The 115,343-nt window shown below is 62.2% G+C and carries 89 protein-coding genes and 1 pseudogene (2 of these 90 cut by a window edge); 55 read left to right on the forward strand and 35 right to left on the reverse strand.

Features of this window, described 5'->3' with window-relative positions; translation table 11 throughout:
* Window positions 1-517, forward strand: the 3' end of a protein-coding gene (locus F6S08_RS12940; RefSeq protein ID WP_137213174.1) for a winged helix-turn-helix domain-containing protein. Its footprint begins 1,007 nt before the window's first position; the window shows 517 of its 1,524 coding nt (coding positions 1,008-1,524); its start codon lies off the left edge, out of view; its stop codon occupies window positions 515-517.
* Here F6S08_RS12940 and F6S08_RS12945 read toward each other — a convergent pair.
* Window positions 464-3,226 (reverse strand): ATP-binding protein, encoded by a 2,763-nt coding sequence (locus F6S08_RS12945; protein ID WP_315871686.1) that lies wholly within the window; start codon window positions 3,224-3,226, stop codon window positions 464-466. The genes F6S08_RS12940 and F6S08_RS12945 overlap by 54 nt on opposite strands.
* Before the next feature lie 58 nt (window positions 3,227-3,284).
* A complete protein-coding gene (locus tag F6S08_RS12950; RefSeq protein WP_090403294.1) occupies window positions 3,285-3,683 on the reverse strand; it encodes a helix-turn-helix domain-containing protein in 399 nt (132 codons plus the stop codon).
* Between the two features lie 204 nt (window positions 3,684-3,887).
* Here F6S08_RS12950 and F6S08_RS12955 point away from each other — a divergent pair, with 204 nt between their 5' ends.
* The 7 genes from F6S08_RS12955 to uvrA all read left to right on the forward strand — a co-directional run bounded on the left by F6S08_RS12955 (window position 3,888) and on the right by uvrA (window position 15,093).
* Window positions 3,888-4,796, forward strand: a complete 909-nt coding sequence (locus F6S08_RS12955; protein WP_027608660.1) for a LysR family transcriptional regulator — start codon at window positions 3,888-3,890, stop codon at window positions 4,794-4,796.
* Between the two features lie 93 nt (window positions 4,797-4,889).
* Window positions 4,890-5,507 carry a transcriptional repressor LexA gene (lexA, locus tag F6S08_RS12960; RefSeq protein ID WP_137212499.1) on the forward strand — a complete coding sequence of 206 codons (618 nt, stop codon included), beginning with the start codon at window positions 4,890-4,892 and terminating at the stop codon, window positions 5,505-5,507.
* On the forward strand, window positions 5,507-6,121 hold the full coding sequence (gene imuA, locus F6S08_RS12965) for a translesion DNA synthesis-associated protein ImuA (protein WP_027608658.1): 615 nt from the start codon (window positions 5,507-5,509) through the stop codon (window positions 6,119-6,121). Before lexA ends, imuA begins: the two co-directional genes overlap by 1 nt.
* A 7-nt stretch (window positions 6,122-6,128) precedes the next feature.
* Window positions 6,129-7,544 (forward strand): Y-family DNA polymerase, encoded by a 1,416-nt coding sequence (locus tag F6S08_RS12970; protein ID WP_065927186.1) that lies wholly within the window; start codon window positions 6,129-6,131, stop codon window positions 7,542-7,544.
* A 139-nt stretch (window positions 7,545-7,683) separates the two neighbouring features.
* Window positions 7,684-10,755 (forward strand): error-prone DNA polymerase, encoded by a 3,072-nt coding sequence (locus F6S08_RS12980; protein ID WP_315871687.1) that lies wholly within the window; start codon window positions 7,684-7,686, stop codon window positions 10,753-10,755.
* Between the two features lie 109 nt (window positions 10,756-10,864).
* On the forward strand, window positions 10,865-12,577 hold the full coding sequence (locus F6S08_RS12985) for an ATP-binding protein (RefSeq protein ID WP_074847018.1): 1,713 nt from the start codon (window positions 10,865-10,867) through the stop codon (window positions 12,575-12,577).
* The gene (gene uvrA, locus F6S08_RS12990) at window positions 12,574-15,093 is read left to right on the forward strand and encodes an excinuclease ABC subunit UvrA (protein WP_137212501.1); all 2,520 of its coding nucleotides are present in this window, start codon (window positions 12,574-12,576) and stop codon (window positions 15,091-15,093) included. Before F6S08_RS12985 ends, uvrA begins: the two co-directional genes overlap by 4 nt.
* A 289-nt stretch (window positions 15,094-15,382) precedes the next feature.
* Here uvrA and tkt read toward each other — a convergent pair whose 3' ends face one another.
* Window positions 15,383-17,446, reverse strand: coding sequence for a transketolase (gene tkt / locus F6S08_RS12995; protein ID WP_315871688.1), 2,064 nt, complete (start codon window positions 17,444-17,446; stop codon window positions 15,383-15,385).
* 175 nt (window positions 17,447-17,621) lie between these two features.
* Between tkt and F6S08_RS13000 the strand changes: the two genes are divergently transcribed.
* Window positions 17,622-17,846: a DUF465 domain-containing protein gene (locus F6S08_RS13000; protein ID WP_027608652.1), complete on the forward strand. Its 225-nt coding sequence runs from the start codon at window positions 17,622-17,624 to the stop codon at window positions 17,844-17,846.
* A gap of 257 nt (window positions 17,847-18,103) precedes the next feature.
* On the opposite strand, the gene F6S08_RS13005 is transcribed toward F6S08_RS13000, so the two are convergent.
* Window positions 18,104-19,480, reverse strand: a complete 1,377-nt coding sequence (locus F6S08_RS13005) for a VOC family protein (RefSeq protein WP_065948186.1) — start codon at window positions 19,478-19,480, stop codon at window positions 18,104-18,106.
* Window positions 19,481-19,768: 288 nt separating this feature from the next.
* On the opposite strand from F6S08_RS13005, the gene F6S08_RS13010 reads away from it, so the two are divergent.
* On the forward strand, window positions 19,769-21,178 hold the full coding sequence (locus F6S08_RS13010; protein WP_065927180.1) for an OprD family outer membrane porin: 1,410 nt from the start codon (window positions 19,769-19,771) through the stop codon (window positions 21,176-21,178).
* Window positions 21,179-21,247: 69 nt separating this feature from the next.
* Window positions 21,248-23,923 (forward strand): MGH1-like glycoside hydrolase domain-containing protein, encoded by a 2,676-nt coding sequence (locus tag F6S08_RS13015; protein ID WP_315871689.1) that lies wholly within the window; start codon window positions 21,248-21,250, stop codon window positions 23,921-23,923.
* Window positions 23,924-23,990: 67 nt separating this feature from the next.
* Here F6S08_RS13015 and F6S08_RS13020 read toward each other — a convergent pair whose 3' ends face one another.
* Together F6S08_RS13020 and F6S08_RS13025 are read right to left on the reverse strand one after the other, a co-directional pair.
* A complete protein-coding gene (locus F6S08_RS13020; RefSeq protein ID WP_065927178.1) occupies window positions 23,991-24,305 on the reverse strand; it encodes an SCP2 sterol-binding domain-containing protein in 315 nt (104 codons plus the stop codon).
* A 56-nt stretch (window positions 24,306-24,361) separates the two neighbouring features.
* Entirely contained in the window at window positions 24,362-25,072 is a 711-nt protein-coding gene (locus tag F6S08_RS13025) for a histidine phosphatase family protein (RefSeq protein ID WP_074847015.1), read from the reverse strand.
* Window positions 25,073-25,267: 195 nt separating this feature from the next.
* Between F6S08_RS13025 and sohB the strand changes: the two genes are divergently transcribed.
* Complete coding sequence (gene sohB / locus F6S08_RS13030; protein ID WP_065927176.1) at window positions 25,268-26,293, forward strand: protease SohB; 1,026 nt, start codon at window positions 25,268-25,270, stop codon at window positions 26,291-26,293.
* 492 nt (window positions 26,294-26,785) lie between these two features.
* Here sohB and F6S08_RS13035 read toward each other — a convergent pair whose 3' ends face one another.
* Window positions 26,786-28,294 (reverse strand): MFS transporter, encoded by a 1,509-nt coding sequence (locus F6S08_RS13035; RefSeq protein ID WP_315871690.1) that lies wholly within the window; start codon window positions 28,292-28,294, stop codon window positions 26,786-26,788.
* A 150-nt stretch (window positions 28,295-28,444) separates the two neighbouring features.
* On the opposite strand from F6S08_RS13035, the gene F6S08_RS13040 reads away from it, so the two are divergent.
* Window positions 28,445-29,341 carry a LysR family transcriptional regulator gene (locus tag F6S08_RS13040; protein ID WP_065927174.1) on the forward strand — a complete coding sequence of 299 codons (897 nt, stop codon included), beginning with the start codon at window positions 28,445-28,447 and terminating at the stop codon, window positions 29,339-29,341.
* Here F6S08_RS13040 and dhaL read toward each other — a convergent pair.
* The 7 genes from dhaL to F6S08_RS13075 form a co-directional block, all read right to left on the reverse strand.
* Window positions 29,298-29,945, reverse strand: a complete 648-nt coding sequence (gene dhaL / locus F6S08_RS13045; protein ID WP_065927173.1) for a dihydroxyacetone kinase subunit DhaL — start codon at window positions 29,943-29,945, stop codon at window positions 29,298-29,300. The genes F6S08_RS13040 and dhaL overlap by 44 nt on opposite strands.
* Before the next feature lie 3 nt (window positions 29,946-29,948).
* The gene (locus F6S08_RS13050) at window positions 29,949-30,950 is read right to left on the reverse strand and encodes a dihydroxyacetone kinase subunit DhaK (protein WP_065948190.1); all 1,002 of its coding nucleotides are present in this window, start codon (window positions 30,948-30,950) and stop codon (window positions 29,949-29,951) included.
* Window positions 30,951-31,093: 143 nt separating this feature from the next.
* Window positions 31,094-32,209 carry an MDR/zinc-dependent alcohol dehydrogenase-like family protein gene (locus F6S08_RS13055; protein ID WP_065948191.1) on the reverse strand — a complete coding sequence of 372 codons (1,116 nt, stop codon included), beginning with the start codon at window positions 32,207-32,209 and terminating at the stop codon, window positions 31,094-31,096.
* A gap of 27 nt (window positions 32,210-32,236) precedes the next feature.
* Window positions 32,237-32,992: a GolD/DthD family dehydrogenase gene (locus F6S08_RS13060; protein WP_315871691.1), complete on the reverse strand. Its 756-nt coding sequence runs from the start codon at window positions 32,990-32,992 to the stop codon at window positions 32,237-32,239.
* An 87-nt stretch (window positions 32,993-33,079) separates the two neighbouring features.
* A complete protein-coding gene (locus F6S08_RS13065; RefSeq protein WP_074847011.1) occupies window positions 33,080-34,087 on the reverse strand; it encodes a substrate-binding domain-containing protein in 1,008 nt (335 codons plus the stop codon).
* Between the two features lie 36 nt (window positions 34,088-34,123).
* Window positions 34,124-35,101 (reverse strand): ABC transporter permease, encoded by a 978-nt coding sequence (locus F6S08_RS13070; protein WP_027608638.1) that lies wholly within the window; start codon window positions 35,099-35,101, stop codon window positions 34,124-34,126.
* The gene (locus F6S08_RS13075; RefSeq protein ID WP_074847010.1) at window positions 35,098-36,585 is read right to left on the reverse strand and encodes a sugar ABC transporter ATP-binding protein; all 1,488 of its coding nucleotides are present in this window, start codon (window positions 36,583-36,585) and stop codon (window positions 35,098-35,100) included. Before F6S08_RS13075 ends, F6S08_RS13070 begins: the two co-directional genes overlap by 4 nt.
* Before the next feature lie 280 nt (window positions 36,586-36,865).
* Here F6S08_RS13075 and rpiB point away from each other — a divergent pair, with 280 nt between their 5' ends.
* From rpiB to F6S08_RS13090, 3 genes are all read left to right on the forward strand, one after another.
* Window positions 36,866-37,327 (forward strand): ribose 5-phosphate isomerase B, encoded by a 462-nt coding sequence (gene rpiB, locus F6S08_RS13080; RefSeq protein ID WP_016969738.1) that lies wholly within the window; start codon window positions 36,866-36,868, stop codon window positions 37,325-37,327.
* A 63-nt stretch (window positions 37,328-37,390) separates the two neighbouring features.
* Complete coding sequence (locus F6S08_RS13085) at window positions 37,391-38,371, forward strand: sugar-binding transcriptional regulator (protein ID WP_027608636.1); 981 nt, start codon at window positions 37,391-37,393, stop codon at window positions 38,369-38,371.
* 544 nt (window positions 38,372-38,915) lie between these two features.
* Complete coding sequence (locus F6S08_RS13090; RefSeq protein ID WP_027608635.1) at window positions 38,916-40,484, forward strand: TerC family protein; 1,569 nt, start codon at window positions 38,916-38,918, stop codon at window positions 40,482-40,484.
* A gap of 19 nt (window positions 40,485-40,503) precedes the next feature.
* Here the strand turns inward: F6S08_RS13090 and F6S08_RS13095 are convergent.
* Window positions 40,504-40,794: pseudogene (locus F6S08_RS13095) on the reverse strand (thioredoxin family protein); the annotation flags it as partial.
* Window positions 40,795-40,869: 75 nt separating this feature from the next.
* On the reverse strand, window positions 40,870-41,118 hold the full coding sequence (locus F6S08_RS13100; protein WP_065927168.1) for a hypothetical protein: 249 nt from the start codon (window positions 41,116-41,118) through the stop codon (window positions 40,870-40,872).
* A 332-nt stretch (window positions 41,119-41,450) separates the two neighbouring features.
* On the opposite strand from F6S08_RS13100, the gene F6S08_RS13105 reads away from it, so the two are divergent.
* The 8 genes from F6S08_RS13105 (at window position 41,451) to F6S08_RS13140 (ending at window position 48,112) form a co-directional block, all read left to right on the forward strand.
* Window positions 41,451-42,299, forward strand: a complete 849-nt coding sequence (locus F6S08_RS13105) for a transporter substrate-binding domain-containing protein (RefSeq protein WP_027608633.1) — start codon at window positions 41,451-41,453, stop codon at window positions 42,297-42,299.
* 52 nt (window positions 42,300-42,351) lie between these two features.
* Window positions 42,352-43,014: an amino acid ABC transporter permease gene (locus F6S08_RS13110; RefSeq protein WP_027608632.1), complete on the forward strand. Its 663-nt coding sequence runs from the start codon at window positions 42,352-42,354 to the stop codon at window positions 43,012-43,014.
* An 11-nt stretch (window positions 43,015-43,025) separates the two neighbouring features.
* Window positions 43,026-43,688: an amino acid ABC transporter permease gene (locus F6S08_RS13115; RefSeq protein WP_065927167.1), complete on the forward strand. Its 663-nt coding sequence runs from the start codon at window positions 43,026-43,028 to the stop codon at window positions 43,686-43,688.
* Window positions 43,685-44,467 carry an amino acid ABC transporter ATP-binding protein gene (locus tag F6S08_RS13120; protein WP_065927166.1) on the forward strand — a complete coding sequence of 261 codons (783 nt, stop codon included), beginning with the start codon at window positions 43,685-43,687 and terminating at the stop codon, window positions 44,465-44,467. Before F6S08_RS13115 ends, F6S08_RS13120 begins: the two co-directional genes overlap by 4 nt.
* A gap of 16 nt (window positions 44,468-44,483) precedes the next feature.
* Window positions 44,484-44,873: a RidA family protein gene (locus F6S08_RS13125; protein WP_012723821.1), complete on the forward strand. Its 390-nt coding sequence runs from the start codon at window positions 44,484-44,486 to the stop codon at window positions 44,871-44,873.
* A gap of 334 nt (window positions 44,874-45,207) precedes the next feature.
* Complete coding sequence (locus tag F6S08_RS13130) at window positions 45,208-45,972, forward strand: IclR family transcriptional regulator (RefSeq protein ID WP_315871692.1); 765 nt, start codon at window positions 45,208-45,210, stop codon at window positions 45,970-45,972.
* A gap of 9 nt (window positions 45,973-45,981) precedes the next feature.
* Window positions 45,982-47,190 (forward strand): amino acid deaminase, encoded by a 1,209-nt coding sequence (locus F6S08_RS13135; RefSeq protein WP_065948194.1) that lies wholly within the window; start codon window positions 45,982-45,984, stop codon window positions 47,188-47,190.
* A 10-nt stretch (window positions 47,191-47,200) separates the two neighbouring features.
* A complete protein-coding gene (locus tag F6S08_RS13140) occupies window positions 47,201-48,112 on the forward strand; it encodes a sugar kinase (RefSeq protein ID WP_315871693.1) in 912 nt (303 codons plus the stop codon).
* 82 nt (window positions 48,113-48,194) lie between these two features.
* On the opposite strand, the gene F6S08_RS13145 is transcribed toward F6S08_RS13140, so the two are convergent.
* The 12 genes from F6S08_RS13145 to F6S08_RS13200 all read right to left on the reverse strand — a co-directional run bounded on the left by F6S08_RS13145 (window position 48,195) and on the right by F6S08_RS13200 (window position 64,066).
* Window positions 48,195-48,470 carry a peptidylprolyl isomerase gene (locus F6S08_RS13145; RefSeq protein ID WP_010564624.1) on the reverse strand — a complete coding sequence of 92 codons (276 nt, stop codon included), beginning with the start codon at window positions 48,468-48,470 and terminating at the stop codon, window positions 48,195-48,197.
* 31 nt (window positions 48,471-48,501) lie between these two features.
* The gene (locus F6S08_RS13150; RefSeq protein WP_315871694.1) at window positions 48,502-51,009 is read right to left on the reverse strand and encodes a PAS domain-containing protein; all 2,508 of its coding nucleotides are present in this window, start codon (window positions 51,007-51,009) and stop codon (window positions 48,502-48,504) included.
* 134 nt (window positions 51,010-51,143) lie between these two features.
* Window positions 51,144-53,102: an acetoacetate--CoA ligase gene (locus F6S08_RS13155; protein WP_315871695.1), complete on the reverse strand. Its 1,959-nt coding sequence runs from the start codon at window positions 53,100-53,102 to the stop codon at window positions 51,144-51,146.
* 94 nt (window positions 53,103-53,196) lie between these two features.
* Window positions 53,197-53,970 (reverse strand): 3-hydroxybutyrate dehydrogenase, encoded by a 774-nt coding sequence (locus F6S08_RS13160; RefSeq protein ID WP_065927161.1) that lies wholly within the window; start codon window positions 53,968-53,970, stop codon window positions 53,197-53,199.
* A 7-nt stretch (window positions 53,971-53,977) separates the two neighbouring features.
* Window positions 53,978-55,369 (reverse strand): GntP family permease, encoded by a 1,392-nt coding sequence (locus tag F6S08_RS13165; RefSeq protein WP_065927160.1) that lies wholly within the window; start codon window positions 55,367-55,369, stop codon window positions 53,978-53,980.
* A 290-nt stretch (window positions 55,370-55,659) separates the two neighbouring features.
* Window positions 55,660-57,051, reverse strand: coding sequence for a sigma-54 interaction domain-containing protein (locus F6S08_RS13170; RefSeq protein WP_065948197.1), 1,392 nt, complete (start codon window positions 57,049-57,051; stop codon window positions 55,660-55,662).
* The gene (locus F6S08_RS13175) at window positions 57,048-58,622 is read right to left on the reverse strand and encodes an ABC transporter ATP-binding protein (protein ID WP_065948198.1); all 1,575 of its coding nucleotides are present in this window, start codon (window positions 58,620-58,622) and stop codon (window positions 57,048-57,050) included. The genes F6S08_RS13170 and F6S08_RS13175 overlap by 4 nt, the downstream gene beginning before the upstream one ends.
* A gap of 10 nt (window positions 58,623-58,632) precedes the next feature.
* The gene (locus F6S08_RS13180; RefSeq protein ID WP_065927157.1) at window positions 58,633-59,655 is read right to left on the reverse strand and encodes an ABC transporter permease; all 1,023 of its coding nucleotides are present in this window, start codon (window positions 59,653-59,655) and stop codon (window positions 58,633-58,635) included.
* Window positions 59,655-60,716, reverse strand: coding sequence for a microcin C ABC transporter permease YejB (locus F6S08_RS13185; protein ID WP_315871696.1), 1,062 nt, complete (start codon window positions 60,714-60,716; stop codon window positions 59,655-59,657). The genes F6S08_RS13180 and F6S08_RS13185 overlap by 1 nt, the downstream gene beginning before the upstream one ends.
* Window positions 60,716-62,575 carry an extracellular solute-binding protein gene (locus F6S08_RS13190; RefSeq protein WP_065927155.1) on the reverse strand — a complete coding sequence of 620 codons (1,860 nt, stop codon included), beginning with the start codon at window positions 62,573-62,575 and terminating at the stop codon, window positions 60,716-60,718. The genes F6S08_RS13185 and F6S08_RS13190 overlap by 1 nt, the downstream gene beginning before the upstream one ends.
* Window positions 62,576-62,705: 130 nt before the next feature.
* Entirely contained in the window at window positions 62,706-62,987 is a 282-nt protein-coding gene (locus tag F6S08_RS13195) for a peptidylprolyl isomerase (protein WP_044274278.1), read from the reverse strand.
* Window positions 62,988-63,571: 584 nt separating this feature from the next.
* Window positions 63,572-64,066 (reverse strand): DUF1543 domain-containing protein, encoded by a 495-nt coding sequence (locus F6S08_RS13200; RefSeq protein WP_137212509.1) that lies wholly within the window; start codon window positions 64,064-64,066, stop codon window positions 63,572-63,574.
* Between the two features lie 106 nt (window positions 64,067-64,172).
* Between F6S08_RS13200 and F6S08_RS13205 the strand changes: the two genes are divergently transcribed.
* Window positions 64,173-64,994: an aldo/keto reductase gene (locus F6S08_RS13205; protein WP_065927153.1), complete on the forward strand. Its 822-nt coding sequence runs from the start codon at window positions 64,173-64,175 to the stop codon at window positions 64,992-64,994.
* 53 nt (window positions 64,995-65,047) lie between these two features.
* Here F6S08_RS13205 and F6S08_RS13210 read toward each other — a convergent pair whose 3' ends face one another.
* Window positions 65,048-65,563 carry an Hcp family type VI secretion system effector gene (locus F6S08_RS13210; protein WP_065927152.1) on the reverse strand — a complete coding sequence of 172 codons (516 nt, stop codon included), beginning with the start codon at window positions 65,561-65,563 and terminating at the stop codon, window positions 65,048-65,050.
* Window positions 65,564-66,040: 477 nt separating this feature from the next.
* On the opposite strand from F6S08_RS13210, the gene tssA reads away from it, so the two are divergent.
* Genes tssA through F6S08_RS13290 form a run of 16 tightly spaced genes read left to right on the forward strand, consistent with a single transcriptional unit; the run spans window position 66,041 to window position 85,786 of the window.
* A complete protein-coding gene (tssA, locus tag F6S08_RS13215) occupies window positions 66,041-67,588 on the forward strand; it encodes a type VI secretion system protein TssA (RefSeq protein ID WP_074847002.1) in 1,548 nt (515 codons plus the stop codon).
* A 31-nt stretch (window positions 67,589-67,619) separates the two neighbouring features.
* A complete protein-coding gene (gene tssB, locus F6S08_RS13220) occupies window positions 67,620-68,117 on the forward strand; it encodes a type VI secretion system contractile sheath small subunit (protein ID WP_065927150.1) in 498 nt (165 codons plus the stop codon).
* A gap of 28 nt (window positions 68,118-68,145) precedes the next feature.
* Window positions 68,146-69,621, forward strand: coding sequence for a type VI secretion system contractile sheath large subunit (gene tssC / locus F6S08_RS13225; protein WP_065948203.1), 1,476 nt, complete (start codon window positions 68,146-68,148; stop codon window positions 69,619-69,621).
* 14 nt (window positions 69,622-69,635) lie between these two features.
* On the forward strand, window positions 69,636-70,037 hold the full coding sequence (tssE, locus tag F6S08_RS13230; protein ID WP_315871697.1) for a type VI secretion system baseplate subunit TssE: 402 nt from the start codon (window positions 69,636-69,638) through the stop codon (window positions 70,035-70,037).
* A complete protein-coding gene (gene tssF, locus F6S08_RS13235) occupies window positions 70,027-71,814 on the forward strand; it encodes a type VI secretion system baseplate subunit TssF (RefSeq protein ID WP_315871698.1) in 1,788 nt (595 codons plus the stop codon). The genes tssE and tssF overlap by 11 nt, the downstream gene beginning before the upstream one ends.
* Window positions 71,778-72,785 carry a type VI secretion system baseplate subunit TssG gene (gene tssG, locus F6S08_RS13240; protein ID WP_065927147.1) on the forward strand — a complete coding sequence of 336 codons (1,008 nt, stop codon included), beginning with the start codon at window positions 71,778-71,780 and terminating at the stop codon, window positions 72,783-72,785. The genes tssF and tssG overlap by 37 nt, the downstream gene beginning before the upstream one ends.
* Before the next feature lie 12 nt (window positions 72,786-72,797).
* A complete protein-coding gene (locus tag F6S08_RS13245; protein ID WP_315871699.1) occupies window positions 72,798-75,224 on the forward strand; it encodes an AAA family ATPase in 2,427 nt (808 codons plus the stop codon).
* Window positions 75,221-76,753: a sigma-54 interaction domain-containing protein gene (locus F6S08_RS13250; RefSeq protein ID WP_315871700.1), complete on the forward strand. Its 1,533-nt coding sequence runs from the start codon at window positions 75,221-75,223 to the stop codon at window positions 76,751-76,753. Before F6S08_RS13245 ends, F6S08_RS13250 begins: the two co-directional genes overlap by 4 nt.
* A gap of 59 nt (window positions 76,754-76,812) precedes the next feature.
* Window positions 76,813-76,944, forward strand: a complete 132-nt coding sequence (locus tag F6S08_RS13255; RefSeq protein WP_074846997.1) for a type VI secretion protein — start codon at window positions 76,813-76,815, stop codon at window positions 76,942-76,944.
* Between the two features lie 16 nt (window positions 76,945-76,960).
* The gene (gene tagH / locus F6S08_RS13260) at window positions 76,961-78,145 is read left to right on the forward strand and encodes a type VI secretion system-associated FHA domain protein TagH (RefSeq protein WP_065927189.1); all 1,185 of its coding nucleotides are present in this window, start codon (window positions 76,961-76,963) and stop codon (window positions 78,143-78,145) included.
* A gap of 5 nt (window positions 78,146-78,150) precedes the next feature.
* Entirely contained in the window at window positions 78,151-78,651 is a 501-nt protein-coding gene (gene tssJ / locus F6S08_RS13265) for a type VI secretion system lipoprotein TssJ (protein WP_074846996.1), read from the forward strand.
* Complete coding sequence (gene tssK / locus F6S08_RS13270) at window positions 78,638-79,966, forward strand: type VI secretion system baseplate subunit TssK (RefSeq protein ID WP_315871701.1); 1,329 nt, start codon at window positions 78,638-78,640, stop codon at window positions 79,964-79,966. Before tssJ ends, tssK begins: the two co-directional genes overlap by 14 nt.
* 5 nt (window positions 79,967-79,971) lie before the next feature.
* The gene (gene icmH, locus F6S08_RS13275) at window positions 79,972-80,835 is read left to right on the forward strand and encodes a type IVB secretion system protein IcmH/DotU (protein ID WP_065927142.1); all 864 of its coding nucleotides are present in this window, start codon (window positions 79,972-79,974) and stop codon (window positions 80,833-80,835) included.
* Between the two features lie 15 nt (window positions 80,836-80,850).
* Window positions 80,851-84,225, forward strand: coding sequence for a type VI secretion system membrane subunit TssM (tssM, locus tag F6S08_RS13280; RefSeq protein ID WP_315871702.1), 3,375 nt, complete (start codon window positions 80,851-80,853; stop codon window positions 84,223-84,225).
* 5 nt (window positions 84,226-84,230) lie between these two features.
* Window positions 84,231-84,947 carry a PP2C family protein-serine/threonine phosphatase gene (locus tag F6S08_RS13285; protein WP_074848182.1) on the forward strand — a complete coding sequence of 239 codons (717 nt, stop codon included), beginning with the start codon at window positions 84,231-84,233 and terminating at the stop codon, window positions 84,945-84,947.
* Window positions 84,944-85,786: a serine/threonine-protein kinase gene (locus F6S08_RS13290; RefSeq protein ID WP_065927139.1), complete on the forward strand. Its 843-nt coding sequence runs from the start codon at window positions 84,944-84,946 to the stop codon at window positions 85,784-85,786. Before F6S08_RS13285 ends, F6S08_RS13290 begins: the two co-directional genes overlap by 4 nt.
* An 8-nt stretch (window positions 85,787-85,794) precedes the next feature.
* Here F6S08_RS13290 and F6S08_RS13295 read toward each other — a convergent pair whose 3' ends face one another.
* The gene (locus F6S08_RS13295) at window positions 85,795-86,124 is read right to left on the reverse strand and encodes a DUF6388 family protein (RefSeq protein ID WP_065927138.1); all 330 of its coding nucleotides are present in this window, start codon (window positions 86,122-86,124) and stop codon (window positions 85,795-85,797) included.
* Between the two features lie 287 nt (window positions 86,125-86,411).
* Here F6S08_RS13295 and F6S08_RS13300 point away from each other — a divergent pair, with 287 nt between their 5' ends.
* Entirely contained in the window at window positions 86,412-88,487 is a 2,076-nt protein-coding gene (locus F6S08_RS13300) for a PTS sugar transporter subunit IIC/EAL domain-containing protein (protein ID WP_065927137.1), read from the forward strand.
* On the opposite strand, the gene F6S08_RS13305 is transcribed toward F6S08_RS13300, so the two are convergent.
* From F6S08_RS13305 to F6S08_RS13315, 3 genes are read right to left on the reverse strand one after another with little or no spacing between them, the layout of a single operon-like run.
* A complete protein-coding gene (locus tag F6S08_RS13305) occupies window positions 88,484-89,317 on the reverse strand; it encodes a metal-dependent hydrolase (protein ID WP_065927136.1) in 834 nt (277 codons plus the stop codon). The two genes, F6S08_RS13300 and F6S08_RS13305, sit on opposite strands and share 4 nt — an antisense overlap.
* A gap of 15 nt (window positions 89,318-89,332) precedes the next feature.
* Window positions 89,333-90,223, reverse strand: coding sequence for an SDR family NAD(P)-dependent oxidoreductase (locus F6S08_RS13310; RefSeq protein ID WP_074846993.1), 891 nt, complete (start codon window positions 90,221-90,223; stop codon window positions 89,333-89,335).
* Complete coding sequence (locus F6S08_RS13315; protein ID WP_315871703.1) at window positions 90,220-91,758, reverse strand: NAD(P)/FAD-dependent oxidoreductase; 1,539 nt, start codon at window positions 91,756-91,758, stop codon at window positions 90,220-90,222. Before F6S08_RS13315 ends, F6S08_RS13310 begins: the two co-directional genes overlap by 4 nt.
* Window positions 91,759-92,033: 275 nt before the next feature.
* On the opposite strand from F6S08_RS13315, the gene F6S08_RS13320 reads away from it, so the two are divergent.
* From F6S08_RS13320 to F6S08_RS13370, 11 genes are all read left to right on the forward strand, one after another.
* A complete protein-coding gene (locus F6S08_RS13320; protein ID WP_315871704.1) occupies window positions 92,034-93,032 on the forward strand; it encodes an alpha/beta hydrolase in 999 nt (332 codons plus the stop codon).
* A gap of 306 nt (window positions 93,033-93,338) precedes the next feature.
* Complete coding sequence (locus F6S08_RS13325) at window positions 93,339-94,619, forward strand: alkane 1-monooxygenase (RefSeq protein WP_065927132.1); 1,281 nt, start codon at window positions 93,339-93,341, stop codon at window positions 94,617-94,619.
* Window positions 94,620-94,736: 117 nt separating this feature from the next.
* Complete coding sequence (praA, locus tag F6S08_RS13330; RefSeq protein ID WP_074846989.1) at window positions 94,737-95,231, forward strand: alkane oxidation protein activator PraA; 495 nt, start codon at window positions 94,737-94,739, stop codon at window positions 95,229-95,231.
* A gap of 123 nt (window positions 95,232-95,354) precedes the next feature.
* Complete coding sequence (gene praB, locus F6S08_RS13335) at window positions 95,355-95,849, forward strand: alkane oxidation protein activator PraB (RefSeq protein WP_027608591.1); 495 nt, start codon at window positions 95,355-95,357, stop codon at window positions 95,847-95,849.
* A gap of 131 nt (window positions 95,850-95,980) precedes the next feature.
* Window positions 95,981-97,435 carry an outer membrane protein transport protein gene (locus tag F6S08_RS13340; protein WP_065927130.1) on the forward strand — a complete coding sequence of 485 codons (1,455 nt, stop codon included), beginning with the start codon at window positions 95,981-95,983 and terminating at the stop codon, window positions 97,433-97,435.
* 254 nt (window positions 97,436-97,689) lie between these two features.
* Complete coding sequence (locus F6S08_RS13345) at window positions 97,690-100,215, forward strand: acyl-CoA dehydrogenase (protein WP_315871705.1); 2,526 nt, start codon at window positions 97,690-97,692, stop codon at window positions 100,213-100,215.
* Between the two features lie 151 nt (window positions 100,216-100,366).
* The gene (locus F6S08_RS13350) at window positions 100,367-101,710 is read left to right on the forward strand and encodes a 3-oxoacyl-ACP reductase (RefSeq protein WP_315871706.1); all 1,344 of its coding nucleotides are present in this window, start codon (window positions 100,367-100,369) and stop codon (window positions 101,708-101,710) included.
* 4 nt (window positions 101,711-101,714) lie between these two features.
* Window positions 101,715-102,605, forward strand: coding sequence for a MaoC/PaaZ C-terminal domain-containing protein (locus F6S08_RS13355; RefSeq protein ID WP_315871707.1), 891 nt, complete (start codon window positions 101,715-101,717; stop codon window positions 102,603-102,605).
* Window positions 102,602-103,900: an acetyl-CoA C-acetyltransferase gene (locus F6S08_RS13360; protein WP_065927126.1), complete on the forward strand. Its 1,299-nt coding sequence runs from the start codon at window positions 102,602-102,604 to the stop codon at window positions 103,898-103,900. Before F6S08_RS13355 ends, F6S08_RS13360 begins: the two co-directional genes overlap by 4 nt.
* Before the next feature lie 31 nt (window positions 103,901-103,931).
* Window positions 103,932-105,635 (forward strand): AMP-binding protein, encoded by a 1,704-nt coding sequence (locus F6S08_RS13365; RefSeq protein ID WP_074846985.1) that lies wholly within the window; start codon window positions 103,932-103,934, stop codon window positions 105,633-105,635.
* A 142-nt stretch (window positions 105,636-105,777) separates the two neighbouring features.
* A complete protein-coding gene (locus F6S08_RS13370; protein WP_141691301.1) occupies window positions 105,778-106,596 on the forward strand; it encodes a hypothetical protein in 819 nt (272 codons plus the stop codon).
* Window positions 106,597-106,668: 72 nt separating this feature from the next.
* Here the strand turns inward: F6S08_RS13370 and F6S08_RS13375 are convergent, their stop codons facing one another.
* Window positions 106,669-107,784, reverse strand: a complete 1,116-nt coding sequence (locus tag F6S08_RS13375; protein WP_315871708.1) for a Gfo/Idh/MocA family oxidoreductase — start codon at window positions 107,782-107,784, stop codon at window positions 106,669-106,671.
* A gap of 298 nt (window positions 107,785-108,082) precedes the next feature.
* Between F6S08_RS13375 and F6S08_RS13380 the strand changes: the two genes are divergently transcribed.
* Entirely contained in the window at window positions 108,083-109,111 is a 1,029-nt protein-coding gene (locus tag F6S08_RS13380) for a WD40/YVTN/BNR-like repeat-containing protein (RefSeq protein ID WP_174562745.1), read from the forward strand.
* Between the two features lie 15 nt (window positions 109,112-109,126).
* The gene (locus F6S08_RS13385) at window positions 109,127-111,502 is read left to right on the forward strand and encodes an efflux RND transporter permease subunit (RefSeq protein WP_027608582.1); all 2,376 of its coding nucleotides are present in this window, start codon (window positions 109,127-109,129) and stop codon (window positions 111,500-111,502) included.
* A 54-nt stretch (window positions 111,503-111,556) separates the two neighbouring features.
* Here F6S08_RS13385 and F6S08_RS13390 read toward each other — a convergent pair whose 3' ends face one another.
* A protein-coding gene (locus F6S08_RS13390; protein ID WP_315871709.1) for a dermonecrotic toxin domain-containing protein crosses the window boundary here: on the reverse strand, window positions 111,557-115,343 show its 3' portion. Its footprint extends 884 nt past the window's final position; 3,787 of the gene's 4,671 nt are visible here — the last part of the coding sequence; the start codon falls outside the window, past its right edge; the stop codon is at window positions 111,557-111,559.

Here is a 115,343-nt window from a genome sequence, read left to right on the forward strand (position 1 = left end):
CCTCGACGGTATTCCCCTGGCCCTTGAACTGGCGGCCGCCCAAGTGGACGCGCTGGGCGTGCGCGGTTTAAAGGCGCAGTTGCACAGTGGATTGCAGGTACTGACCCGGGGCCGCCGCACAGCGGTGGAGCGCCACCAATCCCTGACCGCGGCCCTGGACTGGACCTACGAGCGCCTGAGCCTGCCGGAGCGCTGGCTGTTCCTGCAACTGAGCCTGTTCAAGATGGCTGTGACCTTGCCCACCCTGGGTAAGCTGGTGGCCGGCACCGAGCTGGAACACGCCGATTTGTCGTACCTGCTCGGGCGGCTGGTCGGCACCTCGCTGCTGAGCCTCGAACCCGGTCCGGGTTATCCGCGCTATCGTCTGCTCAACAGCGTGCGCAGCTATGGCCTGGCACTCCTGCGTAACCCGCAGCAGGTGGCGCGTTTGCAGCAGGGTTATGGGCATTACCTGGGAGCGTTTTCAGGCCGGCCGTTTGTCCTGCAACTCGTCGAGCAGGCGGCGTACGCGGACTAGGTCCTGGGTGGCGAAGCCTTCGCTGAATCGCGCGTAGACCGAACCCAGCAGGTCGCGAGCAGCCTGCACACGACCCTGCTGTTGCCACAGCCGCGCCAAGGAGTCCGCACAGCGCAGTTCCCAGGCCAACGCGCCTTGCTGGTGTGCCAGGCCCAGGGCTTCGAGCAGCAGCGCCTCGGCCCCGTGGGGATCGGCCATGGCCTCGGCGCGCACGCGCAGGATCTCCGGGCTGCACCAGCCGGCCGCACCGCTCCGGGCGCGTTCGAACAAGGCCTCATCCACTGCACGGGCGTTGAAGGTCACCAGGATGTCTGCGACCAGCCCCAATCCCTGCACATCGGCGATCTGCGCCGTGCCTTCGTAGCATTGCGCCCAGGTGTGGAACAACTGCACTGAATGCTTTTGCGCCTGTTGCAGGAGGAGGTCCAAGCGGTCGCGGGCTGCAAGGGTGTCGCCGTTGCAATGGGCGATGACCACCCCGGCCAGGGCCAGGGTGTAGCAAATCGACGTGCCGTGGTTGATCTGCAACGCCAGCTCCAGCGCCTGGCTGGCGGTGCGCCACGCACGTTCGGGAAAACCGCGCAGCCACAGGATGCGCGCGAGGATGGTCAACGAGGCCACGCTCTGGTCGTACTGCACGCCAAAGCCGTGGGTAAACCGGTTGAGATGGCCGCTCTGGGCCATGCGCTGGATCACCTGTTCGGCATTCTGCTGCGCCAGTATCTGATTGCCGGCGAAGTGCTGCGCCAGCACCCTCAGGCGTTGGGCGCTGAGGGCCAGCAACGGTTCTGCCTGTGGCCCCAACCGGTCGAAATGCAGGCTTTGTTCCAGGGCCTCGCGGTAGTTGCCGCCACACAGGCTGACCGCCATTTGCCCCGACACCGCGCGCAGTTGGCCGACCAGGTTGCTGTCGGCTTCGGCCAGGCGCCGTGCATGGGCAAAGGCTTCGATGGTCTGCGGCGTACCGCCCTGGATGTGATAGGAAAAACTGCCGAAGGCCAACTGCAGGGCCATGTTCAAGTGCGGGCTCGGCGTGCTCGATTGCCCCAGCCGCGCCAGGGCCTTGCCCACATACAGGCCGTGTTCGCGCAGCAGCGACAGCTCCTGCCACAACGGCATGGCGCTGACGGTGAGACGAATGCCCAGCAGGTGCACGCCCTGGTCGCCCAGGCCCCAGTCGAGGGCGGCACGAATGTCTTCGCGCAGCGGCGCATAGCGGTCGATCCAGGTTTGGGTGGCGGTCTGTTCCCAATCGTCCTGCGCCTGGTTCATCAGCACCAGGCAGCGCCTGGCGTGGTGTTCACGGGTGGCGTCGAGTTCATTGGCAACGCTGAGTTTTTCCAGGGCATAGGTGCGGGTGATGTCCAGCAGGCGATAGATCACCTCGTCATCCCCGGCCTCCACATTGAGCAAGGATTTCGCCACCAGCTGGGTGATCGAACCCAGCACCTCGGCCGGTGCAACCTGTTGCCCGGCGATTACCGCCGCCGCACTGGCCAGGCTGAAACCACCGCGGAACACCGCGAGGCGACGCAGACAGATCTGCTCGCAGCCGGTGAGCAATTCGAAGCTCCAGTCCAGGGTGGCACGCAAGGTTTGATGGCGGGGCAGGGCGCTGCGTCGGCCACGGGTGAGCAGGCGAAAGTTGTCTTCCATCTGCACCAGCAGGCCGGGCAGGCCGAAGCGCTCGATCTGCGCGGCCACCAACTCGATTGCCAGGGGAATGCCGTCCAGGCGTTGGCAGATATCAATGGCCAGGGGCAGTTCGGCTTCGCTCAGTTCAAAGCTGTCCTGATGGGACATGGCCCGCTCGATCAGCAGTTGCAGGGCTGGATAACCCAGGGCCTGAGCGCGGTTACCGGTGGCGGGCGGGCAGGCCAGGGGTTCCAGGCGCTGCACCGACTCGCCCTCGGCGCGCAAGGCCTCGCGGCTGGTGGCGAGGATGTGCAATTGGGGCGCGTGGCGCAGCAGGGCCTCGCTGATCAGCGCGATGTCGTCCAGCAGGTGTTCGCAGTTGTCGATCACCAGCAGCAACTGGTGCTCCTGCAGGCGGCGTGCAAACACGGGCAACGGTTCGTGCTCGGTGTGGGTGAGGTCGAGGAGCGCGGCGAGATTGGGCAGGATCATCGACGGCGCGCTGAGAGGCGCCAGGTCCAGCAGGCGAATACCGTCGCGGTAATGGCCGATCAACAATTCCGCCACGCGCAAGGCGACGGTGGTCTTGCCGATGCCGCCAGCGCCGGTCAGGGTGATAAAGCGCTGCTCGGGCAGCTGCTGTACCAGGCTGTCGATCAGGGCCTGGCGGCCAAGCATGCGCGTGCGTCGCAGCGGCAGGTTGTGGCTCGGGCGTTGGGGGGCGCCTTCGGTCGGTAGGCTCATCGGCTCGATGCTCAGTGGCGCCACAAAACTGTAGCCACGTTGGGCCACCGTAACGATATAGCGCTGCCCGGCCTGGCCATCGCCCAGGGCCTTGCGCAGCGCCGCCATGTGCACCCGCAGGTTGCCGTCTTCCACCACGCTTTTGGGCCAGACCCGGGCGATCAGTTCCTGCTTGCTCACCACCGTGCCGGCCTGCTCCAGCAGGATCAGCAGGATGTCCACGGCCCGCCGTCCCAAGCGCAATGGGCGACCGGCCTCCAGCACCAGGCGCTGGTGCGGGTGGATACGGTAAGGGCCGAAATGCACGGCCTGGTCGCGTGGGGCACTCATGGGTGGCCATGCTCTGGGAAAAGTAAGCGGCCAGCATATTCCAGGTGCATGCAGACCACTAGGCAGCGATCTCTTGAGGCTTGTGACGCAGTTGGTGATTTCGCCAGGTCATCGGGTTGACGCCCTCGCTGCGCGTGAACATATGGCAGAAATGCGCCTGGTCGCAAAACCCGCACTCCAGGCTGATTTGCGTGAGGCTCAAGGAGGAGCCGGTGATCAGTTCCTTGGCCCGCTGGATGCGTTGCTGGCGTATCCATTCCTGGGGCGACAGCCCGGTGGTGCACTTGAATGCGCGGGAAAAATGGCTGCGCGACAGGGCGCAGGCCTGGGCCAGGTCGGCAATCGCCAGGCTTTCGCCGAGGTTGGCGAGGATCAATTGCTTGGCGATTCGTTCGCGCCGGGGGCACAGGCCGCCGGTGGCGGATAAGCGAGGAGCACAATACGCAGGTCGGGCCATGACGGATATCCGCAGTCGATGGGAGCGTTCCCGGTGAATGGATGCAGTGTAGACCGGCTCATTTTTGGCGCCCCACCGTCTGGCTGGCGAGTTAATCGTTGTTAATTTCGCCAGGTTCGGTCACGAAAAAGACAGCACAGGCATGCAATCCAGGCAGTGTTTTGCCTGCTTAGCTGGCAGCCTGCTAACCGTTTGGATACCGCCATGAACCGCAACGACCTGCGCCGCGTCGACATGAACCTGTTGGTGATTTTCGAAGCGCTGATGTTCGAGAAGAACCTGACTCGGGTCGCCGAAAAGCTCTTCATGGGCCAACCGGCGGTGAGTGCGGCATTGGGCCGGCTGCGAGATTTGTTCGACGACCCGTTGCTGCTGCGCAACGGCCGGGGCATGGAGCCCACGCCACGCGCCGTGGCGATACTCAAGGAGCTGCAACCGGCCATGGACACCATTTCAGGCGCAGTCAGCCGCGCCAAGGATTTCGACCCTTCCACCAGCTGTGCGGTGTTCCGCATCGGCCTGTCCGACGACGCCGAGTTCGGCCTGTTCCCGCCGTTGCTCAGCCAACTGCGCGAAGAAGCGCCGGGCATTATCGTGGTGGTACGCCGCGCCAATTACCTGCTGATGTCCGCATTACTGGCCAGTGGCGAGATCTCGGTGGGCGTGAGCTACACCACTGAACTGCCGGCGAATGCCAAGCGCAGGAAACTGCGGGACATTCCCTGCAAGGTGCTGCGCGGGGATGACGGCGTCGAACCGCTGACCCTCGACGATTATTGCGCACGGCCCCATGCGATGGTGTCGTTCTCGGGGGACTTGAGCGGCAATATCGACCTGGACCTGGCCCGTATCGGCCGTGCCCGGCGGGTGGTGCTGGCGGTACCGCAGTTCAGTGGCTTGCGGGCGCTGCTGGCCGGTACGCAGATTATTGCCACGGTGCCGGACTATGCGGCGTGTGCGTTGACCGAGGGCACGGCGCTGCGGGCAGAGGATCCGCCGTTTGCGATCGATGCGGCGGAGTTGTCGATGGTGTGGAGTGGGGTGCATGACAATGACCCGGCGGAGCGGTGGTTGAGGGGCAGGATTGCGCAGCATATGGCGGGAGGGGGGTGAGCTTGGTGGCCTCTGGGCCTCCCACAGTTTGATCTGCATAACCCCCCAACCCCGACTACCGGCTCTTGTAAGAAATTTCCCAGAGGAGTACAAATGTACTCCATGACGACCCTGACCCCCCGCCGCACCGCCATCCTGACCTTCATCCGCGACCGTATCGCGCAGCAAGGCCAACCCCCCAGCCTCGCCGAGATCGCCGAGGCGTTCGGCTTTGCCTCCCGCAGCGTCGCGCGCAAGCACGTCGTGGCCCTGGCCGAAGCCGGTTTCATCGAGGTCAACCCCAACCAGGCGCGCGGCATTCGTTTGCTCAACCAGCCCCCGCGCCCGGAGTGGCTGGATGTCCCTGTACTCGGCCGAGTGGCAGCCGGCCGGCCCATCGGCGCGGATGCCGACGTGCACAGCCGCCTGCAACTCGACCCCGCCACTTTTGCGAAAACCCCGGATTACCTGTTGCGGGTGCAAGGCGATTCGATGATCGAAGACGGCATCCTCGACGGCGATCTGGTGGGCGTACGCCGCAGTGCCGAAGCCTTGAACGGGCAGATTGTGGTGGCGCGCCTGGACGGCGAAGTCACCATCAAGCGTTTCGAGCGCAGTGGCGAGCGTGTGCGTCTGCTGCCGCGTAACCCCGCATACGAACCTATCGTGGTCGGCCCCGACCAGGACCTGGCCATCGAAGGGGTGTTCTGCGGCCTGGTGAGGCAAGGCTGATGGGCGCCGTGGTTGCACTGGATACGCTGTTCAATGGCGGCCGCGTCTGGAAAGGCCGGCCTGTCGCGCCTCCGGCCAGCGTGCAGCCTACGGGGCTGGCGGCGCTGGATGCGGTGCTGCCCACGGGCGGCTGGCCGGAGTCGGCCTTGAGCGAAATCCTGATGGCCAGGGACGGTATCGGCGAACTGCAACTGGTGCTGCCGACCCTGGCGCGATTATCGGCGGCGGGGGAGCGCATTGTGCTGGTGGCGCCGCCCTATACCCCGTACCCCCACGCATGGCAGAACGCCGGGGTGGATTTGCGCCAGCTGTCGGTGGTCCAGGCCGAGGCGCGGGATGTGCTGTGGGCGGTGGAACAATGCCTGCGCTCCGGCAGTTGCGGCGCGGTGCTGTGCTGGCCGCACAAGGCGGATGACCGCGCCTTGCGTCGCTTGCAGGTGGCCGCGGAAACCGGGCAGACCCTGGCGTTTGCCTGGCGCGCCTTGAGTGAAGCGATCAACCCTTCGCCCGCCGCTCTGCGCCTGGCCGTCGAGGCCAAACCTGCCCGGGTGCGGGTGCTCAAGTGCCGGGGTGGCTTGGCTCATCCGGCGCCGATTGCACTGGCGGGGCACTGAGGTTGCCATGCGCTGGGTGTGTATTGTCTTCCCGCAATTGGCGCTGGACGGGGTGCAGCGCCTGCACCCCGAGCCCGACCAACCCCTGGCGCTGCTGGCCGGCACACCGCAGCGGCGCGTGCTGCAAACCGTCAATGACGCCGCCCGCGCACTGGGCCTGCGCCCGGGGCAATCGCTGACGGCCGCCCATGCCCTGGCCAAGACCTTTGCCAGTGCCGAATACGACCCCGTGGAGATCGAGCGCTGGCAGCAGTTTCTCGCCGCCTGGGCCTACCGCTTCAGCTCCCAGGTCAGTGTGTATTACCCGCGTGCCTTGCTGTTCGAGATCGAATCGAGCCTGGGCCTGTTCGGGCCCTGGCCTCGGTTCGAGGCACGCCTGCGCCAGGAGTTGACCGAGCTGGGCTTTCGTCACCGTATCGTCGCCGCCCCCAACCCGGCGGCGGCGCGGGTGCTGGCCAATCTCTACGATGGCCTGGCCGTGGCCGATGAGGAGGGGTTGCTCCAGGCCCTGGCGCCATTGCCCATCGACCGCGCCGGCCTCGACCCGCAGGCGGCCACCGCGTTGTCGCGCATGGGCCTGCGTACCCTGGCCCAGGTGCAGGCGTTGCCCCGGCACACCCTGGCGCGGCGCTTTGATGCCGGCCTGCTCAAGCACCTCGATGCCTTGACCGGGCAACGGCCGTTGGCCCTGGCGTTCTATCAGCCGCCGGACCAGTTCGATGTGCGCATCGAGTTGAATTTCGATGTGCAATCCCACCAGGCCTTGTTATTCCCCCTGCGCCGTTTGACCGGCGACCTCTCGGCGTTCCTCTGCGGCCGTGACAGTGGCGTGCAGCGTTTCGACCTGCACCTGGAACATGCCGATGCACCGGACAGTGTGATCAAGGTCGGCCTGCTGAGCGCCGAGCGTGAGCCGGCGATGCTGTTCGAACTGGCCCGTGGGCGCCTGGAGCACGTGCAAGTCACCTCGCCGGTGCGCGGTTTTCGCCTGGTGGCCCAGGACCTGCCGGTGTTCGTGCCGCAACGCCAGGACCTGTTCGACGATCGCCCGCAACAGACCCTGCCGTGGGAACAACTGCGCGAACGCCTGCGTGCGCGCCTGGGGGATGAGGCGGTGCAAGGCCTGCGCTTCCATGCCGACCATCGCCCCGAATGCGCCTGGCAAATGGCGGCGGATAAAAGCCCGTGCGCCACCTTGAACAAGGTGCGGCGTCCCGGCTGGTTGCTTGACGAACCGACCTTGCTGGCCGAGCAGGGCGTGCAGATCCTCATGGGCCCGGAGCGCATCGAATCCGGCTGGTGGGACGGTGCCGATATTCGCCGCGACTACTACCTGATCCAGACCCGAGCCGGCCAGCAAGGCTGGGCCTATCGCTGCGTGGGGCAAAGCGATGGGCTGTGGCTGCAGGGCTGGTTCGCATGAGCCCCCATAGGCTGCAACCGGCCCTCTGTAGGAGCGAGCTTGCTCGCGAAAAACCTAAGGGCACCGCGATGGCCCAGGGCTCCCGCGTCATCGTTAACGCGCTTCGCGAGCAAGCTCGCTCCTACAGGCGGCGGTGGCCATGAGTTATGCCGAGCTGCACTGCCTGTCCAACTTCAGCTTCCAACGCGGCGCCTCCAGCGCCCTGGAGTTGTTCGAGCGGGCCAAGCGCCAGGGCTACAGCGCCCTGGCGATCACCGATGAATGTACCTTGTCGGGCATCGTGCGGGCCTGGCAGGCGGCGAAGGCGGTGGGCTTGCCGCTGATTATCGGCAGCGAAGTGCGCATCGAAAACGGCCCGAAACTGGTGCTGCTGGTGCAGGACCTCAGCGGCTACCAGCACCTGTGCCGCTTGATCACCGTGGCCCGACGCCGGGCTGAAAAAGGTCGCTACCGCCTGCTGCTAGAAGACTTCGAGCAGCCGTTGCCCGGCCTGCTGGCGCTGTGGGTCGCCGAAGACAGCGACACCCAGGTCTCCATCCACTGGCTGCGCCGTACCTTCGCCGAACACCTGTGGCTGGCGGTGCACCTGCACTGCGGCCAGGACGATGCGCGGCATCTGGAGCAACGCCTGCACCTGGCCGCCAGCCTGCAGATTCCGGCGGTGGCCTGCGGCGATGTGCATATGCATGCCCGTGGCCGCCGCGCCCTGCAAGACACCATGACCGCGATCCGCCATCACGTGCCGGTGGCCGACGCCGGCACGCGCCTGCACCCCAACGGCGAGCGGCATCTGCGCAGCCTCGACGCCCTGGCCACGCTGTACCCGCAGGCGCTGCTCGACGAAACCCTGGCCATCGCCCAGCGCTGCCGCTTCGATCTTGGCCAGTTGCGCTATCACTACCCGCGCGAGCTGGTGCCCGAGGGCCACGATGCCGAATCCTGGTTGCGCGCCGTCACCGACGAAGGCATCGCCCGGCGCTGGCCGCACGGGGTCGACGCCAAGACCTTGCAGCAGATCCATCACGAGCTGACATTGATCAGCAAACTGGGTTACGAAAGCTACTTCCTCACGGTGCACGACATCGTGCGCTTCGCCCGCAGCCGGTCGATCCTGTGCCAGGGCCGGGGCTCGGCAGCCAACTCGGCGGTGTGTTTTGCCCTGGGCATCACCGAGATCGACCCGAGCCTGACGAGTACGCTGTTTGAGCGCTTCCTGTCAGAGGAACGCAACGAGCCGCCGGACATCGACGTCGACTTCGAGCACGAACGTCGCGAAGAAGTGCTGCAGTACGTGTTCCAGCGCTATGGCCGTACCCGCGCGGCGCTGACGGCGGTGGTCAGCAGTTACCACGCCGCCGGTGCGGTGCGCGATGTGGCCAAGGCCCTGGGCTTGCCGCCGGACCAGATCAACGCGCTGGCCGAATGCTGCGGGCGCTGGAGTGACGATGCGCCGCCCCTGGAACGCCTGCGCGAAAGCGGCTTCGACCCGGACAGCCCGATCCTGCGCCGTGTGCTGACGCTCACCCAGCAACTGATCGGTTTTCCCCGGCACCTGTCCCAGCACCCCGGGGGCTTCGTGATTTCCGAATACCCACTGGATACCCTGGTGCCGGTGGAAAACGCCGCCATGGCCGAGCGCACCATCATCCAGTGGGACAAGGATGACCTCGATGCGGTCGGCCTGCTCAAGGTGGATATTCTCGCCCTGGGCATGCTCAGCGCGATCCGCCGCTGTTTCGATCTGCTGCGCCGCCATCGTGGCCGTGACCTGTCGCTAGCGACGATCCCCCAGGAAGACCAGGCCACCTACGCGATGATCAGCAAGGCCGACACCATCGGCGTGTTCCAGATCGAGTCGCGGGCGCAGATGTCGATGTTGCCCAGATTGCGGCCGCAAACATTCTACGACCTGGTCATCGAGGTCGCTATCGTGCGCCCCGGGCCGATCCAGGGCGGCATGGTGCATCCCTACCTGCGCCGACGTAACGAAGAGGAGCCCACCACCTATCCGTCGCCGGAGCTTGAGGCGGTGCTCAAGCGCACCCTGGGCATCCCGCTGTTCCAGGAACAGGTGATGCAGATCGCCATGGTCGCCGCCGACTACAGCCCCGGCGAGGCCGACCAGTTGCGCCGTTCCATGGCCGCCTGGAAACGCCATGGTGGCCTGGAACCGCATCAAGCACGCCTGCGCACCGGCATGTTGAAAAATGGCTACACCGAGGCTTTTGCCGCGCAGATCTTCGAACAGATCAAGGGCTTCGGCAGCTATGGTTTCCCCGAGTCCCACGCGGCCAGTTTCGCCTTGCTGACCTACGCCAGTTGCTGGCTCAAATGCCATGAGCCGGCGGCCTTCGCCTGTGCGTTGATCAACAGCTGGCCCATGGGGTTCTACAGCCCGGACCAGATCCTGCAGGATGCGCGGCGCCATCGCTTGCAGATCCGCCCGGTGGATGTGCAGGCCAGCGACTGGGATTGCAGCCTGGAACCCATCGATGGCCAGCAACCGGCGATTCGCATGGGGTTGCGCATGATCTCGGGGTTTCGCGAAGAGGATGGGCGGCGCATCGAAGCCGCACGTCAGCGCCGGGCGTTCAGGGATATTGCCGATCTGGACGCCCGCGCCGGGCTGGATGCGCGCACCCAGGCGTTGCTGGCGGATGCCGGGGCCTTGCGTGCCCTGGCCGGCAACCGGCATACGGCGCGCTGGGCCGTGGCAGGGGTGCATAAGCAGCTTGGCTTGTTCGCCGGCCTGTCCAGCCCCGATGAGGCGCGGGTGGAACTGCCGAAACCGACGGTGGGCGAGGATCTGCACGCCGACTACGCCATGCTTGGCACCACCCTTGGCCCGCACCCATTGGCGCTGCTGCGCGCCGAGCTGCGTAAACGGCGTTGCCGCAGCTCGAATGAACTGCAGGCGGTGGAGCACGGGCGCACTGTCAGCGTCGCCGGGCTGGTCACCGGTCGCCAGCGCCCCGGCACGGCCAGTGGCGTGACCTTTGTCACCCTCGAAGATGAATTCGGCAACCTCAACGTGGTGGTCTGGCGCGACCTGGCCGAACGTCAGCGCCAGGCCCTGGTGGGGTCGCGATTGCTCAAGGTGGACGGGCGTTGGGAGGCGGTGGGCGAGGTGCGACACCTGATCGCCGGGCGCCTGACCGACCTGACGCCACTGCTGGACGGCATCACGGTGCGCAGCCGGGATTTTCACTGAGGCGGGTAGCGCCGGCGGTGATTACCCCCTAATTTATACAAAATGAAACCATCGCCCCTTGATACGTTCCAAATTTTGCGACCGTCCTTTCTCTGCGCAGAGCCGAACGATGCAATTCTTATCCGACCCCCACGGCTGTGAAGGTTGGGCCGGCGAAATGGCCCAGCGCATTCGCGCATTTGACTGGTCAACCACCGACCTGGGACCCCTTGACCGCTGGTCCACCAGCCTCGCCTGTACCGTGCAGATGATGCTGGCATCCCCCGTGCCCATGGTGATGCTCTGGGGGCCGGCGGGGTACATGATCTACAACGACAGCTATTCGGTGTTTGCCGGTGGCCGCCATCCTTATTTGCTCGGCACGCCGGTGGAGCTGGGCTGGCCGGAAGTCGCCGACTTCAACCGCCATGTGGTGGACACCTGCCTGGCCGGCGGCACCTTGTCGTTCAACAACAAAGACCTGGTACTGCTGCGCAACGGCCAGCCGGAAACGGTGTGGCTGGATCTTTATTACAGCCCCGTCGCCGGGGATAACCAGCAACCGGCCGGTGTGCTGGCGATTGTGGTGGAGACCACCGCCCACGTGCATTCCGAACGCGTGCGCCAGGAATTGACCCATAACCTGGAGCAGCGCGTGGCCGCCGAAGTCCAGGCGCGTTCCGCCGCCGAAGACCAACTGCGCCAGTCGCAAAAGCTCGAAGCCATTGGTGGCCTGACCGGTGGCGTGGCCCACGACTTCAATAACCTGTTGCAAGTGATCGCCGGCAACCTGCACCTGCTGGCCCGCCATGAACCGGAGAATGCCCAGGTGCAGCGGCGGGTCACGGCGGCCATTGCAGCGGTGGAGCGGGGCGCCAAACTGTCCTCGCAACTGCTGGCCTTTGCCCGGCGCCAACCGTTGTCACCGGCCGTGTACAACCCGCAGCGCATCTACGCCGGGCTGGGCGAACTGCTGCAACGTGCGTTGGGTGAAACCATTCATATCGACGTGCAGTTGCCCCAGGATTCCTGGTGCATCAACGTCGATCGCAACCAGTTGGAAAATGCGCTGCTCAACCTGGCGATCAACGCCCGCGACGCCATGAAAGGCGAAGGCGTGATTCGCATCACCGGCGAAAACATCATCCTCAACCCCAAGGATTGCCGCGGCAAAAGCATCAAGCCAGGCGAGTATGTGCGCCTGGCCGTCACCGACATTGGCGTGGGCATGCCGGCAGCGATCCTGTCGCGGGTGTTCGAGCCGTTTTTCACCACCAAACGCGATGGCCACGGCACCGGCCTTGGCTTGAGCATGGTGTTTGGTTTTGTCCGCCAGAGCGGTGGGCATGTGGACGTGTGGAGCGAGGAGGGCAAGGGCACCGTGGTGCAAATGTACTTTCCGCGCAGCCTGGGCGAAGAAGTCCAGGAGACTCACTCAGAACCCGTGCCCCACGACATGGGCCAGGAGACCATCCTGGTGGTGGAGGACAACGAGGATGTGCGGGTGACCGTGGTGGATCTGCTCGAACAGGCAGGCTACACGGTGTTGACCGCCGAAGACGGCGACCGCGCGATGCAAGCCTTGCAGGACGGCGTGCGGCCCGACCTGATCTTCACCGATGTGGTGATGCCCGGCCGTATCAAAAGCACTGACCTGGCCGAGTGGGCCCGCGTCCAATCGCCGCCGGTGGCGGTGCTGTTCACCTCGGGGCACACCCGCGACATCCTCTCCAGCAATCACCTGCTCAGCGCTGACATTCATTTGCTGAGCAAACCCTACAGCCCCGAGGCCCTGACGCAACGGCTGCGCAGCGTGCTCACCGCCAGACAAGGTTGTTCATGACGTCACAGCGCAACATGCCTCCGATCACTGCCCAGCACCTTGGATTCGTAAAGGTGCGCGGCGCCCGCGAACACAACCTGAAGAACGTCGACGTGGACATTCCCCGGGATGCCCTGGTGGTGTTTACCGGCGTCTCCGGCTCGGGCAAATCGTCCCTGGCGTTTTCCACGGTGTATGCCGAGGCCCAGCGCCGCTATTTCGAATCGGTGGCGCCCTATGCACGGCGCCTGATCGATCAGGTCGGCGTGCCGGATGTCGACAGCATCGAAGGTCTGCCGCCCGCCGTGGCGTTGCAGCAGCAGCGCGGCACGCCGAGTGCGCGTTCCTCAGTGGGCAGTGTGACCACCCTCTCGAGCCTGATCCGCATGCTGTATTCGCGTGCCGGCAGCTACCCGCCGGGACAGGCGATGCTGTATGCCGAGGACTTTTCGCCGAACCTGCCCCAGGGCGCGTGCCCGCAATGCCATGGCCTGGGCCGTGTGTATGAAGTGACCGAGGCGCTGATGGTGCCCGATCCGTCCCTGACCATCCGCCAGCGCGCGGTGGCGTCCTGGCCCCTGGCGTGGCAGGGCCAGAACCTGCGCGACATTCTCGTGACCCTGGGCTATGACGTGGATGTTCCCTGGCGCGACCTGCCGAAAAAACAGCGCGACTGGATCCTGTTCACCGAAGAAACCCCCACCGTACCGGTGTATGCCGGTTTCACCCCGGCGCAAACCCGCGATGCACTGAAACGCAAGCTGGAGCCAAGCTACCAGGGCACGTTCAGCGGCGCGCGGCGCTACATCCTGCACACCTTCACCCACACCCAAAGCGCGCTGATGAAGAAGCGCGTGTCGCAGTTCATGCAGGGCAGCGCCTGCCCGTTGTGCGAGGGCAAGCGGCTGACCCGGGCGGCGCTGTCGGTGAAGTTTGCCGGGGTGGACATTGGCGAGTTGTCGCAACTGTCATTGACGCAATTGGCCGCGTTGTTGCGGCCGGTGGCGGCGGGGCAGGACAAGATGAAGCTGTCGGTGGAAAAACGCCTGGCGGCCCAGCGCATCGCCGAGGATCTGCTGGAGCGGGTCAGTACCTTGATCGAATTGGGGTTGGGCTATCTGTCCCTGGAGCGCAGCACGCCGACCCTGTCGTCCGGGGAGTTGCAGCGCCTGCGCTTGGCCACGCAATTGGGCTCGCAGTTGTTCGGGGTGATCTATGTGCTGGATGAGCCCTCGGCAGGCTTGCATCCGGCAGATGGCGAAGCGTTGTTCACCGCGCTCGAACGCTTGAAAGCGGCGGGCAATTCGTTGTTTGTGGTGGAGCATGACCTGGAAACCATGCGCCGCGCCGACTGGCTGATCGATGTGGGCCCGGCCGCCGGCGAGCATGGCGGGCACGTGCTGTACAGCGGGCCACCGGCCGGTCTGGCGGACGTTGAGGCGTCGCAGACCCGGGCCTATCTGTTCGCCGACAAGCGCCCTGGGAACCCGGCGCGCCGTGAACCCAGCAACTGGCTGAGCCTGGAAGGCGTGACGCGCAATAACCTCAAGGACCTGAGCGTGGATGTCCCGTTGGGTTGCTTTACGGCGGTCACCGGTATTTCCGGCTCGGGCAAGTCCAGCCTGGTCAGCCAGGCGCTGCTGGAACTGGTGGGCAGCGGCCTCGGCAGCCGGGTGGAAAACGACGAAGAGCCGAGCCTGGAAGACGACGCCCCGCAAATCAGCGGCGGGCGCATCAGTGCCGGTCTGGAGCACATTCGCCGCCTGGTGCAGGTGGACCAGAAACCCATCGGCCGCACCCCGCGCTCCAACCTGGCGACCTACACCGGTTTGTTCGACAACGTGCGCAAGTTGTTTGCCGCCACGCCAGCGGCGAAGAAGCGCGATTACGACGCCGGGCAGTTCTCCTTCAACGTCGCCAAGGGCCGTTGCCCGAACTGCGAAGGCGAGGGCTTTGTCAGCGTCGAATTGCTGTTCATGCCCAGCGTCTACGCCCCGTGCCCGACCTGCCACGGCGCGCGCTACAACCCTGAAACCCTGGCCGTCAAATGGCAAGGCCTGAGCATCGCCCAGGTGCTGGGGCTGACCGTGGAACAAGCGGTGGAGGTGTTCGCCGAGCAACCTGGGGTACTGCGTTCACTGCACGTGCTGCGGGATATCGGCCTGGGTTACCTGCGCCTTGGGCAGCCGGCGACGGAACTGTCCGGCGGCGAAGCGCAACGCATCAAACTGGCCACCGAGCTGCAACGCAATGCCCGTGGCGCGACGTTGTATGTGTTGGACGAACCCACCACCGGGCTGCATCCGCGGGATGTCGACCGCCTGCTCAGTCAGCTCAATCAACTGGTGGATGGGGGGCATACGGTGGTCGTGGTGGAACATGAAATGCGTGTGGTGGCCCAGAGTGACTGGGTGATCGACATCGGACCGGGGGCCGGGGACCTGGGCGGCAAGGTGGTTGCCAGTGGGACACCGCAGACGGTGGCCAAAAACAAGAAAAGCCGGACTGCACCGTTTCTCGCTCAAGAGCTGCTTTAACAAACATGAGGTCCAAATGTGGGAGGGGCGGTGCGACGATTCGACTTGCCCCCAATTGCCATGGGTATCTACACAGCTTGAGCGAGCCTTCTGCGTAGATACCGTCTTATCCAACACCGCGCAAATCCGTAGCAGCTGTCGAGCGCAAGCGAGGCTGCGTCGGTCGCGACTCGAGCTTGAATCGGCAGCGCGCCTGACGCAGCCTCGCTTGCGCTCGGCAGCTGCTACGCACTATTGAAGTTGTGTAGATACTCATGCCGAATCGTCTTACCGCCCCTCCCACATTTGATCAGTATTGGTTCAGGTTGATCTGTGCCCTGGCCTGCTTCACCACATTCTCAACCGTAAACCCGAACTGCTCCTGCAACTTCGCCAGCGGCGCCGACGCGCCGAAGCTGTTCATCACCACCTTGGCGCCGGTCTGGCCGACATAGCGGTCCCAGCCCAGTGGCCCGGCCTGTTCCACCACTACCCGGGCCTTCACTGCCGGTGGCAACACGCTGTCGCGGTAGGCCTGGTCCTGGTCTTCGAACAGTTCCCAGCTGGGCATTGAAACCACCTGCGCGGCAATCCCTGCGCTTTTCAATTGCTCATACGCGGCCACCGCCAGGCTGACTTCACTGCCGCTCGCCAGCAGAATCACCTGAGGATCATCCGCCTTCGCCAGCACATAGGCGCCCTTGGCCGCCCCCGATGCCGCCGCGTACTGGGTACGATCCAGCGTCGGCAGGGGCTGGCGGGACAGCACCACGCAACTTGGCCGGTGGGTCTGCGCCAGCGCGACCTTCCACACTTCCAGGGTTTCATTCGCGTCGCCGGGGCGCAGGGTCAGCAACCCCGGCGTGGCGCGCAGTTGGGTCAGGTGTTCGATGGGCTGGTGGGTCGGCCCATCTTCGCCCACGCCAATCGAGTCATGGGTGAAGACGAACACCACCGGCAACTCCATGATCGCGGCCAGGCGTATCGGCGGCTTCATGTAGTCGCTGAACACCAGGAACGTCGAGGTGTACGGCCGCAGGTAGGACAGCGCCATGCCGTTGGCAATCGCGCCCATGGCGTGTTCGCGGATGCCGAAGTGCAGGTTGCGCCCGCTGTAGTCGTCGGCACTGAAACGCCCGGCACCGTCGAAGGTGAGGTTGGTCTTGGTCGAGGGCGACAGGTCCGCCGAGCCGCCGAGCAGCCACGGGATCTGCCGGGCAAAGGCATTCAGTACTTCGCCACCGGCGGCACGGCTGGCCACGCCCTTGCCGTCGGGGTCGAAACCGGGCAGGTCATCCTGCCAACGCTCCGGCATTTCGCCGGCACGCATGCGGCGCAACTCCTCGGCCAGTTCCGGCTCGTGCTGCTGCAGCTGCGACAGGCTGTGCTGCCAGGCGTCATATAACGGCTGGCTGCGCTCCAGCAGGGCGTCACGCAACACCGTGCGGGCCTCATCGGGGACCAGGAAGCTGGAATCCTGCGGCCAGCCATACGCGGCCTTGGTCAGGCGGATTTCCTCATCGCCCAACGGCTCGCCATGGGCGGCGGCGGTGTTGTGTTTGTGTGGCGAACCGTAGCCGATCACGCTGTCGACCACGATCAGGGTCGGCGCGCCGGTGTTGCCCTTGAAGGTGTTGAGCGCCTCGCTCAAGGCCTGCAAATCATTCGCGTCGGTGACGTGCACGGTGTGCCAGCCATAGGCCTGGAAGCGCTTGATCACGTCCTCGCTGAAGGCCAGCTCGGTGTGGCCTTCGATGCTGATGGTGTTGTTGTCGTAGATCCAGCACAGGTTATCCAGCTTCAGGTGCCCGGCCATGGACGCGGCTTCGCTGCTGATGCCCTCCATCATGTCGCCGTCGCCGCACAGGGTGTAGACGTTGTAGTCGAACAGCACCTGGCCGTCGCGGTTGAAACGCTTGCCCAGCCAGCGCTCGGCCATGGCCATGCCGACGCTGTTGGCGCAGCCCTGGCCCAGCGGCCCGGTGGTGGTTTCCACACCGGTGGTCATGCGGTACTCGGGGTGGCCGGGGGTCTTGGAACTCATCTGGCGGAACTGCTTGATATCGTCCAGGCTGATCGCCGGTTGCCCCGAACGTTTGCCGTGGGCATCGATCTCGACCACACCGGCCAGGTGCAGCAGCGAATACAGCAGCATCGACGCATGCCCCACCGACAACACAAAGCGGTCACGGTTGGGCCAGTCGGGATGCTCGGGGTGGTAACGCAGGCAGCGGCTCCACAGCGTATACCCCACCGGTGCCAGGCCCATGGGCGTGCCGGGGTGGCCGGAGTTGGCCTTCTGCACGGCGTCCATGGCCAGGGTGCGCAGGGTGTTAATGCATTGGGTGTCGACAGCGGTGGCAGCATGAGTCATGAAACCGTTCTCCCTCGGGTGGCGATCTACAGTGGAGGGCTGGGTGTGGCAAAGGTTTGATCCCATTGCCCGCGCCACGACGAACGGGGATGGATTGACCCTGAACATGACAAGACCGGCTGGAATGGGCTAGCTTCAAGGGGGTAAGCCATTGATCAACATGCGGAGGTACGCCATGCCAGTGAAACACGACCTGTATCAGGATTTGGGGTTGAGCAAGGAAGCCGTTCACGAACGCAGGGCGAACGACAAACGCCTGGACTCGCTGTTCACTCAATACGATGCGGCCGATGGGGAGGTGCTGAAGGCGGAATCGGCCAAGGCCAGCGATGAGGAGGTGGAGAAGCTGAAGAAGAAACGCCTGTTGGTCAAGGACGAGATTGTGGGGCGATTGGGTTAAATGAAAATCTTGACCCACCGGTAGGAGCGAGCTTGCTCGCGAAGAACGTCAACGATTACGCAGCTCTTCTGATTTAACGCGGCGTTCTCAAGTTTTTCGCGAGCAAGCTCGCTCCTACAAAAGCACAGCGTATTTATTCAGGATTGTCTTAGGGACATCATTCACGCCACTGTCTATGATCCCGCTCGCCCGCCCGGCTCAGGGGACTGTTACGGCGCAAGGATTGCGCCGGTGAGCCGGGTGGGCACTCTCCGTTTTTACACCAGCAGTGTCCGGGTGCATTCATCTATGGAGCGCTGCTGCGTCTCGCCATACACCTTCAATTCATCGACAGTCGTGCGCCCCAGGGCCTTCTCGAATTCGGCCTGGTTCGAATTGGCCGCGTAGTGACTCTGCGCCCCATCCCCCAGGTTCGACTGGAAAATCCCCGCCGCACTCACTGGCAGGAAATCCTCATACACCAAGGGTTCGACAGCCACATGGCCGGCGGCGACCAGTGCCTCCAGTGTGCGTGGTTGATCGGCCTGGCCGCGTGCCGCCAGGCCTTTCTCCGTGGCGAAGTAGCGGAAGTAGGCCAGATCCTGCTCACGCATCTGCCCGTGGTTATCCGGGAAGGCCTGGAAGTGCTGCTCCATCAACTGCATGTAGCGCGCGGCATTGCCCTCGTTGGGGAAGGCGCCCAGTTCGTCGCGCGCGGCATTCAGCAGTTGGTCGTACAGCGCGCGGCCCTTGGGCGTCAGCGCCACGCCACGCTGTTCGATTTCGCCGAAACGCGCGCTATGGCTGCCCTGGGCATCGGTGAAGGCGATGGGTTCATCGAGGGCCTTGAAGCTGGTCTGGCGCAACAGGATCGGGCACTGGCGGCGGGGCGGCCCTTCGATCACGGCCTTGGGGGTGATGCCCTTGCCGGGCATGGCGGCCTGGACCTGGTCGATGTCCAGGGTGCGCGGGGTCAGGTGGTTGATGTGCGGGCCCTTGAAGGCCACCACGTCGGCGATCAGGCGGTGCTGGTCGCTGAGTTGCTGGTACTGCGCGGCGGTCACGGTCGCGGTGTGGTGCCAGCGGAAGGTTTCCAGGGCCTGGCGCACAAATTCATCGGCATCCGCAGCGTTGAGGCCACCGTCCTTCTCCGCTTGTTCGATCAGCGCCAGGGCGCGGGGGGTGAATATCGAGCGCTTGGCCAGGGCGGTTTCGGCGAACCCGCGCAGCTCGGGGTTTTCGATCAGCTCCAGGCGCAGCAATGAGGTAAACACGCGAAACGGGCTGGTCTGCAGCGCGCTTTCGTGCACGGCGCGGAACGCCGTGGAATGCACCGGGACGCCGGCAGGGGTCAGGTCGTAGTAACCCACCGGCTGCATGCCCATCACCGCGAACAGGCGGCCGATGGTCGCCAGTTCCGCCGCGGTGCCGAGGCGGATGGCGCCATGGCGCTCCATGTCCAGGCGCTGGATCTCACCGGTGCGTTGCAGCTGTTGCGCCAGGCCCGGTTCGCTGGCGAGTACGCGGGCGTTGGTGGCGGCGACCAGCTCCATCAGTGCGCCATACAGCGGAACTTCATCTCGGTACATGTCGGACATGGCCTTGGAAAAGCCCTTGCGGATCTCGTCGGGGCTGACATGTGCGGTGCTGTGCATAGAAAAATTCCTGATGACGATGCTGATGGGCGCGGCCGATGCCTGGATTTTGTTGGGCTATGGGCGGGCGTGCAAACGAAGAATCCTCTGGACTTCATTCTGCAAATGAATGAAATGACGTGAATATGACAAAAAACGGCGGCAGGGAAATTTCATTTTCCAGGCCCTTTTCTAAAGAAAGCTTCACGAGGTCCGCCCTGGCCGGCATGAAAGAATCGTCACGTTTGCAGAGCCGACAGTGGGTTTGCACGCCAAACACGATAAAAAAACATTCAGGGGCCGCAGTTAATGAAAATTTCTACACTGGCGCTGTCGATCACCGCCGCCGTTCTTGCACAACAGGCTTACGCTGATGACTTCGGGCTCGGCTCGCTGGGCACAGGCAATGGCCACAGCGGCTTTCTCGAAGACAGCCATGCGTCCGTCAGTTCGCGGACCATGTACTACAGCGCAGATAACCGCTCGGGCACCAACAACGACTTGCGTGAAGCGGCCACCGCGCTGCGTTTCGACTACAAATCCGGCTTCACCCAAGGCACCGTTGGCCTGGGTTTCGACGTGATGGCCTTCGGCGCCCTGCGTCTGGACGGCGGCGATGGTCACACCGCAGGCCCGGGCCTGGCGGGTAATGGCAACAGCTTCTTCCCGACCAAAAACAACGGCACCGAGCCGGCCGATGCCTTCGGTCGCGCGGCCGGCAACGTGAAGTTCCGCATTTCCCAGACCGAGTTGCATGTCGGTGGTGGCCTGGCGCCGGTGTTGCCGATCCTGGTCTCCAACGACAGCCGCGTGGCGCCGCAAACCTTTGACGGCGGCATCCTCACCTCCAACGATATTCCCAACGTCACCTTCACCGGCGGCGAGCTGAACCGCGCCGAAGGCCGTGCCTCCAGCAACTCCACGGGCTTGAGCGTGGCCGGCGGTACGCGCGACAGCGACAGCTTCAAGTTCGGTGGGGTGGACTACAAGCCGTTTGGTTCGTCCGACAACGCCATCGCAAAAAACCTGACGTTGCAGTACTACTACGCCCAGTTGCAGGACTTCTACAAACAGAACTACGTCGGCCTGGTCCACGTGCTGCCCCTGGGCAACGACCAGTCGTTCAAGACCGACCTGCGTTACTTCGACAGCAGCAGCGACGGCAAGAATGGCGAAAGTGGCTACCAGTTCAACAACAACGGCGGCTACGCCAAGCACGCCAACGAAGTGGACAACAAAACCTACAGTGCCGCGTTCACCTACCAACTGGGCGGCAGCAGCCTGATGCTTGGCCACATTGGCGTGGGTGACGATGGTGGTTTTGTCTGGGTCAACCAGGGCAGCCTTGCCGATCCCCACGCCCAAGGCGCCGGCGGCAGCGACTTCTACCTGTTCACCGATGCGGTGGTGGGCCAGTTCTCCCGGGCGGGCGAGCAGGTCAACTTCGGGCAGTACGCGTATGACTTCAAGGCCTACGTGCCGGGCCTGAAAGCGTCCGTGGCCTACCTGGACGGTACGGATATCAAGTCGAAGGTCGCCGGTGGCCCTGACCAGAAAGAAAACGAAACCGACTTCCGCCTGGACTACGTGGTGCAGGCCGGTCCTCTGAAAGGCTTTGGTACCACCTTGCGTACCGGCACCTATCACGGCAAAAACACCGGCACCGCCGACCAGGACCAGACCCGCCTGATCTTCAACTACACCTACGCCATCTTCTAAGTCTTCATGTGCACCCGGGCGTCATTGGGCTCTACACTGCTCCTCACCTGGTAGGCGATGGAGGACCCGATGACGGCCACACCCGACACCCGAATACTGGACACGATCGAAGGCCAACGCCTGGCGACGCCGGAGGCCGAGCGTTGGCGCGAGTGGGGCCCCTATCTGAGCGAACGCCAATGGGGCACGGTGCGCGAAGACTACAGCGCCGACGGCGATGCCTGGGCTTACTTCCCCCATGAACATGCACGCAGCCGCGCCTACCGCTGGGGCGAGGATGGCCTGGCCGGCTTCAGCGACAAGGCGCAACGCTGGTGCCTGGGCCTGGCCCTGTGGAACGAGCGCGACGCGATCCTCAAGGAACGCCTGTTCGGCCTGAATAATGCCGAGGGTAATCACGGTGAAGATGTCAAGGAACTGTACTTTTTCGTCGACGGTGTGCCCAGTCATGCCTATATGCGCATGCTCTACAAATACCCCCATGCCGCCTTTCCCTACGCCGACCTGATCGCCGAAAACGCCCGCCGTGGGCTGGGCGATGCCGAGTACGAGATCCTCGATACCGGTGTGTTCGAAGACAACCGCTACTGCGACGTCAGCGTCGAATACGCCAAGCATCAGCCCGACGATATCTTCATGCGCGTCACCGTGCACAACCGCTCGCAACAGCCGACGCGCCTGCAGGTGCTGCCGCAGGTGTGGGCGCGCAATGACTGGAGCTGGACCTTTGATGCACCCAAGCCGCAGTTGAGGCTGGACGGCGAATACGTGCTTGCCCGTCATCATGAACTGCCCGATCGGCATCTCAGCGCCTGGGGCCAGGAGGGCCTGGAATGGCTGTTCTGTGAGAACGAAAGCAACTTCCCGCTGCTCGACGGGCAACCGGCGCCGGGGCCTTTCAAGGACGGGATCAACGACTACGTGGTCGAAGGGCTGGACGCTGCGATTCGCCGCGACACCGGTACCAAGGTGGCCGCGCGCTTTATCCTTGAACTGGCGGGCCTGCAAAGCCAAAGCCTTTACCTGCGCTTTGCGCCCGTGGACGCGCCCGAGGTCAACGCGCGCAAACTGTTTGAACAGCGGCGCCAGGAGGCCGATGACTTCTACGCCGCCTTGCAGCAAGGCATCGCCGATGACGATGCGCGCAATGTGCAGCGCCAGGCCCTGGCCGGCTTGCTGTGGTCCAAACAGCTCTACTATTTCGATGTGAACCAGTGGCTCGACGGCGACCCGGCCCAGCCCGCGCCACCGCCCGAGCGCCTGCATATCCGCAATACCCATTGGCGGCATCTGTCCAACTTCGACATCCTCTCCATGCCCGACACCTGGGAATACCCGTGGTACGCCTCTTGGGACCAGGGTTTCCAGGCGGTGGCGTTTGCCCTGATCGATCCGGGGTATGCCAAGCAACAGCTGTTGTTGCTGGTGAAGGACCGCTTCATGCACCCCAACGGCCAACTGCCGGCCTATGAATGGCGTTTCGACGACGCCAACCCACCGGTGCATGCCTGGGCCAGCTGGCGCGTGTACCAGCAGGACAAGGCGCTGACCGGTGTGGGCGACCTGGATTTCCTCGAGCGGATTTTCCACAAGCTGCTGCTGAATTTTTCCTGGTGGGTCAACCGCAAGGACGCTGAGGGTCGCAACCTGTTCCAGGGCGGCTTCCTGGGGCTGGACAATATCGCCTTGTTCGACCGCTCGGCCGCGTTGCCGCCGGGTTATCAGCTCGATCAGGCCGACGGCACCGCCTGGGTGGCGGCGTATGCGCTGGACTTGATGCGTATCGGCCTGGAGTTGGCCAAGCGCAATGCGGTGTATGTCGATATCGCGGTGAAGTTTTTCGAGCATTTCCTGTATATCGCCGGCGCCATCAACCGCGTCGACGACAGCGCCGAAGGCCTGTGGGACGAGCACGACCTGTTCTTCTACGACGTACTGCACCGTCCCGATGGCCAGAACGAGCCGGTGCGGCTGCGCTCCATCGTCGGCCTGATGCCGTTGTTTGCCGTGCTGGTGCTGGAGCAACGCGAACACGAGGGGCTGGAAGGGTTGCGTGAACGGCTGTTGGGTTTCATGCATCACCGGCCGGACCTGGCCAAACTGGTGTCGCGCTGGAACGAACCGGGGCAGGGCAATCGCCTGTTGCTGGCGCTGTTGCGTGGCGAGCGCACCAAGGATTTGCTGCGGCGCATGCTCGATGACGACGAATTCCTCTCGGCCTTTGGCGTGCGTTCCCTGTCCAAGGCGTTCGCCGAGCAGCCACTGGCGCTGAAGATGAATGGCGACACCCTGTGCGCCCGTTACCAGCCGGGTGAATCCGACTCGCGCCTGTACGGCGGCAATTCCAACTGGCGCGGGCCCTTGTGGATGCCGGTGAACTACATGCTGATCGAATCGCTGCGCGAATTTCACCGCTACTACGCGGACAACTTCTCGGTGGAATACTCCACGGGCAGCGGGTATCTGGCATCCCTGGAGGACGTGGCCGACAGCCTCAGCCAGCGGATGACCCGCCTGTTTCTGCGGGATGAAAACGGTTCACGACCGTCGATGGCGGGGTATGCGCAGTTGGAGGCGGACCCGGCCAGTCGTGACCTGGTGTTGTTCCATGAGTATTTCCATGGCGAGACGGGGCGGGGGTTGGGGGCTTCGCACCAGACCGGATGGAGTGCGTTGGTGGCGTTGCTGCTACAGCCCAAATGCGGGAGGGGGCTTGCCCCCGATAGCGGTGGGTCAGTCAACTGATGACGCGACTGACAAACCGCCATCGGGAGCAAGCCCCCTCCCACAGGGATTCAGGGTTGCCCGTGAATCAGGAAGGGAACAGTTCGCTCAGCTTCATGGCCAGCATCATGTCGCCTTCGGTGCGCAGCTTGCCGCCCATGAAGGCCTGCATGCCGTCGGTGGAACCGTCGACGATGCCCTCCAGGGTCTCGCTGTCCATGACCAGGGTCACTTGGGCGTCTGGGTTTTCGCCTTCCAGCAGTTCGCAGGTCTTGTCTTTGACGACCAGGGAAAAGTTCTTGGTGTCGTCGATACGGAAACCGAACACCAGGTCCAAGCCTTCGGCAGCGCTTGGGTTGAATTTGGCTTTCATTGCTTCTACGGCTTTAGCTACGTCAGTCATGGTTTCGATCCTTTTATGGTGAGTCCAGTGACCTTGGGGTCACGGTTGGCCGCACTTCATCGGAAGGTGATGAGTTGCGGCGCCTTCAACAGTTGCAAGTGGGTGTGACTGTTGAAGGAAGCCAGTGCCACCTCGCGACCGCGGAATTTCAGCTGGTTGAGCGAGGTGTTAACAATTTGCCAGTTCAGTTCGAAGGCCTGGGCGGCAGGCATCCGGGTAATCAGGTGGAGCAGGGCGGTGATGGTGCCGCCGGAGGTGAACACGGCGATCTTCTGCGTGTTGTTCGCCGCTTCCAGAATGCGTTGCAGGCCACCCTGGACGCGCTCGACGAACCCCAGCCAGCTTTCCAGCCCCGGGGTGTCATAGGTGCCGGCCAGCCAGCGCTCGATGATCAGGGCGAAGATGCGTTGGAACTCGCTGCGGTTTTGCGCGGCGTTGCGCAGGATGTCCAGAGCGTCGGGTTCGCTGCCGAGCAGGTCGGGGAGCAGGGCGCGGATGATTGCGTCGGCGTCGAATTCGTTGAAGGCGCTGTCGGTTTCCAATGCAGGCACCGGCAGGCCGAGGGTGCAGTATTGATCGAAGGCGGCAGTAGCGGTGTGCTGCTGGCGGCGCAGGTCGCCGGCGATGCAGCGGTCGAACACCAGGCCCATATCCGCCAGGTGGCGGCCGAGCACTTGCGCTTGTTCCACGCCGACGGGCGATAGCACGTCATAGTCGTCTGCACCGAAGGAGGCCTGGCCATGTCGAATCAAATAGATGCTGCCCACGTCCGTTTTCCCGGTACGTTGAAAGTCTGGCGAGGTTATGAGGATGCCAGGGTGCTGTCAATGAAAAAACATACGCTTGTTTTAAAAGCTCGTTGGAGCGCGTTCCTGCTGGCGGTTTGAGCACTGGCCGCCCGGCGATCCCGTCGGTATGCTTGGGCAATCCGCGCCTGGCGCCGTGCATTGTTAAGGAGACACATGGATTTTTTGGCTGAATACGCGAGCTTTCTGGCGAAGACTGTCACCCTGGTGGTCGCTATTCTGGTGGTCTTGATCAGCTTCGCGGCACTGCGCAGTAAAGGGCGTCGCAAAGCCGCCGGCCAACTGCAAGTCAGCAAGCTCAATGACTTCTATAAGGGCCTGCGTGAGCGCCTGGAGTCGAGCCTGCTCGACAAGGAGCAGCTCAAGGCCCTGCGCAAGTCCGAAAGCAAAGCCGAAAAGAAGAACGGCAAGAAGAAACCCGAGGTCAAGCCACGGGTGTTCGTGCTGGATTTCGACGGTGACATCAAGGCCTCGGCCACCGAGAGCCTGCGCCATGAAATCACCGCGCTGCTGAGCCTGGCCACGCCCAAGGACGAAGTGGTGCTGCGCCTGGAAAGCGGCGGCGGCATGGTCCACAGCTACGGCCTGGCGTCGTCGCAACTGGCGCGTATCCGCCAGGCGGGCGTGCCGTTGACCGTGTGCATCGACAAGGTCGCGGCCAGCGGCGGCTACATGATGGCGTGCATCGGCGAGAAGATCATCAGCGCACCGTTTGCCATCCTCGGCTCCATTGGCGTGGTGGCGCAGTTACCCAACGTCAACCGCCTGCTGAAAAAGCACGACATCGACTTTGAAGTGCTGACCGCCGGCGAGTACAAGCGCACCCTCACGGTGTTTGGCGAAAACACCGAGAAAGGCCGCGAGAAGTTCCAGGAAGACCTGGACATCACCCATCAGCTGTTCAAGAACTTCGTCTCGCGTTATCGCCCACAGCTGGCGATTGATGACGTAGCGACCGGAGAGGTGTGGCTGGGTGTTGCCGCGCTGGATAAGCAACTGGTCGACGAACTGCAAACCAGCGACGAATACCTGGCCACCAAGGCCAAGACCGCCGAAGTGTTCCACCTGCACTATGCCGAGCGTAAAAGCCTGCAGGAACGGGTGGGCCTGGCGGCCAGCGGCTCGGTAGACCGGGTGCTGCTGACCTGGTGGAGTCGCCTGACCCAGCAACGCTTCTGGTAAGGCCCTTTGAGGTATAGGTAATACCTGTGGGAGGGACGGTGCGACGATTCGACTTGCCCCCGATGGCGGCCTGACAGCCGACCAGGCCGACCAGGATGTTGGATCAGGCCGAGTACATATCCGTTGCTTCGGTAACGGCGGCTATTGGTTCCGCCCTTACGGCGGCTCACTTTTGAAAAGCGCAAAAGTAAGCAAAACGCTTCGCCCCACCACTCGGCACCTCGCCTAGGCTCGGTGTGCCCGTAATCCGACAGTGATTTGGGGGGCCGCCGCCACGCGCCATCCATGGCGCGGGGCGGCTAAACCGGCATCCCTGCCGGTTTACCCCCCAAATCACTATCGAATTCCGGCCAGCGTGGTTTAACGGGGCGCCTGAGATCAAGATCAAGAGCGGCTCGCTTCGCATCGTGGTTAGCGTTGGCTGCTACAAAGTTTTGTAGATACCTATGCTCATCGGGGGCAAGTCGAATCGTCGCACCGTCCCTCCCACATTCAGTTCGGTGTGGGTATCGGCTTGCGCATCAGCCTCCCCACCACCAGCGCTCCGAGCAATCCCAGCACACCCGCCACCCACAATACGTAACTGAATCCACCCACAAACGCCTGCTGCGCCAGCGGTTGCACCATCGCCCGTGCCGGCTCGGGCAACAAGCCCATTGCCGCCGGCATATCCCCGGCCACCACCCGTGAAGCAATCCCCGCCACCTGCGCCTGCCATTGCGTGTCGATACGTGCGCGCAACACGTGCTCGCTGTGGCTGCTCAGCAGTGCGCCATACACGCCAATCGCCAACATGATCGCGCTGAACCGCATGGTGGTGCTCATGCCCGACGCCATCCCCGCACGGTCCCGTGGCACGCAGGCCATGATGTTTTTTTGCGTATCACCATTGAGCAAACCGGCACCGGCACCGGTGACGGCAATCGCCAGGGCGAAGGGCAGGTAGCCGCCGATATTCACCGCCCAGGCACTTAGCAGGTTGCCGCAGCCCACCAGGGTCAACCCGGTTGCCATCATCGTTGCCGGTGCGAAGCGCCCCGCCAGCCGCGCGCCGATCCGGGGACAGACCAGCATGGTCAGGGCGAACGGCAGCATGCCCAGGCCCGAGGCAATCGCGGAGAAGCCCAGGCCGTTCTGCAGATAGAACGGCAGCAGCGTCATCATCACTTGGGCACAGCCGGCGTAGGCAAACATCCCGAGCAAGGCGCCGATAAAACGCGGGTGGCGAAACAGTTGCAGGTCCACCATGGGCCGCCGCTGCACACGTTCGACCCCTACAAATACACCCAGCAACACCGCACCGCCGATCAGGCGTGCATAGGTCAGCGGGTTATCCCAGCCGATACGGTTGGCCTCGATCAGGCCCCAAATCAGGCACAACAGGCTCGCGCTGAAGGCCAGGCTGCCCCACGGGTCGAGGCGGGCGGATTGGCTATCGCGGGATTCCGCAATGGCGTGCAGCACCAGGCTCATCAGCGCCAGGCCCACGGGCAGGTTGAGGTAGAAAATCCAGCGCCAGCCCAGGTACTCGGTGATCAAGCCGCCCAGGGTCGGCGCGGCCGTCATCGCCACGCCCATGCAGGTGCCCCAGAACGCCCAGGCCTTGGCCCGCTCGACTTCATCGTGGAAGGTGTGGCCAATGGAGGCCAGGGCTGACGTGAGCAATAACGCTGCACCGACGCCCTTGACCGCGCGGGCGATATCCAGCCACAACGCACTCGGCGCCGCCCCGCAGCCAACGGAGGCGAGGATAAAAATACTCAGGCCCCAGACCAGGGATTTCTTGCGCCCGAACCGGTCGGCAATGCTCCCGGCCGGTAGCAGCAAGGCGGCAAACGCCAGCATGTAGGCGCTGACCACCCACTCGATATCGGCAAAGTTCGCCCCCAGGTCGCGAGCGATGCTCGGCAGGGTCACGGCGACGATATTGGTGTCGAGCACGATCAGCGAGCAGACGCCGGACGCGGTCAGCAACGTCAGGCGCGGGTTGACCCGGCTCATGATTGGATTACCTTACAGGCAATAGGGGAAATGCAGGTGATGGGCATCGCAAGGGCGCTCCAGTGGTGAGGTGCTTCGAGCTTATCCCTGGCCACTGCTGGTATTGTTAGCCGCTGTGGAGCACTTCATTACCTTTGAGCTAATCCTGTTATGGATATCCGCCATTTTCGCTACTTCCTCGCCGTGGCCCGGCAGCGCAACTTCACCCGTGCCGCCGAGCAATTGGGCATTGCGCCACCGACCCTGAGCCGGCAGATCCAGGACATGGAAACCAGCCTGGGCACGCGCTTGTTTATCCGCCGGCAACGCGAAGTCAGCCTCACCGAAGCCGGCGCCGCCTTGCTGGTCGAGGCCGAAGCCACCGTGCGCCAGTTTGAATTCGCCCAACGCCATGCCCAGCGTGCCGGGCGTGGCGAGATCGGCCATATCGAATTGGGTTACGTGGCTTCGGCGCTGTACGCCGGGCTGTTGCAGCGGCAGATGCGTGCGTTCGGCCAGGCATTTCCCGACGTCAGCGTGACGGTGCGCGAATGCGCCATGGCCACGCTGCCGAGTGCGGTGGCGGACGGGCGCTATGACATCGGCTACATCCGCTCGCCGATGACCTTGCCCGAGGGGGTGGAGGCGGTGCGCCTGGACGGCGAAGGTTTTGTCCTGGCGCTGCCCCAGGATTCCTGGCTGTTGGGGCTCGCGGCCATAGGCTGCGAACACCTGCAAAACGAGACATTTATCCTGCCGGAGCAAATCAGCGGCACCCTGCATATCGCCGCGCAAGGCGGTTATGCTCCGCGCCTGGGGCCACAGCCGGGCGGGCTGGTCGCGGTAGTGGCGCTGGTGTCGATGGGGCAGGGCGTGGCGGTGGTGCCCGCGTCAATGGTCGGGCATGTGCAGTTGCCGGGCGTGGTGTACCGCAGCATTCAGGGCTGCGACGCATCCTCGTGGCTGTCGCTGATTCACCGGCGCTTCGAGAAAGCGCCGGCGGTGGCGCGGTATATCCAGCAGGTCAAGCACTCAGGCGCGGCTGCACCGAATCCGCCAGGCGCGTAAGGATCAGGCAGCACGACACCGCCCCCGCATCCAGCACGCCGAGTGAGCGCTCGCCCAGGCGACTGGCGCGGCCGATCTTCGCCACCAGGTCCTTGGTGGAGTCGCGCCCCTGGGAGGCGGCGGTTTTCATCGCCTCCAGTGCATCACTGAAGGACGCCCCCGAGGCGTGCGCGCGCTCGAAGGCTTCCACCGCCGGGATCAATGTGTCCATCAGGCACTTGTCGCCCACGCCCGCTTCGGTGATGTCCTGCAACGAGGTCAGGCCGCCGCGCAACAGGTGGGCGAAGGTGGCCGCGTCGATGTCGTCACGGCCACGCACTTCGTCGGCCATGCCGATAAACAGGCTGCCATACAACGGCCCCATGGAGCCGCCGATGCCTTCCATCAGGCTCAGGGTCAGTTCATCCAGGGCTTCGGCGAGGGTCAGTTGGCGACCTTCGATCGTGCGCCCGCAATGGGCGAAGCCCTTGGCCATGTTGATGCCATGGTCGCCGTCGCCAATCGCGCCGTCGACTTCGCTGAGGTATTCACGGTTGGCCACGATCACGCTGACCAGGTCGGTGACGATGGCGCTGCCGTGGTGGCTGGAAAAATGCTGGCTCATGGTTCAGTCCGCCTGGGTCATGCCGATGGAGCGGCAGGGTTGGTCGATCAGGGTTTTCAGCTCGGCGTCGAGGCCGAGCAGGGTCAGGGTCACGCCCATCATTTCCAGGGAGGTGAAGTAGTTGCCGACGTAGCAGCGGTGAATCTTCAAGCCCTTGGCCTTGAGTTGGCGTTCGACCTCGGCATAGAAAATATACAGCTCCATCACCGGCGTGGCGCCAAGACCGGAGACCAGCACCACCACGCTGTCATCCTGGCTGAAGTCGCGGTCGGCGAGGATCGGCGCGAGCATGCGCTCGGCCATGGCGGCGGCGGATTCGATCGGGATGACCTCAATGCCTGGTTCGCCGTGATGGCCGATGCCCAGTTCCATCTGGCCGTCGGGGATCTGGAAGTTGGGCTTGCCCACGGCGGCAATGGTGCAGGGCGTGAGGCCGATGCCAATCGAGCGGCACTGGTCGACGGTTTTCTGCGCGACGCGAATCACGCCGTCGAGGTCGTAGTGCTGGGCGGCTGCGGCACCGCCGATCTTCCACATGAAGATTTCCCCGGCCACGCCTCGACGTTTGGCGATCTCGGCCTTGGGCGCGGAGGCCACGTCGTCGTTGGCGACCACGGTGCGGATGCGCATGTCTTTGCTGGCGGCCATTTTCATCGCCAGCTTCACGTTCATATTGTCGCCGGCATAGTTGCCGTACAGGCAGGCCACGCCGGCGCCATGGTCGGCAGCGCGGAAGGCGTCGAAAAAGCTCTTGGCGGTGGGCGAGGAGAAAATCTCGCCGACGGCCACCGCGTCGACCAGGCCGGGGCCGACATAGCCGAGAAAGGCCGGCTCATGGCCGGAGCCGCCCCCCGTGACAATGCCGACACGCCCTGGTCCGGAAGGCCTGGCCTTGACGATCACCCGTGGGTTGCTTTCGTACTGGCGCAGTTCGGGGTGCGCGACCAGGATGCCGCGCAGCATGTCCTCGACCACTTGGTCCGGATCGTTGATGACTCGATTCATAACGCGGGTTCCTGTGTTCTTTTTGTAGGAGCGAGCTTGCTCGCGAAAAGCGTGAAGACACCGCGTTTATCCAGAAGCCCCGCGTTATCGTTGTCGACCTTCGCGAGCAAGCTCGGCTCCTGCAGTAAAGCGGTTGTGTGTTCCTAGGGTTCGAGTACAACCTTGAGCGACTTGTCGCCACGTTCCATCACCGCAAACGCTTCCTTGAAGTCCGCCAGGGCGAACTTGTGGGTGACTACATCGCGCATATCGATCTTGCGGTTGCCGATAAAGTCGATGGCCCGCGGGTACATGTACGGCCCCAGGTGCGAGCCGAGGATGTCCAGCTCCTTGCGGTCGCCGATGATCGACCAGTCCACCGTGGCCTCGTCGTTGAATACGCTGAACTCCACGAAGCGCCCCAGCTTGCGCAGCATCGCCAGGCCCTGGTTCACCGCCTTGTGGTGCCCGGTGGCCTCGATATAGATGTCGCAGCCATAGCCGTCGGTGATCGCGCGGATGTTGGCCAGTACGTCCACTTCGGCCGGGTTCCACACTTCGTCGGCGCCCATGCGCAGGGCGAGGGCGGCGCGTTCGGGTTTCATGTCGAGCACGATGAGTTTTTTCGGGTTGCGCAAACGCACGGCGCCGATGATGCCCAGGCCCAGGGTGCCGGCGCCGGCGACCACCACAATGTCGTCATGGTCGACGTTGGCGCGTTCCGCCGCATGCAGTGAGCAGGCCAGGGGTTCGATCAGGATCGCTTCGTCGGGGGCGATGGATTCCGGCACTTTGTGAATGATGCCTTCCTTGGTGAAGATCATGTACTGGGCCATGGCACCCTGCACATTGTTCTGGAAACCATAGAGGTCGTGTTTCTGGCACATCCAGTACTGGCCGTGGTTGCAGAAGCGACAGCCCCAGCACGGCACGATCTGCTCCGAGATCACCCGGTCACCGACCTTCACGCCGCGCTTTTCCGCGCCCGGGCCCAGGGCCACCACGCGACACACGAACTCATGGCCGGGGATCATCGGCGGCTTGACGTAGCGCGGTTGCTCGGCATCGCCCCAGAACGACGGCGCGCCGCGATAGGTCTTGATGTCGCCCATGCAAATGCCGCACAACTCGACCTTGGTGAGGATCTCATCGGGGCCGGGCGTGGGTACGTCGACGGTTTCCAGGCGATAGTCTTCCGGGCCGTGGCAAACCACGGCCTGCATGGTTTTCGGGATGGCCGGCGAGAGTTGTTCGGGTGTGCGTTCGGTGACAGTGGACATGACAAAACCTCACGACAGATAAATGAATTACTGAATGCTGTAGCCGCCGTCGATCACCAGGTTGGCGCCGGTGATCATCTGCGCGGCATCGCTGAGCAGGTACAGCGCCAGCCCGGCGATTTCCTCCGGCTGCGCAAAGCGGCCCGCCGGGATCTGCAATTTGGCCCGTTCGCCGACTTCACCGGCCCAGGCCTTCTTGCCCAGCGCGGTCTCGACGATGGTGGGGGAAATGGCGTTGACATTGATGTGCGGCGCCCATTCCATGGCCAATACCTTGGTCATGCCGACGATGGCCGCCTTGCTGGCGCAGTAGGCGACGTGGCGGTCGAGGCCGATCACCGCGGCCTGGGACGCGAGGTTGACGATGCGCCCGCTGCCCTGGGCGAGCATGTGCCGGGCGCAGGTCTGGGCCACGAAAAAGTTGGCCTTGAGGTTGATGTCCAAGGTGGTGTCCCAGGCGCTTTCGCTGACATCGACGGCCTTGTCCAGCAGGGCCACGCCGGCGCTGTTGATCAGGTAATCCAGGCGTTGGAAGTGTGCGAAGACCTGGTCGATGGTGTGTTGCACCTGGTTGATCTGGCTGAGGTCGACGGCAATGCCCAGATGCCCGGCACCCAGGCCCGCTGCCACTTCAACCACCGCCGGGTCGCGGTCGAGCAAAGCCACGCGGGCGCCGCGCTCCACCAGCAGGCTGGCACAGGCCAGGCCGATACCGGCGGCGCCGCCGGTGATCACCGCGCAACGGCCGTTGAGGTCGAAGGCTTGGTTCCAGAATCCAGACATGCATGACTCCTCTTTCAATAACGATCGAGATCCAATGTGGGAGGGGGCAAGCTCTCTCCCACACTTGACTGTATTTCAAGCCAATGACTACTTACCGCCACTGACTTGTTTGTACAGCGCATCGGCGTTGGCGTTAGTCACGGGCACCCACGGCAGGATGTAGGTCTTGGCCGTGCCATCGCCCCATTTCAGGTCCTTGGCATAGCGCTCCCAGATCACCGACTGCGGCTTGTAGTCCTTGCCGGCCAGTGCGCGCAACGCCACGTCCAGTGCGCCCTGGGACTGGGCCTGCGCGTCCTGGAGGAAGGTGGTGACTTCGTCTTTCTTCGCCGCCTGGATCGCGTCCGGCATGCCGTCGATGGACGTGACGGGCACATCCTTGGAGGTCAGGCCGTGGGATTTGAGGGCCTGCACGGCGCCGAGGGCCATGTCGTCGTTCTGCGCGATCACGCCGTTGATGCCTTTGGGGTGGGCGTTCAACCAGTCTTCGGTCAGCGCCAGGGCCTGGGCGCGGTCCCAGTTGGCGGTCTTCTTCTCGATGATCTTGATGCCAGGGTGCTTGCCCAGCACTTCCAGCTCGCCTTTTTCGCGGTCGATCTGCGCCGACTGGCCAATCGGGCCCTGGATGATCACTACGTTGCCCTTGCCGTTGAGCTTGTCGACCATGGCCTGGGCCTGCAGGCGGCCGCCTTCCACATCATCGTTACCGACGTAGGGCACCGAGGCGTCGGCGACCTTGGTGTTGGAGGCGATAACCACCACGTCGTTGCTCATGGCTTGCTTGACGGTGCCGACGCCGGCCTTGGTGTCGATCGGCACGAACAGGATCGCGTCGTAGCGCTGGGTCACCATGTTTTCGATCTGATTGTTCTGGGTCAGGGCGTCGTAGTTGCCGTCGAACACCGTCAACTGCACGGTGCCGTCCTTGACCGCCGGGTGCTCCTTGAGCTCGCGGACCCAGTTCTGCATGAACTGGCCCTTGAGGCCATAGACGGCCGCGCCGACCTTGTAGGTCTTGCCATCGGCGGCCATTGCGATACTGCCGGCGAGCAGGGAGAGAGCCGCCGCGGCGGCCAGGGTGGTACCAAGTTTCATGGGGGGAACTCCGGTTATTGTTGTAGTGGTCGTTCTCTAGCGTTTTTTCTTGCGCCACACGTCGATCAGTACTGCAAACACGATGATCAGGCCCTTGGCGACCTGCTGGTAATAGGAGGACACGCCGAGCAGGTTCAGGCCGTTGTTGATCACGCCGATCAACAACGCGCCGAACAGCGTGCCGACAATGCTGCCGGTGCCGCCCGACAGGCTGGTGCCGCCGATGACCACGGCGGCAATCGCGTCCAGCTCATAGGACACCCCGGCCTGGGGCAGGGCGGAGGTGGTGCGTGCCGACAACACCACGCCCGCCAACCCGGCGAGCAGGCCGGACACCACGTACACCGAAAACATCACCTTGCGCACGCCGATCCCGGAGGTGCGCGCGCTTTTTTCATTGCCGCCCACCGCGTACACATAGCGGCCGTAGGTGGTGTAGCGCAGCACCATCCAGAAGATCAGCGCGACCACGGCGAAGATGATGATCGGCACGCCAATCGGGCCGATCTTGCCGATGCCCAGGGCCAGGTAGGCGTCGGGCAGGTCGGTGATCGGGCTGCCGTCGTTGAGGATGAAGGTCATGCCGCGGGCAATGCTGAGCATGCCGAGAGTGGCCACGAATGGCGGGATCGACAGGTTGGCGACCATAAAGCCGTTGACCACGCCGAGCATCGCCCCGGCAAACATCCCCGCACTCACCGCCGCCAGCAGCCCGTAGCCCTGGGTCGCGACCATGGCGCTGCACAATCCGGCAAAGGCCAGGATCGAGCCGACGGAAAGGTCGATGCCCTTGGTCAGGATCACGTAGGTCATGCCCACCGCGAGGATGCCGTTGATGGAGGTCTGGCGCAGGATGTCCATCCAGTTGCGCCAGGTCATGAAGTACTCGCTGGAAAACGCCATCACCACGCACAGCAGGATAAACACCAGCGGCAGGCCGAAACGGTCGAGGGACAGGCGCAGGCGGTTGCGTGGCGCTGTGGTGATGGGGGCGGCAATGGTTTTGGCATTCATGAGGCAAGACTCAACAGGGCTTCCTGGGAAAGGGCGGTGTCGGTGCTGATGGTCACCAGGCGGCCGCCCTTGAAGACGGCGATGCGGTCACTCAGGTGCAACAGTTCCGGGGCTTCCGACGACACCACGATGGCGGCGCCACCGGCGCGCACGAATTGATCCAGCAGGTGGTAGATCTCCTGCTTGGCGCCCTCATCGATACCCCGTGTCGGCTCATCGCACAGCAGGCACACCGGTTCGGTCGACAGGCATTTGGCGAGCACCACTTTTTGTTGGTTGCCGCCGCTCATGGACGCCACCGGCAGTTCCAGTGAGGTGGTTTTGATCTGCAGGCGCTTGACCATGTCCTGGGCCAGTTGGGTTTCCTTGCGCGCATTGATCAGCGACCAGCTCGACAGGCGCTTGTAGGCCGACAGCGCAATGTTGGAAAGAATGCTGCCGGTAAGCACCAGGCCGCTGTCCTTGCGGTCTTCGGTGACCAGCGACATGCCGGCATTGATGGTCGCCTTGGGCAGGCCCACGGGCATGGGCTTGCCTTGCAGGGTGACGCTGCCGGAGTCCGCCACGGTCAGGCCATAGATGCAGTTGAGGAATTCACTGCGCCCCGAGCCCATCAGGCCGTAGATGCCGAGGATTTCACCCTGGCGCAGTTGCAGGCTGATGTCGTGGAACTCACCGGCGCGGCTGAGGTTGTCGACTTGCAGGCAGGTGTCGGCGGCGCATTCGCGGCCGACCTTGTGGTCGATGCGGGTCAGTTCCTGGCCAACGATGCCGCGCACCAGGTGGTCGCGGTCGATATCGGCCATGCGTCCGCTTTCCACAAAGGCGCCGTCGCGGAAGATGCTGTAGTCATCGGCGATCTGCGCCAGTTCGCTCAAGCGGTGCGATACATAGACGATGCCGGCGCCCCGCGCGGTGAGGCGGCGAATCGCCTTGAACAGGGTTTCGGCTTCGCGCTCGCCAATGGCCGAGGTGGGCTCGTCCATGATCATCACCTGGCAGTCATGGCTGAACGCCTTGGCGATTTCCACCAGTTGGATCTGCGCCACGCTCAGTCGGTGCATGGGGCTGCTGGCGTCGACATCGAATTCAAGGCTTTCCAGCAGCTCGCGGGTGCGGCGGTTCAAGGCCTTGTTGTCGACGATGCAGCCGGCGCGGCGCGGTTCGCGGCCCAGCCAGATGTTTTCGGCGACGGTCATGTAGGGGATCGGTTCCAGTTCCTGGGTGATCATCGCGATCCCCGCCGCGAGGGCTTCGCTGGGGCGATTGAACTGTACGGCGGTGCCGTTGAGCAGAATGCTGCCGGCATCACGCGGGGTGATGCCCATCAGGATGCTCAGGAAAGTCGACTTGCCTGCGCCATTGCCGCCGCACAGGGCGTGGACGCTGCCGGCCCGCAGAGAGAGGCGCCCGTCACGCAGGGCAGGGATCCCGGCGTAAGCCTTGGCGACGTGTTCAGCCTGGAGCAGTAATGGCGTGGCCATCGGCGTGTCCTCGTGCTGTGAATTCTTGTTAGGTCGCACAGTCATGTTTCGCTGTGATCATATGTGTATCAAATGAAATTCTGATCAGTCAATCTCTTTCATGTAAATGCTGAGATTCTGATCTTTTTCGCCAATTACCCTTTTTTAGAGCGCTTTGACTGGAAAGTCAGTTAAATCCTGCTTGACAGGAGAGGGTTACGCCTGCGAAATGAATGAGAGAAATTTCATTGAGTGATCAGTTGATCAGTCATAAGCACTCACGGCAGCGGAGCCAGACACCATGAACACACCTTTCCCGGTGGCTATCGGATGCGATGAAGCGGGTTTTGAGCTCAAGGAGCTGTTAAAGCGCCATATCGAGGCGCTGGGCTATCCGGTGACCGACTTCGGCACCCATTCCACCGCGCCGGTGTTGTACCCGGACATCGCCCTGGCCGTGGCCACCGCCATCAACGCCGGGCAGCAGCGCCTGGGCGTGCTGGTGTGCGGCACGGGGATCGGCATGGCGATCTCGGCCAACAAGGTGCTCGGGATTCGTGCGGCCCAGGCCCATGACACGTACTCGGCAGAGCGGGCGCGCAAGAGCAACGATGCGCAGATCCTCTCTATCGGCGCGCGTGTGATCGGCGCCGAACTGGCGAAAAGCATCGTCAAGTCGTTCTTGGAGTCGGAGTTCGAGGCGGCACGTTCCGGGGCCAAGGTCGAGCGCATCAATGCGATCGAGCGCGATGGGCATCAATAGTGGACGTAGCAGGGCAAGAGTCGGGAGAATGCGCCTTTGACGCCGAAACGGAAGCCCGTCCCCATGAGTGACAGTACCCAGCGCATGGCCAGCGATATTGATCAGATGACTGAAGTGGCGATGCTCTATTACCTCGAGAACGTCACTCAGGAAGCCATCGCCAAGCGCTTCGACCTGTCCCGGGCCAAAGTCAGCCGATTGCTCAAGCGCGCGCGGGATGAAGGCATTGTCGAGGTGCGCGTCTTGCAGCATCCGGCGATGAACAACGAGCTGGAACAGGCCTTGGTGGCGCGCTTCAAGCTGGATCGCGCGTTGATCGCGGTGGACCACAGCGACCCCGATACCCAGCGCTCGGCGGTCGCCAGCCTGGTGGCCAACTACCTGAACAAGACCTTGAGTGACGGCATGATCGTCGCCGTGGGCATGGGCCGCAACGTCGGCGCCGTGGCCGATAACGTGTTCCTGCCGGTGACGCGCAACTGCACATTTGTCTGCGCCATTGGCGGTTCGCTCAAGGCCGGCGAATACATGAACCCCGATCACATCTGCCGGCGCCTGGCCCTGCGCTTTGGCGGCGAGAGTGAAAGCCTGTACGCCCCGGCCCTGGTGGCCAACCCGGAGTTGCGCGGGGTGTTGATCAACAACGACACGGTGCGCTCGACCCTCGACCGTGCGCGGCGGGCTGACATGGCGCTGATCGGCATCGGCGACATGAGCGAAAACAGCAATATGGTGCGCATGGGCTGGTTCTCGCCCCAGGAGATCGCCCAGGCACGCTTGTCCGGCACCGTGGGCGACATGATGGGCTATGACTTCATCGACATCCACGGCCAGCCGGCGGTCAACGCGATCCAGGGGCGAGTGATCGGGTTGACGGTGCAGGAGTTGTTTCGCATCCCGGACGTGGTGGCGATTGCCAGCGAGAACACCAAGGCGGCGGCGACGTTGGGGGCGTTGCGGTCGGGGGTGATCAATACGTTGGCGACGACGGTGACGAATGCCCACACCATCCTGGCGCTGGACGATGCAACCCGTAAAACCTGACACGCCCTCGTCGGGGCATGGGTATCTACACAACGTTGGCTCAACGCCGGACGCCCGGCAGACAGGGCTGTTGTGGTGAGCGGGCTTGTCGAATCGTCGCACCGCCCGCGCCGGGCTGCGAAGCAGCCCCAGTAAAGAAGTACGCGGTGTATCAGGCACTCTGTAGAGGCTGGTTTTGGGGCTGCTTCGCAGCCCAGCGCGGGGCAAGCCCGCTCACCACAGAGATTTGGCAGGATCTGAAAATACTCATGCTCATCGGGGGCAAGCCGTCTCCCACATGATTTTGTGTGGGGGTCGAAGACAGGTTTTGTAATAGTTTTGCGTTGCAGGAAATTTGTATTTCGCCTGTAGGATTCAAGTCCTTTTGTTATTTCAGGACCTGCATGAACATCCTCTCGGAGCCTCCCAGTCGTCTTTCCCCAAGACATCCGCCGCCGCTGTTCCCGCTGAAACACCCCGTATCCCGACTGCCAGCCGTGTCCCGGTCCACTGACCGCGCCTTGCCGTGCCCGGCATTCTGAAACCTGTAGAGAGACTTGTATAAATGGAATGGTTAGCGGATCCAACGGCCTGGCTCGGCCTGTTGACCTTGATTGTGCTGGAACTGGTGCTGGGCATCGACAACCTGGTGTTTATTGCGATCCTGGCGGATAAGCTGCCGCCGGAGCAGCGCGACCGAGCGCGCTTGATCGGTTTGTCCCTGGCGTTGCTGATGCGCCTGGGCTTGCTGGCGAGTATTTCCTGGTTGGTAACCCTGACCCAGCCGCTGTTCGAGGTGTTCGACAAGAGCTTCTCCGGCCGTGACCTGATCATGCTGTTCGGCGGTGTGTTCCTGTTGTTCAAGGCCACCATGGAACTGCATGAACGCCTGGAAGGCCATGTGGCCCAGCGCACCGGCAACGTGGCATACGCGATGTTCTGGCCGATTGTGGCGCAGATCGTGGTGCTCGACGCGGTGTTCTCCCTGGATGCGGTGATCACGGCCGTGGGCATGGTGGATGAGCTGGCGGTGATGATGATCGCGGTGATCATTTCTATCGGCCTGATGATCGTCGCGAGCAAGCCGCTTACACGCTTCGTCAACGCCCACCCGACGGTGATCATGCTGTGCCTGGGCTTCCTGATGATGATCGGTTTTGCCCTGACCGCTGAAGGCCTGGGTTTCCATATTCCCAAGGGCTACCTGTACGCGGCGATTGGTTTCTCGATCCTGATCGAGGTGTTCAACCAGATTGCCCGCGCGCGTCGCAAGAAGTCGGCCCAGGGCGTGTTGCCGGTGCGTGAGCGCACGGCCCATGCGGTGATGCGCTTGCTCGGCGGTCGCAGCCTGGCGGTGGAGGAGGTGGGGGAAGAGGTGGCTGACCTGTTGGGCGAGACGGATGCCGCCCAGGGGCCGCTGTTCGACCGACGCGAGCGGGTGATGATCAGCGGTGTGCTGCAACTGGCCGAGAGGCCGATTCGCAGCTTGATGACGCCGCGGGCCAACGTCGACTTTATCGACCTGGCGGACGACCCCGACACGATTCGCCTGAAGCTGATGCATTCGTCCTATTCGCGCCTGCCGTTGATCCGCAATGGCGCGGTGGATGAACCGTTGGGCTTTGTGCATAAGAAGGAATTGCTCAAGGAGTACCTGGCCGGCAACGAGCCGAACCTGGAGCACCTCGCACGCCGGGCGATCAACCTGCTGGAGAGCTTTTCGATCCTCAACGCCCTGGAACAGATGCGCCAGGAATCCACCCATATCGCCTTCGTGATCAACGAATTCGGTGACTTCATGGGCGTATTGAGCATGACCGACATTCTTGAATCCATTGCCGGTGAGTTGCCGGACGCCAGTGAGATCGAAGGGCCGGATATTGTCGAGGAGGGCGCGGGCTTCCGTGCCAATGGCGCCCTCAACCTCACCCAGATTCGTCAGCGTACCGGCTTCAAGGCCGTCGCGACCGAGGACTACCAGACCCTGGCCGGCCTGGTGATGAGCCTGCTCGACCGCCTGCCTGTGGTGGGCGATAGCCTGGAGCATGAGGGCTGGCGCCTGACGGTGGCGGCGGTAGAGGAGCGGCGGGTGACGCAGGTGTTATTGCAGCCTTGCGGCGTGCATAACGCCTGAAGGTGTCCTCCACAAACTGCGCTTGCTGCTCCTCGGGTCCGAAACCCTTGAATGTTTCCATCAAGGTGCCGTTCTGGAAGACCAGCAGCGTCGGGGTGCCTGTAACCTGCGGGTGCCTCGGCGTTTTCGCGCAATCGAGCACCAGGCTCACTACTGATCGGTACTGGGCGGCAATCTGCTCAAACAGCGGCCCGGCTACCTCGCAGGCCGGGCAGTGAGCTGAGATGAACAGCATGAACACCGGGCGCGAACTGCTCAGCACGCGCCGGTAGTCGTCGGTAGTGGCAATGGTTGCAGTGGCAATCCCCATGATGATCTCCCTTTGGACCGTGCAGGTTTTTTACCAACGCTAGGCCCGGGGACCGTCACCGTCTACTGTCAACCTTCACAGGTCTGCCTCACGCTCCACCCGTTCCCGGGCCTTGCGCGCCTGGTTTGCGCACTTGCGGTATTCCTCATTGTCCCGGGAGGCCTTGGCCCGGCGGTAGTCGTGGTGGTTCTGGCTGGTGTAGTTGGTGTCGAAGGCTTCCTTGAGCCTGCGCAGTTCTTCCTTGCAGTCGCGGCGGTCGTTGCTGGCCGACGCGTTGCCGGCTGCCAGCAAGGTGAGCATCACCAGGGTAAGGCATGACTTCATCAGGGCAGGGTCCTTGTCGGCAGGGATGTGCCAAGGCTAGTCCAGCGTGGGGATTTTTCCACGCTGCGCGCGCACTGCAACGGTGCGCAGTAACGCTGTCGCAGTGCGTCCAAAGGGACCTGTCACCGCCATATGGGGCCCTGGGTAGCAAAGTGATTGCAGATGCTGGCGTAGCGCCTTGTCTCCCCGAAATATTTATCTATCTGATTTAAAAAGCCTTTATTGCAGGCATGTTTTTCTTTGAGGGCGTGTGGCACACTTTCTGCTGTCTATTCCGTTGTTACATACTATGTTCCGGTATAGCGGAATACACAACTCCTGGAGTGCTTGTCATGCATCACCGACCTTCCGTGTTCAAAGCGTGTGTTTTTCTCTTCGCCGCATCGGCTTCCCTCGCAGGCATCGTGCAGGCGGCGGACAGCAAGCTCGATGATGTGCTCAAGCGTGGGCACCTGATCGTGGGTACAGGCAGTACCAATGCGCCGTGGCACTTCCAGGGAGCGGATGGCAAGTTGCAGGGGTTTGATATCGACATCGGCCGTATTGTGGCCAAGGGCTTGTTCAACGACCCGAGCAAGGTCGAGTTTGTGGTGCAGTCGTCCGACGCACGCATTCCCAACCTGCTGACCGACAAGGTCGACATGAGCTGCCAGTTCATCACCGTCACCGCCAGCCGTGCCCAGCAAGTGGCGTTCACGCTGCCGTACTACCGCGAAGGCGTGGGCCTGCTGCTGCCGAACAACAGCAAGTACAAGGAAATCGAAGACCTGCAGGCGGCGGGCGATGGCGTCACCGTGGCGGTGCTGCAGAACGTGTATGCCGAAGAACTGGTGCACCAGGCGCTGCCCAAGGCCAAGGTCGACCAATACGACAGCGTCGACCTGATGTACCAGGCGGTGAACTCCGGTCGCGCCGATGCCGCCGCCACCGACCAGTCCTCGGTCAAGTACCTGATGGTGCAGAACCCTGGCCGCTACCGCAGCCCGGCCTATGCCTGGAGCCCGCAGACCTACGCGTGTGCGGTCAAGCGTGGCGACCAGGACTGGCTGAACTTCGTCAACACCGCGTTGCATGAAGCCATGACCGGTGTGGAATTCCCCACCTACAAGGCGTCGTTCAAGCAGTGGTTCGGTGTGGACCTGCCGGAACCTGCCATCGGCTTCCCCGTCGAGTTCAAGTGATTCGTGAAAACCGGGGCGCCGCCAACGGCGCCCCCATCAGGTACTGCTGACCATGAACTATCAGTTGAACTTTGCCGCCGTGTGGCGCGATTTCGACACCTTGCTGGCGGGGCTCGGCCTGGGCCTGCAACTGGCATTGCTGTCGATCGCCATCGGCTGCGTGATCGGCCTGTTGATGGCGTTTGCCATGCTGTCCAGACATCGTGCGTTGCGAATCCTGGCCTCGGTGTATGTGACGGTGATCCGCAATACGCCGATCCTGGTGCTGATCCTGTTGATCTACTTCGCCTTGCCTAGCCTGGGTATCCGCCTGGACAAGATCCCCTCGTTCATCATCACCCTGTCGCTGTACGCCGGTGCCTACCTGACCGAAGTGTTCCGCGCCGGGCTGTTGAATATTCCCAAGGGCTTGCGTGAAGCCGGACTGGCCATCGGCCTCGGCGAATGGCGGATCCGCGCCTATATCACCGTGCCAGTGATGCTGCGCAACGTACTGCCCGCGCTGTCGAACAACTTCATTTCGCTGTTCAAGGACACTTCCCTGGCCGCCGCCATCGCAGTGCCCGAGCTGACCTATTACGCCCGCAAGATCAACGTCGAAAGCTACCGGGTGATTGAAACCTGGCTGGTCACGACCGCGCTCTACGTGGCGGCCTGTTACCTCATTGCCATGCTGCTCCGTTACCTGGAACAGCGTCTGGCGATCCGTCGTTAAGGAGGGTGTCCATGTACGAGTCCCCCAGCTGGCTGCATGAGTTGTGGATCGCCCGGGATACGCTCTGGGCGGGGTTTCAGGCCAGTGTCGCGGTGTCGGCACTGGCGATTGTCTTTGGCACGCTGATCGGTATCGTCGCCGGGTTGATCCTGACCTACGGCAAATTCTGGATGCGCGCACCGTTTCGCCTGTATGTCGACCTGATCCGTGGCACGCCGGTGTTTGTGCTGGTGTTGGCGTGTTTCTACATGCTGCCGGCGCTCGGCTGGAAAATCACCGCGTTCCAGGCCGGCGCCGTCGGGCTCACGCTGTTTTGCGGCTCCCACGTGTCGGAAATCGTGCGCGGTGCACTGCAAGCCATTCCCCGTGGGCAGTTGGAAGCAGGCAAGGCAATTGGCCTGACATTCCGGCAGTCCCTGGCCTACGTGCTGCTGCCCCAGGCGCTGCGACAGATCCTGCCGACCTGGGTCAACTCCTCGACGGAAATCGTCAAGGCCTCGACCTTGCTCTCGGTGATCGGCGTGGCTGAATTGCTGCTGAGTACCCAGCAGGTGATCGCACGTACCTTCATGACCCTGGAGTTCTACCTGTTCGCCGGGTTTCTGTTCTTTGTCATCAACTACGCCATCGAGTTATTCGGGCGCTACATTGAAAAACGGGTGGCCTTGCCATGAACCAACCTCAAATAACCGAGCCGCTGCTGGACATCCGCGGCCTGCGTAAACAATACGGCGAGGTCGAAGTGCTCAAGGGCGTCGACCTGTCCATGGCGCGCGGCAACGTGGTGACGTTGATCGGCTCCAGCGGCTCGGGCAAGACCACCTTGCTGCGTTGCGTCAACCTGCTCGAAGAGTTCCAGGGTGGGCAGATCACCCTGGATGGCGAGTCCATTGGCTACAGCGACATCGGCGGCAAGCGCGTGCGTCACCCCGAACGCGTGATCGCCCAGCACCGGGCGATGACCGGCATGGCGTTCCAGCAGTTCAACCTGTTTCCCCATCTGAGCGCGTTGCAGAACGTCACCCTCGGCCTGTTGAAAGTTAAGAAAATGCCTAAGGACGAGGCGGTGGCACTCGCGGAAAAATGGTTGGACCGTGTAGGACTTCTGCAGCGCCGCGATCACTTCCCCGGCCAGCTGTCCGGCGGCCAGCAACAGCGTGTGGCGATAGCCCGTGCCATTGCCATGAACCCGAGCCTGATGCTCTTCGACGAAGTCACTTCGGCCCTCGACCCGGAATTGGTGGGCGAGGTGCTCAGTGTGATCAAGGGCCTGGCGGAAGAGGGCATGACCATGTTGCTGGTCACCCACGAAATGCGCTTTGCCTATGAAGTCTCGGACAAGATCGTCTTCATGAACCAGGGCCGGATTGAAGAGCAGGGCTCGTCGAAGGACATCTTCGAGCGGCCGCAATCGCCGCGCCTGGCGGAATTTCTCAAGAACATTCGTTTTTAATCAGGAGCATCGTTTTATGAGCATCACTCGTTACGGAGCCGGCAGTACGGCCGGCGGTGGCCAGCCGCGTCCCTTCGCCCGCGCGGTGGAAGCGGACGGTTGGTTGTACGTCTCGGGCCAAGTGCCTGCGGTGGACGGCGAAATCATCACCGGCGGGATCATCGAGCAAACCCGGCAGACCCTGCGCAATGTGGTGGCAATCCTCGAAGAAGCCGGCTACGAGTTGAAAGACGTGGTGCGGGTCGGCGTGTGGCTGGAAGACCCGCGGGACTTCTGGAGTTTCAACAAGGTCTTCGGCGAATACTTCACCCCGGAACACGCCCCGGCGCGGGCCTGTGTGCAGGCCAACATGATGGTGGACTGCAAGGTCGAGATTGATTGCGTGGCCTACAAGAAAAAGGGCTAAATTGCCCTCACTCTTAAGCCCACCAGAGATCAAATGTGGGAGGGGGCTTGAACCCGATAGCGGTGTATCAGTAACAGATGTGTTGATTGACACGCCGCCATCGGGGGCAAGCCCTAATGCCAGTCAGTTAAGGCTTTTTGTAGGAGCGAGCTTGCTCGCGAAAAACTCACAGGCGCCGCGTTCATTCAGGAAGCACGCGTTATCGTTGACGTTTTTCGCGAGCAAGCTCGCTCCTACAGGAGGCGATGTACGCTTAACTGACTGGCATTAGGGCAAGCCCCCTCCCACAGTGGACCTGCGCCAGCCCTACCATTTCGACCGGACCGAAATTGCCATGACCGAAGACACCATCAAACGCCGCGCCAAAGGCCTGGACCGTGCATTCGATATCCTCGATTTTCTCAAGGAAATCGGCCAGCCCCTGCGCCCGAATGATATTGCCAGCGGCATCGGCAGCCCCAAATCCACGGTCTACGAATTGGTCGCCTCCTTGTTGGAGCGGCGCATCCTCGAAACCGTGGGCAAGGACGGTCACGTCTACCTCGGCCGTCAGTTGTACTTCCTCGGCCAGGCGCATCTACGCCATTTCGACCTGACCCGCGAGGCCGACCACGCCTTGCAGGAGATCGTCAGCCAAACCCACGAAACCGCGCAGATGTGCCTGCTCAACGGGCGCAAATACACGGTGGCGCTGATGCGCGAAGGCGAGCGGCATTTCCGCATTTCCTCGGACATCGGTGAAGACGCGCCGATCCCATGGACCGCCTCCGGGCGCCTGTTGCTGGGGCACTTGAGCGACCAGCAGATCATCGACCTGATCGACCACGACGACTTTATCCTGCCGGACGGCCAGCGCCTGCCGCAGGAGACCTTTCTCGCGCAAATCCGCCAGGCCACCCTCGACGGGTTCTTTTCCTTCGACAGCGTGGCCGACACCTTTACCCACTGCTTTGCCGCCCCGGTCCGGGACGCGCAGGGCATCAGCATTGCGACGCTGTGCATCGTCGCCCCTCGGGCCGATGCGAGCAAAAACTACAACGACTATCGCCGGGTGTTGATCGACAGCGCCAACAACCTGGCTCGTCGCATCAACGAATAGGAGTTTTCCATGTCAGCCATCAATGCCGTTGAAAAGGGCGCCGCCGCCGTCGGTGCCCACCTGGTCCGCGACGTCGGCCTGCCCGCCCTGGTGCTGCACCGCGATGCCCTGGAGCACAACATTCGCTGGATGCAGGATTTCGTCAGCAACAGCGGCGCGGAACTGGCGCCCCACGGCAAGACCAGCATGATGCCGGCGTTGTTCCAGCGCCAGCTTGCTGCGGGCGCCTGGGGCATCACCCTGGCCAACGCGGTGCAGACCCGCGCCGCCTATGCCGGTGGCGTGCGCCGGGTGCTGATGGCCAACCAGTTGGTGGGCGCACCGAACATGGCGTTGATCGCCGACCTGCTGGCCGACAAGGATTTCGACTTCCACTGCATGGTCGACCACCCGGACAACGTCGCCGACCTGGGCCTGTTCTTCGCTGCCCGTGGCCTGCGCCTCAACGTGATGATCGAATACGGCGTGGTCGGTGGCCGTTGCGGTTGCCGCAGCGAGCAGGAAGTGCGCGACCTGGCCAAGGCGATCAAGGCCCAACCAGCCCTGGCCCTCACCGGTATCGAAGGCTACGAAGGTGTGATCCACGGCGAGCACGCCATCAGTGGCATCCGCGACTTCGCCGCGAGCCTGGTGCGCCTGGCCGTGGACCTGCAAGACAACGGGGCCTTCAACCTGCCCAAGCCTATTATCACGGCGTCGGGGTCGGCCTGGTACGACCTGATCGCCGAGTCCTTCGAAACCCAAAACGCAGCTGGTCGTTTCCTCAGCGTGCTGCGCCCCGGCAGCTATGTGGCCCACGACCATGGCATCTACAAAGAGGCGCAGTGCTGCGTGCTCGACCGCCGCGGCGACCTCCAGGAAGGCCTGCGCCCGGCCCTGGAAGTCTGGGCCCATGTGCAATCGTTGCCTGAGCCGGGGTTTGCGGTGATCGCCCTGGGCAAGCGCGACGTGGCCTACGACGCCGGTTTGCCGGTGCCGCTTAAACGCTATCGCGCCGGGATCCTGCCGGCGGAAGGCGATGATGTGAGCGCCTGCACCGTCACCGCCGTGATGGACCAGCACGCCTTCATGACCGTCGCGGCAGGTGTCGAGCTGCGCATCGGCGACATCATTTCCTTCGGCACCTCGCACCCTTGCCTGACCTTCGACAAGTGGCAGGTCGGCTGCCTGGTGGATGAGCAGTTGCGGGTGATCGAGTCCCTGGAAACCCGTTTCTGAGTGTAAAGCCATGACCACCACCCATCCCCGCATCGCCCTGATCGGCGAATGCATGATCGAATTGCAACACCGCGCCGATGGCAGCCTGCAACAGAGCTTCGGCGGCGATACCCTGAATGCGGCGGTGTACCTGCGCCGTGAGCTGGGGGATATCGGCACGGTAGACTATGTCACCGCCTTGGGCGATGACAGCTTCAGCGACGCCATGTGTGCGCACTGGGCCGAAGAAGGCCTGGGGCTGGAGCGGGTCCAGCGCCTGCCCGGACGTTTGCCCGGCTTGTACTGCATCCAGACCGATGCCAACGGCGAGCGCAAATTCCTCTACTGGCGCAACGAAGCGGCCGTGCGCGACTGCTTTACCACGCCGGCGGCTGCGCCGATCCTGGCGGCATTGCCGGACTACAACGTGGTGTATTTCAGCGGCATTACCCTGGCGGTGCTGGGTGAGGTCGGGCGCCGGCGCCTGCTCGAAGTCCTGATCGAAACCCGCCGACGTGGCGGCGCAGTGGTGTTTGACAACAACTACCGGCCACGGCTCTGGGCCACGGTGGACGTTGCCCGCGAGGCTTATCGCAGCGTACTGGCCGAGGTGGATATCGCCTTGCTGACCGAGGATGACGAACGCGCGTTGTTTGGTTATGCCGACAGCGAACAGGTATTCGCGGCGTACCCGGCGATTGCGGAAGTGGTGCTCAAGCGCGGTGCGGATGCGTGTTTGATCCGTTGCGACGGCGAGCGCCTTGCCGTGCCGGCGCTGAAGGTGGAGAAGGTGGTGGACACCACGGCGGCGGGGGATTCGTTCAGTGCGGCGTACCTGGCCAGTCGGCTCAAGGGTGGTTCGCCCCAGGAGGCTGCTTTGGCCGGGCATCGATTGGCGAGCCGGGTTATCCAGGTGCCGGGGGCGCTGATCCCCAGGGAGTAGGTGAATGGCCGCCTGCGGCGGATCGGGAGCAAGCCCCCTGTGGGAGGGGGCTTGCTCCCGATAGCGGTCTTAAGCCAAAGCCTCAATCCCGGTAAAACACCTGCACCAGGTGATACCCGAACTTGCTCTTGATCGGCCCGTGAACCACCTTAACCGGTTTCTTGAAGATCACCGCATCGATCACCCCGACCATTTGCCCCGGCCGCACTTCACCCAAGTCGCCGCCGCGCTTGCCGGACGGGCACGTGGAGTACTTCTTGGCCAGCACATCAAAGGCTTCGCCCTTGGCAATGCGCTGCTTGAGTTGTTCGGCTTCTTCGCTGGTTTTCACCAGGATATGGCGGGCTTGGGCTTTCATCGGTCTCTACCAGGTGTGCGACGGCGCGCGATTATGCCTGAACTGAATCATCGACGCTGATCATGCTGCGGATTTTGGTCGCCAGCAGGTCGATGGAAAACGGCTTGGCGACCATGTCCATGCCGTCCTCCAGGAAGCCCTGGCGTTCGGCGGCTTTCTCCGCGTAGCCGGTCATGAACAGCACCTTGAGCCCCGGCCGATGCTGGCGAGCGATCTCCGCCAGTTGGCGGCCGTTCATGCCGGGCAGGCCGACGTCTGTCACCAGCAGGTCCACGCGCAAGTCCGACTCCAGCAACGGCAGCGCTGCACGCGCATCCCCCGCCTGGTGTGCGGTATAACCCAACTCGTCGAGCACATTGACCACCAGCATGCGCACCGCCGGGTCATCCTCGACCACCACCACCGCTTCGCCGGCAAGGGCCAGCGGGACTTCGCCCAGATGGGCGGGCTGGCTGCTTTCCAGGGAGGTGCCGTGCAGGCGCGGCAGGTACAGGCGCACGCAGGTACCCTGGCCCGGTTCGCTCTGGATGGTCACGTGGCCACCGGACTGCTGGGCAAACCCATAGATCATCGACAGCCCCAGGCCGGTGCCCTGGCCGATGGGTTTGGTGGTGAAGAACGGGTCGAACGCCTTGGCGAGAATCTTCGGTGCCATGCCGCTGCCGTTGTCACACACGCCGAGCATCACGTAGTCGCCGGCCCTGACCGGTTCGAGGGTGGTGATATCGGTGCCGTCCAGGTAACTGTTGGCGGTTTCGATCAGCAGTTCGCCGCCATCGGGCATGGCGTCGCGTGCGTTGATCACCAGGTTGAGCAGGGCGTTTTCCAGTTGGCTGGCGTCGGTGTTGACCGGCCAGATGTCGCGGCCCAGTTGCACCTTGAGCGTGATATGCGCGCCCTTGGTGCGCTGGAACAGCTCCTCCAGGGACGCTACCAACTGGTTCGGATCCAGCGGGCGAAGGTCCAGCGACTGGCGCCGCGAAAACGCCAGCAGACGGTGGGTGAGGGCGGCCGCGCGATGGGCCGAGGACACGGCGGCGTCGGTAAAGCGGCCGATCTCGTCGCTGCGCCCGGCGGCGATGTAGCGCTGCATCAGGTCCAGGCTGCCGATGATGCCGGTGAGCATATTATTGAAGTCGTGGGCGATACCGCCGGTGAGCTGGCCCACCGCTTCCATCTTCTGCGCATGGCGCAGGGCATCTTCGGCGCGCTCGCGCTCGAACATCTCGTTTTGCAGGCGTTCGTTGGCTTCGGCCAGCGCCTGGGTGCGCTGGGCCACGCGCTCCTCGAGGTTTTCGTTGAGGTGGCGCAGGGCTTCTTCGGTGAGTTTGCGTTCGGTTTCATCGATGACAAAGATGTAGAAACCGTTCACCGAGCCGTCATTGCTGAAGCGCGGCAGGTATTTCATCAACGCATGGCGCGGGCGGCCATCGCGATGGGGGGTGACGGTCATGAAACTGCAGGCCTTGCCCCTGAGCGCAGCGGTGATCTTGTCCTCGCGCCCGGCGTACACATCGTCGCCGAGCACCTCGCGGATGGTCTTGCCGTACAGCTCCTGGGGCGTCATGCCGTACCAGTCGAGGTAGGCACTGTTGTTCAGGCGAAAGCGCTGCTCGTGGTCGACGTAGCCGATCAGCACCGGCATGGCGTTGATGATCAACTGCAGTTCGGTCTGGCTCTGGCGCAGGGCCTGCTCGGTGTTTTTGCGCTCGGTGAGGTCCAGTGCCGCGCCGAGGAAGCGCGCGGGGCGGCCTTGATGATCCTTGTAGCAACGCCCCCGGGCGAACACCCAGCGCACCTGGCCGTCGGCTTGTTGCAGGCGATATTCCTCGGCGTATTCAGTGCCGTAGGTGATGCAATGCTTGATGCTGCGCGCCACCATGCCGCGATCTTCGGGATGTACGCCTTGCAGGTAGTCGCTGATCGGCAACCGGCTGGCGTCGCTTGGATCAACCCCGTGCAGGTAGGCGAAGTGCGCATCGGCGATAAAGTGGTCTTCGCCAATGTCCCAGTCCCAGGTGCCCACCGCATCGGTGGCGGCCAGGGCCAGTTGCAGGCGTTGTTCGGTGTTGTGCTGGACCTTGCGCCGTTCGTTGGTTTCGATGGCCGTGACCAGGATGCCGGCCACATTGGCGCGTTCATCGCGGATCGGGCTGTAGGTCAGGTCCAGCCAGATTTCGGTGTCGCGATTGTTACGTTGCAGGACAAAACGCTGCTCGCTGAAGGTGCGCACCTGGCCGCTCAGCACGGCGTCGTAGATCGGTGCGGTGAAGCTTTCGAGTTCCGGCCAGGTCTGATGCGCCGGCTGGCCCATGGCCTCCGGGTGTTTATTGCCCGCCAGCAGGGCGAAGCCGTCGTTGTAGAGTTGGGTGAGTTCGCTGCCCCACAGCAGGAGCATCGGCATCGGTGAATGGATGACGATGTCCACGGCTGTGCGCAGGCTTTGCGGCCAATCATTGGCCTCACCGAGGGGGCTGTGCGCCCAGTCCAGCCGCGCAATCAATGCAGCGGCTTCGCTGCCGGTGGTTGTTCCCTTCATAAAAAGCCCTGAGCGTAACGCTTTGAAAAATGACAACACCCATTATCCCGTGGGACACCGATGGGTGACTACCCTCGAAAAATAGCATGCATTGAGGGTTTGTCTTCAAATGAGTGCGGCAGGGCTGAAACCTTTCATCTTTCCGCCAGTTCGGGGCGGTCGCGAAATTGCTCCAGGGCCTGCGGGTTGGCCAGTGCGTCGGTATTCTTCACCGGCTCGCCGTGCACCACGTTACGCACCGCCAGTTCGACGATCTTGCCGCTGATGGTGCGCGGGATATCGCTGACGGCGAGGATCTTCGCCGGCACATGGCGCGGCGTGGTGTTGGCGCGGATCACCTGGCGGATCTGTTGCTCCAGGTCCTCATCCAGTTCGATCCCGTCATCCAGGCGCACAAACAGCACGACCCGCACATCGTCCTGCCAGCGTTGGCCGATGGCCAGGCTTTCCAGCACCTGCGGGACTTTTTCCACCTGGCGATAAATCTCCGCGGTGCCGATGCGCACGCCGCCGGGGTTGAGCACTGCGTCGGAGCGGCCGTGAATCAGCAGGCTGCCGTTGGGGCGTTGCTCGGCGTAGTCGCCCTGGGCCCACACCCCGGGAAACTGGCTGAAATACGAGGCGCGCAGCTTCTTCTGGTGCGGGTCGTTCCACAAGCCGATGGGCATCGCCGGAAAGTGCCGGGTGCACACCAACTCGCCTTTTTCCCCGACCAACGGCCGGCCTTGGTCGTCCCACACCTCGATGGCCATCGCCAGGCTCTTGCATTGCATTTCCCCGCGCCGCACCGGCAGCACCGGATTGCCGATCACAAAGCAGGAGACGATATCGGTGCCACCGGACATCGATGACAGGCACAGCTCGGCCTTGATCTCGCGGTACACGTAGTCGTAGCTCTGGGGCGACAAGGGCGAGCCGGTCGAAATCAGGCCCTTGAGGCTGCCCAGGTCGTGGCTCAGGCGCGGTTGCAGCCCGGCCTTTTCCAGGGTGGCAAGGAACTTGGGGCTGGTGCCGAACACGCTGATCTTTTCCGCGTCGATCAGGTCGATCAAGCGTTCCGGGCCGGGGTGAAACGGCGAGCCGTCATACAGCACCGCCGTGGCCCCGATGGCCAGCACCGAGACCAGCCAGTTCCACATCATCCAGCCGCAGGTGGTGTAGTAGAACAGGCAGTCCTCGCTGGATATGTCCGCGTGCAGGCCGTGTTCCTTGAGGTGGGTGAGCAGCACGCCGCCGGTGCCGTGGATGATGCATTTGGGCACGCCGGTGGTGCCGCTGGAATAGAGGATATACAGCGGATGGTCGAACGGCACCGCGACGAATTCAGGCTCGCCGCCGGGTTGGTAGAAGTCGTTCCAGAGGGCGACGCGGGCCTGGGTCTGATAGTCCTCGACGCAGGCCTGGGGCCGTGCATACGGGACGATGATCAATTGCTCCAGGGACGGCAGGCGTTCGAGGATTTCATTGAGCTTGGCGCTTTGGTCGATGGTTTTACCGGCGTAGCGGTACCCGGCGCAGGTGATCAGCACCTTGGGCTCGATCTGGCCGAAGCGGTCGATGACGCCTTGGGTGCCGAAGTCTGGCGAGGAGCATGACCAGATCGCGCCGAGACTGGTGGTGGCAAGCATGCCGACCAGGGTTTGCCAGGTATTGGGCATGCACGCGGTGACCCGGTCACCGCGGCCGACACCGGCCGCCCGCAGGCTGTCCTGCAGGCCGGCGACGTGGGCGGCCAGTTCGGCGTAGGTCAGTTGTTCGCGTTGGCCGTCTTCGCTGATCGCGACCACCGCCGGGTGATCGTCGCGGCGGCGTAACAGGTGTTCGGCAAAATTCAGGGTCGCGCCGGGAAACCACTGGGCGCTGGGCATCTCGACGTCTTCGATCAGCACTGCACTGGGCGGGCTGCGAAACTGCACATCGAAGAACGTGACGATCGCCTGCCAGAAGTCCGGGCGCTGGTCGATGCTCCACTGGTGCAGGGCCGGATAGTCGCTGAGCTGCACGCCGTGGCGATCATTGATAAAGCGCCGGAACTGGTCCATTCGCGTGGTGTGGATGCGTTCGGGGGAAGGTTGCCAGAGGATTTCGGACATCAGCACGGTCTCTTGTTCTTGTAAAAATCTACCCGTCAACATAGATCAACTGTGGGAGGGGGGGGCCCACAGTTTAGAACTCCAGTGTCTGGTTTTATTGGGCCAGCCAGCCACCATCAATGTTCCACGCCGCCCCCCGCACCTGGGCCCCGGCCTCGCTGCACAAGAACAGCACCAGCTCTCCCAGCTGCGACGGCGTCACGAACTCCAGTGACGGCTGTTTCTCCGCCAGCAGATCATGTTGCGCCTGCTGCGGATCGACGCCATTGGCCACGCGATCATCAATCTGCTTCTGCACCAGCGGCGTCAGCACCCAGCCGGGGCAGATCGCGTTGCAGGTCACGTTGCTGGTGGCGGTCTCCAGGCCCACCACCTTGGTCAAGCCGATCACGCCGTGCTTGGCCGCCACATACGCGGCCTTGCCCACCGAGCCGACCTGGCCGTGCACCGAGGCGATGTTGACGATACGCCCCCAGCCCTTGGCCTTCATGCCCGGCAGGCTCAAGCGTGTGCTGTGGAACACCGAGGACAGGTTGATCGCGATGATCGCGTCCCAGCGCTCCAGCGGGAAGTCCTCCACCGCCGCCACGTGCTGGATGCCGGCGTTGTTGACCAGGATGTCGACACCGCCGAACTCACGCTCGGCGTAGGCGAGCATGTCGGCGATCTGCGCCGGGTCGCTGACGTCCGCCGGGTGGTGGCCGACCTTGCCGCCAAACGCCTGCACCTGGGCGACCACCGCGCTGGCGTCGCCGAAGCCGTTGAGGATCAGGTTGGCGCCGGCCTTGGCCAGGCTCAGGGCGATACCCAGGCCGATGCCGCTGGTGGAGCCGGTAACCAGGGCGGTCTTGCCGTTCAATCTCGTCATGAAAACCTCACACAATGCCGGTGGCGTAGAAAGTACCGATCACCACGAACACCGCGAGGGTCTTGATGATCGTGATGCCGAAAATGTCCTTGTAGGCTTCGCGGTGGGTCAGGCCGGTCACCGCCAGCAGGGTGATCACCGCGCCGTTGTGGGGCAGGGTGTCCATGCCGCCGCTGGCCATGGCCGCGACCCGGTGCAGCACTTCAAGAGGAATATTGGCCGCATGGGCCGCCGCAATAAAGCTCTCGGACATGGCCGCCAGGGCGATGCTCATGCCGCCGGACGCAGAGCCGGTGATACCGGCCAGCAGGGTCACGGTAATCGCTTCGTTGACCAGCGGGTTGGGGATGCCCTTGAGCCAGTCCGCCAGCACCAGGAAGCCCGGCAGCGAAGCGATCACCGCGCCGAAGCCATATTCGGAAGCGGTGTTCATCGCCGCCAGCAATGCGCCGCTGACCGCGCTTTTGCTGCCGTCGGCGAGCTTACTTTTGATCGCCGACCAGCCGAATACCAGCACCATGATGATGCCCACCAGCAACGCCGCCTGCACCGCCCAGATCGCGGTGAGCTTGGCGATTTCAGTGGTCACCGGTGCGCTCATGCCCGGCAGGCTGAGGCTGTGGGTCTTGCCGTACCACTGTGGGATCCAGTGGGTGAACAGCAGGTTCATCACGCCCACCAGGATCAGCGGCGACAGCGCGATCCACGGGTTGGGCAGGGCAATGTTCTCGGCGGTCTCAGGCTCGTTGCGCAGCTCGGTGCCGTAGCCTTCACCCGCGCGCTGGGCCTTGTTGCGCTGGCGCGCCAGGTAGAGCATGCCGGCGCAGAACACGAAAATCGTGCCGATCAACCCCAGCCACGGCGCCGCCCAGGCGGTGGTGTTGAAGAAGGTGCTGGGGATGATGTTCTGGATCTGCGGCGTGCCGGGCAGGGCGTCCATGGTGAACGAGAACGCACCGAGGGCGATGGTCGCTGGGATCAGGCGCTTGGGGATATTGCTCTGGCGGAACATCTCCGCCGCAAACGGGTACACCGCAAACACCACCACAAACAGCGACACGCCACCATAGGTGAGCAGGGCGCAGACCAGCACGATCACCAGCATCGCCTGGCGCGTGCCGAGCAAACGGATCGCCGCCGCCACGATAGAGCGCGAGAAACCCGACAGCTCGATCAGCTTGCCGAACACCGCACCGAGCAGGAATACCGGGAAATACAGTTTGATAAAGCCGACCATTTTCTCCATGAACACCCCGGTAAAGGCAGGGGCGACGGCGGACGGGTCGGTGAGTAGCACGGCGCCGAGGGCGGCGATGGGGGCAAACAGGATAACGCTATAGCCACGGTAGGCAGCCAGCATCAGCAACGCGAGCGCTGCCAGGGCAATGATCACACTCATGGTGTGTCTCCATCGGATTGTTATTGTTGTGGGTGAAGCAGTGGGGAGGGCTATAGCGAGATGTGTGCCATATTTTCAAGCTATTGAAATATATGGATATTTTTTAAATTCTTTCGAGTGTTTTTGAATTCTGTCTCGATTTTGAGACAAATGAAGACAAAATGTGGGAGGGGGCTTGCCCGATAGCGGTGCATCAGCCAGTAAATGTGTTGAATGGCCTGATGCTATCGGAAGCAAGCCCCTCCCACAGGGAGTGTCTTTCTATGGAGAATTTTATCTCTGTTTGGAGATCAGGCGATTCCAAGTGCCACCATCTTCTTGTACAACGTCGACCGCCCCAGCCCCAATCGCCTGGCCGCCTCCACCACATTCCCGTCACACGCCTGGAGTGCCGCCGCAATCACCTGCCGATCAAACCGCTCCCGCGCCGCCGCAAACGTCTCACCCTCAACCGTGTCCACTGCGCCGCGCGTCACCGGGCTGAACGTGCCAATCGCCGCGCGAATGTCCCTAGCGTTCAGCACCAGGTCATCGCTCAGCAACGCCGCGCGCTCCAGCACGTTGCGCAGTTCGCGGATGTTCCCCGGCCACGCATGCTGCGCCAACAGCGCCAGGGCCTCGCGGTCCAGTTCATGCTGGCTGCGCAGTTCCTCAAGGATCGCTTCGCTCAGCGCCGGAATGTCCTCCAGCCGTTCACGCAGCGGCGGCACCTGGATCGGCAATACGTTCAGGCGGTAATACAGGTCCGCACGGAACTCACCGCGCTTGATCGCCGCTTCCAGGTCCATGGAGGTGGCCGCGATCACCCGTACATCGCTGTGCAGCATTTCGTTGGAACCCACCGGTTCGAATTCCTTTTCCTGCAACACCCGCAGCAGCTTGCTTTGCAGCGGCAGCGGCATATCGCCGATTTCATCGAGGAACAGCGTGCCGCCCTGGGCAATCTGGAACTTGCCTGGACGGCCCTTGCGATCGGCACCGGTAAAGGCGCCCGGCGCGGTGCCGAAGAACTCGGCTTCCAGCAGGTCATGGGGAATCGCCGCGCTGTTGATGCTGACAAACGCCTTGTGCGCACGCGGTGAGGCACCGTGGATCGCCTGGGCGAGCAATTCCTTGCCGGTACCGGTCTCGCCCAGCAGCAGCACCGGCGATTCGGCGCTTGCGCTGCGTCGTGCACGGCGTTTGACTTCCAGGCTGGCGGCGCTGGTGCCGATAAAGTGCGCGAAGTTGTACTTGCTCTGGCGTGAGCGCAGCAACGAGCGGGTGGAGGCCAGTTCCTGCTGCATGCTCAGGTAGCGTTCGATCAGCGGCGACAGGTTGCGCAGCTCATCGAACAAGGCAAAGCCAATCGCACCGATCACTGCACCGGCGTCGTTGTGGATCGGCAGGCGCATCACCACCAAAGGGCCTTTGGGGGTGTCCTGGATGTCCAGCAGAATCGGCCGGTCGGTGCGCACCACCTGGCGCAACAGGCTGTTGGAAATCACCCGCTCGCACGGCTGGCCGATGGCTTCATCGGCACTCTTGAGGCCGAAGCGCTTGGCGTAGCGCTCATTCATCCAGACGATATTGGCGTCGCGGTCGACAATCACCGTGCCTTCGCTGGACTGCTCGATGATCTCGAACAGCGACTGGATCGCCAGGCCGCGAACCTGTTGGTAGTCCGTCAGGCTGGTACTCATGACGACAGCCCGCCGGCCGCCGCCAGGAGTTCTTTGGTATACGGGTGCTGCGGTGCTTCGAAAACGTCATGGCTCGGCCCGCGCTCCACCACCTTGCCGTCCTTGATCACGATCATGTCATGGGCCATGGCGCGCACCACGGCGAGGTCATGGCTGATAAACAGGTAGGTCAGACCGTACTTTTCCTGCAATTCACGCAGCAACGCTACGACCTGCTTCTGCACCGTACGGTCCAGTGCCGAGGTCGGTTCATCCAGCAGCATCAGCGCCGGCTTGAGCACCAGCGCGCGGGCGATGGCGATGCGTTGGCGCTGGCCGCCGGAGAATTCATGGGGGAAGCGATGGCGGCTGGCGGGGTCGAGGCCCACGTCCTTGAGCACCTGGATCACTTGCGCATCGCGGTCGGCCAGGCTGCACGGCGCATGCACCTCCAGGCCTTCGCTGATGATCTGCTGCACCGACATGCGCGGGCTAAGGCTGCCGTAGGGGTCTTGGAAGACCACCTGCATCTGTTTGCGCCACGGGCGCATTTGCTTGTGGTTGAGCGGGTCGAGAGACTCGCCCTGGAAGCGGATGCTGCCGGTGGAGTCCAGCAGGCGCAGGATCGCCTGGCCGAGAGTGGACTTGCCCGAACCGGACTCGCCGACAATCCCCAGGGTCTTGCCGCGCTGCACGCTGAGGCTGATGCCATCCACCGCGCGCAGGTAGGTCTTGCGCCGGAACAGGCCGCCGCCCAGGGGGAATTGCACGCTCAGGTCGTGTACGTCCAGCACGGTCTCCCGTGGCTCGCTGCACAGCACATCGCCGGACGGCTCGGCGTCCAGCAGCAGGCGGCTGTAGGGGTGTTGGGGGGCCGTGAACAACGCCTCGCAGTCGGCCTGCTCGACAATCTCGCCGGCACGCATCACGCACACCCGCTGGGCAATGCTGCGCACCAGGTTGAGGTCATGGCTGATCAGCAGCAGCGACATGCCCAGGCGGTGTTGCAGGGACTTGAGCAGCAGCAGGATCTTGCGCTGCACGGTCACGTCGAGGGCGGTGGTGGGCTCGTCGGCGATCAGCAGTTCCGGCTCACAGGCCAGGGCCATGGCGATCATCACCCGTTGGCGTTGGCCCCCGGAGAGTTGGTGGGGATAGGCCTTGAGGCGTTCCTGTGGTTTCTGGATACCCACCAACTGCAGCAACTCGAGGATGCGCGCCTGAGCCGCCTTGCCGCCGAGGCCTTTGTGCAGCAGCAAGGTTTCGCCGATCTGTTTTTCGATGCTGTGCAGTGGGTTGAGGGAGGTCATCGGCTCCTGGAAGATCATCGCAATGCGGTTGCCGCGCAGTTTCTGCAAGGTCGACGCCGAGGCGCCGATCAGTTCCTGGCCGCGATACTTCACGGAGCCGCGGGTTTCAGTACCGGCTTCGGGCAGCAGTTGCAGAATCGAATGGGCGGTCACCGACTTGCCGGAGCCGGACTCACCCACCAGCGCCAGGCATTCGCCGGGGCGTACGTCCAGGCTCAGGTTGCGTACCACGGTCTGGCCGCTGAAGGCGACGCTGAGGTCGCGGATTTCGATCAGGTTCATACGCAGTCACTCATGAGCGTGGGTCGAAGGCATCACGTAATGCCTCGCCGATAAAGACCAGCAGCGACAGGATCAGCGCCAAGGTGAAAAACGCCGTCAGGCCCAGCCACGGCGCTTGCAGGTTCTGCTTGCCCTGGGCAATCAGCTCGCCCAGTGACGCACTGCCCGCAGGCATGCCGAAACCGAGGAAATCCAGGGCGCTCAGGGTGGAAATCGCCCCGGTGAGGATAAACGGCAGGTAGCTCAAGGTGGCGGTCATGGCGTTGGGCAGGATGTGCCGGCGAATGATCTTGCCGTCGCCCAGGCCCAGGGCCCGTGCGGCCTTGACGTACTCCAGGTTGCGCCCGCGCAGGAACTCGGCGCGCACCACATCCACCAGGGCCAGCCAGGAAAACAGCGCCATGATCCCCAGCAACCACCAGAAGTTCGGCTCGACAAACCCCGACAGGATGATCAGCAGGTACAGCACCGGCAGCCCGGACCACACTTCAAGGATGCGTTGGCCGAGCAGATCCACCCAGCCGCCGTAATAGCCCTGCAAGGCCCCGGCGGCGATGCCGATGGTGGCGCTGATCGCGGTGAGTGCCAGGGCAAACAGGATTGACACCCGCGCGCCGAAGATCACCCGTGCCAGCACATCCCGCGACTGGTCATCGGTACCCAGCCAGTTCACCGTCGAGGGCGGGCTGGGGGCCGGGCGGGTCAGTTCGTAGTTGGGGGTGTCGTCGCTGAACGGGATTGGCGGGAACAGCATCCAACCGCCGTCCTGCTTGATCAGCTTTTGCACGTAGTCACTGCGGTAATCGGCCTGGAACGGCAGTTGCCCGCCGAACTGCTGCTCGGTGTAGCGCTTGAATGCCGGGAAATACAGCTCGTTCTTGTAGCTGAGCACCAGAGGCTTGTCGTTGGCGATCAACTCGCCGCCCAGGGTCAGGATAAACAGCCCGATAAACAGCCACAGCGACCACCAGCCGCGACGGTTTTTCTTGAAGCGTTCGAAACGCCGACGGGCCACGGGAGACAGGTTAAGCATCAGGCGTTCCTCGCGGCGAAGTCGATACGCGGGTCCACCAGGGTGTAGCAGAGGTCGCCGATCAGTTTTATCAGCAGGCCAAACAAGGTGAAGATAAACAGCGAGCCAAACACCACCGGGTAGTCCCGGGACACGGCCGCTTCGTAGCTCATGCGGCCGAGGCCATCGAGGGAAAAGATCACCTCGATCAACAGCGAACCGGCAAAGAACACACTGATGAACGCCTGGGGAATCCCCGAGATCACCAGCAGCATGGCGTTGCGAAACACATGGCCGTACAGCACCCGGCGTTCGCTCAGGCCCTTGGCGCGGGCGGTCACTACGTACTGGCGCGTGATTTCATTGAGGAACGAGTTTTTGGTCAGGATGGTCAGGGTGGCGAAACCGCCGATTACCAGCGCGCTGACCGGCAGCACCAGGTGCCAGAAGTAGTCGGCGATCTTGCCCACGGTGCTCAGTTCGGCGAAGTTTTCCGAGACCAGCCCGCGCACCGGGAACCAGTTCAATGACGTGCCTCCGGCGAACATCACGATCAGGAACATCGCGAACAGGAACGCCGGCATCGCGTAGCCAATCACAATGGCGGTGCTGCTCCACACATCAAAGCTGCTGCCATGGCGCACCGCCTTGCGAATGCCCAGGGGGATCGACACCAGGTAAGTGATCAGCGTGGCCCACAGGCCGAGGGAAATGGTCACCGGCATTTTTTCCAGGATCAGGTCGATCACGGTGGCGCCGCGAAAGAAGCTGTTGCCGAAATCCAGCTGGGCGTAGCTCTTGAGCATCAGCCATAGGCGTTCCGGCGCGGGCTTGTCGAAGCCGTATTGTTTTTCGATGTCCTTGATCAGTTTCGGGTCCAGCCCGCGGCTGGCACGGGAGCCGTTGCTGACAGCGTCGCCGGATGAGCCGCCGACCGCGCCGCCGCCGATGCCCTGCAAGTGGGCGATGGCTTGTTCCACCGGCCCGCCGGGGGCGGCCTGGACGATCACGAAGTTGACCAGCAGGATGATCACCAGCGTCGGGATGATCAGCAGCAGGCGCCGCACGATATAGGCAAACATCAGCGAGCTCCCGCGCGTTTTTTCAACTCGGCATTCATTTGTTCATTGGTCAGCGGGGTAGGGCTGATTTCCCACCAGGTTTCCAGGGCTTCATCATTCCTGGCTTCGATGGCCGGACGGCCGAAGCGGTTCCACCACGCAGCGGAGGTGCCGGGCGGGTAGTAATTGGGGATCCACAGGTAATTCCATTGCAGCACCCGATCCAGGGCATGGGCATAGGTGAGCATCTGCGCCTGGGTGTCGGCCTTGACCAGGCCCTTGATCAGGCTGTCGACGGCCGGGTCCTTGAGCACCATGTAGTTGTTGGCGCCCGGATCGAATGCGGCGGTCGAGCCGAAGTAGTTGTACAGCTCCATGCCGGGCGAGGTAGTCACCGGGAAGCCGGTGACGATCATGTCGTAGTCGCGGGCCATCAGGCGGTTCACGTATTGTGAAGAGTCGATGCGGCGGATGTTCAAGGTAATGCCGATCTGTGCGAGGTTGCGTTTGTACGGCAACAACAGGCGTTCCAGGCCGTTCTGGGCATTGAGGAAGGTGAACTCCAGCGGCTCGCCCTCGGCATTGACCAGTTTGTCGCCGTCTGGCTTCCAGCCGGCTTCTTCCAGCAGGGCCAGGGCTTGCAACTGTTTGTCGCGGATCATGCCGCTGCCATCGGTGACCGGGGCCTTGAACACCTGGGTGAATACCTCGTCGGGAATCTGCCCGCGCAAGGGTTCGAGAATCGCCAGTTCTTCCGGAGTGGGCAGCTGGGTGGCGGCCAACGGGCTATTGGAGAAGTAGCTTTGCTGGCGGATGTACAGGTTGCGCATCATCTGCCGGTTGGCCCATTCGAAGTCCCACAGCATTGCCAGGGCCTGGCGCACGCGACGGTCCTTGAACATCGGTTTTTGCACGTTGAACACATAACCCTGGGCCGGTTGCGGCATGTCCTTGGCCAGGTGCGCACGTTGCAGGCGGCCATCGTCCAGGGCCGGGCCGTTGTAGCCGATGGAATAGCCGGTGGCGGAAAACTCACGGTTGAAGTCGTAGGCGCCACCGCGCAGTACCTGGCGGGCCACTTCGGTGTCACCGAAGTACTCCAGGCTCAGGTGATCGAAGTTGTACAGGCCGCGGCTGACGGGCAGGTCCTTGCCCCACCAGTCGGGGTCGCGGGTAAAGGTGATAGTGCTGCCCGAGTCAATCTTGCCGACCTTGTACGGGCCGCTGCCCAGGGGGGCTTCGTAGCCACCGCCGTTGGCGAAGTCGCGAGTTTTCCACCAGTGCTCGGGAAACACCGGCAGGGTGGCGATATCCAGGGGCAGGGTGCGGTTTTCATTGCTGGAGAAATCAAAACGTACCTGGCGCTGGCCTTCGACTTCGACGTGCTTGACGTCGGCGAACAGCGTGCGAAAGCGCAGGCTGCCTTGGGTCATCAGCAGGTTGAAGCTGTAGCGCACGTCTTCGGCGGTGATCGGCTTGCCATCGGCAAAGCGCGCCTTGGGGTTGAGGAAGAAACGCAGGGACAGGCCGTCCTCCGCGCGTTCCATCTTCTCGGCCACCAGGCCATACACCGTGTAGGGCTCGTCCAGGGAGCGCAGGGCCAGGGGCGCATACAACCAGCCGTCGACCTGGGAGACGCCGATGCCTTTGTCGATATACGGCAGCACATGGTCGAAACGCCCGATCTCCAGCGCCGAGCGCCGCAGGCTGCCGCCCTTGGGGGCGTTGGGGTTGGCGTAGTCGAAATGGCTGAAACCGGCTGGATACTTGGCCGGTTCGCCGTACACGGTCATGGACGGTTGGGGCGCCGCGATCACGGCGCTGCTGGCCAGCAGCAGGGCCAAGGAGGTACTGAACAGTCTGGAAAAAGCCAATCGCATTGTCAGCCTTGAACGCCGGGTGGAGAAGAATAAGGATTTGTACGCTAACGGCATCAGCGTCGCCAGTCGTCACATGCACAACGGCCCACCAAGAGGCGGGCCGTTGTTTCAAGCAGCAGCGCGGACGGGATCAGTCCTGGCGGCTGGTGACTTCCAGCAGGTGGTAGCCGAACTGGGTTTTTACCGGGCCTTGCACGGTGTTGACCGGGGCGCTGAAGACGACGGTGTCGAATTCCTTGACCATCTGGCCTGGACCGAACGAACCCAAGTCACCGCCCTGGCGGCTGGATGGGCAGCTGGAGTTGGCTTTGGCGATTTCTGCGAAATCGGCGCCGCCTTCGATTTGGGCCTTGAGTTCGTTGCACTTGTCTTCGGTGGCAACGAGGATGTGACGGGCGGTGGCTTTGGCCATGGGGATTAACTCCTTGAGTAAAAACGGTGAGCGTACCGGATTCAGGCGGTTATTTCCTGGCAAAGTTCCGCTGGGGTTCAGGTTGGGGCGTTGAGCTTGGGTATTGGCGTGAGATCTAGAGCAGACTGATATCTACCTGATGTATAGAGATCACATGTGGGAGGGGCGGTGCGACGATTCGACTTGCTCCCGATGGCGGCCTGACAGCCGACCAGGATGTTGGATCAGACCGAGTACATATCCGTTGCTGCGGTAACGGCCACCTATGGTTCCGCTCTTACAGCGGCTCACTTTTGGAGGGACCCAAAAGTAAGCAAAAGGTCCTCGCCCCAACACTCGGCACCTCGCCTAGGCTCGGTGTGCCCGAACGCAGGCTTGAATCCGTGGGCCGCCGTCATGGGCCATCCCTGGCCCAGGACGGCTAACCCGGCGTCCTGCCGGGTTACCCACGGATTCAAGCCTGCGTTCGGCCAGCGTGTTTGACGGGGCGCCTGAGATCAAGAGCAAAAGCCACAGCCACAGCAAAAGCAGTGTTACGTCTGACGTTGCCGGAGTCATCTGATGTCAGGTCGAATAAGCCCCCATCAATTCAAGACGATATAGTCATTCTGCTGAATGATCGGCCGATGGGCGCCTTGCATCAGGTGCAGGTAGCGGCCGTCCACCAGGTCGATGGGCAGGCAGTCGTCGATATCCATCACGCCGTCGGTGTGGGCCTGGGACCAGTGGCGCAGCATTTGTTGCTTGCCCTTGCTGGTCGCCTCCCGTTTGTTGCGGGCGACCACCAGCAGGTAGTGGTGGGCTTCGCCAAAGCTGTTGGCTTCATAACCGCCAAGGTTGATGAAGTACAGGTGATGGGCGTCGGCAGCGGGGGCCAGGTGGCTGAGTTCGACCTTCCAGCCGTCGACGCCATCCACCGCCATCCACGAATCGATATGCACACCCTTGGGGCTGCCGAACCAAGCTTCACGCAATTGCGGGTAGGTGCCTTCCAGGGTGTCTGCGACGGCGAACACCACATCGTGCACTTCAATTCTTGCTCGTGGGTGCTTGCCCCCGAGCATCACGACAAACAGCATTGCAGGTCCTTCCTGGCGACTTGGCAAAGGGCAACCATACTTCGATTGAACCCTTTTGTCCGGTCAATGCCACACTGTTAATCCGCGAATTCATCAGGAGGTTGTCATGCGCACCATTGATCTGGCAGGCGTTCCCGTCCCTGTCATCGGCCAGGGCACCTGGCGCATGGGCGAAGACCCGGACCGGCGTCGCGCCGAAGTCGCGGCATTGCAACTGGGGATCGACGAGGGCATGACCCTCATCGACACCGCCGAGATGTATGGCGAGGGTGGCGCCGAGGAAGTCGTCGGCGAAGCCATCAGCGGCAGGCGCGACCAGGTGTTCCTGGTGAGCAAGGTCTACCCGCACAACGCCAGCCAAAAGGGCGTGCCCCGTGCGTGTGAAGCCAGCCTCCGGCGCCTGGGCACGGACTACATTGATCTGTATCTGCTGCATTGGCGTGGCCAGTACCCCCTTGAAGAAACCGTCGAAGCGTTCGAGCGCCTGCGTGAGGCTGGCAAGATCGGCCGCTGGGGCGTCTCGAATTTCGATGTGGCCGACCTGCAGGAACTCGCATCCCCGGCCTGCGCGACTAACCAGGTGCTGTACAACATCGAAGAACGCGGGATCGAATTCGACCTGTTGCCCTGGTGGCAACAACACCATTTGCCGCTGATGGCGTACTGCCCGATTGCCCAGGGTGGGGCGTTGCTGTCCAGTCAGACCCTCAAGCAGATCGCCCGCCGCCACGAGGTCACGCCCGCCCAGGTTGCCCTGGCCTGGGTGCTGCGCCAGGACGGTGTGATCGCCATCCCCAAGGCGGTCACCCCGGAGCATGTACGGCTCAATGCGGCCGCCGCCAAGATGGTGCTCGATGAGCACGATCTGGATGCCATCGATCGGGTGTTCGGCGCACCCAAGCGCAAGCATCCCTTGGCGATGGTGTAGTTGCCTGGCAGAAACGGTGCCGTCCCTGGCACCTGTTCCTGCTCAGGTCCGACCTAACCCGCTACCGGGCTGCGCCAGTCATCGGACCCGGATGTGCCGGACACTTCGTGGGTCCACACGATCTTGCCATAGGTGAAGTGCACGTCCTCCAGGTGAGTGAAATGGGCATTGTCCGGATCCTGGCAGTGGGGCATGCGTGACTGTATGTCCACGATCTTCGCCCTCTCCAGTTCAATCGTGAAGTAGTGCTCTTGGGTGCCGGCTGGCGACGTACGGAACCACTCGAGTCGGCAGGTGACGTCTTCACCGCTGGTCAAGGCGCTGAACAGCAATGGCGATGACTTATCGAAGACCTTGCTGATCATCAGCGGCTTATGGACCCTCTGGCCCGTCGGCTGGCCGGACTGCGGGTCGCGTGGAACAATCACCTGATGGGAGAAGGCCTGGACCAGAATCTGGTCTTCATGGCCTTCCTGGTAAATATTGCCCACCGAGTCCTTGGTAAATGTGCCTGCCGTAATCAAGCCTTGCTTGGAGCCAGTGACGGAAAGATACGCGGGTGTTGGCATGACGGGTTTCCTTGTCTGATTGATGAGGTAGTTCCAACGGTTAATCGTACCGGTTGGGAATGTGGCTATTACAAGAAGCGTGCCGGAAAGTGTGGGAACCAATACGGACTTGGCATGCTGTGGATATAGGCGTTGGATTTAAACGGGTGTTATGGTTTTTTTGGCTGTTTTGCGGAAAATGTTTGCGCATAAGTGCGCATTTAGTTGCTCATGTTGAAACGTCGCTCAGTAGTTGGTTTTCCGCTGGGGTTAGGTGAAATATATCTCTGTAGCTGCGCAAAAGCCTGCATATGCCTTGGTTTACGGGTGGTGTAGGAAATGTCTTAAGTGTGAGTCTGTTGCTTGCTGGATGTTATTGTCGTGGCTAAGGTTTACGAACTTCGCGGCGATTCAAGCGAAGGTTGATGGCAGTCTAGTGTGAAAGTTAAATGCACTTAGTTTGTCGCTCGTGCCTTGGATAGTCGAGTGCGCTCCTAAATGGTCCATTCAGAAAAACTCTGCGCTTATTACCTCGAGGTTGCCCGGCAGCCCTGTTTGCCAGCGAACTTTGCCGGCAGTGATATGCGCTATTCAAATGAATATGAAACCCTGGAGTCCGAACTGGCAAAGTTGCAGTCCATGCATGGCGCCGGCCAGCCGGACTGGCAAAAGCTCCTGGAAATCAGCGAATGCCTGTTGCGTGAGCAGTCCAAGGATCTGCGCGTGGCCGTCTGGCTGACCTGGGCGCTTTACCACCGCGAGTCCTTTGCCGGACTGCTGGCTGGCCTCGGGTTGCTGCGCCATCTGTGTGAGCACCATTGGTCGGCGGTATACCCTGGAAAGCTGCGCACCCGCAGCGCAGCGTTCGGCTGGCTGGTCCTGCGCCTTGAGACACTGCTTGTCCAAGACCTTTCGGTTCAAGGCCCGCAACCCTTGTTCCAATCTATGCTTGAACACCTCACGCGCCTTGATGAACTCTGGACTGCACATTTGGGAGGCGACGCGCCGCTGTTGCTGCCGATTCGCAAACAATTGGAGCAGTGGTTGGCGCTTGCTGTGCAAGGCCATCCCCCTATCGCCGGGTTGAACGCCGCCGTTGCGCAAGTGCAACCCGCTGCTACGCCATCCTCAACGGCCAAACCGACGGTAAACAACGAAAAAGATGCGCATGACTTGCTGTTTGCCTTGCAGGAACAAGCTCGTCCGTTGTGTGCCTGGTGGTTACGCCAGGACGCCGCCGACCTACGGGCCTTGCACCTGAGTCGAACGCTGGCCTGGCTGTCCATCGTCCGCTATCCGGATGCCAACGGTGAGCGAGTCACCGCGTTGTGCGGGCCTGCCCCCGACAGACTCAAGTACTACCAGCAACGTTTTGCCCAAGGCCATCACGCCGAGCTGCTGCCTGAACTTGAGGCCGGCCTCTCAGGTGCGATGTTCTGGTTCGACGGGCTGTACATGCTCTGGCAATGCCTGGAAGCCCAGCAGGCGGAACTGGCCGTGAGCGAGTTGGAAGTGAGTTTCGCCCTGCTGTTGCAACGATTGCCGGACTTGCCGGCGTTTCGCTTTCAAGGGGGCGCTCCTTTTGCCGACGACGCCACTCGCGGCTGGATCGCATTGCATGTTTCCCATCACCTGCAAACCCCTGAGGCGCCCCGCGTGGGGGGCGATGCCGAGCCCTGGGAGATCGCCTTGCAGGATGTGCTACCGCGGCTGCGCAAGGATGGGCTCAAAGCCGCGGTACATGAGCTCAATCAAGGCCTGCATGCCGCTCGCAGCGATCGCGCCCGCTTTTATTGGCGGTTGGCCCTGGCGCGCTTGTGTGCACACGCTGGCAAACATGAACTGGCGAAGATCCAGCTCGAACAACTGGACCTCGAGCTGCAGCGCTCGGGCCTGGAGCGCTGGGAGCCGGAGCTGGCGTTTCAAGTGACACGCCTCTTGCACCGCTGCTGCGACCTGCTGCCACAAAACCATGCCGTGCGCGAGCGCAAGGAAGACACCCACCGCAGGCTGTGCCTCTTCGATCTGGAAGCGGTACTTGAATAGGCTTACGAGCCGCTTGAAAAGGAGATTTACCATGGCCAAAGAATGTTCGGTAGCACCCAAGGAACGCATCAATATCACCTTCAAACCCGCCATCGGCGGTGCGCGGGAAGAAGTCGAGCTTCCGTTGAAACTCCTCGTGCTGGGGGACTTCACCCAGCGTGAGGACCTGCGCAAGCTTGAAGATCGCAAGCCCATCACCCTCAACCAGAACACCCTCGATGAGGTGTTGGCCAAACAGGCGCTGAGCCTGACGCTGAATGTCCCCAATCGCCTCCAGGACGGCGCCGAGGTCGAAGACCTGGCCATCCAGTTACGAATCAATTCGATGAGGGATTTCAACCCGGCGAACCTGGTGGAGCAGATCCCCGAGTTGCACAAGCTGATGGCCCTGCGTGAGGCGCTGATGGCGCTCAAGGGACCACTGGGAAATACGCCGAGCTTTCGCAAAGCCATCGAACAGGCCCTGGCCGACGACGAATCCCGTGCCCGAGTATTGGCGGAGCTGGGCCTGAGCGGCCGGACCGCCTGACATTTTTCAGTAAAAGGACACTGGCGCCATGACGACTCAACACACCTCGATACCCGTACTCATCACTGACGAGCACAGCATTCTCGACAACATCATCGCCCAGACTCTGTTGAGTGCGGATGATGAGGCCTACGGCATAGCCAGGCGTGGCGTCTCGGCATTTATCGAAGAGCTGATCAAGCCGCAGAACAGCGGGGAACCGGTCAAGAAACACCTGGTTGACCGGATGATTGCGGAGATTGACGAGAAGCTCGGTCGGCAAATGGATGAGATTCTGCACCACCCGCGCTTCCAGGCCCTGGAATCCTCATGGAAAGGCCTGCAGTTGTTGGTCGAGCGCACCAACTTTAGAGAAAACATCAAGATCGAACTGCTGAATGTCTCTCGGCAAGACCTGTTGGATGACTTCGAAGACTCACCCGAGGTGATCCAGTCCGGGCTCTATAAGCACGTCTACAGTGCGGAGTACGGTCAGTTCGGCGGTCAACCTGTGGGCGCAATCATCGCTGACTTCTTTCTTTCCCCCAGCGCCCCCGATGTGAAGCTGATGCAATACGCTTCCAAGGTCGCCTGCATGGCCCATGCACCGTTTATCGCGGCCGCCGGGCCGACTTTTTTCGGCTTGGAAAGCTTCACCGATCTACCTGACTTGAAGGATCTCAGGGATCATTTCGAAGGTCCGCAGTTCGCCAAATGGCATAGCTTTCGCCAGAGCGAAGATGCCCGTTATATCGGGCTGACGGTGCCGCGATTCCTGCTGCGCACGCCTTACGATCCCCTTGAATGTCCGGTCAAGACCTTCGCCTACCGGGAAACCGTGGTGAACAGCCACGAGCACTACCTTTGGGGTAATACCGCCTACGCCTTTGCCACACGATTGACCGACAGTTTTGCGCGGTTTCGTTGGTGCCCGAACATTATCGGTCCGCAAAGCGGCGGCGCAGTGGAGGACTTGCCCTTGCATCACTTCCACAGCATGGGCGAAATCGAAACCAAGATTCCCACTGAAGTGCTGGTATCCGACCGTCGCGAATACGAACTGGCGCAAGAGGGTTTCATTGCCTTGACGATGCGCAAGGGCAGTGACAATGCCGCGTTTTTCTCCGCCAGCTCGGTGCAACAGCCCAAGCGTTTCGGCATCAGTGCCGAGGGCAAGGAGGCCGAGCTGAATTACCGCCTGGGCACTCAGTTGCCCTACATGATGGTGGTCAACCGCCTGGCCCATTACCTCAAGGTTCTGCAACGGGAGCAACTGGGCTCGTGGAAGGAGCGTACTGACCTGGAGCTGGAGCTCAACAAGTGGATTCGCCAGTACGTGGCAGACCAGGAAAACCCCAGTGCCGAAGTGCGTGGGCGGCGGCCATTGCGGGCGGCACGTATCGTTGTCAGTGATGTCGAGGGCGAGCCTGGCTGGTACCGCGTCAACCTGAGTGTGCGACCGCACTTCAAATACATGGGGGCGGATTTCACCCTGTCCCTGGTTGGCAAGCTCGACAAAGAATGAGCAGGGGCCAAGGGATGACCCGTAACCAAAGCCTCTTTGAGCGACTTGAAAGTCCGGCCGCGAAATCATCATGTGCAGTGACGTCCGTCGCAGCTCATCTGGGAAAGATGCTCAACATCCGCGCTGGCAGTGTGCAGACACTGGAGGATTACGGTATGCCGGATCTCAATGACACGAGCCAGAGTCTGCATGAGTCATTGAGCCAGTCGCGCTTGTTGATCGAGCGGTTTATCCGGGCCTATGAGCCCCGCTTGAAGGATACGCACGTGAGGGCGTTGCCTTGTGGTGACGATCCTCTGGCGCTGGCGTTTGCCATTGACGCCACGCTCTGCGTCGACGGTGTGACGCAGCCCGTGGTGTTCACCGCGCGCCTGCAGGATGCTGGACAGGTTGAGGTCTTGCCTGATGTCCTTTAACCACTATTACCAGAGCGAACTCAGTGCGTTGCGACAGCTCGGGCGGCGCTTTTCCGAGCGCAATCCTGCTCTCGCGCCCTTTTTAGGGGAGACCGGTCAGGATCCGGATGTGGAAAGACTGCTGGAAGGCTTTGCTTTCCTCACCGGTCGCCTGCGCCAGAAGCTGGATGACGAGTTGCCTGAGCTGACTCATTCCTTGATGCATCTGCTGTGGCCCAACTACATGCGGCCCATACCGGCGTTCAGTATCCTGCAGTTCGATCCGTTGAAACATGCGGGGCCCGGTGTGATGGTCGCACGGGATACACCGGTCGAAAGCGCTGCGGTCAATGGTGAGCGCTGTCGTTTTCGAACCTGCTACGCCACCTGCATCTTGCCGCTGCAACTGAGCGCGCTGGAGTACTGCGTCCAGGGAGAGCAGGCGTTGCTGAGCCTGCGCCTGGACATGGGCGGCGAAGGCAATTTCAGCGAATGTGCGTTCGATCAATTGCGCCTGCATTTGTCGGGAGACCGCTACATCAGTCAAGCGTTGTACCTGAGCCTGTTGCGCGAGGTTGAGGGTATCGAGTTGCTGCCATTGGGCGGTGATGGGCTTGCGGTCCGCGGGGCTGATGGCCAGCCCCTGCTGTTGCGATTGGGTGGCGATCAGGTCAGTCCGGTGGGGTTCGCGGAGGAGCATGCGCTGATGCCTTATCCGCAGAATACCTTTCGTGGATACCGCCATCTGCAGGAGTATTTCGCCTTTCCTGAAAAGTACCTGTTCGTCGATGTGCGTGGCCTGGATGCGTTGCAGCGGTTGCCCCAGGACGTACTCAAGCAAATCTGCAGCGTCAGGCTGTGCTTCAAGTTACGCACCCGGTGCCAGGCAACCGGATGCCCCACTCTGGACAACGTGAGGCTGTACTGCACGCCCATCGTCAACCTGTTCAAACATGATGCGGTGCCGATTCGCCTGGATGGCAAGCAGGACGAATACCTGTTGATTCCTGGGGAATATGCGCGCGCAAACGCCTGTGTATTTTCCGTCGACAAGGTCACGGGCTGGCGCCCTGGCGGGCTGGGGTATCAGGCGTACGTACCATTTGAATCCTTTGAGCACGACGGCGTTATCGATGCATCGGCAGCGCCCACCAGCTACAGCATTCGTCAGCGTGCTTCGGCGCATCATGCCGGGCTCGATACCTGGCTGGGGTTCGGAAACGGGCGGGGGCATACCCAGGAAACGCTGTCGATCGAACTGACATGCACCAATCACAACCTGCCTCGGCAATTGCAGGCAGGGGAGATCAATCAGCCCTGTGAGCAGACACCGGAGGGCTTGTCATTTCGCAATATCTGCGCGCCGACTGCGAGTTTTGCAGCGCCCCTGGACCAGGACTTTCTCTGGCGACTTATCAGCAACATGTCGCTCAACTATTTGTCACTGAGCGACATCAATGTCTTGAAGGTGGTCCTCGAAACCTATGACGTGCCGCGTTACCACGATCTGCAAGCGAAAAAGGTCAGCCAGAGAAGGCTGGGGGCCTTGCGATCCATCAGCCATACGGCCGTCGACCGCTTGCACCGGGGCATGCCGCGTCGAGGGTTGCGGGTCGACCTGAGCATTGATTCCCAAGGTTTTCTGGGGGCGGGCGAAGCGTTTTTGTTCGCCTCGGTGCTCAACGAGTTCTTCGCGCTTTATGCCAGCCTTAATGCCTACCACGAACTGCGTGTCATCAGCACACAAGGAGATGTGTACCTATGGCCACCTCAGATGGGGCAGCAGCCCCTGCTTTGAAGCAACTGTGCCGTGCCATCCGTGAATATTCGCTGTTCCAGGCGATTTCGCAGGTGATCAAGCGCCTGCGCGATGCCCATCCGCTACTGGATGACAACGCACTCTATGAGCGGCTGGAGTTTCAGGCCAACCCGGGTCTTGGTTTTCCCGGTCACGATATTGACCGGTTGGAGTTTTTTGTTGAACACGATCAATTGCGTGCGCGTCTTCGCCTCAATGTCCTGGGCCTCTGTGGCGCAGGTTCACCCTTGCCGGCCTTTTACGGTGAGCAGGCGTGTGCCGATGGAGCGGGCGGCCACGCGACTCGAGACTTCCTGGACCTGTTTCACCATCGTCTGCAACGGCTGATGCTGCCGATCTGGCGCAAATACCGCTACCAGGCGTGTTTCCAGGCGCAGGCGCGTGATGCTTTTTCCGAGCAGATGTTTGCGTTGATCGGGTTGAGGGGCCAGCGCATCCGTACCGCTGCGCAGTTGGACTGCAAGCGACTGTTGCCCTACCTGGGGTTGCTTGGCCTGCGGGCGCACTCGGCGGCGGTGATCGAGACAGTGCTGCGCTACTACTTCGAGCATGAGCGCGTGTTTATAGAGCAATGGGTGGAACGCACGGTTGCCATTGCTCCCCCGCAGTTGAACCAGCTTGGCTGTGCCAACAGCCTGTTGGGCTTCGACCAGGTACTGGGAAGCCGGATCACCGACTGCAACGGTAAGTTCCGGGTGCATATACAGGATCTGGATTGGCAGCGCTTCCATGGTTTCTTGCCGACGGGGTCGGAGTATCCACTGCTGTGTTCGTTGGTGCGACTGGCTGCACGAGACCCGCTGGAGCATGACCTGCGGCTGGTGCTGGCCAAGGAGGCGATCAGGCCGTTGCACGTGGGTGAACACAATGTCTGCAGGCTGGGGTGGACCACTTGGCTGGCACACGAGTGCGCCGATGGTGCGGTCATCGTGGCCAGCAATGCTCACTAGGGAACAATGATCATGATGAATGTAGACCTGCAACAGCTGATCCTGACATTGACGCCCGCAGTCCGTCAGGACCTGGAGCGCTCGGCCGAACGTTGCGTGACGCGAGGTGGCAGGGAGGTCCTGGTGGAAGACCTGCTACTGATCCAGCTGGAACGTCCCAGGGGGCTTTTGATACGAGCCTTGGCCGACGCCGGGATCGAGGCGCAGACGCTGCAAGCAACGCTGCAGCCCAAGGGGCAGGCAAGTGCCACGCGTAATCCGGTGTTCGCCCCGGCCCTCGTGCAGTGGTTACAACAGGCGTTGATGGTTGCCCATCTGGAGTTGCGCCAGAGCGTCGTGGACCACGGTGCACTGTTACTGGCGTTGTTGCGCCACCCGCTGCAGCACGCAGGCACCGGCTATCACGCGTTGTTGAGCCGTTTGGATGCACAGCGTATACACGGGTTTGTGCTGGACCAGGGGCCTGACATCTGCCCGGCAGCAGGCGGCGAGTCACTGCTGGCGCGCTTTACCCATGATCTGACACGCCAGGCCCAGGAAGGGCGTATCGACCCGGTGCTGTGTCGCGAGGGTGAGATCCGCCAACTGATCGACATCCTTATGCGGCGGCGCAAGAACAATCCGATCCTTGTCGGCGAGGCCGGGGTGGGCAAGACCGCGGTTGTCGAAGGCCTTGCCCTGCGCATCGCCAGCACGCAGGTGCCGGAGCCACTCAAGGGTGTGCGTGTGCTGACCCTGGACATGGCACTGCTGCAAGCCGGTGCCAGCATCAAGGGCGAGTTCGAGCGGCGTCTCAACGGCGTGATTGACGAGGTGAATGCCGCGCCGACACCGGTGATTCTGTTTATCGATGAAGCGCATACCCTGGTGGGGGCGGGGGCCGGCGATGCCGCCAACCTGCTCAAGCCGGCCCTGGCCCGCGGTGAGTTGCGGACCGTCGCGGCTACGACTTGGGGCGAATACAAGAAATACTTTGAAAAAGACCCGGCCTTGGCGCGGCGTTTCCAGCCTGTGCTGGTTGGCGAGCCCAGCGTTGAACAGGCGACTTCGATCCTGCGCGGGCTGGTCCCGGCCTACGAATCCAGCCATGGCGTGCATATACGTGACGATGCCGTCGTCGCGGCGGCGCAGATGAGCGCCCGCTACCTGGCAGGGCGTCAGTTGCCCGATAAGGCCGTGGATGTGCTGGACACCGCCTGCGCACGTGCGCGCATCAACCAGTTGACGGTGCCCGAGGCATTGGAACGCCTGTGTACCGAACAGGCTGAAGGCTCGCGCCAGCGCGAGGCACTGAATCGAGACAGGGATGCGGGGCTGCCAGTTGATGAGCAGTCTGCGCAAGCGCTGGGCCTGCGCTTGGCGGCTGTCGAGAGCGAACGTCAACATCGGCAGCAGCGCTGGCTTGCACAGCGCGCACTGGAGGAGCCGGTGCGCGTATGCCCTCGCCTGGTGGCAGAGGTCATCAGTACCTGGACGGGCATTCCGGTTGAACAACTGTCCCTTGAGCACAGTGCATCGGTGCTGGGGGTTGCCGATGCGCTGCGGTCGCGCATTCTCGGCCAGGAACCTGCCATACAGGCGCTTGACCGCAACCTGCGCGCGGTGGCTGCCGGACTGAACAAGGCCGATGCGCCGGTCGGTGTGTTTCTGTTGGTGGGCCCAAGTGGTGTGGGCAAGACCGAAACGGCGCTGGCCCTGGGTGATTTGCTGTATGGCGGCGAACGTTTTGTCACCACCCTCAACATGTCGGAGTTTCAGGAAAAACACGCCCTGTCTCGGCTGATTGGCGCACCTCCCGGTTATGTCGGCTATGGAGAGGGCGGGGTGCTGACGGAAGCCGTGCGCCGGCGCCCCTATTCGGTGGTGCTGCTCGACGAAGTCGAAAAGGCCGACCCGGAGGTGTTGAACCTGTTCTATCAGATCTTCGACAAGGGGCTGGTCAATGATGGCGAAGGCCGGGAAATCGATTTTCGCAATACGCTGATCCTGATGACTTCCAACCTGGGCAGCGATTGCATTATCGACTTATGTGCAGGCGGCCGACGACCTGGCACCCAGGTGCTGCAGGACGCAATTCACCCTCTGCTGCGCGACTATTTCAAACCGGCACTGCTCGCCCGCATGCGAGTCGTGCCCTATTACCCGTTGATGGGCGCTGTGTTGCATGACCTGGCAAGACTCAAGCTTGACCGTCTTGGGCGAAGGTTGCAGTCACGCAAGCTGGCCTTGAGCTATACGACCGAACTGGTCACGCATATGGCTGAGCGGTGCGTCCATAGCGACAGCGGAGCGCGGTACATCGACCAATGGATCGAGATCCACCTGTTGCCGCAGATGGTCGATCGACTGCTTGGGGCGGTGGCGACGGGTGAGCCGCTGTCGCGGGCCCACGCCTGCCTGGATGGTGACGGGCTGCCGATCTGTGAGTTCAGCCAATGATGAACGATGTGCTTGCCCCTTTACCCCAGCACCTGGCATACGCCGAGACGTTGTTGGCCTGGTTCACCCGAATGGGCATCGAGGGTGACGAGACAACGCTGCCAGGCCTGTGTGTTGCCGCGGCTGCGCAACTGAGTGAATGCGAACTCGGCCAGTTATATTGGCGGGACGAGGTCACGGGTCGGCTGGACTTGATTGCCCAGTATTTGCCTGGCGCATTGCCCCTCGGCGAGGGTGCTTGCGGCGCCGACTTTCAGCATCAGCAACTGTTGCGTCACGTGCTCGGCCATCCCAGCATCCTGAGCGTGGAGAACCTGGACGACAGTGTGTACGAAAGCGGTTTTCTACCCGCGACAGCTACGCCCTGGCACTCGTTGATATGCCTGCCGCTGTTCGGTCGCCACAAGGCCGTTGCCGGTCTATTGCTGTGCGCCAGCCAGCGGCCGAAATTGCTCCTGGACTACGGACCATCGTTAAGCCAACTGGCAAGCTTCGCCTTGAGTCAACTGGCGCTGTTGCGACGTGTGCGTCCGCCGCACAACGGCTCCCAGGCCAGGCCTTGTCTACCCTCGGCGCGTATGAAGTATGGGCTGATCGGCAACAGCGCAGCCATGGAAGAAACCTACCGGCTGATCGGCAAGGTGCTGAATGCGCCCTGCACGGTGCTGCTGCGCGGGGAGACCGGAACCGGCAAGGAGGTGGTGGCACGGGCCATCCATGCTGCCGGGGCGCGCCGTAGCAAAGCCTTTGTGGTGCAGAACTGTGCGGCCTTTCCCGAGGGTCTGCTGGAGAGCGAGCTATTCGGTTATCGCAGGGGCGCCTTTACAGGCGCCGAACGTAACCATGCGGGGCTATTTGACGCCGCCGATGGCGGCACGTTGCTCCTCGACGAAATCGGCGATATGCCGCTGTCACTCCAGGCCAAGCTGCTGCGGGTGTTGCAGGAAGGCGAGGTTCGCCCGTTGGGAGCCGATGCGGCCCATAAGGTCGATGTGCGAATTATCGCAGCGACCCATCGTGATCTGGCTGCAATGGTGGCGGAGGGTAGTTTTCGCGAGGACCTGTACTACCGACTGGCGCAGTTCCCGATCGAATTGCCGGCCTTGCGCGAACGCGACGCAGATGTGCTGCTGTTGGCGCGACAGTTCTCGCAATCGGCCTGCGCTGCGCTGGGGCTCTCGCCGGTGGAGTGGTCTGCTGCGGCCTTGGATCAACTGTCGTGCCACGCTTTTCCCGGGAATGTCCGTGAACTCAAATGTCTGGTGGAGCGCGCGGTACTGCTGTGTGACGACGCAGTGGTGCTGCCTGAACACCTGTCCCTGGCGCCCGGGTCGACCCCCGCAGCCGTCGGCGCGACGTTGCGCCAGCGCCTGGAGCGGGTTGAACGGGTATTCCTGATCGACTGCCTGCACAAGAACCGTGGCAACCGGACCCGTACGGCACGTGAGTTGGGGCTCGCACGCCGCACCCTGCTTTACCGACTTACACGCTTGAACATCCCTGGCGGCGATGTCCGAGGGGGATGCTGAATGGTGCACGTATGGCTTCCACTCTTCGCCGCCGGCCTTACTTTCATTGGAGATACCTGATGCCACTTCGTACTTGGAAAGCCTGGGGGCTTGTCCTGTGCTTGTTGAGCGGCTGCAACGCCAATTACGTTTTTGATGACGCTGACTACCGTCCGCTGGGTGACCCCCAGGCGACACGTCGCAGCGATTGAACAGCGGAGCCTTGTCATGCAACTAGTGTTAGAGGTGTGCAATACCGGAAGCGGTGAGCCTGCATCCTGTAAGACATTCGACGGCGTCGGCGGGGTGATCGGCCGCGGGATCGGCTGTGACTGGGTCATCCCCGACGCCAGTCGCTTGCTCTCCAGTCATCATGGCCTGGTCAGTTACCGGGATGGCCAGTATTTTTTTACCGACATCAGCAGCAATGGCATTGGCGTGTCGGGCAGCGCGGAGCGTTTGTGCAAGGGGCAGGCACGACTGATCAGCGAGGGTGATGTCTACCAACTGGGGCCAGTGGATATCCGTGCACGACTTGTGGCGCCCGGGAGACAAAATGGCCGGCAGATGTTTTTCGGCAACGATACGATTCCGGATGACGCGTTTTTGGTGCTTGACCCCTTGCACGCACTCGATACCGAGCAGGTGCATGGCAGCTCACCCGGGGATCCGGAGGCGCTGAAACTCTCGGCTGCGAGGGCGGCCTGCGCACTGTCCCACTGCCCCCTGGAACGGGATCACTTGATCGTGCCGAGATGGGCCGAGCCAGTAACGGAAGAGGCCTCGACTCAACCCGCCCAGGTGACTGCAGCCAGTCGTGCCCCATTCTGGTCGCAGTTCGCGGACGCGATGGGCGTGCCCCTGGATACGCTCGATACCCAGGCATGTGAAGCCCTGGCGATCAAGGTGGCTGGCCTGTTCAGGCAAACCATCGAAGGGCTGCAGCAGAGTCTGCGTACTCGCGATGAGCTGAACGGCGAGTTGAACCTCGGTTGGACCGTGCCTGCCATTAAGAGTCACAACCCTTTGAAGGATTGCACCGATACCCCGTCTGCCCTGGCCTCACTGTTGGGCCTCGCTGAGCCGGGCCCGCTGCCTGCAGAGGTAGCGGTCGCCCAGGCATTCCGGGAAATGCAAATCCACCAGCTGGCCTTGGTCGTGGCTTGCCGTGCTGCAATACGTGGCGCTGTGGAGGCATTTGCACCAAGCCATCTATTGCTGTGCTTCGAGCGCCAGGACATGCCGGCCAGGTTCTCTACCGATGGAGCCCACTGGCGGGCCTACCAGCGCCATTACCGACACCTTATCGACGAGCAACCCTTGGGCGAGCAGCTGTTGCGTAACGAATTTTCCAAAGCCTACGCGGAGCAGGTGCGCCTGGTCGCCACGCTGCATGCGGCTTATCCGGGATGACTGTCATGTATCGAGCTGCCGTTCTGTCAATGCTGTTTGTACTCGGCTTGCTGACCGGGTGTGCCAGCGTCTCACCGTATTCAACCCTAACCAAGCTGGACCTGGCGTTGAGCGCCAGCGAAGGCGTCAACCGCGATCTTCACGGTCGCCCGTCTCCCATCGTGGTGCGCCTGCTGGAGCTGCGGCACCCGGTGGCTTTCGAAAACGCTGATTTCTTCACCCTCTATAGCCGCGCGGAGCAGGCGCTGCCCAAGGACTGGGTCAACAGCGAGGAGTTGGAGCTGCGCCCCGGTGAGCGGTTGGCGCTGAAGCTCAGTGTCGAACCACAGAGTCGTTATGTCGGGGTGGTGGCTGCCTACCGGGACCTTCCCCATGTGCAATGGCGGCTTGTGCTGCCCGTCGCCCGGCAGCGCCTGACGCGTGTCGAGCTGATGCTCGACGAGTCCGGGGTTCGCGTCGTTACCCCTCAAGCCCGGAGGTCGGAGGATAGACATGCAGGTTCATAAAGTCGTGTGGCAGGAGGGCATGCTGCTGCGCCCCCAACACTTGCAGCACAACGACCGTTACTACCACCAGCAACTCAACCGTACCCGTTTGCTGGGCATTGATGGTTGGGGATTCCTGACCCTTGACGTCGACGTGCAGTACCTCAACCTGGGTAAGGTAGTCGTCAACCAGGCCAGCGGTGTATTTCCCGATGGCAGCTTGTTCGAGCTGAGCAGCGTAATGGAGCCACTGGTGTTGCAGGTTCCTGCCCACACCAGTGGGCAAGCCATTTACCTGGCGTTGCCGTTGGCCATCGGCAATCAGGTTGAAGTGCGCCAGCAGGAGCACAGTGATGTGCTGGCGCGCTACGTAAGCTGCGAAGCGGAGATCACTGATTCGAATGCTGGCTTTGATTCCCTTTGCCGGATCAACTGTGCACGCCCGGACCTGCGATTGCTGTTAGGGGAGCAAACCAGTGACACGTTGCAGGTGAAACTCCAGGTTGCCCGGGTGCTGGATTCGACTCGCGAGGGCGGCGCGCGGCTGGACGCGGATTTCGTACCGTCGTTTATCCATGTGCAGGGCTCAGGCTATGTCGCGTCATGTATCAAGGAAGTGCTGAGTCTGCTGGGCACCCGAGGCGATGCGATCGCCGCGAGGATCCGGGGAGGTGGTGGATCGGAGGGGGCCCAGGTCGGCGATTTCCTGATGCTGCAGCTGATCAATCGAACCGAGCTGGTGTTGCGTCACTTCCTGAGTCAGAGCCAGGTACGTCCGGAGGTGTTGTACAGGCAGTTGTTGTCGATCCTCGGCGAGTTGTCGACGTTCGCCACCGACAACAAACGCGCGCAACTGGAGACTCGTTACCAGCATGGTGAGCAGGGGGCGAGTTTTCGTGGGTTGATGGAAGGCATTCGCACCGTGCTGTCGTTGGTGCTGGAACAACACGCCACTGAGCTCCCGCTGGAGCCGCGACAGTATGGTGTGCTGGTCTGTCCGGTGAGTGATCTCAAACTGCTGGGTAGCGCAACATTCATTCTGGCGGCAACTGCCCAGTGCGATTCGGAGGAGCTGCGCCACCGCCTTCCGGCGCACTTGAAAATCGGCTCCGTGGAGCGCATCCGCGAGCTGGTCAATCTGCATCTGGCCGGCATCAAGGTCAAGCCACTGCCGGTGGCGCCCCGACAGATCCCGTTCCATGCCGGCAAGACCTATTTCATGCTCGAACTCAGTGCCCGTGATATCACGCAGCTGGAGCAATCGGGCGGTTTTGCCTTCCACGCCAGTGGCGAGTTTGCCGAACTCAAACTCAATTTCTGGGCCATCAGGAACTGAATGCCATGACAATGGACAGCGAATACCCGCAGGACGAAAAAACTATCCTGCTTGACCTCGATGGTCGCGCGCCCGCAGGGGCGCCGGTGACGGACTTCCCATCGCCACCGCGCTTCGAACGGTTGGAAGACCGGATGATCTACACCGCCAGCCTGCAAGGGGCACAGAGTTTCAAGATCGGGCCCAACGTCCTGGTGGCCGCCGCCTGGGAACTCTTGTCGCAGGTCGTTCGACTCAAGCGCAGTTCCGGCCGGGAAAGCTTGCAGGCCCTCAATGATCGGTTGTCGTCGGGGATCACGGCGTTTGAAGCGTATGCCTTGCACCAGGGTGCAGAGGACAGGCAGGTCATGTCGGCGCGCTATGTGCTGTGCAGCGTTATTGACGAAGCCGTGGTCACTACCCCGTGGGGCAGTCGCAGTGACTGGTCGAAATCCAGCCTGTTGAGCCGCTTTCACAACGAAACCTTCGGTGGCGAAAAATTCTTCCAACTGCTGGAGCGCTTATCCCGCGACCCCGTCAAGAACCTGGCAATGCTGGAGTTGATGTACCTGTGCCTGTCACTGGGGTTTGAAGGTAAATACCGCGTCATGGAGCGGGGCGGGCCGCAGTTGGAAGCGGTACGAGATGGCTTGTATCGACAGATCCGGCATGTGCGCGGTGAGCGCCCGCCGATGTCTGTGCCCGCTGCCGCAGCACAGGCACCGGGTGCCGGGCTGCGCATCTTTTCCCCTGCCGGGGTCGTCGTCTTCACGCTCGCCTGTTTGCTGGCCATGTACCTGGGCTTTGCCTGGGCATTGGGCAATGAACGCATGGCGGTGCTGCAACCTTTTCAATCTTTGGCGTCGGATCAGACACGGTCGCCGTTGTAACGCTGGGAGCAATGAATGAACGCATTCTTCAAGGGCGTGGGCACGGCGCTGCGCAAGACTTGGGTCTGGAGCCTGTTTGTGGTGTTCGCCAGCGCGTTGCTGGTGTGGTTTTTCGGGCCATTGCTGGCGGTGGACGACCATCGTTTCTGGCAGGGCGCTCCAGCTCGTCTGTTGACCATAAGCGGGTTATTCCTGCTGTGGGGGTTAGCGATGGTCATGGTCGACTCACGCCGTACCGCACGATTGAATCGGCGCGAGCACCAGGAGCGCCACCAACGCAAGGGGTTGATTGACGAAGAGCGGAGGCAGGTGCGGGGGCGTTTCAAGGAGGCGTTGCACACACTGAAAACCTCCCGTCGTTATGGCGAGCGCAATGAGCGTTGGCGCAACGACTTGCCGTGGTATCTGTTGCTCGGCCAGCAGGGCAGCGGCAGAACCTGTCTGCTGGCCGCCTGCGGATCGCAGTTCCCACTGGATCGGGAGGAAGCGATGGCACCGGGCGCAACCCAGTATTTTGATTGGTATCTCGCCGACGAAGCTGTCCTTGTCGAGAGCGCAGGGCGCTACCTGGCCCAACCCGACAGTGCCGTGGATGGGGCCGGTTGGGCGACGTTTCTGGACCAGCTCAGATTGCGGCGCAGGGCTCGCCCGCTCAATGGCGTGGTGGTGACGCTGGCGGTGGAGACGCTGCTTGGCAGCAATGATCGCGACCTGGACCTGCATGCGCGCCACGTGCACACCCGGTTGCAGGACGTACAGCAGATGCTGCATGTGGATGTGCCGATCTATCTGGTATTGACCCAGGCTGACCGGTTGCCGGGCTTTGTCGAGTTCTTTGATGCGTCCCAGGGCGACGGCGCCGAAGCCCTGCTGGGAGAACCCGTGGCAACAGGTCCGGCCGGTACCGCGATCACCCAGGTTCGCGAAGCGTTTGAGGCGTTTCTGCAACGCCTTGGAGCAGAGCTGATTGCGCGTTTGCATCAGGAACGCGATATCGAACGTCGCGGGCTGATGCTCGATTTTCCTCGGCAGGCTGCGCAAATCGGTGAACGTTTGTGCCTGTTTGTGGAGTCTGCGTTCTCCTCTCATCGCTTTCAGCGTATTAACGGATTGCGTGGCTTTTACCTGACGAGTGCGCAGACTGCCGACAGGCGTTCCTACTTCGTCCAGGGCCTGTTCAACCGGGTGATTTTTGCCGAGGCCAATCTCGCCGGGCTGCAAACTCCGGAACGACAGCGTATCCGTCGACACCAAGGGTTGCTGGCGTTGGCCGCCTCCCTGGTCATTGTCGCGGCGGGGTGGCTGTGGGCACACAGTTATTCGATCAATCACCAGCGGCTGGTGCAACTGGCGCAACTGCTCAAGCCACAGCCGCCCGCGTCACCCGGTCTGGACGATACCCTGGTGCTCCTGCGTGTGCTGGACGACCGCCTGGCTGCGACCCAAGTGTTTCCAGCGTTGGCGGATGCCCGTGCGGTGGAGCGGGGCGGCTTGTATCAAGGGGAGGCGAGTCGGCCACTGTTGGTCAGTGCCTATGAAGACTTGCTGCACCAGCAGTTGTTGCCGCTGGTATCTACGATGCTTGAAGAACAGGTACGGGCCAGCCTTGGCGACCGCGAGGGGCTTTTGGACATCCTGCGGGCTTACCTGATGCTCAGTCTTCGCGAGCGGCGCGATAAGGTTTGGCTGGCGCAACGCGTGGCCGTTCATTGGGCTGTGCGCTATGCCGGTGATGCTTCGGTGCAGAAACGATTGAATGCACATTTTGCACGGCTGTTTGAGCGCCCCTTTGCGATGCCCTTGAACGTTGAGCTGGTCGCCGAGGCCCGCCAGGAACTGCGCGGCGAATCGTTGGCGGGCGTGGTCTATCGGGCGCTGCGTGACCAGGCGCGTGACCTTGAGCCCTTGCGCCTGGCCGAGGGGAGGGGGTTCGCAGCGATCGAGCAGCCCATCCCCGGCTTCTATACCCGGCGGTATGTGCAGTATTTCGAAAGGCAGGGCTCTCGGCTGGTGAATGCCATTGCTCAGGACAACTGGGTACTTGGGGAGGACGCAGACCTCAGCAGCCTGGATTTGCGCCAATTGATGCTGGAGCTCGAGCAGCGTTATTTCAGTGAGTACGCCGACACCTGGAGCCAAGCCATCGGCCAGGTGCGCCTGCAGGAAAGTGACAGCCTGAGCCAGCATGCTGACGGGCTTGCCAGCCTGGCGTCAGCGCAGTCGCCGTTGGTGCAGCTGTTGCGACAGGTTCGGGAAAACACACGCCTGCTGTCGACCAACGACCCCCTTGAGGCCTTGAGCCCGCCCGCCGGCGAGCTCGAGACCAGCGCTTCCAGCGTGTTGTCCAGCCCGTTGCATGGGCAGGCAAAGCCTGATTCTGCCCGGCGTGCACTGCAGCGTCGGTTCGAGCACCTGCACCAATTGCTGGACGCGGATCAGAACCCTGGAGCTGAACTGACGCAGGCGTTGCGGCTGCTCGATGAATGGCATCTGCAACTGGCGGCCCTTAACCGCGAAGCTACCCCAGGGCAGGCGGCATTCATGATGGCCAGGCAACGAATGGAAGGGCAGCAGCCATTGCTGGGGAATCTGCGGGATGCTGCCGGGCGCCTGCCGTTGCCGGTCAAGGGGTGGTTTGAAGGCATTGCCGATGACAGTTGGCGGCTGCTGCTCGATGATGCCTATGTGTATATAAATCAGCGTTACCAAAGTGAGGTCTATGGCTTTTACGCCAAGGCGATCCAGCGTCGGTACCCATTCAACCCACGGTCCGAGAGTGATGTTGCCCTTGGCGATTTCCAGGACTTTTTCAAGCCGCGGGGTGGCATGGCGCGCTTTTATGAAAGCTACCTGCGGGCCTTTGTCAGTGCCGAGTCCGGTCGCTATCGTCTACGCGGCCTGGATGGCCGTAGCCTGGCGCTGTCGCGCTCATTGCTGGACCAGCTGACGAAGGCCCAGGTGATTCGCCAGGGGTTTTTTACTGAGGACCAGGGGGAGTGGGCGGTTCGCTTCACGCTGGCCCCCTATAGCCTGGACCAAGCGGTTAGCCGAGCGATCCTGAGCATTGGTGATCAACACCTTGAATACCGCCATGGCCCGATCGTGCCCATGGCTTTCCAGTGGCCAGGCGAGGCGGACGATGGCCGTAGCAGCCTGGTGCTGGAGCGGGGGGCGGAGCGGCCGCTGGGTATGGAAAAAAACGCTGGTCCCTGGTCGTTGTTCCGGTTTTTCGAGCTGATGCAAAGTGAGCCTGGGAGTGGCCGGGGTTCTCGGCTGCTCAAGGCTGAGCTGGCTGGCACGCGTGCCACCTTCCTGCTCAACAGCCATCGCAACCCTGGTCCTTTTCAGATGGCGAACTGGCGCACCTTCCGTTTGCCGGAGCAACTGTGAGGCATGTGCATGCCGATGGGTGCAGCGCCGGGCGAACGGCGCGAGGCAAGACACGCGCGCGCAATGAGGATGCGTTCCTCGACTGCCCCCGGCGCGGTTGTTGGGCGGTAGCGGACGGAATGGGTGGGCATTTGGCTGGGGATTTGGCCAGCCACTGGGTCATCAGCAGCCTGGCTTCGTTGCCCGACCAAGGCAGCTTTGACGAACGGATCGATGCCATACGCCGCTGCTTGCGATGGCTCGACCGTCAAATGGGGCAAGCCACGACGGAACAAGCTGCCCACGGCATCATGGGCAGCACCGTGGTTGCGTTGCTGCTGGAGGGTAATCGCGCAGCCTGCATCTGGGTCGGGGACAGCCGTTGCTATCTTTGGCGGGGACGACGTTTGTACCAACTGTCGCGGGACCATTCCCTGTGGCAGCAACTGATGGACAAGCAGCAGTTGAGCCTGGAACAGGCCCTGGCGCATCCGGATGCCAGGGCGCTGACCCGTGCCATTGGTGGTCGGCAGCCATTGAGCCTGGCGGTGCTGGAGTTCATTACCCAACCTGGGGATGTGTTTTTATTGTGCAGCGATGGTTTGTATCAGGGGCTCAGCCATGGCGAGTTGGGCAGCGCCCTGAGTGTGGGGCCGCCCCGCCAGGTAGTGGATCGGTTGTTTTCCGACGTGCTACGGGGGGCGGCCCAGGATGACCTGACGGCCGTGGTAGTCCAGCCATGAGCGAGGTCGCCGGCCCGCCGAAACTGCTTGCGGGGCGCTATCAGCTGGATCGGCTATTGGGCAGCGGTGGCATGGGAGTGGTCTACCGAGCCCGGGATATGCTGCACGAGGCGTTCGGCGAGCCCAACGCGTGGGTGGCTCTCAAGTTGTTGGGCGATACGCTTGCCGAATCTTCCGACGGCCATGTATTGCTGTACAGCGAGTTTGCCCTGACCCGGAGCCTGCGGCACGATCACGTGGTCAGAACGTACGCTTTCGAGGTCGATACTCCGCGTCAGGTTGCGTTCTTCACCATGGAATTGCTGCAGGGCAGGACCCTTGACCGCATCCTCTCGGAGTGCCCGTATGGATTGCCGTGGCGGGAGTTGCAACCCATCGCCCTGCAACTGTTGGATGCACTGGCTTATGCCCACAGGCAGGGCGTTCTGCATGGCGATGTGAAACCGGCCAATATCATGCTGGGCGAGCAGGGAGTGCGGCTGTTCGATTTCGGCCTGGGCCATGCCGAGGCGGAGCAGGCTGCGGGGCTGCCCACCTTGAGTCGCAGTCGCTTTAAGGCTTGGACGCCCGGGTATGCGGCGCCGGAACTGGTGGCCGGGGGAAACATCTCCGCCCGGGCCGACTTGTATGGCGCCGCCTGCGTAATCTATGAGCTCGCCCAGGGACGGCGCCCCGGCGAGCATCAGTCGGATCAGCCATTGTCCAGGCCTCGGCAATTGCCTCGGCGGTGTTGGCCGGCATTGCGTTCTGCGCTGGCCCTGGACCCTGAGTGCCGAACCATTGCCGTCGAGGAGTTGTGCGAAGCGATGAATAGACGACGGCGCTACTGGTTTGTGTAGTGGGCGTGTCAATCAGCCAAATCATGCAGTTGGCAGTATTCGGTCCAACTCAAGCCGGCCATCTGGGCAACTTCCTTGTGTACTTCCAGGCGCCGCGCCTCGAAGTCAGCAGGGGACTGGCTGGTCAGCCTGAGGGTCAGCTCCCAGGCAAACAAACCCTGGCGTTCTGCTTCTGCCTCGAAGGCTTCATGCAGCCGTTCGGCGCGGTACTGTGCCAGGGTTTCACCCTTGGCCTGAGCGGCCAGTGGGTTCAGGGTGTTCAGTTCGGCAGCCACATCGGGATGTTCGTTCAGGAATCGATCCAGCGCGAGCTGGTGGTTATCGCCGGGAGGTGACAAGGGCGTGCTCCAAATCAGGTGGGACCAGGCCTCGGTTTCTGGCGCGAGGCAAGCCGTGTGTGCATAAGCAACACGGATAACGGGTATTGAAGCAGATTCCAGGACCGGTCCAGATCAGAAAATTAAATTATTGGAGATGCCCGGCTTTGACTGTCACTCATTGCTGGAAATTCACCGATACCCATGGCAAAGGACTTTCGCTCCCGGTGCCAGGACGTGTAGCGTTAGCCCCGGTGCTTCCGACCCTGCTTTCCAAGGGCAGCGGGCGATGGGCAGAGGGATGGGTCATGGCGCAAACGCTGTTCAAACTTTTCTTTACCCAGCGCCTGGCCGCTTTGGCCAGTGCCGATTCGTTGCGAGCGATCCGCGAAGGGCTGCTGTGGATCTTGCCGTGCCTGCTGGTGTCGGCGGCCTTTCTGATCCTGTCCGAATGCGCTCGGGTGTTGGGCTGCAGCCCGCAGGTGGTGAGCTTCCTGGCGGGGTTGCACAATCAGATCAGTTCGGTGATCCCGTGGCTGGTGGCCGCCTCCATTGGCTACATGCTGGCGATCCAGCACCGCCTGCCGCAATTGCCGGTGGCGTTCCTGTGCCTGGCCCATGTGGTCTTGGCGACGTTTATCCTGCGGGAATATCCCCGGGCATCGGCCACCTTCCTGCTGTTTATTGCTATTGCCTCGCCGCTGCTGAATGTACCGGCCTTGGCCTGGCTGCACCGTTTTCGCTGGACGCGCCTGGTCAACGAAGACCTGGTGGGGCACAACCTGCGAGGCACGATCAATATGGTGGTGCCAGGGGCCATTACCGCCCTGGCGCTGGTGGCAGCGCTGTCCTTGTTGTTGCAGATACCCTATGTGGCGCAGTTGCAGGGCCCCCAGGTGCTCGATGCGCTGGAATCGCCCTACGGCAGCGGTTTGTTTGTCACCCTGATGAACTCGCTGTTGTGGTTTTTCGGGGTTCACGGCGTCTATGCCATGCAACCGCTGTTTGATGTGCTGGACCAGGCCGTGGTGCTCAACGGCGCCGCGTTGGCAGCGGGCGAGCCAATCAGGTATGTGCTGAACGGCGGCCTGTTGGGCAGCTTTGCCTTTATCGGTGGTTCGGGCGGTGCGTTGTGTTTGTTGATCGCAATCCTGCTGTTTTCCAAGAGCCAGTCCATGCGCCTGGTGGCCGTGGCGAGTTTGCCGCTCTCGCTGTTCAACGTCAGTGAAGTCCTGCTGTTCGGCCTGCCGATCATCCTCAACCCGCGTCTGTTCATTCCGTTTCTACTGGTGCCTGCGCTGAACGCAACGGTGGCGCTTACCGTGGTGCAACTGGGCTGGGTATCCCCGGCGGTGGCCAGCGTCCCGTTTACCGCACCGGTGTTGCTCAATGCCTACCTGAGTACTCATGGCGACCTGGCGGCAGTCGCGCTGCAAGTGACGCTCCTGGGCCTGGGCACGCTGGTGTATGCACCCTATGTGCGCGCGATTCATCGCCAGGCTGCCGAAGGTGGCACGGTGTACCTCAAGTCCCTGGACATGACCTTCCGCGGCCTGGAAGAAAAAGGCCGGCTGCGCGAACTGGACCCGGTCCTGGCTTCCCACAAGGCCCTGGCGCGCCAGGCCAATGAACTGAATCGCATCCAGCAGATCAGCGATTATGAGTTCTATCTTGAATACCAGCCCCAGGTCTCGACCCGCACCGGGCTGTGTACTGGCTGCGAAGCGCTGATGCGCGCCCGCGATGCCCAGGGTACGGTGCATTCACCGTGGGAGTTCCTGCAATGGCTGGCCCAGGCGCGGTTGATGCCGGACGTGGATATGTGGGTGGCATCCCAGGCGATTCGCCAATACCAGAAATGGCAGAAACTCGGCTTTACCCTGCCGATGACCATCAATATTTCCAGCGCCACCCTGACCGACGCCGCCCACGGCGAGCGCCTGGTGGAGATCCTCGCCCAGGCCCATGGCCAGGTATCGGTGGAGATCACCGAAGACGCGCTGGTCAGCGATATCCCTGCCACGCGCCAGAACATCCAGAAACTGCAGGGCATCGGCGCCAAGGTCTATATCGATGATTTCGGCACCGGGTTTTCGGCCTTGAGTTACCTGCACCAGTTCCCGGTGGACTTCATCAAGATCGATCGCAGTTTTGTGGTGGCGCAGCACGATCCCAAGGGCGCCCAGGTCCTGACCGGCATGCTGCGTTTCTGCGAAGCGCTGAACCTGGGCGTGGTGGTGGAGGGCGTTGAGACCGCCGAGCAGTTGGCCTTCTTGAACACCGGCGCCGAGCTGATTATCCAGGGCTGGTATTTCAGCAAGGCACTGCCGGGGGACCAGTTGGAAAGCTTTGTGCGCCAGCGTGCGGCCATGGCGCAGGTCTAGTAGCCGCGTTGGGTTTGTTCGATCTCCTCGACCAAGCGATCGATACCCGCCAGGCGTGCACGGTTGTCGTGATCCCAGGGGTGAAAGCCGGGTTTGAAGTAGTGCAACCACGGCCGCAGCATGCGTGGGAAGACGCCCTTGGGGCCATAAAGAAATTTCAACATGCGCCAGAAGCCTTTGAGGTGCCCACCCGCCTTGCGGTCGGCAATCAACAGCCGCACATGAAAATCCAGCACCACCAGCCAGAAAAACACCGTAGTTGTCAGCATGGTTCCGGTGCGCAGCAGGTAACGCTTGGGCCCGGGTTTGATCACCGTGTTCCACACATCAAAGGCCACGGCCTTGTGTTCGGTCTCTTCCAGGGCGTGCCAATACCACATCTGCTGGTAGCCCTTGAGCGAATCGCCAAAGCGCGACGGGTCACTCAGGAGGATTTCCGCGAGCATCGCCGTGTAGTGCTCAAGGGCAATGGTGATCGCCAGGTTGAACGACGGTGCGAAGTGTTTCTTCTGCAGATCGAGAATGAATTTAAGCCGACGGTCCAGGGTGTGCGCCGGAAGCCCGGCTGCTTGCATCAGGTCGTTATAGGCCACATGTTCGCGGCTGTGCATGGCCTCCTGGCCGATAAATCCCTGGATCTGTTTCTTTAGCGCCGGATCGTCGACGCGTTGGCGGTAGTGACGCACGCTGTCCATGAAAAACAGTTCGCCCTGGGGGAACAGCAGCGACAAGGCATTGAAGAAATGCGTGATGAACGGGCCCTGTTCGTGCCAGTCGGTGATGCGTTCGGCGGGCAGGGCAAAATGGAGGTCGCGGCGGATCGGCAACATGATTCGTGCTCCTGTTCAGAGACGGGGCTCGTCGTTGGTTTCAAACACTGGCCTGCGTTGCTTGGGGGCCATGCGCTTGCTGGCCAGCACCACCAGCGCTTGATAGGCCGCCGGCAGGCAACGGGCGAGCAGGTCGAGGAAATACGCGTCGCGGCCTATCAGCACGCGACGCTTGTTTTTGCGGACGCCTTGCAGGATCACCTTGGCGGCCTGGTCGGCATCGGTGATGAAGAGTTTTTCGAAGTCGGCGCGGGCCTGCTGTTCGCTGTGGATCAGGAAGCCGGTCATGTTCGCGTCGATGCGGCTGCTGCGACAGATATCGGTGCGGATGCCGCCGGGGTGCACGCAGGTGGCCGAGACGCCGCAGCGTTGCAGGTCCAGCTCCTGGCGCAGGGCTTCGGTAAAGCCGCGCACGGCGAATTTGGTCGCGTTGTAACCGCTCATGCCGGGCTGGGCAAACAGGCCGAACACGCTGGACGTGTTGATCACATGGCCGTCGCCGCTGGCCTTGAGGTGCGGCAGGAACGCCTTGGTGCCGTGGACCACGCCCCAGAAGTTGATGCCGACGATCCACTCCAGGTCGGCGTAGTCCACGCCTTCGACCGTACTCGACAGGGCCACGCCGGCGTTGTTGAACACCAGGTTGACCTGGCCATGCTCGGCCACGCAGCGCGCCGCCCAAGCCTCCATGGCCTGGCGGTCGGCCACATCCAGGACCTGGGTGGTAATCGTCACCGGCGCCAGGGTTGAGGTCTTGATCAGTGCCAGGGTCTGCTCCAGGCCTTGGGCGTTTTTGTCCGCCAGTGCCAGGTGGCAACCTTCGCGCGCGAGTGCCAGGGCCAATGCGCGACCCATGCCGGATGCCGCGCCGGTAATCGCCGCCACGCGGCCGTTGAATGACTTCATGAGAGGCTGCCTTCTGCCGTGGAGTGGGGCGCCGTGGCCGGACGGGGCGGCGCAGTGAGGGGCAACAGGTCGACCGCATAGTCCTTGAGTGCGAACTGCCGGGTGACCCGCTTGAAGCGCCATGTCGAAGCGGGCCACAGAGTGGTGTTCTTGCCGGTACGTGGGTCGAGGTACCAGCTCTGGCAACCGCCGGTGTTCCAGATGGTGCGCTTGAGTAGGTCTTGCAATTGACGGTTGTAGGCCTGTTCCACCATCGGTTTGACGTCCACCGTGGCGATGCGATGGCGCTGCATCTGCCTGAGCGCGTCGAGGATGTAGGTCACCTGCGCCTCGATCATCAGGATCATCGAGTTATGCCCCAGGCCGGTGTTGGGCCCGATGATCAAAAACAGATTGGGATAGCCTGGCACCGTGGTGCCCTTGTAGGCGTGGGCGCCGTCGCGCCAGGTGTCCATCAGGTCCACACCGTCGCGACCGATGATGCAGTCGCGGGGCAGAGGGTCGGTGGCCTGGAAACCGGTGCCGAAGATCAGGCAATCGGCCGGGTGCTTGATCCCGTCGGCGGTGATCACGCCGTCGGCTTCGATGCGCAGGATGTTGTCGGTCACCACCTCGACATTGCTGCGCGACAGCGCCGGGTAGTAGTCATTGGAGATCAGCACACGCTTGCAGCCAATGGTGTAGTCCGGCGTCAGGGCCTTGCGCAGGGAAGGGCGCGGCACTTGTTTGCGAAGGTGGCGCAGGGCGACTTTCTGCACCATTTTCATCAGCTGCGGATGCAGCGCAAATCCCAGCACACGGCCTTCCAGTGCCCAGTAGAAGGCGCCACGCACCAGGCGCTGGGTAACAGGCAGGTGTCTGAACAGCCAGCGTTCGAACGCTGAAATCCCGCGGTCGGGCTTGGGCATGATCCACGGTGGAGTGCGCTGGAACAGATCCAGGTGCGCCACCTGCGGCGCAATCTGCGGCACGAACTGGATGGCACTGGCCCCTGTGCCGATCACCGCCACGCGCTTGCCCTTCAAGGCGTATGCGTGATCCCACTGCTGGGAGTGGAAGCGCTTGCCCTTGAAGGTTTCCAGCCCCGGAATCTCCGGCAGCGCCGGGCGTGCCAGGGCGCCCATGCCCGACACCAGCACCCGCGCACTGACGTGGCGGCCATCGCTGAAACTCAACTGCCAGCGTTGTAGCTGTTCATCGAACACCGCGCGCTTTAGGCCCATGCCGAAACGCAGGTAGGGCGCCAATCCGAAGCGCACCGCGCAGTCTTCCAGGTAGGCGCGGATTTCCGCTTGCGGCGCGAACTGCCGAGTCCAGTCCGGGTTGGGTGCAAAGGAAAACGAATACACGTGGGACTGCACATCGCAGGCGCAACCGGGGTAATGGTTGTCCCGCCAGGTGCCGCCGAGGGTGTCGGCCTGCTCGGCGATAAAGAAGTCGGTGAGCCCCGCTTCCTTGAGTTTGATGGCCATGCACAGGCCGGCAAAACCCGAACCGATGATGGCGATGTCGATGGAATCACTGTGGGCATTCATAGGCGGTCCTTCATGGGCATCGGATGTGCTCCTGTTTTTGTTGTGTCTTTTAGATAGAACACCATTGCAAAGAAAAATTGAATTAATTATTTTAAAAAAGATTTTAAATAATCTACCTGAAAATAGCGCCTACGCTAGGACCTTGTGCCTTATGTGCGACTTGTCCGACGGACGAGCGTGGTACGCACGCCGTTCAGGTCCAGGGTGTGGACGTTGGCCGAGGCCTTGATCAATTCCGGTCAGGTCGCCGGTCACAGGGAAGCCGAGGACGAGCTATGGCTGTGCAATGGGTGACTGCTGCAGGTGTGCTGGTGGGGGCAAGTGCGGTGCTATGGGGTTTCAGCGCCTGGATGACACGGCGCATCGAAGCCGCTGTTCCGATCAACGGGCGCTTCGTGGAGGTGAATGGCGAGCGCTTTCATTATGTGGAAGAGGGCGAGGGCCCGCCCCTGGTGATGATTCACGGGCTGATGGGCAGCAGTCGCAACCTGACCTATGCCTTGTCCCGCCAGTTGCGTGAGCACTTTCGGGTGATCACCCTCGACCGTCCCGGGTCGGGGTATTCCACGCGGCATAAAGGTACCGCTGCGGACTTGCCGGCCCAGGCGCGGCAAGTCGCGGCCTTCATCAACCAGCTTGGCCTGAACAAACCCTTGGTGCTCGGGCATTCCCTCGGCGGCGCGATTTCCCTGGCCCTGGCCCTCGATCATCCTGAGGCTATATCGGGCCTGGTGCTGGTGGCACCGTTGACCCATCCCCAACCCAGGTTGCCGCTGGTGTTCTGGTCGCTGGCGGTGCGACCGGCCTGGTTGCGACGCTTTGTGGCCAAAACCCTCACCGTGCCCATGGGCCTGTTGACTCGACGTTCGGTGGTCAAGGGCGTGTTTGCGCCGGACGCCGCTCCCGAGGATTTCGCCACCCGGGGCGGCGGCTTGCTGGGTATGCGCCCCGACAACTTTTACGCCGCCTCCAGCGAGATTGCGCTGGTCAACGACTGCCTGCCCGGGATGGTCAAGCGCTACCCCCAACTGGCCCTGCCCATCGGCCTGATCTATGGCGCGCAGGACAAGGTGCTGGACTTCCGCCGGCATGGCCAGGCCCTCGCCGATAAAGTGCCCGGCCTCAAGCTGCAAGTGGTGGAAGGGCGCGGCCACATGCTGCCGATCACCGCCACGGCGCGGGTGGTCGAGGCCGTGCTGCACGTGGCCAAGCGCGTGCGCCCGGTGGAAACGGCCACGGTCCTGCATCCGCCCTTTGCCTTGGCGAACAAATAATCGTGGCCCTCATCGCCGGGTCGAACGTCGCAAATGCCTGCCCTAGAGACCTGACCAAACAGCTGAAAAACAGACTGTCCAGTCACGTAAAAAAGGCCTCGAAAAAGTAGTTGACGACCTAACGATTCCGCGCTATTTATTTAAAAAAATATTTCAATATTTATTTTGAAATGATTTTTGAAATGCCTAAGAGCGAATAAAAATGAAAAAAACGTCTTTTATCGCATGGTTGATTTCCTGGGGTGCCCAGCATTCCTCGAAGCTGTTTTTTGCGTCCCTGCCAACCCGCCTCATCCGGAGGCAGCCATGAATCAGACATTGGCTGCCCCAAGCGTGTGGACCGACGGCAAGCGCCACCTGTGGTGGCTGGGCATCATGCCGCTGGCCACGCCGTTGTTGTCCGGCACCCTGGCGATCACGACCGGTATCCAGCAACTGTGGTGGGTCGGCGTGCTGGTGATCTTCGGCCTGATCCCATTGATCGACGGTCTGCTCGGTGAAGACGTGAGCAACCCGCCCGAATCCGCCGTTGGCCACCTCGAATCCCAAAGCTACTACCGCTGGATCGTCTATACCGGCGTGTTGTTCGTGATCTCCTCGGTGGTGATCACCGGCTGGCTGGCCGCCGGCGGGATCGACTGGATCATCCAGGGTGGCCTGTTGCAGGCTGCCGCGAACCTGGACCCTTCCAGCTGGCTATCCCACGCCGCCAGCTACATCACCGCCCGCACTCAACTGCATGGCGAACCGAGCTGGTTCACTTACCTGGGCATGGCGATGTCGACCGGTGCCGCCACCGGTATTGCGATCAATACCGCCCATGAACTGGGGCACAAGCCCAACGCTTTGGAGGTGTTCCTCGCCAAGGTGACCCTGGCGCCGACCTTCTACGGGCACTTCTACACCGAACACAATCGTGGCCATCACGTACGTGTTGCCACGCCGGAGGACCCCGCCAGCTCGCGGCTGGGCGAGAGCTTCTGGGCCTTCCTGCCGCGTTCGGTGTGGTTCAGCGCACACTCGGCCTGGAACCTGGAGCGCGAGCGCCTGCGCAAACTCGGCCTGCCGGCCTGGCATTGGAAAAACGCTGTGCTCAGTGCCTGGATGTACAGCGTGGTGTTGTGGGGCGCGATGATTGCCTGGCTCGGGGCAGCGGTGATTCCGTTCCTGGTTATCCAGGGCATCTACGGCTTCTCGTTGCTGGAAGTGGTGAACTATGTAGAGCACTACGGCCTTAAACGCCAGAAGTTGCCCAACGGTCGTTATGAACGGTGTTCGCCTCGGCACTCTTGGAACAGTAATCGGATTGTCACCAATATCTTTCTGTTCCAACTGCAGCGGCACTCCGATCATCACGCCAACCCGACGCGCAGTTATCAGTCGTTGCGCCACTTCGATGAGTCGCCGCAACTGCCTTATGGTTACGCGAGCATGATTGTCTGGGCGTATGTACCGTACTTGTGGCGGCGGCGCATGGATCATCGAGTCCTTAATCATTATGCCGGGGATATCACCCTGACCAATCTTCAACCTTCACAGCGTTTGAAGTACCTGGAGAAGTACAGCGGCAGTGCCAAGCCGTTTTGATCTGAAGTAACACTTAGTTTTGTTGTGTGCTCGGGGCCTGATTGCCGCGCAGGATTTTATCGCCCCGAGAAAGTGCTTTGACCCGAACAAAAATAATGAAAGGGAAGGACGTACACCATGCAAACACCTGCCAAGTTCACCACCCATATCGTATTGGCCGTGCTGGGCCTGATCACCTATCACCAGGCCCAGGCCGCGCGTATCGAACCGGCGGGCAGCGCCTTTACCGCCCAGGGCCCGATCAGCTTCTCCAAAGGCGCGCTGATCAGCGCCGATTGCACCATCAAGGTGGCCGGCAAGGTCGCTGCGGACGGTTCCTCGGTCAATGTCGACAAAGTCGAATTCGACGGCGGCCTCAAGTGCAGTCGCGTCGAAGCCATCAACTTGCCGTGGATCCTGATCGCCAAAGATACCAGGAGCGGTTCCATGTCGAAGATCAGTGTCGATGTTCACGCTTTCGGCCTGGGCGGCAAGTGCGGGCCTTCCACCGCCGATGGCACCTGGGATAACGCCACCGGCAAGTTGGAAGCCGCCAATGTACCGATTGGCGAAGACTGCAAGATCAAGACGGTGTCGATCAAGATGCCGCCGAACTTCAAAGTTGTTGAGTAACGTGCTTCGGTAATTGAATTGAAATTTGGCTGGAAAGGGAAGTTCTGCAGTTTCACCGTGACCTCTCGTTCATGGCCATTACCCCCTGGCGAAATGACTCGCCATAACATGTGAGGAAAAACAATGAAAAGCTTGAAAACCCTCGTATCGTTGTCTGCTTTGGCTGTTTGCATGGGTGCTGCGTCGATGGCCAATGCCTATAGCATCACCCCGGTGAACTCGAGCTTCACTGCGCCAGGCACCATTTCGGTGAAGTCGCCATCGTCGTTCCAGGCCACTGTTAACTGCGGCGCAACTTTTACCGGGAACGTCGATGCCAGCGGTGTGGCAAAAATCACCGGTGTGGCGGTGACCGGCGGTGGTCTTTGTGCGCTGCCGAAAATCACCGGTCTGCCATGGACCTTGACCGCCACCGGTGCCGCTGCGGGCTCGGTCAGCAACGTTGGTTACACCATCGCCGCGTCGGTTCTGTATCCGGCGTCCAATTGCGGTCCGTCCACCATCACCGTGGGCTACAGCGGTGGTGTACTGACCGCCTCCAACCAGACCCTGAGTGGTAGCTGCACCGTGGTGAGCCTCAGCGTTACCCCAAGCCCGACATTTACCATCGTGCCTTGATGGGCAACTGACACACCGGGCTGATCACCTGTTGAAAGACTGGCGCCTCGATCGGGCGCCAGTTTGTGAACTGCCGGAAGCAAAACGAACCGGCGGGGCCGGCTCAGAGAAATAACAATAAGGAGTGCCGCATGAATAATAAGAAACAACACGTGCAGGTTTTGCTGGGGCTGGCACTGATAGGCGGGGCGATGGTGAACGCGCCTGCACAGGCCGGCGGTTTTTCAACACCGACCTACGGCGCACCCGGTTGGGGCCGGGCATTTGCCGGTGGCTCGTTGTTCAAGAACGATCCCAGTTCCGCGTACAACAACCCGGCGGCCATGGCGTTTGTCGAACACAACGTGGCGCAATTTACCGTCGACTACGCCCGCATTAAGATCAAGTACAAAGGTGACGCCTCTGATTATGCAGGCAACCCGATTTCCAATACGCCCTTGGACGCCAATGGTTTTCCCGACGTCGCATCGACCACGGTGAATAACAACGACGGCGGCCAAGGCGGGTTCACTGCCTGGTTGCCAACCGGTTTCATGGTCATGCCCCTGGGGGATCGGTTCGCTTTCGGCCTGAGCCAGGTAGTGCCGCAGGGTATGCGCTCCACTTGGGATCAGGACTCGAAACTGCGCGACTTTGCAGTGGACACCAAAATTGAAACCGTAGGATTGACCGGATCCCTGTCCTTTAAGGTGAATGATCAATTTTCTATCGGCGGTGGCGTGATCGTGCAACACAGCAAGGGCTTCGTCAGTCAAAACGTGGACTTGTTGTCTGCCGCCGCGGTGTCCGATTCCGTGCTGGGCGGGATCAATTTTCCGTCTGATGTCGGCAGTGCCTTGATGCGTGTGAAGGTCGACAACATTTCAGCGGGCTGGTTTACCGGCATTGTTTGGAAACCCACGGAGCGAGACACCCTTGGCTTGAATTACCACGCCAAGATCAAGAACAAGATGACCGGCAAATATAATATTTACGCCGATCAGTTTTCCTACAACCTGATGACCCAGCCAAGTCCGTTTGGCGGTAGCGGTACGTTGGTGAATACCGCTTATCCAGGGTTAGAGCTGGCACCGGACGGCGCCCATGCCAGTGTCCAACTGGACATTCCTGCCACGGCCGGCCTGGACTGGGTACACCAGTTCAACGATCGCTTCACGATGGGGGCCAGTGTGACCTGGACTGAGTGGTCCTCTTTCAAAGACCTGACGCTCGAGTCCGGTGGCACCACCATTGTGTCCATTCCCTACAACTACAAGAACACCTGGATGTACTCCCTCGGCGGTGACTACCGCTTGACCGATGAGTTGACCTTGCGTGCAGGTGTAGCCCTTGACCAGACACCTACACGCAATTCGACCCGCGACCCGCGAATCCCGGATGGCGACCGTACATTCCTGTCGTTGGGGGCTGGTTACGATGTGAAAGCAATCAAGGGCCTCAGTCTTGACTTGGCCTATTCCCACCAGTTCGTGCAAGAGGTCAAGCTCAAGACTCAAAACGTCGATCGCCTGGGTGGCGCAAGCCTGAATGGCAAGGCGGAGTCGTCGGGCGATGTGGTGAGCGTGTCGGCCACCTACGCGTTCTGATATTTCATAGAGGGTGATGGAAAAGGCACCAAGCGCATCTTGATGCCTTCACCCTCATTCCACGTCAACAGTTCCTTGAGTATTGGCATTCCAGGCTGATTCATTCAGCCGCTATTTTTTCGTCCAGGTATTAAATAAAAATTTCAAAACAAAATTTGAATTTGTCTTTCCAAGTTTGTAGTGTGGCTTTACGCCGCAGGTCGATCCGACCTTTCGCACGTAAACCACGCCCTGAATCGAGTAGAGGTATCCCCATGGTTATCTGGTTATTGGTGGGTGTCGCAGCCGCGATTGCCCTGGCGTATCGACAAGCTGCCGCCATCCTGTGGTTGGTCGCTGGCCTGATCTGGCTGACAGCGGGCTACCTGTTCAATGGAGTGGCGGCTTTCGGCGCCACCGTCGCGGCCGTGCTGGTGGTATTGCCGGCGTTGTTGATGAGCCTTAAACCGCTGCGCCGCGCGCTGTTGACCGGCAAGGCCCTCAATCTGTTTCGCACGATCATGCCGGCGATGTCCGACACCGAACGCGCCGCCATCGAGTCCGGCACCGTGTGGTGGGACGCCGAGCTGTTCAGCGGCAAGCCCGACTGGCAGCGCCTGCTGCAAGCGGCCCCGGCGAGCCTGAGCGCCGAGGAGCAAGCCTTCCTCGACAATGAAGTGGAAACTTTGTGCGATATCGCCAACGACTGGGAAACCACCCAGGTCTGGCAGGACATGTCCCCCGAAGGCTGGCAGTACACCAAGGACGCCGGCTTCCTTGGCATGATCATTCCCAAGCAGTACGGCGGCAAAGGCTTCTCCCACTACGCCCATTCCCAAGTGGTGATGAAGCTGTCGACGCGCTGCTCGGCGGCGGCGATTTCGGTGATGGTGCCCAACTCCCTGGGCCCGGCCGAACTGCTGCTGCATTACGGTACCGACGCCCAGCGCAATTACTACCTGCCGCGTTTGGCCCGGGGCGAAGACATCCCGTGCTTTGCCCTGACCAGCCCGTATGCCGGCTCCGATGCCGGGGCGATTCCCGATCTGGGCATCGTCTGTAAAGGCACCCATGAAGGCCAGGAAGTACTGGGTTTCCGTGTGACCTGGGACAAGCGCTATATCACCCTGGGACCGATCGCCACGGTGCTCGGTCTGGCGTTTCGCGCGGAAGATCCGGACGGATTGCTGGGGCCGAAAGGCTCTCTCGGCATCACCTGTGCCCTGATCCCCACCTCCCATCCCGGCGTAAACAGTGGTCGCCGGCACTGGCCGCTCAATGCCGTATTCCAGAACGGCCCGACCACCGGCAAGGATGTGTTCATCCCGCTGGAGTGGGTGATCGGCGGCCGCGAACAGGTCGGCAACGGCTGGCGCATGTTGATGGAGTGCCTGGCCGCCGGCCGCGCCATTTCCCTGCCGTCGGCCAACGTCGGCCTGGGCAAGGTCGCGGTGCGTGGTACCACGGCCTACGCGGCGATGCGCAAACAGTTCGGCTTGCCCATCGGCAAGTTCGAAGGGGTGCAGGCGCCGCTGGCGCGCATGGCCGGGCACCTGTATGCCTGCGATGCGGTGCGCAAGGTCTCGGTGGCTTCATTGGATGCCGGTGAGAAACCCTCGGTGATCTCGGCCATCGTCAAGTACCACGTCACCGAACGCGCGCGGATGATCGTCAACGACGGCATGGACATCGTCGCCGGCAAGGGCATCTGCATGGGCCCCAATAACTTCCTGGCCCGTGCCTATCAGCAAAGCCCCATCGCCATCACGGTGGAAGGCGCGAACATCATGACGCGCTGCCTGATCATCTTTGGCCAGGGCCTGATTCGTTGCCATCCCTATGTGTTCCGCGAAATGGAAGCGGCGCGCAACCCGGATCGGCGCCAGGCGCTGGAAGACTTTGATAGCGCGATGTTCGGCCATGTGAGCTTTGTATTGGCCAACACCGTACGTGCGGCGGTGCATGCCCTGACCGGCGGGCGCCTGATTTCCGTACCGGCCAAGACCGACCCGGCGCTGGCGTCCTACTATCGCCAGGCCAATCGCCTGTCGGTGGTACTGGCGCTGATCTCGGATATTTCCATGGGCGTGCTGGGCGGTGCCCTCAAGCGCAAGGAAAGTATCACCGGGCGTTTGGGCGATATTCTGTCGCAGCTGTACATCCTGTCCTGCGTGCTCAAGCGCTTCGAGGACGACGGCCGGCCCCAGGCAGACCTGCCGCTGGTGCATTGGGCGGCACAGGACGCATTGCTGCGTGCCCATGAAGCCCTTGCCGAAGTGCTGGACAACTACCCCTCCACAGCGGCGGCGGCGGTGCTGCGTGGCTTGACGTTCCCGTTCGGTATTCCGTTGCGCAAACCTTCGGATCAGCTGCTGGCCCAGGTGGCCGATGTGGTGCAGATCCCCGGCGAAACACGCGACCGCCTGCTGGCCAATTCCTACATTCCGCGTCCGGAAATCGACAAGCTGGCCTACGGCGAGTTGGGCTTGCGCCTGCTGCCGCAAGTCGAGCTGATCGACGCCCGGCTCAAGCCGGCCATCAGGCAAGGCCTGCTCGAACCGATGCCGATTGCCGCCACGGCCTTCACCGCCTGGCGCGTCAAGGCGCGGGCGCTGGACCTGATCAGCGACGACGAAGACGCCTTGCTGGCGCGCTATGTGGAATACGCCGACCACGCTATCCAGGTGGATGACTTCCCCCAGGACTTCGGTTTGCTGGAGGCGTTGCAGCAGCGCAGGCAGGCGTTGGAGCCGGTCGCCAAGCGGCGCAGCAGCCAAAGCGAAAACGCCTTGGTCAACTAGGACAAACGCGGTCAATGTGGGAGAGGGATGGGTCCAATGCCAGTCATGTAGGAGCGAGCAAGCTCGCTCCTACATGACTGGCATTAGGGCTTGCCCCCTCCGACATGGATCGGGTTTACACGGCAAGTTTGTGTGGTGAGTGGATCTATCTATGAGTGACAGCTACCTATCGTTCGTCAATTCCCCCTGGGGCCGTCGCCTGGCCCAGGTGGTGGGCTTGCCCCAGCCCGTGCCGTTGCAGCGTCACCGCAGCGGCCAGCCAGGCCTGGCCAACCCGGTGATTGTCGCCGGGGCAGGGCGCCTGGCTGCGCAGGTGCAACAGGTGTTCAGCGCCACCGACACGGTCACCGCCACCCCGGCGACGCTCAAGGCGCCGTCCACGGTCAAGGTGCAGGGCGCAGTGTTCGATGCCAGCGGCATAACCGGCTTGCAACAACTGGGCGAGCTCTATGAGTTCTTCCACGCCAACGCCAAACGCCTGGGCCAACATGGCCGCGTTGTGGTGCTGGGCACCGCGCCGGAACACTGCACCGAGTTGCCCCAGGCCATCGCCCAGCGTGCGCTCGAAGGCTTGGTGCGTTCATTGGCCAAAGAGTTGCGCCGGGCGATCACCGTGCAGTTGTTGTACGTGGCTCCGGGAGCGGAAGACTCACTGGACAGCAGCCTGCGTTTCTTCCTGTCGCGGCGTTCGGCCTATGTGTCGGGGCAGGTGGTGCGCCTGGAAAAACCGGTGGATGGGCAGGTCGCCGTCAATTGGGACAAACCCTTCGCCGGCCGACGCGCGCTGGTCACCGGTGCTTCCCGAGGCATTGGCCTGGCCATCGCCCAGGTCCTGGCCCGCGAGGGCGCCCATGTGGTCTGCGTGGACGTGCCCCAGGCCCGGGACTCGCTGCAACAGGCGGCCGCGAGTGTGGACGGTTCGGCGCTGCCTTTGGACATCACGGCAGCGGACGCCGCTGCCCAGTTGCATGCCCATGTCAGCCAATACGGTGCCTTCGATGTGGTGGTGCACAACGCCGGGATCACCCGCGACAAGACCATCGGCAAGATGACGGAGGCGGCCTGGCGCAGCGTGCTGGCGGTCAACCTCGAAGCACCGTTGCACCTGAGCAGTGCGTTGTTGGATAGCCAGGGCCTGAATCCGGGGGGGCGTATCGTGTGCGTGTCGTCGATCTCCGGCATTGCCGGCAACCTCGGGCAAAGCAACTACGCCACCTCCAAGGCCGGCGTGATCGGCCTGGTGCAAGGCCTGGCCCCGCGTGCGGCGGCGCAACAGGTCACGGTGAACGCGGTGGCGCCGGGGTTTATCGAGACCCAGATGACCGCAAAAATTCCGCTGATGATTCGCGAAGCGGGGCGGCGCATGAACTCGATGTCCCAAGGCGGGCAGCCGATCGATGTGGCCGAAACCATTGCCTGGCTGGCGCACCCGGCGTCGGGCGGGATCAATGGCCAGGTCGTGCGCGTGTGCGGCCAAAGCCTGCTGGGAGCCTGAGTCCATGGACTACGTGACGCAGATCATCGACCCACCGCCATCACGCACGCGCCTGTTGCTGGACGGCGTACGTGGCCTGCGCAAACCCAAGCTCGACGGCGCACCGCTGTTGCCCAGGGAGCGCCTGGTGCGCTCGGCGGTGGAATTGTCCGCTGCGGGCATTGCGGCTTACGGCCGTGCCTGTGGCTTTCGCCGCGAACAAGGCGTGCCGCTGTCGTACCCCCATGTGCTGGCGTTCCCCCTGCACCTGATGCTGCTGACCCGTCCGAGTTTTCCGTACCCGGCCAGTGGCATGGTGCACCTGGCCAACCGCATCCGGCAGCACCAGCGCCTGCAGGAAGGCCAGGCGCTGCGCCTGGAAGTCTTTTGCGAACGTTGGGTGGCCCACGCCAAGGGCCAGGCGCTGAGCATCGCCACCCGTGCCTACAGCAGCGGCAGCCTGGTGTGGGAAAGCGACAGCCTGTACCTGCGCCGCGCGGTGAAAGGTCCCGTCGGCGAGCCATGGGAGGACGCGCTGGCGTTGCAGGAGGAGGGCCTGTTGCGCACCCAGCGCTGGGTGTTGCCGGCCGATCTGGGGCGGCGCTTCGCCAAGGTCTCCGGGGACTTCAACCCGATCCACACCTCACTGATCGGCGCCAGGCTCTTCGGTTTTCGCCGCGCCATCGCCCATGGCATGTGGACCCTCGGCCGCGCATTGGCCGCTCAACAACCCCCCGGGGGCCTGGGTCAGGCCGAAGCCCATTGCGACTTCAAGCTACCGATCTTCCTGCCCGGCCAGGTCGCCCTGTGGCAACACCCCGTGAGCGGCCCACAGCGCGAATTCGAAGTGCGCAATTTCGCCGGCGACAAACCGCATATGCGCGGGCTATTTGTCTGGAATGAGAGCCCTACATGAGTGACTACAGCTTCAATCCGGCCCCGACCCGCCGCGTGGCGATCATCGGCGGCAACCGCATCCCGTTCGCCCGTTCCAACACGGTGTATGCCCACGACAGCAACCAGGACCTGCTGGTGGCGGCGCTGCAAGGCCTGGTCGACCGTTACAACCTGCACGGCCAGCGCCTGGGCGAGTTTGCCGCCGGCGCGGTGATCAAGCATTCACGGGATTTCAACCTGGCGCGTGAATCGCTGCTGTCGACCACCTTGTCCCCGCAGACCCCGGCCTACGATGTGCAGCAAGCCTGCGGCACCGGCCTGGAAGCGGCCTTGCTGGTGGCGAATAAGATCGCCCTCGGCCAGATTGACGTGGGCATCGCCGGTGGTGCCGACACCACCTCCGACGCGCCCATCGGCATCAATGAATCCCTGCGCCACACCTTGCTCGCGGCCAACCGCGCCAAGGGCATGGGCGACAAGGTGAAGGCGCTGCTGAAGGTGCGTCCGTCGATGTTGTTCAAGCCGCTGTTGCCGCGCAATGGCGAGCCGCGTACCGGTTTGTCCATGGGCGAACATTGCGAAGCCATGGCCCAACGCTGGCAGATCAAGCGCCTGGCCCAGGACGAGTTGGCCCTCACCAGCCACCAGCGCCTGGATGCCGCGTATCAGCGCGGTTTCTTCGACGACCTGATCAGCCCCCATCGCGGCCTGGCGCGGGACAACAACCTGCGCGCCGACGCCAGCCTGGAGAAACTCGCCGGCCTGTCCCCGGCCTACGACCGCCAGCACGGTACCCTCACGGCGGGCAACTCCACGCCACTGACGGATGGCGCCTCGGTGGTGCTGCTGGCCAGCGAAGATTGGGCGGCGGCCCATGGCTGGCCGGTGTTGGCCTACCTGCGCACGGGCGAGACGGCGGCGGTGAATTTTGTCGACGGCAGCGAAGGCCTGCTGATGGCGCCGGCCTACGCCGTACCGCGCATGCTCAAGCGCGAAGGACTGAGTTTCGCCGACTTCGATTTCTTCGAGATCCACGAAGCGTTTGCCGCCCAGGTGCTGTGCACGCTCAAGGCCTGGGAAGACGCCGACTACTGCCGCGAACGGCTCGGCCTGGAGGCGCCGCTGGGGGCCATCGACCGCGCCAAAATGAACGTCAACGGCGGCTCTCTAGGCTGCGGCCACCCGTTTGCCGCCACCGGTGGCCGGCAATTGGCGGCGCTGGCCAAGGCCATTCACGAGCGGGGCGGCGGTCGCGGCCTGATTTCCATCTGCGCGGCGGGCGGGCTGGGCATTACCGCTATCGTCGAAAAGTAGCCCCATCAAAAACAACAATAAGGAGACTGCCATGAACGCTATCAGCCTGGAACACACCGAACGGGTCTGGTTGAACGCTTACCTGCCCGGCGTCCCGGCGGACATCGATGCCGGTATCGAGGACTACCCGTCGTTGCGCGAGGTGTTCCTGGAGCACCTGGAGAAATTTCGCGAGCGGGTCGCCTACGTCAGCATCGGCACCGAAATGACCTACGCCGACTGGCAGGTGCAAGGCATTGCGTTCGCCGCCTGGCTGCAGGGCCAGGGCGTACAGAAGGGCGACCGCGTGGCGCTGATGATGCCCAACTGCTTGCAGTACCCGATCTGCCTGCTGGGCACGATCCTGGCCGGCGCGGTGGTGGTCAACGTCAACCCGTTGTACACCGCCCATGAGCTCAAGCACTTGCTCAAGGACAGCGGCGCCGAAACCGTGGTGATCTTCGAAAACTTCGCCCACACCCTGGAAAAAGTCATCGCCGGCAGCAGCATCAAGCGCGTGGTGGTGGCCGCCATCGGTGATCTGCTTGGCAGCTTCAAGGGCGCGGCGATGAACTTCATCCTGCGTCGCGTGCAAAAGCAGGTGCCGGCGTTCAACCTGAGGGGCTCGGTGCGTTTCAACCAGGTGCTGAAGCAGGGCCGCGCGCTCAACCACTTCCCGGTGGACATGCACCTCGACGACCTGGCCTTCCTGCAATACACCGGCGGCACCACCGGGGATGCCAAGGGCGTGATGCTCAGCCATCGCAATATCATCGCCAACCTGTTGCAGGCCAAGGCCTGGGTCGGCGACCAACTGGACCAGGACAAGCAGGAAACCAACGTCACCCTGCTGCCGCTGTACCACATCTTTTCCCTGACGGTGAACTGCCTGATGTTCATGTGCCTGGGCGGGCGCAACATCCTCATCGCCAACCCGCGGGATGTGAAGCGGGTGCAGATGATCCTGCGCAAGGAGCGCTTCAATGGCATTGCCGGGGTCAATACGCTGTTCAACGGCTTGCTGGAGAATAAGGATTTCTGCGCCCGGGACTTCTCCGACCTGCGCATGGTGATCGCCGGCGGCATGGCCACGCACACGGCGGTGGCCAAGCGCTGGAAGGACGTCACCGGGCTGCCGATCATCGAAGGCTACGGCCTCACCGAATGCTCGCCGGTGGTGAGCATCAGCCCGATCGACATTGCGCGCATGCGCGAAATGGAATTCACCGGCAGCATCGGCGTCCCGCTGCCGTCGACCTGGGTACGGTTTATGCGTGAAGACGGCGAGCTGGCCGATATCGGCGAGCAAGGCGAACTGCAGGTGCGCGGCCCACAGGTGATGCAGGGCTATTGGAAGCGTCCGGACGCCACCGCCGAAGTGCTCGACGCCGAGGGATGGTTGTCGACCGGTGACATCGGCGTGATGGATGAACGCGGCTATATCCGCCTGGTGGACCGCAAGAAAGACATGATCCTGGTCTCGGGCTTCAACGTGTACCCCAATGAAATCGAAGACGTGGTGGCGCTGCACCCGGGCGTCGGCGAAGTGGCGGCCATCGGCGTGGAAGACGGCGTGACGGGGGAGAAGGTCAAGATCATCGTGGTGCGCAAGGACCCGAACCTGACCCAGGAACAGCTCCTCGCCCATTGCCGCGAATACCTGACGGGCTACAAGGTGCCCAGGTATGTGGAGTTTCGCAGTACCGAGTTGCCTAAAACGACAGTGGGCAAAGTGCTGCGTCGAGCCTTGCGCTAGAAAAGCAGGAACTGATTCGGACAGGCTTGCCACATAAGGACTACTTGCAACCCAGCGTTATCGCTGTGTATCTGCGTCTTGGTGCGACGCTGGACAGGCAGGTGAACACTTTTTGGCCAAACCGGACTGGAGACATCAAACGATGTTGGCGCCTGCTCTTGATAAACCTGTTACTTCCTCACGCCTGGACTCGGAGGTGGATCAGGGCAATAGCTCTTCCCCAAAACCAACGGCGAATTCGTCCGCCACTCCGCAAAAGAGCGCCTCAATCAGCTTTCAGTCGAGTGACACCCCGCGGTCGCCGGCGTTTTACGCGAACGCGGATACCGCCGGCTTCGAGGCGCGTGACCGTGCACAGCAGATCAAAGCAGGTTATTGGCCCCTGGGGGTTATGAGCAATTTCAAGCTGTTCGTCCGCCACTGCTTTGGCGCCCAGCGCCCTCCAAGTCCCGACCCGTTCCCCTGCAGGCCCTGCTACGGTTTCGGTAGCAAGAGCAATGCGGACCTATCACGCATGCTGCTCGACAGGTTCGATGACTTCAAGGCACCCAATGGGTTCATCACCAAGGACGGCCTGAAGGATATGGCCGGCAAACCGCTGACCGGCGATTATGAAAAAGACCAGAATATCCGCCTGGCACGGGAACTGATGAGGCGTGGAGACCTGGTCGATGATATGGACCGTCACCATATCACCGGCGGGCTGGATGGCCTGATCGATCGAAACAACCTCAACATCACGATGTTTAAAAACCAGAATGACAAAGAGTTGGCCCGAGAGCTGATGCGTGATGTCGATCTGTTCAAGGCTCCGCAGTGGCCCTTCCACCTCAGCCTCGAAAAACTGCATGAAGTTGCCAACTGGACCGTTACCAGGCATCCCTACTTCGGTCGCCAGGCCTGGCTGGCGAAGGAACTCCTCAGGCGTCCCGACATGCTCGACAGGCTTCACTTCCGCTGATTGAGAGGTGTGCAGGTGATCTGAAAGTCGGGAGGGGGGCTTGCCCCTCCCACAAGGGTTTTGCATTGCGCTTCAGAGCGAGTTTAGGTTGACCCAGCGTTCTTCACGGGCCGCCACACGAATCGCCGTCGCCAGCCGTTCCACCTCCCACGCCGCGTCAAAGTCGGTGCCATCCGCGCCCTGGCCGGCCAGCGCCATGATCAACTCCTGCACCTCCAGGGTCTTCAGCTCGTTGTAGCCCAACTGATGCCCCGCCGCCGGGCTGAACGCTGCGTAGCCGGGCAGGGCAGGGCCGGCCAGCAAACGCTGGAAACCGTCCTGGCCGACACGGCACAGGCGCAGTTCATTCAAGCGCTCCTGATCGAACGCCAACGTGCCCTTGGTGCCGCTGATCTCGAAACTCAGGTGGTTCTTGTAACCGTGCTTGAGCCAACTGCTGCTCACCGTGCCGCGCGCGCCGTTGGCGAAGCGCAGCAGGGCGTGCACCTGGTCATCCACGGCGATGGCTTTCTGCTCGGCGCTGCCTTTGACGGCCGGGCGTTGGGCGTGGACGGTCTGGGTGTCGGCACACACGGTGGTCACATCGCCCACCAGGTAACGCGCCATCGACAGCAAGTGGCTGCCCAGGTCCGCCAGGGCGCCACCGGCATGCTCCACTTCACAGCGCCACGACCACGGTGACGCCGGGTCGGCCATGAAGTCTTCGCTGAACTCGCCCTGGAAGCTGATGATGTCGCCGAGGTCACCCTCGGCAATCAATTGCCGCGCCAGGCCGATCATCGGGTTGTGCTGGTAGTTGTAGCCGACCCGCGTCACCACCCCGGCTTCGCGGGCGGCCTGGCGCATGGCATCGGCCTGCTCCAGGCTGACCGCCAGGGGTTTTTCGCAGTACACCGCCTTGCCCGCTGCAATGGCCGCCATCGCCATGGGAAAGTGCAGGTGGTTCGGCGTGGTGATGGCCACCACATCCACGGCGGGGTCGTCGATCAGCGCCTGCCAGTCGCCGTGGGCCTGGGCAAACCCCCAGGCCGTGGCACAGCGCTGGGCGCGTTCGGTGTCGGCATCGGCCAGGGCGGCCAGCTTGAGGTGTACCGGCAGTTCAAATACCGCCCGGGCATTGTTGAAGGCCAGTGCATGGGCGCGGCCCATGAAGCCTGTGCCGATCAAGCCGATTCCGAGTTCACGCATAGCCGTGGTCCTTTGGATTATTGTTTTCAGGAAGGCTATTAATGGAATAAAAATTCCCATATTTCAATAGATGGAATAAAAATTCATTAATCAGCCTGGCTAATACCCGCCTATTCAGGCATGGCCAAACGCCGTCAGTTAACAAAAGATAACGTAGCACCGATTGTCAGACGATTCGAAAGCCCGATAGGATGGCCCCTGCTTCCTCCAGGCGCTCTAGATTGCAGGTTTCAGGGCCCGGGAAGGCGAGACGACCTAACAATAATAAATGGGAGAAAGGTCTATGAGTGAGCCTGTCATGGGTTGGGTTGTTTGCCGCCCACGCGCCGCACGCAGGGTTGCGTTGCTGGCCGCAGCGCTCTCGCTGTTTGGGACTGTCGCGTTGCCGACCGTCGTCCAGGCCGCCAGCGATACCTCTTTTGCGATTGAATCCCCCAAGGCCGCCAAAGGCCTGATGATCGATGTCGTCCATGCCGGCAAGCGCCTGGTGGCGGTCGGTGATCGTGGGCACATCCTCTATTCCGATGACCAGGGCAGCACCTGGACCCAAGCCAAGGTCCCCACCCGGCAACTGCTCACGGCGGTGTATTTCGTCGATGACAAGCAGGGCTGGGCGGTGGGCCATGATGCGCAAATCCTCGCCAGCACCGACGGCGGTGCCACCTGGACCCAGCAGTATCAAGACCTCAAGCGTGAAGCGCCGTTGCTCGATGTGTGGTTCAACGATGCCCACCACGGCCTGGCCGTGGGCGCCTATGGGGCGCTGATCGAAACCACCGACGGCGGCAAGACCTGGGAAGACGTCAGTGACCGCCTCGACAATGAAGACCAGTTTCACCTCAACGCCATCGCCCGGATCAAGGACGCCGGCCTGTTTATCGTCGGCGAGCAGGGCAGCATGTTCCGCTCCAGCGACGACGGTCAGACCTGGGAAAAACTCGAAGGCCCCTACGAGGGCTCGCTGTTTGGCGTGATCAGCACCGCACAACCCCAAACCCTGCTGGCCTACGGCTTGCGCGGCAATCTTTACCGCTCCACGGATTTCGGCAGCACCTGGGAACAAGTCGAACTCAATGCCGCACGCGGCGCCCTGGAGTTCGGCTTGTCGGGGGCCACCTTGCTCGAAGACGGTTCGCTGGTGGTGGTCGGCAACGGCGGCAGCGTGGTGGTCAGCCATGACGACGGCCAGACCTTCAGCGTGTTCAATCGCCCCGACCGTATTTCATTGTCGGCCGTCACGGCGGCAGGCAACGGCAACTTGATTCTGGTCGGGCAGGGTGGTGTTCGCGTCGCCACACCCACTGGCGCCGAACCGACAAAACAATAAGAAGGCGGGGAACGCATGAGCAGTCATCACAACGATAAAGCGACCTTTCTTGAGCGCCTGATCTTCAATAACCGCCCGGCAGTCATCGTGATCTGCCTGCTGGTGAGCATTTTCCTGTTCTGGCAGGCGACGTTGATTCGCCCGTCCACCAGCTTTGAAAAGATGATCCCCCTCAAGCACCCCTTCATCGAAAAGATGATGGAACACCGCAACGACCTGGCCAACCTGGGCAACACGGTGCGTATCTCGGTGGAGGCCAAGGACGGTGACATCTTCACCAAGGAATACATGGAGACCCTAAGGCAGATCAACGACGAGGTGTTCTACATCTCCGGCGTCGACCGCTCGGGCCTCAAGTCGCTGTGGAGCCCCAGCGTACGCTGGACCGAAGTCACCGAAGAAGGCTTCGCCGGCGGTGAAGTGATCCCGCAGAGCTACAACGGCTCGACGCAAAGCCTCGATCAACTGCGCAACAACGTGCTTAAGTCCGGCCAGGTCGGACGGCTGGTGGCCAACGATTTCAAGTCGAGTATCGTCGACATCCCGCTGCTGGAGTCCTACCCGGACCCGCAGGACCAGGGCAAGCTGCTGGCCCTGGATTACCGCAAGTTCTCCCATGAACTCGAAGACAAGATCCGCGACAAGTTCGAAGCCCAGAACCCCAACGTCAAGATCCACATCGTCGGCTTCGCCAAGAAGGTCGGCGACCTGATCGACGGCCTGGTGATGGTGGTGCTGTTCTTCGGCGTTGCCTTCGTCATCACCCTGGTTCTATTGCTGTGGTTCACCAACTGCCTGCGCAGCACCATCGCCGTGTTGAGCACCACACTGGTGGCGGTGGTCTGGCAACTCGGCCTGATGCACTTCTTCGGCTTCGGGCTGGACCCGTACTCGATGCTGGTGCCGTTCCTGATCTTCGCCATCGGGATTTCCCACGGTGTGCAGAAGATCAACGGTATCGCCCTGCAATCCAGCGAGGCGGACAACGCCTTGACGGCCGCGCGGCGCACCTTCCGGCAACTGTTCCTGCCGGGGATGATCGCGATCCTGGCGGATGCCGTGGGCTTTATCACGCTGCTGATCATCGATATCGGCGTGATCCGCGAACTGGCCATCGGCGCGTCCATCGGCGTGGCGGTGATCGTGTTCACCAACCTGATCCTGCTGCCGGTGGCGATTTCCTATGCGGGTATCAGCAAGCGTGCCATCGCCCGGAGCAAGAAAGACGCGCACCGCGAACATCCGTTCTGGCGCCTGCTGTCGAAATTCGCCAGCCCCAAAGTCGCGCCGGTCTCGGTCCTGCTCGCGCTGGTCGCCTTTGGCGGCGGCCTCTGGTACAGCCAGAACCTGAAGATCGGCGACCTCGACCAGGGCGCGCCGGAGCTGCGCCCGGATTCGCGCTACAACAAGGACAACAACTTCATCATCAGCAACTACTCCACCAGCTCCGACGTGCTGGTGGTGATGGTCAAGACCAAGGCCGAAGGCTGCTCGCGCTATGAAGCCATGGCGCCCATCGACCAGTTGATGTGGAAGATGCAGAACACCGAGGGGGTGCAGTCGGCGATCTCGTTGGTGACCGTGTCCAAGCAGATGATCAAGGGCATGAACGAGGGCAACCTGAAATGGGAAACCCTGTCGCGCAACCCGGATGTGCTGAACAACTCCATCGCTCGCGCTGACGGCCTGTATAACAACAATTGCTCCCTGGCACCGGTGCTGGTGTTCCTCAACGACCACAAGGCCGAAACCCTCGACCGCGCCGTGCATGCGGTGCAGGACTTCGCCAAGGAGAACAACAAGGACGGCCTGGAATTCATCCTCGCCGCCGGTAATGCCGGGATCGAAGCGGCCACCAACGAGGTGATCAAGGAGTCCGAGCTGACCATCCTGATCCTGGTGTACCTGTGTGTGGCGACCATGTGCATGATCACTTTCCGCTCCTGGGCCGCGACCCTGTGCATCGTGCTGCCGCTGGTGCTGACCTCGGTGCTGGGTAACGCGCTGATGGCGTTCATGGGTATCGGCGTCAAGGTCGCGACCTTGCCGGTGGTGGCGTTGGGCGTGGGGATCGGCGTGGACTACGGCATCTACATCTACAGCCGCCTGGAGAGCTTCCTGCGTGCGGGGTTGCCGTTGCAGGAAGCCTATTACCAGACGCTCAAGTCCACCGGCAAAGCGGTGCTGTTTACCGGCCTGTGCCTGGCCATCGGTGTGTGCACCTGGATTTTTTCGGCCATCAAGTTCCAGGCCGACATGGGCCTGATGCTGACCTTCATGCTGTTGTGGAACATGTTCGGTGCGCTATGGCTGTTGCCGGCGCTGGCGCGGTTCCTGATCAAGCCTGAGAAGCTGGCGGGGCAGAAGGGTAATTCGCTGTTCGCCCACTGAGCCTGCAGCCTGTGGCGAACGCGTAAGTGCCGCCGCCACAGGCTATTGCCGGTCTCACGACTCGAAGGACAGGAACCAGCGTTCAGCCAGCTGTTTGCCGATCAAGCCTCGATGCACATTGACGATGGCCTGGGGACTTTGCGCCTTGGCCAGCAGGCTGTAATAGCTCTCGCGGCGTTGCTCACGGGTTTTCAAATGGGCGGCCGTGTAATCGGCCTTGGGCGTATTCGCGCCGGGGTAGTGAAAGTGCGCGTACCACAGCGTAAAGCCTTTCGCGTCGTTGATCGCGTACTCCTGGATGAAGTCACGGCGTGGGCCACCCAACTGAATACGTTTGCCCAGCAACGCAACGTTCGCCTGTTGCTGGTCGATGAGGTATTCGAGGTTGGCATGGGTGGGCGGCAGTTGCAGGCACAGTTGCAAACGTAACGCCTGGCCTTGGCTGTTCAACCGCGAGTAGGCCTCGCGCAGTTGCACCACCAGCGCTTGGTCGGCGGCGCTCCTGCTAGCCTCGGGTTGGGCTTCGATGGCACGGTGCAGCTCTGTAGCCAAGGTGTCATAGCGCACGGCTTCATACTGCAAAATTTCCTGCACTTCCTGCGGGTGCCTGGAGATTTTTCGATAGGCCTCCCCCCGGTTCAAGTGGTCCTGAAGCATGGCCAGGAGTTTGCGTGCCTGGCCCTTTACTACGCTCAGGCTACGGGTCGGCGCCGGCGGTTGTGGGGCCGGCGCCTGGACGAATTCAACCCATTCATCACCGCTTTGTGAATACATCCCCAGCAACTGGTCGCTGCCCTCGGCGCGAACTTCGACGATATCCACGTTGCCGATGGGCTTGAGTTCACCGATGAATGTGCCTTTGCGGCGGGTCTTGATCACGCGCTTAGGCGCAGCGCCGTGGCTGCTCATCGGGCGTTTTGGCAAGCGCTTGGGCGCTTGTGCCGCCGGTTTGATTTCGCTGGCCAGGCGCTGGCTGGCGTCCTGGTAGAGCGCCTCGACCAGCGTGAACAGTTTGCTGCTGTAGGTGTGGTCGAGGACTTCGGCATCGAGGATGCCAAGGCCCTGCAAGGCGTCGAGGGCACTGCCATAGTGTTCCACCAGGCTCTCCAGTACATTCAGGCGGTCACTGCCCGGCAGTTCAAGGCTGTTGAGTTCGCTGTGGGTGCGTACATGCTCCTGCAAGGGATCGACGATGGTGTTCAAGGCATTGAACAGAGGATGTTCAACGTCTTTGACAATCAAACGCTTCAAGCAGCGAATGTGCAGGTCCTTGACTGCCAGGGCGCTGATTTCGTTCGACCGGTCGGCCGTCAATCCAGTCGCACTCTCGGCGCCGGCAGGGCTCAGCTCAAACAGCTGTTCCAGGGAGCGGTCCTTGAGCTCCAGCCAATGAATGCTGCGTTCATTGATCTCCAGCAGCCGCTGGAGAAACTGCCGGTAGCTCGCCGGCTCACCAAGCACCGCCAGGTACAACGCCGGGCCTTCGCGGGTAAAGCGTTGATTGGCGCGATAGAGGGCTTGCCGGTCATTTTCTGCCACGACCACATGCTTGCGCGTATTTTTGACGGTATTTTCCAGGATGCGTTCGAGCGGTGTAAGCGGTAATGCGATGCCCAGTTCGCCCCGTTCCTTGGCGCTGTCCAGGATCTTCTGAAATTCCGCTGTCTGGCTGTGCAGCGCGCTGTCAAATTGTTTTCGGATCCGGGCCCGTTGGGTTTCTCCGATCGTCGGGTCCTTGTCGGCTTTGTCCATGGCCGCTTGAGCTTCATCGGCGGAGCTCTGCAGCGACGCCTGGCCTTTGAGAAATTGCTCATACTCGGTTTGCAATTGGCTGATACGCATCGCTTTACGTTGGCGTTCGGCGGCAATGCGGCCCAGGGGCATGCCACCGCGCAGGCGCAGGCGGGTATCGATCGTCCACGTGCCGGGCGTCTGCGTCCTTAGGTAAGGGCCGCTGCGATCAGGGTCGGCGGGATCCACAATCACCACGCTGGCGTCGTGCCCCAGGCTGACTTGAAACAGCTCACCGTCAACCCGTGCATGCCAGGTGGTGCCGATCAAGTACAGCCCCTTGCGCGGACCGTTGAGCACCGGCTGCGGCAACGTGGCAGGTGGTGTGACCCTGAAGGTTTGCAAGCGCATGCGCTGGCTGTGGGTGAGGCGCTGGTGGGCCTGGGCAAAGCTGAAATCCAGGGCGGTGTGGTTGCCCTGCGGCAGCTCGCCGGGCAGGGCGACGGTGCCTTGGCGAATCTGGGCCGGCGCAGGCACCGGCCATTGTTCGGCGCTGCGCCGTGGCAGCGCGGTGGCGGAGGCGGGCGGTGTGACCGCCAACGGCAGCGGGCGCCGTGTGATGGGCGTTGCCGGGAAGTCCAGCAGCAACAGCGCGACGTTCAGCAACAGGTCGATGCTGCCCTGTTCACGGACCTTGGGGTTCTGGCTGCCGAGCGCCTGGATGTCTTGCGTCAGGCTGGTCGTGATGGCCAGCAACCACCCCATCAGCATTGCCGGGCCGCGCAGCACGGGTTGTATAACACTGAAGAACAGCAAGCCGCTGCCTTCGCGCAAGGTCTGCCAGCGACTTTCACTGTTGGACACGGAGGCTCGGTCAGCCTGTTGTACCAAGGCGCGGGCGTTATCGCTGAACAGGTACTGCATCAGGCTGCCCGTGACCAGGCACTGCTGCAATTCTTCGTTGATACCATCGAGTGCCAGGGTCGCCGGCGGCGGCGTTTCCCTGGGGGCGAACTCATCGCCCTGGCCGAACCGCAGGTAATGGGGTTCGTGAAAACCTCCGTTGTCGTAGATCGGCCTGGTGTTGTCGGGCAGCCAGGTCAGGATGCTGGCTTGCATGTCGCCAGGTGCGGCGATCGCGGCCAGCAGGTCGGCGTGGCTGGCGTACTCGTGCAACGGTTGGGCATAGAGCGGGCGAAACAGCAGGTGCGGGCCGTTGCTGACGTCCTGGAACTCAATGATGTACATGTTGCTCACCACGTCCGGCTGAGCGGCGGGGCTGTGCAGCAGCGCCAGATGACGAATCACCACTGCACGGCCGTCGAGTTGCTGCTCGCTGCTGGTGGCCTGCATCAGGCACTCGACCATGCGTGCGCCCACGGGCGTCACACCGGCTTCGCGCTTGAGGCTCAACTCCAGCGCCAATAGCGGCAGTTGTACCGACAGGTGTTCAGCGAACAGCGTTTCCTGGGCGCGGGCCTTGGCCGTATCGCTGAGCAACTGGTCCTTGAGGTAATGGGGGTAATGCTGGCCGATATCCACTCGCTCAACCAGGGCGATAACGTAGGCCGGTGTCAGCCACGCCGGTAAGGGGGTGCCCTGGCGATGGGCGAGGGTGAACTCGCCGCTGGGACGACCACTCAGGTTTCTGATGGCCAGCTCCGTGAGGCTCATGCGCACGTGCTCGACAATCCCGGCACCACCCGGGTAACCGGCGGCAACCACGAACGTCAGCTGCACATCATCCGGGTTAAGCCCCTGTGTCGGGATCTGGTCTGGACCGTTGCCGACGGCTGTTTCACGGCCCATTTCGCGTTGTAGGGCCGCAACGGTAAAACGTTGGATATCTTCAATGTCGGTGGCAAGGGCCGGGTCCTGTGCGCGTTGTTTCAGGCCCGCCAGGGCCAAGGTGTAATGGCGGTAGCGGGCACGGTCGGCGGGGCTGGCGCCACGCAGATTCTGCGGTAGCTGCGCACGCACGCTGGCGAGTGTTTGCGCAGGGGCTTGCAGGGCGTCGAGAAAGCACAGCCCTGGGTCGGTGATTTCCAGGTACAGCGTGTGCAGCGTCTGCAGGTCTTGGCCGAGTGGCAGTTGCAGGGCGCCCAGGCGC

The sequence above is a fragment of the Pseudomonas sp. JV449 genome, from assembly GCF_032424295.1.
Lineage (GTDB): Bacteria > Pseudomonadota > Gammaproteobacteria > Pseudomonadales > Pseudomonadaceae > Aquipseudomonas > Aquipseudomonas marginalis.

Coding starts and splice junctions, on each gene's coding strand:
- F6S08_RS13145 (WP_010564624.1), bottom strand. CDS start 48,470: ATGAAAGCCCAAGCCCGCCATATCCTGGTGAAAACCAGCGAAGAAGCC.
- lexA (WP_137212499.1), top strand. CDS start 4,890: ATGTACTCCATGACGACCCTGACCCCCCGCCGCACCGCCATCCTGACC.
- F6S08_RS13005 (WP_065948186.1), bottom strand. CDS start 19,480: ATGCACAGCACCGCACATGTCAGCCCCGACGAGATCCGCAAGGGCTTT.
- F6S08_RS13350 (WP_315871706.1), top strand. CDS start 100,367: ATGAGTGACAGCTACCTATCGTTCGTCAATTCCCCCTGGGGCCGTCGC.
- F6S08_RS13130 (WP_315871692.1), top strand. CDS start 45,208: ATGACCGAAGACACCATCAAACGCCGCGCCAAAGGCCTGGACCGTGCA.
- F6S08_RS13300 (WP_065927137.1), top strand. CDS start 86,412: ATGGCGCAAACGCTGTTCAAACTTTTCTTTACCCAGCGCCTGGCCGCT.
- F6S08_RS13355 (WP_315871707.1), top strand. CDS start 101,715: ATGGACTACGTGACGCAGATCATCGACCCACCGCCATCACGCACGCGC.
- tssB (WP_065927150.1), top strand. CDS start 67,620: ATGGCCAAAGAATGTTCGGTAGCACCCAAGGAACGCATCAATATCACC.
- F6S08_RS13070 (WP_027608638.1), bottom strand. CDS start 35,101: ATGAATGCCAAAACCATTGCCGCCCCCATCACCACAGCGCCACGCAAC.
- F6S08_RS13205 (WP_065927153.1), top strand. CDS start 64,173: ATGCGCACCATTGATCTGGCAGGCGTTCCCGTCCCTGTCATCGGCCAG.
- F6S08_RS13155 (WP_315871695.1), bottom strand. CDS start 53,102: ATGTCCGAAATCCTCTGGCAACCTTCCCCCGAACGCATCCACACCACG.
- uvrA (WP_137212501.1), top strand. CDS start 12,574: ATGACGTCACAGCGCAACATGCCTCCGATCACTGCCCAGCACCTTGGA.
- F6S08_RS13175 (WP_065948198.1), bottom strand. CDS start 58,622: ATGAACCTGATCGAAATCCGCGACCTCAGCGTCGCCTTCAGCGGCCAG.
- F6S08_RS13190 (WP_065927155.1), bottom strand. CDS start 62,575: ATGCGATTGGCTTTTTCCAGACTGTTCAGTACCTCCTTGGCCCTGCTG.
- F6S08_RS13365 (WP_074846985.1), top strand. CDS start 103,932: ATGAACGCTATCAGCCTGGAACACACCGAACGGGTCTGGTTGAACGCT.
- F6S08_RS12955 (WP_027608660.1), top strand. CDS start 3,888: ATGAACCGCAACGACCTGCGCCGCGTCGACATGAACCTGTTGGTGATT.
- imuA (WP_027608658.1), top strand. CDS start 5,507: ATGGGCGCCGTGGTTGCACTGGATACGCTGTTCAATGGCGGCCGCGTC.
- F6S08_RS13315 (WP_315871703.1), bottom strand. CDS start 91,758: ATGAATGCCCACAGTGATTCCATCGACATCGCCATCATCGGTTCGGGT.
- F6S08_RS13140 (WP_315871693.1), top strand. CDS start 47,201: ATGACCACCACCCATCCCCGCATCGCCCTGATCGGCGAATGCATGATC.
- F6S08_RS13075 (WP_074847010.1), bottom strand. CDS start 36,585: ATGGCCACGCCATTACTGCTCCAGGCTGAACACGTCGCCAAGGCTTAC.
- F6S08_RS13015 (WP_315871689.1), top strand. CDS start 21,248: ATGACGGCCACACCCGACACCCGAATACTGGACACGATCGAAGGCCAA.
- F6S08_RS13255 (WP_074846997.1), top strand. CDS start 76,813: ATGCCACTTCGTACTTGGAAAGCCTGGGGGCTTGTCCTGTGCTTGTTG.
- F6S08_RS13125 (WP_012723821.1), top strand. CDS start 44,484: ATGAGCATCACTCGTTACGGAGCCGGCAGTACGGCCGGCGGTGGCCAG.
- F6S08_RS12980 (WP_315871687.1), top strand. CDS start 7,684: ATGAGTTATGCCGAGCTGCACTGCCTGTCCAACTTCAGCTTCCAACGC.
- F6S08_RS13060 (WP_315871691.1), bottom strand. CDS start 32,992: ATGTCTGGATTCTGGAACCAAGCCTTCGACCTCAACGGCCGTTGCGCG.
- F6S08_RS13150 (WP_315871694.1), bottom strand. CDS start 51,009: ATGAAGGGAACAACCACCGGCAGCGAAGCCGCTGCATTGATTGCGCGG.
- F6S08_RS13310 (WP_074846993.1), bottom strand. CDS start 90,223: ATGAAGTCATTCAACGGCCGCGTGGCGGCGATTACCGGCGCGGCATCC.
- F6S08_RS13055 (WP_065948191.1), bottom strand. CDS start 32,209: ATGTCCACTGTCACCGAACGCACACCCGAACAACTCTCGCCGGCCATC.
- F6S08_RS13210 (WP_065927152.1), bottom strand. CDS start 65,563: ATGCCAACACCCGCGTATCTTTCCGTCACTGGCTCCAAGCAAGGCTTG.
- tssF (WP_315871698.1), top strand. CDS start 70,027: ATGTCCTTTAACCACTATTACCAGAGCGAACTCAGTGCGTTGCGACAG.
- F6S08_RS13385 (WP_027608582.1), top strand. CDS start 109,127: ATGAGCAGTCATCACAACGATAAAGCGACCTTTCTTGAGCGCCTGATC.
- F6S08_RS13040 (WP_065927174.1), top strand. CDS start 28,445: ATGGATATCCGCCATTTTCGCTACTTCCTCGCCGTGGCCCGGCAGCGC.
- tssE (WP_315871697.1), top strand. CDS start 69,636: ATGACCCGTAACCAAAGCCTCTTTGAGCGACTTGAAAGTCCGGCCGCG.
- rpiB (WP_016969738.1), top strand. CDS start 36,866: ATGAACACACCTTTCCCGGTGGCTATCGGATGCGATGAAGCGGGTTTT.
- F6S08_RS13250 (WP_315871700.1), top strand. CDS start 75,221: ATGATGAACGATGTGCTTGCCCCTTTACCCCAGCACCTGGCATACGCC.
- F6S08_RS13170 (WP_065948197.1), bottom strand. CDS start 57,051: ATGAGTACCAGCCTGACGGACTACCAACAGGTTCGCGGCCTGGCGATC.
- F6S08_RS13305 (WP_065927136.1), bottom strand. CDS start 89,317: ATGTTGCCGATCCGCCGCGACCTCCATTTTGCCCTGCCCGCCGAACGC.
- F6S08_RS13085 (WP_027608636.1), top strand. CDS start 37,391: ATGAGTGACAGTACCCAGCGCATGGCCAGCGATATTGATCAGATGACT.
- F6S08_RS13320 (WP_315871704.1), top strand. CDS start 92,034: ATGGCTGTGCAATGGGTGACTGCTGCAGGTGTGCTGGTGGGGGCAAGT.
- praB (WP_027608591.1), top strand. CDS start 95,355: ATGAAAAGCTTGAAAACCCTCGTATCGTTGTCTGCTTTGGCTGTTTGC.
- icmH (WP_065927142.1), top strand. CDS start 79,972: ATGACAATGGACAGCGAATACCCGCAGGACGAAAAAACTATCCTGCTT.
- F6S08_RS12985 (WP_074847018.1), top strand. CDS start 10,865: ATGCAATTCTTATCCGACCCCCACGGCTGTGAAGGTTGGGCCGGCGAA.
- F6S08_RS13120 (WP_065927166.1), top strand. CDS start 43,685: ATGAACCAACCTCAAATAACCGAGCCGCTGCTGGACATCCGCGGCCTG.
- F6S08_RS13065 (WP_074847011.1), bottom strand. CDS start 34,087: ATGAAACTTGGTACCACCCTGGCCGCCGCGGCGGCTCTCTCCCTGCTC.
- F6S08_RS13115 (WP_065927167.1), top strand. CDS start 43,026: ATGTACGAGTCCCCCAGCTGGCTGCATGAGTTGTGGATCGCCCGGGAT.
- F6S08_RS13200 (WP_137212509.1), bottom strand. CDS start 64,066: ATGCTGTTTGTCGTGATGCTCGGGGGCAAGCACCCACGAGCAAGAATT.
- F6S08_RS12945 (WP_315871686.1), bottom strand. CDS start 3,226: ATGAGTGCCCCACGCGACCAGGCCGTGCATTTCGGCCCTTACCGTATC.
- F6S08_RS13000 (WP_027608652.1), top strand. CDS start 17,622: ATGCCAGTGAAACACGACCTGTATCAGGATTTGGGGTTGAGCAAGGAA.
- F6S08_RS13050 (WP_065948190.1), bottom strand. CDS start 30,950: ATGAATCGAGTCATCAACGATCCGGACCAAGTGGTCGAGGACATGCTG.
- F6S08_RS13360 (WP_065927126.1), top strand. CDS start 102,602: ATGAGTGACTACAGCTTCAATCCGGCCCCGACCCGCCGCGTGGCGATC.
- F6S08_RS13185 (WP_315871696.1), bottom strand. CDS start 60,716: ATGTTTGCCTATATCGTGCGGCGCCTGCTGCTGATCATCCCGACGCTG.
- F6S08_RS13035 (WP_315871690.1), bottom strand. CDS start 28,294: ATGAGCCGGGTCAACCCGCGCCTGACGTTGCTGACCGCGTCCGGCGTC.
- F6S08_RS13380 (WP_174562745.1), top strand. CDS start 108,083: ATGGGTTGGGTTGTTTGCCGCCCACGCGCCGCACGCAGGGTTGCGTTG.
- tssC (WP_065948203.1), top strand. CDS start 68,146: ATGACGACTCAACACACCTCGATACCCGTACTCATCACTGACGAGCAC.
- dhaL (WP_065927173.1), bottom strand. CDS start 29,945: ATGAGCCAGCATTTTTCCAGCCACCACGGCAGCGCCATCGTCACCGAC.
- praA (WP_074846989.1), top strand. CDS start 94,737: ATGCAAACACCTGCCAAGTTCACCACCCATATCGTATTGGCCGTGCTG.
- F6S08_RS13195 (WP_044274278.1), bottom strand. CDS start 62,987: ATGGCCAAAGCCACCGCCCGTCACATCCTCGTTGCCACCGAAGACAAG.
- F6S08_RS13290 (WP_065927139.1), top strand. CDS start 84,944: ATGAGCGAGGTCGCCGGCCCGCCGAAACTGCTTGCGGGGCGCTATCAG.
- F6S08_RS13135 (WP_065948194.1), top strand. CDS start 45,982: ATGTCAGCCATCAATGCCGTTGAAAAGGGCGCCGCCGCCGTCGGTGCC.
- sohB (WP_065927176.1), top strand. CDS start 25,268: ATGGATTTTTTGGCTGAATACGCGAGCTTTCTGGCGAAGACTGTCACC.
- tssJ (WP_074846996.1), top strand. CDS start 78,151: ATGTATCGAGCTGCCGTTCTGTCAATGCTGTTTGTACTCGGCTTGCTG.
- F6S08_RS13090 (WP_027608635.1), top strand. CDS start 38,916: ATGGAATGGTTAGCGGATCCAACGGCCTGGCTCGGCCTGTTGACCTTG.
- F6S08_RS13100 (WP_065927168.1), bottom strand. CDS start 41,118: ATGAAGTCATGCCTTACCCTGGTGATGCTCACCTTGCTGGCAGCCGGC.
- tssG (WP_065927147.1), top strand. CDS start 71,778: ATGGCCACCTCAGATGGGGCAGCAGCCCCTGCTTTGAAGCAACTGTGC.
- F6S08_RS13340 (WP_065927130.1), top strand. CDS start 95,981: ATGAATAATAAGAAACAACACGTGCAGGTTTTGCTGGGGCTGGCACTG.
- F6S08_RS13110 (WP_027608632.1), top strand. CDS start 42,352: ATGAACTATCAGTTGAACTTTGCCGCCGTGTGGCGCGATTTCGACACC.
- F6S08_RS13160 (WP_065927161.1), bottom strand. CDS start 53,970: ATGACGAGATTGAACGGCAAGACCGCCCTGGTTACCGGCTCCACCAGC.
- F6S08_RS13105 (WP_027608633.1), top strand. CDS start 41,451: ATGCATCACCGACCTTCCGTGTTCAAAGCGTGTGTTTTTCTCTTCGCC.
- F6S08_RS13180 (WP_065927157.1), bottom strand. CDS start 59,655: ATGCTTAACCTGTCTCCCGTGGCCCGTCGGCGTTTCGAACGCTTCAAG.
- F6S08_RS13010 (WP_065927180.1), top strand. CDS start 19,769: ATGAAAATTTCTACACTGGCGCTGTCGATCACCGCCGCCGTTCTTGCA.
- F6S08_RS13345 (WP_315871705.1), top strand. CDS start 97,690: ATGGTTATCTGGTTATTGGTGGGTGTCGCAGCCGCGATTGCCCTGGCG.
- F6S08_RS13325 (WP_065927132.1), top strand. CDS start 93,339: ATGAATCAGACATTGGCTGCCCCAAGCGTGTGGACCGACGGCAAGCGC.
- tssM (WP_315871702.1), top strand. CDS start 80,851: ATGAACGCATTCTTCAAGGGCGTGGGCACGGCGCTGCGCAAGACTTGG.
- tagH (WP_065927189.1), top strand. CDS start 76,961: ATGCAACTAGTGTTAGAGGTGTGCAATACCGGAAGCGGTGAGCCTGCA.
- F6S08_RS13245 (WP_315871699.1), top strand. CDS start 72,798: ATGATGAATGTAGACCTGCAACAGCTGATCCTGACATTGACGCCCGCA.
- F6S08_RS13165 (WP_065927160.1), bottom strand. CDS start 55,369: ATGAGTGTGATCATTGCCCTGGCAGCGCTCGCGTTGCTGATGCTGGCT.
- F6S08_RS13020 (WP_065927178.1), bottom strand. CDS start 24,305: ATGACTGACGTAGCTAAAGCCGTAGAAGCAATGAAAGCCAAATTCAAC.
- F6S08_RS13375 (WP_315871708.1), bottom strand. CDS start 107,784: ATGCGTGAACTCGGAATCGGCTTGATCGGCACAGGCTTCATGGGCCGC.
- F6S08_RS13370 (WP_141691301.1), top strand. CDS start 105,778: ATGTTGGCGCCTGCTCTTGATAAACCTGTTACTTCCTCACGCCTGGAC.
- tssA (WP_074847002.1), top strand. CDS start 66,041: ATGGTCCATTCAGAAAAACTCTGCGCTTATTACCTCGAGGTTGCCCGG.
- tssK (WP_315871701.1), top strand. CDS start 78,638: ATGCAGGTTCATAAAGTCGTGTGGCAGGAGGGCATGCTGCTGCGCCCC.
- tkt (WP_315871688.1), bottom strand. CDS start 17,446: ATGACTCATGCTGCCACCGCTGTCGACACCCAATGCATTAACACCCTG.
- F6S08_RS12950 (WP_090403294.1), bottom strand. CDS start 3,683: ATGGCCCGACCTGCGTATTGTGCTCCTCGCTTATCCGCCACCGGCGGC.
- F6S08_RS12970 (WP_065927186.1), top strand. CDS start 6,129: ATGCGCTGGGTGTGTATTGTCTTCCCGCAATTGGCGCTGGACGGGGTG.